The 114111-nt window shown below is 69.9% G+C and carries 104 protein-coding genes, 1 tRNA gene and 2 pseudogenes (2 of these 107 cut by a window edge); 43 read left to right on the forward strand and 64 right to left on the reverse strand.

Going from position 1 to position 114111, the window contains the following annotated elements:
• Positions 1–1205 carry the 3' portion of an adenylosuccinate lyase gene (purB, locus tag SA2016_RS18435; protein WP_066500991.1) on the forward strand. It extends 247 nt beyond the left edge of the window, so 1205 of the gene's 1452 nt are visible here — the last part of the coding sequence; its start codon lies beyond the left edge, outside the window; it ends in the stop codon at positions 1203–1205.
• A gap of 63 nt (positions 1206–1268) precedes the next feature.
• Here the strand turns inward: purB and SA2016_RS18440 are convergent, their stop codons facing one another.
• On the reverse strand, positions 1269–2336 hold the full coding sequence (locus SA2016_RS18440; RefSeq protein ID WP_066500994.1) for a YihY/virulence factor BrkB family protein: 1068 nt from the start codon (positions 2334–2336) through the stop codon (positions 1269–1271).
• A gap of 94 nt (positions 2337–2430) precedes the next feature.
• On the opposite strand from SA2016_RS18440, the gene SA2016_RS18445 reads away from it, so the two are divergent.
• Together SA2016_RS18445 and SA2016_RS18450 are read left to right on the forward strand one after the other, a co-directional pair.
• A tRNA-Met gene (locus SA2016_RS18445) sits at positions 2431–2504 on the forward strand.
• A gap of 123 nt (positions 2505–2627) precedes the next feature.
• Positions 2628–3197 carry a hypothetical protein gene (locus SA2016_RS18450; protein WP_066500996.1) on the forward strand — a complete coding sequence of 190 codons (570 nt, stop codon included), beginning with the start codon at positions 2628–2630 and terminating at the stop codon, positions 3195–3197.
• Here SA2016_RS18450 and SA2016_RS18455 read toward each other — a convergent pair.
• Complete coding sequence (locus SA2016_RS18455; protein ID WP_066500998.1) at positions 3194–4849, reverse strand: FAD-binding dehydrogenase; 1656 nt, start codon at positions 4847–4849, stop codon at positions 3194–3196. The two genes, SA2016_RS18450 and SA2016_RS18455, sit on opposite strands and share 4 nt — an antisense overlap.
• 55 nt (positions 4850–4904) lie before the next feature.
• Here SA2016_RS18455 and SA2016_RS18460 point away from each other — a divergent pair, with 55 nt between their 5' ends.
• Positions 4905–5576 (forward strand): methyltransferase domain-containing protein, encoded by a 672-nt coding sequence (locus tag SA2016_RS18460; RefSeq protein ID WP_066501001.1) that lies wholly within the window; start codon positions 4905–4907, stop codon positions 5574–5576.
• Positions 5577–5615: 39 nt separating this feature from the next.
• Here SA2016_RS18460 and SA2016_RS18465 read toward each other — a convergent pair whose 3' ends face one another.
• Together SA2016_RS18465 and SA2016_RS18470 are read right to left on the reverse strand one after the other, a co-directional pair.
• A complete protein-coding gene (locus SA2016_RS18465; RefSeq protein ID WP_066501004.1) occupies positions 5616–7034 on the reverse strand; it encodes a flavin monoamine oxidase family protein in 1419 nt (472 codons plus the stop codon).
• A 257-nt stretch (positions 7035–7291) separates the two neighbouring features.
• Entirely contained in the window at positions 7292–7987 is a 696-nt protein-coding gene (locus SA2016_RS18470) for a TetR/AcrR family transcriptional regulator (protein WP_066501009.1), read from the reverse strand.
• A gap of 342 nt (positions 7988–8329) precedes the next feature.
• Here SA2016_RS18470 and SA2016_RS18475 point away from each other — a divergent pair, with 342 nt between their 5' ends.
• The 5 genes from SA2016_RS18475 (at position 8330) to SA2016_RS18495 (ending at position 13795) form a co-directional block, all read left to right on the forward strand.
• Positions 8330–9448, forward strand: coding sequence for a nitrilase-related carbon-nitrogen hydrolase (locus tag SA2016_RS18475; protein ID WP_084249638.1), 1119 nt, complete (start codon positions 8330–8332; stop codon positions 9446–9448).
• Positions 9445–10521: an agmatine deiminase family protein gene (locus tag SA2016_RS18480; RefSeq protein ID WP_066501016.1), complete on the forward strand. Its 1077-nt coding sequence runs from the start codon at positions 9445–9447 to the stop codon at positions 10519–10521. Before SA2016_RS18475 ends, SA2016_RS18480 begins: the two co-directional genes overlap by 4 nt.
• Before the next feature lie 112 nt (positions 10522–10633).
• Positions 10634–12013 (forward strand): APC family permease, encoded by a 1380-nt coding sequence (locus SA2016_RS18485; RefSeq protein ID WP_066501019.1) that lies wholly within the window; start codon positions 10634–10636, stop codon positions 12011–12013.
• A gap of 91 nt (positions 12014–12104) precedes the next feature.
• Positions 12105–13205 (forward strand): pyridoxal-phosphate-dependent aminotransferase family protein, encoded by a 1101-nt coding sequence (locus SA2016_RS18490; RefSeq protein WP_066501022.1) that lies wholly within the window; start codon positions 12105–12107, stop codon positions 13203–13205.
• Between the two features lie 80 nt (positions 13206–13285).
• The gene (locus tag SA2016_RS18495) at positions 13286–13795 is read left to right on the forward strand and encodes a GNAT family N-acetyltransferase (RefSeq protein ID WP_066501024.1); all 510 of its coding nucleotides are present in this window, start codon (positions 13286–13288) and stop codon (positions 13793–13795) included.
• A 156-nt stretch (positions 13796–13951) separates the two neighbouring features.
• Here the strand turns inward: SA2016_RS18495 and SA2016_RS18500 are convergent, their stop codons facing one another.
• Complete coding sequence (locus tag SA2016_RS18500; protein ID WP_066501026.1) at positions 13952–14617, reverse strand: GTP cyclohydrolase II; 666 nt, start codon at positions 14615–14617, stop codon at positions 13952–13954.
• A gap of 154 nt (positions 14618–14771) precedes the next feature.
• Here SA2016_RS18500 and SA2016_RS18505 point away from each other — a divergent pair, with 154 nt between their 5' ends.
• Complete coding sequence (locus SA2016_RS18505; protein WP_066501028.1) at positions 14772–15275, forward strand: GNAT family N-acetyltransferase; 504 nt, start codon at positions 14772–14774, stop codon at positions 15273–15275.
• Here SA2016_RS18505 and SA2016_RS18510 read toward each other — a convergent pair.
• The 4 genes from SA2016_RS18510 to SA2016_RS18525 form a co-directional block, all read right to left on the reverse strand.
• A complete protein-coding gene (locus SA2016_RS18510; RefSeq protein ID WP_066502856.1) occupies positions 15265–16314 on the reverse strand; it encodes an FUSC family protein in 1050 nt (349 codons plus the stop codon). The two genes, SA2016_RS18505 and SA2016_RS18510, sit on opposite strands and share 11 nt — an antisense overlap.
• Positions 16315–16435: 121 nt before the next feature.
• Positions 16436–17677: a dual-specificity RNA methyltransferase RlmN gene (rlmN, locus tag SA2016_RS18515; RefSeq protein ID WP_066501030.1), complete on the reverse strand. Its 1242-nt coding sequence runs from the start codon at positions 17675–17677 to the stop codon at positions 16436–16438.
• A gap of 125 nt (positions 17678–17802) precedes the next feature.
• Entirely contained in the window at positions 17803–19029 is a 1227-nt protein-coding gene (locus SA2016_RS18520; protein WP_066501032.1) for a M20 metallopeptidase family protein, read from the reverse strand.
• Positions 19026–19457, reverse strand: coding sequence for an ester cyclase (locus SA2016_RS18525; protein ID WP_066501037.1), 432 nt, complete (start codon positions 19455–19457; stop codon positions 19026–19028). Before SA2016_RS18525 ends, SA2016_RS18520 begins: the two co-directional genes overlap by 4 nt.
• 171 nt (positions 19458–19628) lie before the next feature.
• Here SA2016_RS18525 and SA2016_RS18530 point away from each other — a divergent pair, with 171 nt between their 5' ends.
• On the forward strand, positions 19629–21851 hold the full coding sequence (locus SA2016_RS18530) for an ATP-binding protein (protein ID WP_066501038.1): 2223 nt from the start codon (positions 19629–19631) through the stop codon (positions 21849–21851).
• Positions 21852–21864: 13 nt separating this feature from the next.
• Here the strand turns inward: SA2016_RS18530 and SA2016_RS18535 are convergent, their stop codons facing one another.
• From SA2016_RS18535 to SA2016_RS18560, 6 genes are all read right to left on the reverse strand, one after another.
• Positions 21865–23778 (reverse strand): ABC transporter ATP-binding protein, encoded by a 1914-nt coding sequence (locus SA2016_RS18535; protein WP_066501040.1) that lies wholly within the window; start codon positions 23776–23778, stop codon positions 21865–21867.
• 74 nt (positions 23779–23852) lie between these two features.
• Positions 23853–24545 (reverse strand): PadR family transcriptional regulator, encoded by a 693-nt coding sequence (locus tag SA2016_RS18540; protein ID WP_066501042.1) that lies wholly within the window; start codon positions 24543–24545, stop codon positions 23853–23855.
• Between the two features lie 98 nt (positions 24546–24643).
• On the reverse strand, positions 24644–25123 hold the full coding sequence (locus SA2016_RS18545; RefSeq protein WP_066501045.1) for a carboxymuconolactone decarboxylase family protein: 480 nt from the start codon (positions 25121–25123) through the stop codon (positions 24644–24646).
• 139 nt (positions 25124–25262) lie between these two features.
• Positions 25263–26453 (reverse strand): 4-hydroxybenzoate 3-monooxygenase, encoded by a 1191-nt coding sequence (locus tag SA2016_RS18550; RefSeq protein WP_066501048.1) that lies wholly within the window; start codon positions 26451–26453, stop codon positions 25263–25265.
• A 167-nt stretch (positions 26454–26620) separates the two neighbouring features.
• On the reverse strand, positions 26621–27370 hold the full coding sequence (locus SA2016_RS18555) for an IclR family transcriptional regulator (protein WP_066501052.1): 750 nt from the start codon (positions 27368–27370) through the stop codon (positions 26621–26623).
• A 143-nt stretch (positions 27371–27513) separates the two neighbouring features.
• A complete protein-coding gene (locus tag SA2016_RS18560; protein WP_066501055.1) occupies positions 27514–28593 on the reverse strand; it encodes a tellurite resistance/C4-dicarboxylate transporter family protein in 1080 nt (359 codons plus the stop codon).
• Positions 28594–28682: 89 nt separating this feature from the next.
• Here SA2016_RS18560 and SA2016_RS18565 point away from each other — a divergent pair, with 89 nt between their 5' ends.
• The 3 genes from SA2016_RS18565 (at position 28683) to SA2016_RS18575 (ending at position 31077) form a co-directional block, all read left to right on the forward strand.
• Positions 28683–29303 (forward strand): HutD/Ves family protein, encoded by a 621-nt coding sequence (locus tag SA2016_RS18565; RefSeq protein ID WP_066501057.1) that lies wholly within the window; start codon positions 28683–28685, stop codon positions 29301–29303.
• Positions 29304–29488: 185 nt separating this feature from the next.
• Positions 29489–30199 (forward strand): HD domain-containing protein, encoded by a 711-nt coding sequence (locus SA2016_RS18570; RefSeq protein WP_066501058.1) that lies wholly within the window; start codon positions 29489–29491, stop codon positions 30197–30199.
• An 86-nt stretch (positions 30200–30285) separates the two neighbouring features.
• On the forward strand, positions 30286–31077 hold the full coding sequence (locus tag SA2016_RS18575) for an IclR family transcriptional regulator (RefSeq protein ID WP_066501060.1): 792 nt from the start codon (positions 30286–30288) through the stop codon (positions 31075–31077).
• A 76-nt stretch (positions 31078–31153) separates the two neighbouring features.
• Here SA2016_RS18575 and SA2016_RS18580 read toward each other — a convergent pair whose 3' ends face one another.
• Complete coding sequence (locus tag SA2016_RS18580) at positions 31154–32692, reverse strand: hypothetical protein (RefSeq protein WP_066501062.1); 1539 nt, start codon at positions 32690–32692, stop codon at positions 31154–31156.
• Positions 32693–32933: 241 nt separating this feature from the next.
• On the opposite strand from SA2016_RS18580, the gene SA2016_RS18585 reads away from it, so the two are divergent.
• A complete protein-coding gene (locus SA2016_RS18585) occupies positions 32934–33485 on the forward strand; it encodes a flavodoxin domain-containing protein (RefSeq protein ID WP_066501064.1) in 552 nt (183 codons plus the stop codon).
• A gap of 38 nt (positions 33486–33523) precedes the next feature.
• Positions 33524–34759, forward strand: coding sequence for an MFS transporter (locus SA2016_RS18590; protein WP_066501066.1), 1236 nt, complete (start codon positions 33524–33526; stop codon positions 34757–34759).
• Between the two features lie 255 nt (positions 34760–35014).
• On the opposite strand, the gene SA2016_RS18595 is transcribed toward SA2016_RS18590, so the two are convergent.
• Entirely contained in the window at positions 35015–35725 is a 711-nt protein-coding gene (locus SA2016_RS18595) for a hypothetical protein (RefSeq protein WP_066501069.1), read from the reverse strand.
• Positions 35726–36159: 434 nt separating this feature from the next.
• Between SA2016_RS18595 and SA2016_RS18600 the strand changes: the two genes are divergently transcribed.
• Positions 36160–36408 carry a hypothetical protein gene (locus SA2016_RS18600; protein WP_066501072.1) on the forward strand — a complete coding sequence of 83 codons (249 nt, stop codon included), beginning with the start codon at positions 36160–36162 and terminating at the stop codon, positions 36406–36408.
• Between the two features lie 73 nt (positions 36409–36481).
• On the opposite strand, the gene SA2016_RS18605 is transcribed toward SA2016_RS18600, so the two are convergent.
• From SA2016_RS18605 to SA2016_RS18625, 5 genes are all read right to left on the reverse strand, one after another.
• Complete coding sequence (locus tag SA2016_RS18605) at positions 36482–37789, reverse strand: MFS transporter (protein WP_066501074.1); 1308 nt, start codon at positions 37787–37789, stop codon at positions 36482–36484.
• Positions 37782–39239, reverse strand: a complete 1458-nt coding sequence (locus SA2016_RS18610; protein ID WP_066501076.1) for an FGGY-family carbohydrate kinase — start codon at positions 39237–39239, stop codon at positions 37782–37784. The genes SA2016_RS18605 and SA2016_RS18610 overlap by 8 nt, the downstream gene beginning before the upstream one ends.
• 28 nt (positions 39240–39267) lie before the next feature.
• The gene (locus tag SA2016_RS18615) at positions 39268–40056 is read right to left on the reverse strand and encodes an SDR family NAD(P)-dependent oxidoreductase (RefSeq protein ID WP_066501078.1); all 789 of its coding nucleotides are present in this window, start codon (positions 40054–40056) and stop codon (positions 39268–39270) included.
• 97 nt (positions 40057–40153) lie between these two features.
• Entirely contained in the window at positions 40154–41596 is a 1443-nt protein-coding gene (locus SA2016_RS18620; RefSeq protein ID WP_066501081.1) for an FAD-binding oxidoreductase, read from the reverse strand.
• Between the two features lie 237 nt (positions 41597–41833).
• On the reverse strand, positions 41834–42433 hold the full coding sequence (locus SA2016_RS18625) for a glycerol-3-phosphate responsive antiterminator (protein WP_066501083.1): 600 nt from the start codon (positions 42431–42433) through the stop codon (positions 41834–41836).
• Positions 42434–42593: 160 nt separating this feature from the next.
• Between SA2016_RS18625 and SA2016_RS18630 the strand changes: the two genes are divergently transcribed.
• Positions 42594–42935 (forward strand): YciI family protein, encoded by a 342-nt coding sequence (locus tag SA2016_RS18630; protein ID WP_066501085.1) that lies wholly within the window; start codon positions 42594–42596, stop codon positions 42933–42935.
• On the opposite strand, the gene SA2016_RS18635 is transcribed toward SA2016_RS18630, so the two are convergent.
• Both SA2016_RS18635 and SA2016_RS18640 read right to left on the reverse strand, forming a co-directional pair.
• Positions 42932–44212 carry an MFS transporter gene (locus SA2016_RS18635; RefSeq protein ID WP_066501091.1) on the reverse strand — a complete coding sequence of 427 codons (1281 nt, stop codon included), beginning with the start codon at positions 44210–44212 and terminating at the stop codon, positions 42932–42934. The genes SA2016_RS18630 and SA2016_RS18635 overlap by 4 nt on opposite strands.
• 2 nt (positions 44213–44214) lie before the next feature.
• Positions 44215–44976, reverse strand: a complete 762-nt coding sequence (locus SA2016_RS18640; RefSeq protein ID WP_066501094.1) for an SDR family oxidoreductase — start codon at positions 44974–44976, stop codon at positions 44215–44217.
• A 171-nt stretch (positions 44977–45147) separates the two neighbouring features.
• On the opposite strand from SA2016_RS18640, the gene SA2016_RS18645 reads away from it, so the two are divergent.
• From SA2016_RS18645 to SA2016_RS18675, 7 genes are read left to right on the forward strand one after another with little or no spacing between them, the layout of a single operon-like run.
• Positions 45148–45687, forward strand: a complete 540-nt coding sequence (locus SA2016_RS18645; RefSeq protein ID WP_066501098.1) for an acetyl-CoA carboxylase biotin carboxyl carrier protein — start codon at positions 45148–45150, stop codon at positions 45685–45687.
• Positions 45684–47069, forward strand: coding sequence for an acetyl-CoA carboxylase biotin carboxylase subunit (locus tag SA2016_RS18650; RefSeq protein WP_066501100.1), 1386 nt, complete (start codon positions 45684–45686; stop codon positions 47067–47069). The genes SA2016_RS18645 and SA2016_RS18650 overlap by 4 nt, the downstream gene beginning before the upstream one ends.
• Positions 47069–48559, forward strand: coding sequence for a pyruvate/oxaloacetate carboxyltransferase (locus tag SA2016_RS18655; protein WP_066501103.1), 1491 nt, complete (start codon positions 47069–47071; stop codon positions 48557–48559). The genes SA2016_RS18650 and SA2016_RS18655 overlap by 1 nt, the downstream gene beginning before the upstream one ends.
• Positions 48556–49443, forward strand: coding sequence for an HAD-IIA family hydrolase (locus tag SA2016_RS18660; RefSeq protein ID WP_066501105.1), 888 nt, complete (start codon positions 48556–48558; stop codon positions 49441–49443). Before SA2016_RS18655 ends, SA2016_RS18660 begins: the two co-directional genes overlap by 4 nt.
• A gap of 10 nt (positions 49444–49453) precedes the next feature.
• Complete coding sequence (locus SA2016_RS18665) at positions 49454–51343, forward strand: PEP-utilizing enzyme (protein WP_066501106.1); 1890 nt, start codon at positions 49454–49456, stop codon at positions 51341–51343.
• Positions 51344–51368: 25 nt separating this feature from the next.
• Positions 51369–52463 carry a PEP/pyruvate-binding domain-containing protein gene (locus tag SA2016_RS18670; RefSeq protein ID WP_084249641.1) on the forward strand — a complete coding sequence of 365 codons (1095 nt, stop codon included), beginning with the start codon at positions 51369–51371 and terminating at the stop codon, positions 52461–52463.
• A 13-nt stretch (positions 52464–52476) separates the two neighbouring features.
• Positions 52477–54504 carry an acetoacetate--CoA ligase gene (locus SA2016_RS18675; RefSeq protein WP_066501107.1) on the forward strand — a complete coding sequence of 676 codons (2028 nt, stop codon included), beginning with the start codon at positions 52477–52479 and terminating at the stop codon, positions 54502–54504.
• Positions 54505–54541: 37 nt separating this feature from the next.
• On the opposite strand, the gene SA2016_RS18680 is transcribed toward SA2016_RS18675, so the two are convergent.
• On the reverse strand, positions 54542–55324 hold the full coding sequence (locus SA2016_RS18680) for an IclR family transcriptional regulator (RefSeq protein WP_229710771.1): 783 nt from the start codon (positions 55322–55324) through the stop codon (positions 54542–54544).
• 173 nt (positions 55325–55497) lie between these two features.
• Here SA2016_RS18680 and SA2016_RS18685 point away from each other — a divergent pair, with 173 nt between their 5' ends.
• A complete protein-coding gene (locus SA2016_RS18685; RefSeq protein WP_066501109.1) occupies positions 55498–56163 on the forward strand; it encodes a peptidoglycan-binding protein in 666 nt (221 codons plus the stop codon).
• Positions 56164–56175: 12 nt separating this feature from the next.
• Entirely contained in the window at positions 56176–58545 is a 2370-nt protein-coding gene (locus SA2016_RS18690; RefSeq protein ID WP_141305670.1) for a tol-pal system YbgF family protein, read from the forward strand.
• Positions 58546–58854: 309 nt separating this feature from the next.
• On the opposite strand, the pseudogene SA2016_RS22685 reads toward SA2016_RS18690, so the two are convergent.
• Positions 58855–59034, reverse strand: a pseudogene (locus tag SA2016_RS22685) (2-dehydro-3-deoxyphosphogluconate aldolase); the annotation flags it as partial.
• 676 nt (positions 59035–59710) lie between these two features.
• Between SA2016_RS22685 and SA2016_RS18705 the strand changes: the two are divergent.
• On the forward strand, positions 59711–60655 hold the full coding sequence (locus SA2016_RS18705; RefSeq protein WP_176594931.1) for an Ltp family lipoprotein: 945 nt from the start codon (positions 59711–59713) through the stop codon (positions 60653–60655).
• A 47-nt stretch (positions 60656–60702) separates the two neighbouring features.
• Here SA2016_RS18705 and SA2016_RS18710 read toward each other — a convergent pair whose 3' ends face one another.
• The 7 genes from SA2016_RS18710 to SA2016_RS18740 are packed head-to-tail and all read right to left on the reverse strand — an operon-like array spanning position 60703 to position 67467.
• A complete protein-coding gene (locus tag SA2016_RS18710; protein ID WP_066501121.1) occupies positions 60703–61107 on the reverse strand; it encodes a rhodanese-like domain-containing protein in 405 nt (134 codons plus the stop codon).
• 2 nt (positions 61108–61109) lie between these two features.
• On the reverse strand, positions 61110–61742 hold the full coding sequence (locus tag SA2016_RS18715) for a bifunctional 4-hydroxy-2-oxoglutarate aldolase/2-dehydro-3-deoxy-phosphogluconate aldolase (RefSeq protein WP_066501122.1): 633 nt from the start codon (positions 61740–61742) through the stop codon (positions 61110–61112).
• A gap of 17 nt (positions 61743–61759) precedes the next feature.
• Complete coding sequence (locus SA2016_RS18720; protein WP_066501127.1) at positions 61760–62692, reverse strand: sugar kinase; 933 nt, start codon at positions 62690–62692, stop codon at positions 61760–61762.
• A gap of 6 nt (positions 62693–62698) precedes the next feature.
• Complete coding sequence (locus SA2016_RS18725) at positions 62699–64282, reverse strand: N-acyl-D-amino-acid deacylase family protein (RefSeq protein ID WP_066501129.1); 1584 nt, start codon at positions 64280–64282, stop codon at positions 62699–62701.
• A gap of 26 nt (positions 64283–64308) precedes the next feature.
• Positions 64309–65637 carry a type III PLP-dependent enzyme domain-containing protein gene (locus SA2016_RS18730; RefSeq protein WP_066501133.1) on the reverse strand — a complete coding sequence of 443 codons (1329 nt, stop codon included), beginning with the start codon at positions 65635–65637 and terminating at the stop codon, positions 64309–64311.
• A 27-nt stretch (positions 65638–65664) separates the two neighbouring features.
• A complete protein-coding gene (locus SA2016_RS18735; protein ID WP_066501135.1) occupies positions 65665–66057 on the reverse strand; it encodes a RidA family protein in 393 nt (130 codons plus the stop codon).
• A gap of 39 nt (positions 66058–66096) precedes the next feature.
• A complete protein-coding gene (locus tag SA2016_RS18740) occupies positions 66097–67467 on the reverse strand; it encodes an MFS transporter (protein WP_229710772.1) in 1371 nt (456 codons plus the stop codon).
• A 151-nt stretch (positions 67468–67618) separates the two neighbouring features.
• Between SA2016_RS18740 and SA2016_RS18745 the strand changes: the two genes are divergently transcribed.
• Positions 67619–68359: a helix-turn-helix transcriptional regulator gene (locus tag SA2016_RS18745; RefSeq protein WP_066501141.1), complete on the forward strand. Its 741-nt coding sequence runs from the start codon at positions 67619–67621 to the stop codon at positions 68357–68359.
• 278 nt (positions 68360–68637) lie between these two features.
• Here SA2016_RS18745 and SA2016_RS18750 read toward each other — a convergent pair whose 3' ends face one another.
• Positions 68638–68862 carry a hypothetical protein gene (locus SA2016_RS18750; RefSeq protein ID WP_066501144.1) on the reverse strand — a complete coding sequence of 75 codons (225 nt, stop codon included), beginning with the start codon at positions 68860–68862 and terminating at the stop codon, positions 68638–68640.
• Between the two features lie 266 nt (positions 68863–69128).
• The gene (locus SA2016_RS18755) at positions 69129–70532 is read right to left on the reverse strand and encodes an MFS transporter (protein ID WP_066501147.1); all 1404 of its coding nucleotides are present in this window, start codon (positions 70530–70532) and stop codon (positions 69129–69131) included.
• Between the two features lie 480 nt (positions 70533–71012).
• Between SA2016_RS18755 and SA2016_RS18760 the strand changes: the two genes are divergently transcribed.
• The gene (locus SA2016_RS18760) at positions 71013–73325 is read left to right on the forward strand and encodes an FdhF/YdeP family oxidoreductase (RefSeq protein ID WP_066501149.1); all 2313 of its coding nucleotides are present in this window, start codon (positions 71013–71015) and stop codon (positions 73323–73325) included.
• A gap of 234 nt (positions 73326–73559) precedes the next feature.
• Here the strand turns inward: SA2016_RS18760 and SA2016_RS18765 are convergent, their stop codons facing one another.
• From SA2016_RS18765 to SA2016_RS18785, 5 genes are all read right to left on the reverse strand, one after another.
• Entirely contained in the window at positions 73560–74255 is a 696-nt protein-coding gene (locus SA2016_RS18765; protein ID WP_066501151.1) for a helix-turn-helix domain-containing protein, read from the reverse strand.
• Positions 74256–74369: 114 nt separating this feature from the next.
• Positions 74370–75557, reverse strand: a complete 1188-nt coding sequence (locus SA2016_RS18770; RefSeq protein ID WP_066501153.1) for an oxamate carbamoyltransferase subunit AllG family protein — start codon at positions 75555–75557, stop codon at positions 74370–74372.
• Positions 75554–76183, reverse strand: a complete 630-nt coding sequence (locus SA2016_RS18775; RefSeq protein ID WP_218030621.1) for a hypothetical protein — start codon at positions 76181–76183, stop codon at positions 75554–75556. Before SA2016_RS18775 ends, SA2016_RS18770 begins: the two co-directional genes overlap by 4 nt.
• 13 nt (positions 76184–76196) lie before the next feature.
• Complete coding sequence (locus tag SA2016_RS18780) at positions 76197–77111, reverse strand: NAD-dependent epimerase/dehydratase family protein (RefSeq protein WP_066501156.1); 915 nt, start codon at positions 77109–77111, stop codon at positions 76197–76199.
• A gap of 65 nt (positions 77112–77176) precedes the next feature.
• Positions 77177–78379, reverse strand: coding sequence for an aromatic ring-hydroxylating oxygenase subunit alpha (locus tag SA2016_RS18785; protein WP_066501158.1), 1203 nt, complete (start codon positions 78377–78379; stop codon positions 77177–77179).
• A gap of 131 nt (positions 78380–78510) precedes the next feature.
• On the opposite strand from SA2016_RS18785, the gene SA2016_RS18790 reads away from it, so the two are divergent.
• Together SA2016_RS18790 and SA2016_RS18795 are read left to right on the forward strand one after the other, a co-directional pair.
• A complete protein-coding gene (locus tag SA2016_RS18790; RefSeq protein ID WP_084249645.1) occupies positions 78511–79902 on the forward strand; it encodes an amidase in 1392 nt (463 codons plus the stop codon).
• Between the two features lie 116 nt (positions 79903–80018).
• Positions 80019–80318, forward strand: a complete 300-nt coding sequence (locus SA2016_RS18795) for a leucine zipper domain-containing protein (protein ID WP_066501160.1) — start codon at positions 80019–80021, stop codon at positions 80316–80318.
• Positions 80319–80403: 85 nt separating this feature from the next.
• On the opposite strand, the gene SA2016_RS18800 is transcribed toward SA2016_RS18795, so the two are convergent.
• Both SA2016_RS18800 and SA2016_RS18805 read right to left on the reverse strand, forming a co-directional pair.
• The gene (locus SA2016_RS18800; RefSeq protein ID WP_066501162.1) at positions 80404–81399 is read right to left on the reverse strand and encodes a PDR/VanB family oxidoreductase; all 996 of its coding nucleotides are present in this window, start codon (positions 81397–81399) and stop codon (positions 80404–80406) included.
• Positions 81396–81932, reverse strand: coding sequence for a type 1 glutamine amidotransferase domain-containing protein (locus tag SA2016_RS18805; RefSeq protein ID WP_066501164.1), 537 nt, complete (start codon positions 81930–81932; stop codon positions 81396–81398). The genes SA2016_RS18800 and SA2016_RS18805 overlap by 4 nt, the downstream gene beginning before the upstream one ends.
• An 822-nt stretch (positions 81933–82754) precedes the next feature.
• On the opposite strand from SA2016_RS18805, the gene SA2016_RS18810 reads away from it, so the two are divergent.
• The 5 genes from SA2016_RS18810 to SA2016_RS18825 all read left to right on the forward strand — a co-directional run bounded on the left by SA2016_RS18810 (position 82755) and on the right by SA2016_RS18825 (position 87016).
• The gene (locus tag SA2016_RS18810) at positions 82755–83855 is read left to right on the forward strand and encodes a tyrosine-type recombinase/integrase (protein ID WP_229710774.1); all 1101 of its coding nucleotides are present in this window, start codon (positions 82755–82757) and stop codon (positions 83853–83855) included.
• A complete protein-coding gene (locus tag SA2016_RS18815; RefSeq protein ID WP_066501170.1) occupies positions 83852–84190 on the forward strand; it encodes a helix-turn-helix domain-containing protein in 339 nt (112 codons plus the stop codon). The genes SA2016_RS18810 and SA2016_RS18815 overlap by 4 nt, the downstream gene beginning before the upstream one ends.
• Positions 84183–85691 carry a site-specific integrase gene (locus SA2016_RS18820; protein WP_174835438.1) on the forward strand — a complete coding sequence of 503 codons (1509 nt, stop codon included), beginning with the start codon at positions 84183–84185 and terminating at the stop codon, positions 85689–85691. The genes SA2016_RS18815 and SA2016_RS18820 overlap by 8 nt, the downstream gene beginning before the upstream one ends.
• Positions 85692–85845: 154 nt before the next feature.
• Positions 85846–86442, forward strand: a complete 597-nt coding sequence (locus tag SA2016_RS21600; RefSeq protein ID WP_141305671.1) for a hypothetical protein — start codon at positions 85846–85848, stop codon at positions 86440–86442.
• Position 86443: 1 nt separating this feature from the next.
• Positions 86444–87016, forward strand: coding sequence for a hypothetical protein (locus tag SA2016_RS18825; RefSeq protein WP_066501178.1), 573 nt, complete (start codon positions 86444–86446; stop codon positions 87014–87016).
• A gap of 30 nt (positions 87017–87046) precedes the next feature.
• Here SA2016_RS18825 and SA2016_RS18830 read toward each other — a convergent pair whose 3' ends face one another.
• The 4 genes from SA2016_RS18830 to SA2016_RS18845 form a co-directional block, all read right to left on the reverse strand.
• Entirely contained in the window at positions 87047–87583 is a 537-nt protein-coding gene (locus SA2016_RS18830) for a barstar family protein (RefSeq protein ID WP_066501180.1), read from the reverse strand.
• Positions 87584–88044: 461 nt separating this feature from the next.
• Positions 88045–89337, reverse strand: a complete 1293-nt coding sequence (locus SA2016_RS18835) for an ISL3 family transposase (protein WP_066501183.1) — start codon at positions 89335–89337, stop codon at positions 88045–88047.
• A gap of 71 nt (positions 89338–89408) precedes the next feature.
• Positions 89409–91070: an amidase gene (locus tag SA2016_RS18840; protein ID WP_066501185.1), complete on the reverse strand. Its 1662-nt coding sequence runs from the start codon at positions 91068–91070 to the stop codon at positions 89409–89411.
• The gene (locus SA2016_RS18845; protein WP_169803087.1) at positions 91067–92440 is read right to left on the reverse strand and encodes an amidohydrolase family protein; all 1374 of its coding nucleotides are present in this window, start codon (positions 92438–92440) and stop codon (positions 91067–91069) included. Before SA2016_RS18845 ends, SA2016_RS18840 begins: the two co-directional genes overlap by 4 nt.
• A 94-nt stretch (positions 92441–92534) precedes the next feature.
• On the opposite strand from SA2016_RS18845, the gene SA2016_RS18850 reads away from it, so the two are divergent.
• Positions 92535–93374 carry a polysaccharide deacetylase family protein gene (locus SA2016_RS18850; RefSeq protein ID WP_066501189.1) on the forward strand — a complete coding sequence of 280 codons (840 nt, stop codon included), beginning with the start codon at positions 92535–92537 and terminating at the stop codon, positions 93372–93374.
• Between the two features lie 19 nt (positions 93375–93393).
• On the opposite strand, the gene SA2016_RS18855 is transcribed toward SA2016_RS18850, so the two are convergent.
• The 15 genes from SA2016_RS18855 to SA2016_RS18925 form a co-directional block, all read right to left on the reverse strand.
• Positions 93394–94113, reverse strand: coding sequence for a maleate cis-trans isomerase family protein (locus SA2016_RS18855; RefSeq protein ID WP_066501190.1), 720 nt, complete (start codon positions 94111–94113; stop codon positions 93394–93396).
• The gene (locus SA2016_RS18860; protein ID WP_066501197.1) at positions 94113–94748 is read right to left on the reverse strand and encodes a cupin domain-containing protein; all 636 of its coding nucleotides are present in this window, start codon (positions 94746–94748) and stop codon (positions 94113–94115) included. Before SA2016_RS18860 ends, SA2016_RS18855 begins: the two co-directional genes overlap by 1 nt.
• 65 nt (positions 94749–94813) lie before the next feature.
• A complete protein-coding gene (locus SA2016_RS18865; protein WP_066501200.1) occupies positions 94814–95539 on the reverse strand; it encodes an aldolase/citrate lyase family protein in 726 nt (241 codons plus the stop codon).
• A gap of 43 nt (positions 95540–95582) precedes the next feature.
• A complete protein-coding gene (locus tag SA2016_RS18870; protein ID WP_066501202.1) occupies positions 95583–96002 on the reverse strand; it encodes a cupin domain-containing protein in 420 nt (139 codons plus the stop codon).
• Complete coding sequence (locus SA2016_RS18875; protein WP_066501204.1) at positions 95999–96922, reverse strand: polysaccharide deacetylase family protein; 924 nt, start codon at positions 96920–96922, stop codon at positions 95999–96001. The genes SA2016_RS18870 and SA2016_RS18875 overlap by 4 nt, the downstream gene beginning before the upstream one ends.
• Positions 96923–96972: 50 nt before the next feature.
• Complete coding sequence (locus tag SA2016_RS18880; protein ID WP_066501206.1) at positions 96973–97788, reverse strand: MBL fold metallo-hydrolase; 816 nt, start codon at positions 97786–97788, stop codon at positions 96973–96975.
• Entirely contained in the window at positions 97785–98540 is a 756-nt protein-coding gene (locus SA2016_RS18885; protein WP_066501209.1) for an MBL fold metallo-hydrolase, read from the reverse strand. Before SA2016_RS18885 ends, SA2016_RS18880 begins: the two co-directional genes overlap by 4 nt.
• Before the next feature lie 10 nt (positions 98541–98550).
• A complete protein-coding gene (locus SA2016_RS18890; protein ID WP_066501210.1) occupies positions 98551–99237 on the reverse strand; it encodes a cysteine hydrolase family protein in 687 nt (228 codons plus the stop codon).
• A gap of 71 nt (positions 99238–99308) precedes the next feature.
• Positions 99309–100898 carry an ABC transporter substrate-binding protein gene (locus tag SA2016_RS18895; protein ID WP_169803088.1) on the reverse strand — a complete coding sequence of 530 codons (1590 nt, stop codon included), beginning with the start codon at positions 100896–100898 and terminating at the stop codon, positions 99309–99311.
• Positions 100899–100965: 67 nt separating this feature from the next.
• Positions 100966–101757: an MBL fold metallo-hydrolase gene (locus SA2016_RS18900; protein WP_066501213.1), complete on the reverse strand. Its 792-nt coding sequence runs from the start codon at positions 101755–101757 to the stop codon at positions 100966–100968.
• A gap of 30 nt (positions 101758–101787) precedes the next feature.
• Entirely contained in the window at positions 101788–102657 is an 870-nt protein-coding gene (locus SA2016_RS18905) for an MBL fold metallo-hydrolase (protein ID WP_141305650.1), read from the reverse strand.
• A gap of 38 nt (positions 102658–102695) precedes the next feature.
• Positions 102696–103751, reverse strand: a complete 1056-nt coding sequence (locus SA2016_RS18910; protein ID WP_066501218.1) for an ABC transporter permease — start codon at positions 103749–103751, stop codon at positions 102696–102698.
• Complete coding sequence (locus SA2016_RS18915; RefSeq protein ID WP_084249651.1) at positions 103748–104605, reverse strand: ABC transporter ATP-binding protein; 858 nt, start codon at positions 104603–104605, stop codon at positions 103748–103750. Before SA2016_RS18915 ends, SA2016_RS18910 begins: the two co-directional genes overlap by 4 nt.
• On the reverse strand, positions 104602–105522 hold the full coding sequence (locus SA2016_RS18920) for an ABC transporter ATP-binding protein (protein ID WP_066501222.1): 921 nt from the start codon (positions 105520–105522) through the stop codon (positions 104602–104604). The genes SA2016_RS18915 and SA2016_RS18920 overlap by 4 nt, the downstream gene beginning before the upstream one ends.
• Positions 105519–106406 (reverse strand): ABC transporter permease, encoded by an 888-nt coding sequence (locus SA2016_RS18925; RefSeq protein ID WP_084249652.1) that lies wholly within the window; start codon positions 106404–106406, stop codon positions 105519–105521. The genes SA2016_RS18920 and SA2016_RS18925 overlap by 4 nt, the downstream gene beginning before the upstream one ends.
• Before the next feature lie 350 nt (positions 106407–106756).
• Between SA2016_RS18925 and SA2016_RS18930 the strand changes: the two genes are divergently transcribed.
• The 5 genes from SA2016_RS18930 to SA2016_RS18950 all read left to right on the forward strand — a co-directional run bounded on the left by SA2016_RS18930 (position 106757) and on the right by SA2016_RS18950 (position 111922).
• A complete protein-coding gene (locus SA2016_RS18930) occupies positions 106757–107743 on the forward strand; it encodes a branched-chain amino acid transaminase (RefSeq protein WP_084249653.1) in 987 nt (328 codons plus the stop codon).
• 6 nt (positions 107744–107749) lie between these two features.
• Positions 107750–108646, forward strand: coding sequence for an acetamidase/formamidase family protein (locus SA2016_RS18935; protein WP_066501230.1), 897 nt, complete (start codon positions 107750–107752; stop codon positions 108644–108646).
• Between the two features lie 14 nt (positions 108647–108660).
• Positions 108661–110085 (forward strand): dihydroorotase, encoded by a 1425-nt coding sequence (locus tag SA2016_RS18940; protein ID WP_066501232.1) that lies wholly within the window; start codon positions 108661–108663, stop codon positions 110083–110085.
• A gap of 282 nt (positions 110086–110367) precedes the next feature.
• Complete coding sequence (locus SA2016_RS18945) at positions 110368–110586, forward strand: hypothetical protein (RefSeq protein ID WP_066501234.1); 219 nt, start codon at positions 110368–110370, stop codon at positions 110584–110586.
• Between the two features lie 493 nt (positions 110587–111079).
• Positions 111080–111922, forward strand: coding sequence for a MoaF C-terminal domain-containing protein (locus tag SA2016_RS18950; protein WP_066502869.1), 843 nt, complete (start codon positions 111080–111082; stop codon positions 111920–111922).
• A gap of 50 nt (positions 111923–111972) precedes the next feature.
• Here the strand turns inward: SA2016_RS18950 and SA2016_RS22385 are convergent, their stop codons facing one another.
• From SA2016_RS22385 to SA2016_RS18955, 3 genes and pseudogenes are all read right to left on the reverse strand, one after another.
• The gene (locus SA2016_RS22385) at positions 111973–112347 is read right to left on the reverse strand and encodes an SUMF1/EgtB/PvdO family nonheme iron enzyme (protein ID WP_257125816.1); all 375 of its coding nucleotides are present in this window, start codon (positions 112345–112347) and stop codon (positions 111973–111975) included.
• Between the two features lie 89 nt (positions 112348–112436).
• A pseudogene (locus tag SA2016_RS22690) lies at positions 112437–112970 on the reverse strand (SUMF1/EgtB/PvdO family nonheme iron enzyme); the annotation flags it as partial.
• A gap of 65 nt (positions 112971–113035) precedes the next feature.
• On the reverse strand, positions 113036–114111 hold the 3' portion of the coding sequence (locus tag SA2016_RS18955; RefSeq protein WP_066501237.1) for a sulfatase family protein. Its footprint extends 562 nt past the window's final position; the window shows 1076 of its 1638 coding nt (coding positions 563–1638); its start codon lies beyond the right edge, outside the window; the stop codon is at positions 113036–113038.

Consider the following 114111-nt stretch of genomic DNA (forward strand, 5'->3'; position numbering starts at 1 on the left):
CCGAGCAGGAGGCCGGGCTCCGGGCTATCGTCACCGAGTTCGACGCCGCCTCCGTCGCCGAGCTGGCCGAGATCGAGGCCGTGACAGTCCACGACGTGAAGGCCGTGGAGTACTACATCGGCCGCCGCCTCGAGGGCCTGGGCATCAAGGACCTGACCCCGATGGTGCACTTCGGCTGCACCTCCGAGGACATCAACAACCTCTCCTACGCCCTCGGGATCAAGGGTGCCGTCGAGGACGTCTGGCTGCCGGCGGCGCGCGCGCTCGTGGAGCAGGTCGCCCAGATGGCGCGGGCCAACCGCGACGTCCCGATGCTCTCGCGCACGCACGGCCAGCCTGCCACGCCCACCACCCTCGGCAAGGAGCTCGCGGTCATCGCCCACCGCCTCACCCGCCAGCTCGACCGCATTGCCCGCACCGAGTACCTCGGCAAGATCAACGGCGCCACCGGCACCTACGCCGCCCACTACGCCTCCGTGCCCGGCGCGGACTGGCAGCAGGTCTCCCAGACGTTCGTCGAGGGCCTCGGCCTCACGTGGAACCCGCTGACCACCCAGATCGAGAGCCACGACTGGCAGGCCGAGCTGTACGCGGACATGGCCCGCTTCAACCGGATCCTGCACAACGTGTGCACGGACATCTGGAGCTACATCTCGATCGGGTACTTCGCCCAGATCCCCGTCGCGGGCGCCACCGGTTCCTCGACCATGCCGCACAAGGTCAACCCGATCCGCTTCGAGAACGCCGAGGCGAACCTCGAGATCTCCTCGGCCCTCCTCGACACGCTCGGCGCGACGCTCGTGACCTCCCGCTGGCAGCGCGACCTGACCGACTCGTCCTCCCAGCGCAACATCGGCGTGGCGTTCGGCCACTCCCTGCTGGCGATCTCGAACGTCGCCAAGGGCCTCGAGCGCCTCGACGTCGCCGAGGACGTCCTCGCCGCGGACCTCGACACGAACTGGGAGGTCCTCGCGGAGGCCATCCAGATGGTCATGCGCGCCGAGGCGATCGCCGGGGTGCCGGGGATGGACAACCCCTACGAGCGGCTCAAGGACCTCACCCGCGGCCACCGCGTGGATGCCGCGCGCATGAAGGAGTTCGTCTCCGGGCTCGGCCTCTCCGCCGATGCCGAGGCCCGCCTGCTCGCCCTCACCCCGGCCACCTACAACGGGGTCGCCGGCCGGCTGGTCGACCACCTCGGCTAGCCTGCCGCGCACGACGGCGCGCCGGCACCTTGCGGTGTCGGCGCGCCGTTCGCGTCTCCCGGCCTACTCCTGCGGGCGGGCGAGCCCCTGCCGCAGCTCGCGCGCCTTGCGGATGTCCTCCTGCGCCACCTTCTGCTTCTTCTCGATCTGCGCGGTGTCCTTCGGCGGCAGCTGGATCGACTCCTCGGCCCCGATCCCCGCCTGAAGCTCGCGGCCGCGCTCCGTCTCGGCGTCGAACTCGGCGCCGAAGAGCAGGGACATGTTCACGAGCCAGAGCCACAGCAGCAGGATGATGACGCTGCCGAGGGCCCCATAGGTCTTGTTGTAGTGGCCGAAGTTGGCCACGTAGAACCCGAAGCCGGCGGTGGTCACCGCGAGCACGACCAGGGCCATGAGCGAGCCGGCAGTCACCCAGCGGAACTTGGGCTGCTTCACGTTCGGGGTGAAGTAGTAGAGCGTCGCGATGAGGACGATCACGAGGGCCAGCAGGACCGGCCACTTGGCGATGTTCCAGACCATGACGGCCACGCCGCCCAGCCCGATCACATTGCCCACGGCCTCCGCGACGGGACCGCTGAGGACCAGCATGGCGGAGACGATCGCCACGAGGATCACCGAGGCGATCGTCACGGCGAGCATGGTGCCGCGGAGCCGGACGAAGCCCCGGCCCTCGCCGACCTCGTAGATGCGGTTCATCGCCCGTCCGAACGCGCCGACGTAGCCGGAGGCGGACCAGAGGGCACCGAGGATGCCGCCGATCAGGGCGAGCCCGGCGGCAGGGCTCTTCACAAGTTCCTCGACGGGCCCGCGGACCGTGTCCGCCGCGGCGCCGGGGGCCACGGACTGGACGATGTCCATCATCCCGTTCACGGTCGTCTCGGCCTGGCCGAAGAGCCCGAGGATCGAGACGAGGGCGAGGAGCGCCGGGAACAGGGAGAGCACCGCGTAGTACGTCAGCGACGCCGCGAGGTCTGGGCAGGCGTCGTTGCTGAACTCGCGGAAGGTCTTCAGGGCGATGTACTTCCAGGAAGGCTTCGTGACGTCGCGGATGCGTTCCGGCTTCACGTCGTCGTCGGGCGCTGGGGCCGAGGACTCCTTCTGCGCGGTCTGGGCAGCGTTCTGGTCGGTCATGCGCGGTACTTACCCAGACCGGGCTGGGGGCAATCGGACCATTCGGCCGCCGATTTCGCCTCCGGCCGCGGCGCGTGTAAAGTAGATCAAGCGCCGCGGGGTGGAGCAGTTCGGTAGCTCGCTGGGCTCATAACCCAGAGGTCGTAGGTTCAAATCCTGCCCCCGCAACTGACGAAGGCCCCCGGTCCACACGGACCGGGGGCCTTCTGCATGCCCGAACCCGCCGAGTCCGTGTACGGGGCGGCCAGCGGGGCCTATCATCAAGGGGACTTCCATCCTCAGGTGGTCGGCATGTCGGACTCCGAAGAACATCGTCCCCCGTCGTGGTGGAGCACCCTCCCCGGCATCCTCACCGGTGTGGCCGCGCTGATCACCGCCCTGGCGGGTCTGTTCTTCGGCCTCGTCCAGCTCAACTCGCAGGGGACGGCCGCCACCACCGTGAAGAGCTCGGCCGCCGCTAATCCGGCGCGCCCAGCCCAAAGCTCCATCCCGGAAACAGCCATCGCCTCGGCACCCCCTGCCGCCGTCCAGGTCACCAACCAGCCCCAGCGTGTCGGTGACCTCGAGTACACCGTGGTGAGCGCGTCGGCCAGGCCCGACGCCGACGGCCTGAGCGCCATCGAGTTCACCGTGCGCTGCTTCAACTACGGCCGGTATGACGCCAACTTCTGGGATGCAGGGTTCCGCGTCGCGGCCGGTTCGGACGTCTACTCACCCACCTCCGGCCTCGACGTGGTCGTCCCGTCGGACTCGAGCACCACGGGAGTGGTCCGGTTCGTCGTCCCTGCCAGCGCGCGGTCTCTCACCCTCACATTCAGATTCCCGGCTGGGGAGAGGTCCGTCCCGGTCTCGCTGTCCTAGGCCCCGGCGGAACGCCCCGCCACGCGGCCGGAGAAGAGGCAGCCGCCCAGGAACGTGCCCTCCAGGGCGTTGTAGCCCATCATCCCGCCGCCCCCGAAGCCGGCCGCCTCCCCCGCGGCGAACAGCCCGGGGACCGGCCGCCCCGACGGGGCCAGGCAGCGGCCGGAGAGGTCGGTCTCGAGGCCGCCGAGGGTCTTGCGCGTGAGGATGTTGAGCCGCACCGCGATCAGCGGGCCGTGCCGGGGATCGAGGATCCGGTGCGGCGCGGCGACCCGGATGAGCCGGTCGCCGAGGTACTTCCGGTGCGCGCGCAGGAAGGTGACCTGGGCGTCCTTGCCGAAGGCGTTCTCGATCTCGGCGTCGCGCGCCTCGAGCACCGCCCGCACGGCCGGCTCGGACACGAGCCCTGGCTCCCCCACCCGGTTCATCCCCTCGACGAGCTCGCCCAGGGTCCGGGCGACCACGAAGTCCTCGCCGTGCTCCTTGAACGCCTCGATCGGAGCCGCCGCGCCCGGCCGCAGGCGTGAGGCCAGGAGCCGGAAGTCCTTGCCGGTCAGGTCCGGGTTCTGCTCGGACCCGGAGAGCGCGAACTCCTTCTCGATGATCGACTGCGTGAGCACGAACCACGAGTAGTCGTACCCCGTGGCCCGCAGGTGCTTGAGCGTCCCTAGGGTGTCGAACCCGGGGAACAGCGGCGCCGGCAGCCTCCTGCCCAGGGCGTCGAGCCACACCGAGGAGGGACCGGGCAGGATCCGGATCCCGTGGTTCTCCCACACCGGATTCCAGTTCCGCAGCCCCTCCGTGTAGTGCCACATGCGGTCGCCGTTGATGACGCGCGCACCGGCCGCCTCGGCGATCGGGAGCATGCGCCCGTCCACGTGGGCCGGCACACCCGCCACCATGGTGCGCGGCGGGGTGCCGAGGCGCTCGGGCCACAGCCTGCGGACCATGTCGTGGTTGCCGCCGACCCCGCCGGAGGCGATCACGATCGCGCCCGCCTCCACCTCGAACTCCCCCACCACGCGCCGGCCGCTCGCCGTCCCGCGCTCGGCGTCCGACGGCGCGAGTCGGGCTCCGCGCACGCCGGTCGCGGCGCCGTCGTGCGTCACCACCTCGTCGACGCGGTGCCGGAACAGGAAGCGGATGCGGGCGGCGTCTGCGTGCGCCCGGGCGCGGCGGACGAACGGCGCGAGGACGCCGGGGCCGGTGCCCCAGACGAGGTGGAAGCGCGGCACGGAGTTGCCGTGGCCGTCCGCGCGCCCGTCGCCGCGCTCGGCCCAGCCCACCACCGGGAAGAAGCGCACGCCCATGCCGTGCAGCCACGCGCGCTTCTCGCCGGCTGCGAAGTCCAGGTAGGCCTCGGCCCAGAGCCGGGGCCAGTAGTCCTCGGGGCGGTCAAACTGGGCGGAGCCGAACCAGTCCTGCCTGGCCAGGGCGAGCGAGTCCCGCACACCCATGCGCCGCTGCTCGGGCGAGCCGACGAGGAAGAGCCCGCCGAGGGACCAGTGCGCCTGCCCGCCGAGCGACTGCGGCGGCTCCTGGTCGAGGACCACGACCTCCCGGCCAGCGTCCGCGGCCTCGACCGCCGCCACGAGTCCCGCGAGCCCGGCCCCCACCACGCACACGTCCGCCTGGACCGTCTGATCTGCCATGGGCCCAGCCTTTCCGCCCATCCCGCGCGCGTCAACGGTGCCGCATACTGGAGCCATGTCCGGCTGCTGCGGGCCCGGCCCCGGGAACACCGACCCGACGAGGTACAGCGCGGTCTTCACCCCGTCCTTCTCCCGCAGCATCACGAGGCGCTACGAGCGGAAGGGCCTGCGCCCCGTCGAACAGCGGATCGTGGACTTCCTGGCGGGCACCGGCATCGAGGGTGCGAGCGTCCTCGAGATCGGGGGCGGCGTGGGCGAGATCCAGCTCGAGCTCCTCAAGCGCGGGGCCGGCCGCACCGAGAACCTCGAGCTCTCCGACGCCTACGAGTCCAACGCCGAGCGGCTCGTCGAACGGGCGGGGCTGGGCGGGCGCGTCTCGCGCCGCCTCGGGGTGGACATCGCGGAGACGCCCGACGCCGTCGGGCCGGCGGACGTCGTCATCCTCCACCGCGTCGTGTGCTGCTACCCCGACTACGTCAAGCTCCTCGGCGCGGCGGCCCGGCACGCGCGGCGCGCGCTCGTGTTCAGCTACCCGCCGCGGAACCTGTTCCACCGTGCCGGATTCACGGCCGTCAACGCCTTCATGCGCGCCACGGGCAAGACGTACCGGGGCTACACCCACGACCCCGCGGCGATGGTCGACGTGGTCCGCCGGCACGGGCTCGACCCGGTGTACGCGCACCGGGGCCTCGCGTGGCACATCACCGGTGCCGTGCGTGCCCGCTGACGCGCGTCAGAGCGGGGCCCGCGTCAGAGCGGGGCCCCGTCAGAGCGCCGGGGACAGCGCCTCGATGGCCTCCTCCGCGGCGCGCCGGCCCATGCGCAGGGCGCCGTCCACGTGCTGGTACCCCTCGGCCGCGAGGTCGGAGCAGGCCCAGTGGATCGGGCCGACCGGCGTGCGCTGGTCCGCGCCGTACCGGGAGAGGCCGCCGAGGTCGAAGCTCGCCGCGTAGGCGCCGCGGGTCCACTCCTCCGAGCCCCAGTCCGACTCGTAGTAGACCTCCGGGGTGAGGGCGTCGTCGCCGAGGTAGTGGGCGATCGAGGCGAGGATCGCGGCCCTGCGCTCCTCGGGCGAGAGGCGGAACACCGCGTCCGCCTTCTCGTCCGAGACGAAGCCCACGAGGGTGCCGCGGGAGTCGCCGTGGTTCGTGTTGTCGTAGACCTCCTGGACGAGCTGGTCCGCGCCGAAGCACGTGCCGGAGAGCTTGGCCTCGCGCCAGAACGGGCGGTCGTAGACGGCGTGGACCTTGATGACCAGGCCCATGGAGAGGTGCTGGTGCAGCTGGTGCTGGCGCCGCGGCAGGGCCGGGACGTAGGAGATGCGGCTGTAGAGCGTGGGCGGGACCGCGAGGATCGCCCGGCGCGCGGTGACCGTGACGCGGCCGGCGGTGCCGCCGTCGGCCGTCGCGGTGACGCTGCCGATCCCGCCCTCGCTCCCCTCCCACTCCAGGGTCCGGACCGGGGCGCCGAGGACCACGGCGTCGCCGAGCTCGGCGGCCATCGCCTCGCTCACGGACTGCATGCCGCCCACCACGCGCCTGTCGAGGATGAAGTCCTCGTCGAGGAGGTTGCTGAACGACCCGGCCGAGGCGGCCATGAGGACTGCCTGCAGGGCCGAGAACGCGTGGGCCGGCTTGGTCAGCATGCCGCCGGCGATGAAGAGGCCCACGAGGTTGCAGGCCTCCTCGTCGGCGGACTGGCCGCGGAGCCAGTGGTGGAAGCTGACCGTGTCGAGCCCGCGCGCCTTCGGGTGGGCCCACGGCTGCTCGGCGCCGAGCTCGGCGGCGAGGGCGTCGAGGATGGCGGTGAGGCGCTCGACCTCGGCGAGGGTGCCCGGGGAGACCGGGAAGTCCGCACCGGCGTAGACCGTGCGGGTGCCGTCCGGGGCGACGTAGACGTTCTCGCCCTCGCGGTAGCGCTGGAAGGTCTCCTTGCCGAGCTCGTCGACGAGGCCCAGGAGCTCGGTCTGGTCGGGGCTGATCCACTGGCCGCCGATCTCGAGGAACGCGCCGTCGATCGTGTCGCTCCAGGTGCGGCCGCCCACGCGGTCGCGGGCCTCGAGGACGACGACGCGCTGGCCCTCCTTCGCGAGGGTCCGGGCGGCCATGAGGCCGGCGGGGCCGGCACCGACGACGACGACATCGGCCTCGCGGGTCCGGGCGGCAGGGGTCTGGGGCTGGGACATGATGGTCTTCCTTCGACAGGAGGGGAATGTGGGGGAGGTTTCAAAATGAATGTAGTTCATTAGAAAGCGGCCCACAACCCCTCCCTCCCTCCCCGACGCGGGGTCACCTCCCACCCGACGCGGGGTCACCTCCCACCCGACGCGGGGTCACCTCCCACCCGACGCGGGGTCACCTCCCACCCGACGCGGGGTCACCTCCCACCCGACGCGGGGTCACCTCCCACCCGATGCGGGGTCACGTCTCGCGAGACGCGGGGTCAGCCGCGTGTGGCGCGCACCGCCGCCAGCGTGCCCCGGAGACCAGCGACGAGTGCGCTGAGCCCCAGGCCGAAGGCGGTGTCAGCCGAGGCGGCACCCCTCGCCGGACGCGCGGAAACAGCAGCCGCGAAGGTGGGCGCGAGCTCAGGGCGATCGCCGACGTCAAAGATCCCCTCCGGGGCCGAAACATCCATGGCAGAACCGAGGACGAACGACTCGACCGCAACGATCACATCGACGACCATGTCCTCGGGCCATCCGCCATCGCGGAGCCCCGCAGCCACGCGCTCGTACATCGCGAGGGTGTGCGGGGCGCCGGCCACCGGGAAGACCGCGATGATCGGGATGAGCGGGGGATGCGGCGCGAAGGCCTCGCGGTACGAGTAGGCCCACCGCGTCAGCGCCAGGTCCCAGGGACCCGCGCCGAAGCCGGAAGTGTCGATCGTCTCGCAGACGTCGTCCTGGACCCAGTTGAGGACCTCGTCCTTGGACTTCACGTGGTTGTAGAGCGCGGACGGCGCGGTCCTGAGCTCGTGGGCAAGGGCTGCCATGGTGAGCCCCTCGTAGCCGACCCGGGCGACGACGGCGAGCGCCGCCGTCGTGATCTTCCCCCGCGAGAGGACAGGGCTCGGGGGACGGCCGCGGCGGCGCGGCGCGGCCTGAGTGGACGCCTCGCGGGAGTCGGGGGATTCCATGCCTCGGAGTCTAGGGGACCGCGAGGAGCCCTTTTCGAGCTCGGGCGGTGAGACCTGACCCCGCGTCGCGCGAGACCTGACCCCGCGTCGCACGAGACGTGACCCCGAGTCGCTGGGGACCCGACCCCGCGTCGCGGGAGACCTGACCCCGCGTCGCACGAGACGTGACCCTGAGTCGCTGGGGACCCGACCCCGCGTCGCGCGAGACGTGACCCCGGGTCGGAGGGAGGGTTGACCGTGGCGCAGGTCACTGCTCTAATAAACGAACGCGATTCATTTAGGCGCTCACCCCGCGCCCCCTCAGGGTCATCTCAGACCCCCCAACTTCCCCGAAGGACTTCCATGCACGAGATCCTTGCCCTGCAGCCCCCGGTGTCGTGGGCCCGCACGGAAACGGACGCTCCGAGGCGCGCTCCCCTGCGCGTCGGCGTCGTCCAGCACCGCTGGCACGAGGACCCCGCGGCGACCGAGGCCGAGCTCGAGGAGGGCATCCGCCGCGCTGCCGCCCGCGGAGCAGCGGTCGTCTTCCTCCCCGAGCTCACGCTCTCCCGCTACCCGGCGGACACGCTGCCCGGCTACACGCCCAGCAGCATCGCCGAGGACCTCGAGACCGGCCGCACGCTCGCGTTCGCCCGCCGCGCCGCCGCCGCCCACGGCATCTGCGTCCACGCCAGCCTGTACCGCAGGGGCGCCGCAGGGGGCCCCCTCGGCTACAACACCGCGATCCTCGTGGCCCCCGACGGCAGGCTCCTCGCCGCCACGGACAAGCTCCACATCCCGGTGACCGAGGGCTACTACGAGGACAGGTTCTTCCGCCCCGGCCCCGAAGCGGGCAGCCCGTACCCCGTCCACTCCCCCGCCGAGCTCGGCGGGGCCCGCCTCGGCCTGCCGACGTGCTGGGACGAATGGTTCCCCGAGCTCGCCCGCGCCTACTCGCTCGCGGGCGCGGAGATCCTCGCCTACCCCACCGCGATCGGCTCCGAGCCCGGTCACCCCGACTTCGACACGGAACCGCTGTGGCGGCAGGTGATCGTGGGCAACGGGATCGCCAACGGCACGTTCATGGTGGTCCCGAACCGCTGGGGCGCCGAGGGCCTCGTGACCTTCTACGGCTCGTCCTTCATCTCGGACCCGTACGGCCGGATCCTGGCCCGCGCCCCGCGCGAGGGCTCGGCCGTGCTCGTCGCGGACCTCGACCTCGACGCGCGCCGCGACTGGCTCACCCTCTTCCCGTTCCTCACCACCCGCCGCCCGGACACCTACGCCGCGCTCACCGCGCCCGTGGACCCCGCGCACCCGTTCGGCACCACCGGCCGGCCCGGCTCGCCCGAGCCAGCACCCCACTCCGGCGGGACGCACGACGGCGGCGACGCACCGGCGTCGTCCGGCTCACCGGCGGTCCGCTCACCGGCGGTCCCCTCGGCAGCAGGAACGCAGCAGCTCGAAGGGGCGCGCGCATGAGCTGGCGGATGCCCGCGGAGACCGACCCGCACGAGCGGCTGTGGATGGCCTGGCCCTCCGGCGGATACACGCTCGGCGAGACGGCCGAGGACGCCCACGAGGCGCGCGCGGCCTGGGCCGCCGTGGCCCACGCCGCGCGCCGCTACGAGCCCGTGACCATGGTGGTCCGGCCCGAGGACCGCGCGATCGCCGAGGCGTACCTCGACCCGCGGGTCGGCCTGCTGGAGGCGGCCCTCGACGACGCCTGGATCCGGGACATGGGCCCGAGCTTCGTCCTCGGCACCCCCACAGGCGGCACCCCCGGAGATGGCGGCCCCGCAGATGGCGGCCCCGCCCGCCTCGGCGCCGTCGACTGGGTGTTCAACGGCTGGGGCCAGCAGGACTGGGCCTCGTGGGAGGACGACGCCCGGATCGGCGGCACGGTCGCCCAGACCGCGGGCGCAGAGCTCGTCCCGAGCAGCCTCGTGAACGAGGGCGGCGGGATCCAGGTCGACGGGCGCGGCACGGTCCTGCTCACCGAGACCGTCCAGCTCGACCCGGGCCGCAACCCGGGCGCCACGAAGGCCCAGGTCGAGGCCGAGCTCGAGCGCACCATCGGCGCACGCCACGCCGTCTGGCTCCCCCGCGGCCTCACGCGGGACTCGGAGCGCTTCGGCACGCGGGGCCACGTGGACCTGGTCGCGGCGATCCCGAGCCCGGGCACCCTCCTGGTCCATGTCCAGCACAGCCCCGAGCACCCGGACCACGAGGTCACGGGCCAGATCCTCGAGGTCCTGCACGCCTCGCGCACCGCGGACGGGACGCCGTGGACCATCATCGAGGTCCCGGCCCCGGCCCAGCTGCACGACGGCGAGGGCTGGGTCGACTACAGCTACATCAACCACGTGGCCGTCAACGGCGGCCTCGTGGCCTGCACCTTCAACGACCCGCACGACGAGAAGGCGCTGCGCATCCTCGCCGACGCCTACCGCGGCCGGCACGTGAGCGCGGTCGACGCGCGGATCATCTTCTCCCGCGGGGGCGGGATCCACTGCATCACCCAGCAGCAGCCGGCCACCCCGGCGCACGCCTGACCACCACGCGCACAGCCTCCACCCGAGGGGTGACTGTCCCCAGCCCGGCCCCGGGCCCCACCCGTCCGCCGCCGTTTGTGACGACGGACACACACGAAGGACAATACTGCTGATGTCCCAGAACTCCTCCACGCTCAAGCGGTCGCTGGGCCTGTGGGCCATCGTCGGCCTCGGCCTCGGGTACATGACCCCGACCACTGTCTTCGACACGTTCGGCATCGTCTCCGGCGAGACCAACGGCGTGGTCCCGCTGGCCTACCTCGTGGCACTCGTCGCGATGGTCTTCACCGCGATCAGCTACGGCCGCATGACCCGCTTCTTCCCCTCGGCCGGCTCGGCCTACACGTACACGTCCGAGACCATGCACCCCAACGTGGGCTTCCTCGTCGGCTGGGCGTCCCTGCTCGACTACCTCCTCCTGCCGCTCGTGAACGCCGTGATCGTGCGCATCTACATGGAGTCCTTCTTCCCGGACGTGCCCTCGTGGATCTGGGTGGTGGCCTACGTGGTCATCATCACCGCGATGAACCTGTGGAGCATGAACTCGACCTCGAAGATCAACGGCATCCTCGTGGTCTTCGAGATCGTGCTGATCGGCGCCTTCGTGGTCCTGGCCTGGAACGCCCTCGCCCACGGCACCGGCACCGGCGCGGTGTTCAGCTCGGCCCCGCTCTTCCACGGCGGCGTGGACGCCTCCGCGGTCATCAGCGGCGCGACCGTGGTGTGCTTCTCCTTCATCGGCTTCGACGCGATCACGATGTACACGGAGGAGGCCAAGGACGCCACCACCGTGCCGAAGGCGATCGTCTTGGCCCTGCTGATCGGCGGGACCATCTTCTTCATCGCCGCCTGGTTCGGCCAGTCGGTGTTCCCCACGCTGGACGGCTTCGACAACACCGACGACACCCTGCCCGAGATGGCGCTCAAGGTCGGCGGCGAGCTGTTCAAGGTCCTCTTCACCTCGGCCGCCTTCGCCGCGACGGTGGCCTCGAGCCTCGCCTCGCACGCCTCGGTGTCCCGCATGATCTACGTGATGGGCCGCAACGGCCGCGGCCCCGTCTCGCGGTTCTTCTCCTTCGTCCACCCGCGGTTCCGCACCCCGTCCTTCGCGGTGCTGTTCGTCGGCGCCGTCTCCCTCCTCGCGATCCCGTTCACGCTCGAGTTCATCTCCTCGATGATCAACTTCGGCGCGCTCATCGCCTTCACGTTCGTGAACCTGACCGTGGTGGTGTTCTTCGTGCTGCGCAAGAAGGAGATCCGCACGCCGAAGGAGATCCTGGTCAACATCGTGCTGCCCGTGGTCGGCATGGTGCTGACCGGCGTCCTGTGGGCGAACCTGCAGATGGACGCGCTGATGTACGGGGCCATCTGGCTCGGGATCGGCGCCGTGTGCCTGCTCGTGATCACCCGCGGCTTCCGCCGCACGGTCAACGTGAGCATGAACGAGGAGGACGCCGTGGAGCTCGAGCACCTCGCCGGCCCCCGCGTCTGACCTCACCTCCTTCCCCGACGCACGACGCCGCCGGGCCGGGTCCGCGACCCGGCCCGGCGACGTCGCGCCTCGCCGTGGGTAGGGTGGGCGCATGAGGGAGATCCTGCCGTTCCGCTACCTGTTCGGACCCGGCCCGGGGAACGCATACCCGGAGGTCATGGCCGCGCTCTCGTTCCCCGTGATCGGGCACCTGGACCCGGCGTTCATCGAGCGGCTGGACCGCGTCTCGGCCGGGCTGCGCGAGGTGTGGGGCACGGCGAACGCGCGCACATGGCCCGTCTCGGCCACCGGCTCGGGCGGCATGGAGGCGGCGTTCGTGAACTTCGTCGAGCCGGGCGACCCGGTGGTCGTGGCGGTCAACGGGCTCTTCGGCGAGCGGATGTGCGAGGTGGCCCGGCGCTGTGGGGCCGAGGTGGTGCGCGTGGACCACGAGTGGGGGCAGCCGGTCGACGCCGAGCGCGTCCTCGCCGCCCACCCGTCGCCGAAGATCATCGCGGCCGTGCACGCCGAGACGTCCACGGGCGTCCGCTCCGACATCGCCGCCCTCGGGGCAGGCAAGGGGGACGCGCTCCTGCTGGCCGACGCCGTGACGTCGATCGGCGGCCTCGAGCTCCTCGCGGACGAGTGGGGCGTCGACATCGGCTACGCGGGCACCCAGAAGTGCCTCGGCGTCCCGCCCGGCCTGTCCCCGTTCACCGTCTCCGAGCGCGCGTTCGAGCGGCGGGTCCGCGAGCCGCGCTCCTGGTACTTCGACATCGGCCTGCTCGGCGGGTACGTCGGCGCCGCCCAGGGCCGCACCCGGACCTACCATCACACCGCGCCGGTGACCATGATCGCCGGGCTCGAGGCCGGGCTCGACCGGATCCTCGCCGAGGGGCTGCCCACCGTGTGGGCCCGCCACGAGGCCGCCGCGGACGCCCTGCGCGAGGGGCTCGAGGACATGGGACTGGAGCTGTTCGCCGCCGAGGGCAGCCGCCTGCCGAGCCTGACCACCGTGCGCGTCCCGGACGGCGTCTCCTCCGCGCGCGTGCGCCGGATCCTCCTCGAGCAGTACTCGATCGAGATCGGTGCCGGGGTGGGCGAGTTCGCCGACACCGTCTGGCGGATCGGGCTCATGGGCCCCAACGCCAACCCTGCCTCGGTGACGCTCGTCCTCGGCGCGCTGGGCGAGGCGATCGGCGCCGTGCGCTGACGCCCGTGGACTGGGCGGCCGGGGACGCCGGGGCGGCTTCGGGGTGGGGCCGAAGGAGCTGGGACCGAAGGAGCTGGGCGGTGCGCCCCGCCGTCCCGGGCGACCTTGCGGCCGTGAATGCCGTGGTCCGCGCCGCGGGGCGCCCCGACTGGGCGGCCGCCGCCCTCGCCCCGCGGCCGGACCGGATCGCCGTCGTGGCGCTGGCAGGCGGGGCACTGGCCGACGGCGAGCTGGCCGGCCCGGCGCAGGCCGACGGCCGGCTGCTCGGCTGCGCCAAGACCCACGTCTACCCCGCGCCGGACGGCGGGGCGCCGGCCGGCCACTACCTCGGCGGCATCGTGGTCCACCCCGCCGCCCGACGCCGCGGAGCCGGGCGCGCGCTCACCGAGGCCCGGCTGGCCTGGATCTGGGAGCGCGCCGACGCCGCCTACTGCATCACGAACGCGCGCAACGCGGCCTCGATCGCGCTGCACGTGGGCCTGGGGTTCCGCCAGGTCGCCTCGGGCGCCTCGTTCCAGGGGGTGACGTTCGACGGCGGCCGCGGCCTCGTGCTCGAGGCGCGGCGGCCGGCGTCGTGCGCCGGACCGTGACCGGCGAACGGGACCGGAATCCGGCGCCGCCCAAGACCGACCTGCTTTCAGCGCCCACGCCGCGTGTCGGGAGGGGACACGCCGCGCATCGGCGCCCGAGGCCGGTGAAAGCCGGTCGGTTTCGGCGGCCAGGGCAGGGCCCGGCCTGGCCAGGGGCTAGGCGGAGTCCACCTCGACGTCGCCGGCCGCGGCGAGGTCAAGGGTGTGGAAGGTGTGGTCGCGCTTGGCCTTGAGGTAGCGGACGTTGCTCGCGGAGAGATGCACCGCGGTGGGCACCTGCTCGGCCACCTGGATTCCGAGCGCCTCGAGCTGGAGGGCCTTGTCCGGGTTGTTGCTCAGGAGCCTGATGCGCGTGGAGCCCAGCGCCTGGAGCATCTGGGCGGCGGCCTCGTAGTCGCGCTCGTCCTCGCCGCGGCCGAGGGCCCGGTTGGCGGCGTAGGTGTCGAGCCCCTGGTCCTGGAGGGCGTAGGCGTCCAGCTTCTCGTACAGCCCGATCCCCCGACCCTCCTGCCGGAGGTAGAGCAGGAACCCGCCGGCCGCGGAGATCCGCTCCACGGCCTCGCGCAGCTGGGGCCCGCAGTCGCACCGCTCGGAGCCGAGCACATCCCCGGTGAGGCATTCGCTGTGGGGCCGCACGAGCGGGGGCTCGCCGCCCTCGCCCGCCCGCTGCAGCGCGCCCTCCCAGTCGCCGAGGCCGAGCAGGAGGTGCTCGCGGCCGTCCACGAGGTCGCGGAACGTGAAGACGTCCGCCGTGACGGCGAACCCGCCGGCTAACCTGAGCGGCACTCGCACCCGCGTGCGCACCTGTGCTCCAGCTGACATGGCCCCTCCATCTTGGCGGGCGCCCGGCGCCCGCCACGCTCTGCTTCTCGTGTACCGGACTTTACCCAGCCGTTCGACATTCCTCACAGCACCGTCATGGAGCCGAAACACACGCCCCGTAGCGTCAGGGCATTCCCTTCATGAAGGAGGCGGCATGCAGACCCACCCCAAGCTGACGATCCGGCTGGTCCCGTGGTCCAACCCCGTGGGACGCGACCTGCGCGCCGCCCAGCAGGCGGAGCTCGACGCCCGCTACGGCCACAACGAGCACGAGGCGGGGGACCCGCCGTCGGCCGCGGACACTGCCGTGTTCCTCGTCGCCTACGAGCGGGCCACGGGCCAGCCGCTGGGCTGCGGCGGCCTGCGGTGGGTCGAGCGCACCACGGCCGAGGTCAAGCGGGTCTATGTGCTCCCCTACGCACGGGGGGCGGGGATCGCGAGCTCGATCCTCGTGGCGCTCGAGGCCGAGGCCTATGCGGCGGGCGTGACGCTCATGCTCGCCGAGGCCGGGTCCGCCCAGCCCGACGGGAAGATGTTCTACGAGGCGTCCGGCTACCGCCGCATCGCGAACTTCGGCCCGTACGCGGACCTGGCGGACTCGGTCTGCTACGCCAAGCCGGTCATGACCCCGGTGCGGGTGCACGCGGTCACGGCGTGACGGGCCGGCTCCGCAACCGCCGCCAGGCACTGGGAGCCAGCACCACGGCCACGCCGACCGCCGCGCCGATCACCGTGTCGATGAAGCGGTCGTGCAGCAGGTCCAGCGGGTCCACGCGCACCACGAGGAGCGTGGACATGAGGGCGAGCGGGGTAACGCACACCTGGGCCAGGAAGTACTGCCGGGCGATGAGCATCTCGGCCCCGAACTGGCAGGCGGCGATGAGCAGGACCATCGCCCACGCCTCGGGACGGAGCGCCACGATCGCGGCGAGCACCGTGAGGCCCACCACCGTGCCGAGGACACGCTGCAGGCCCCGGGCCACGCGGTGCCGGGTCGTGTGGCCCACGAGCGGCACGACAGCGGCGACCATCGCCCAGTAGTTGTGCCCGAACCCGAGCAGCTGCCCCACGATCGTGGCGACCACCCCCGCGACCGCCGCCGCGACCAGGTAGCCGAGCGACTCGAGCCACAGGGCCCGGCGCTCCTCGGCACCGAGCCGCACCCGCCACGCGGCGCGGACCGCGCCCCACGTGAGCGGCGTGCGGTGCGCGGGGTGGACGCGGGACGAGAGGCCGATGAGCAGGCAGAGCACCACCGTCCCGGCGGCCGTGAGCATGGCCGGTCCGAGCGGGGGCTGATGCGGGACCGAGGCGATCGCCGCGTAGGCGAAGATGTGGAACAGCGAACCGGCCGGCCGCAGTCTCCAGTAGCCCACCACCACGGTGCACGCCGAGGCCACGATGGTGGTGCCGGCCACGATGGTCCACGGGCTCACGAGGTCGCCGGGGCTCAGCCGGGCGGTGAGCGTGGCCGCGAGGATCACGGCCAGCATGAGCAGGCCCGCGCGGACCTGCGCCACGATCCGCGCCCGGTGCGGCTCGTTGCGCCCGTAGATCCCGGCGAACGCGCCGAAGCTCGCGAAGATCGCCAGATCGAGCCGGCCCAGCACCACGAGGGCGATGAGCGGGATGAACAGCCCTGCCGCGACCCGGAGCGCCGCCTGGTGGTCCTGACGCGCCGGCCCGATGCTGAACAGCAGCTGGTGCACGAACTCCCGCAGCCGGGAGCCGGCGACGGCGAGGGGCCCACCCGGGTGCGTGACGGCGTCGTGCGCCGGGGAACTCGGGCCGGTGCTGCGCCCTTCGCTCACCGGGCCCCTACTCCGCGGCAGCAAGCTGGCCGCACGCGCCGTCGATCTCCTTGCCGCGCGTGTCGCGCAGGGTCGTGGGGACGCCCGCGGCGCGGAGGGTCTCGATGAACTCCTCCTGCACGTGGCGCTCGGAGGAGGTCCAGATCGAACCGGGGGTCGGGTTGAGCGGGATGGGGTTCACGTGGACCCAGCCGCGGCCGCGCTGGTTGAGCTTCTTGGCCAGGAGCGCCGCGCGCCAGGCGTGGTCGTTCATGTCCTTGATGAGCGCGTACTCGATGCTCACGCGGCGGCCGGTCTTGACGTAGTAGTCGTGCGCGGCGTCGAGGGCCTCGTCGACCTTCCAGCGGTTGTTGACGGGGATGAGCTCGTCGCGGAGCTCGTCGTCGGGCGCGTGGAGGGAGAGGGCGAAGGTGACGGGCAGGTCCTCGTCGGCGAGCTTGCGGATCGCCGGGACGAGCCCCACCGTCGAGACGGTGATGTTGCGGGCGCTCATGCCCAGGCCCATCGGGACCGGGTCCACGAAGCGGTGCACGGCAGCCATGACGCGCTTGTAGTTGGCCAGCGGCTCGCCCATGCCCATGAAGACGATGTTGGTGACGCGCTCGTCGTCGTGCTCCTTCACGCCCAGCTCGCCGGCCGCGATGAGCCGGTTGGCGGCCACGACCTGGTCCACGATCTCTGCGGTGGACATGTTGCGGGTCAGGCCGGCCTGGCCCGTGGCGCAGAACGGGCAGTTCATGCCGCAACCGGCCTGGCTCGACACGCACAGGGTGATGCGGCCCGGGTAGCGCATGAGGACGGACTCGACGAGGGCGCCGTCGAAGAGGCGCCAGAGGAACTTGATGGTGTTGCCGTCGTCCGTCTTGAGGCGGCGGACCTCGGTCAGCAGCGGCGGGAACAGCTCCCCGACGAGCTCCTCGCGGCCGGCCTTGGGCAGGTCGCTCATGGCCGCGGGATCCGTGGTCCAGTGCTGGAAGTAGTGGGTGGAGAGCTGCTTGGCGCGGAACGCGGGCAGGCCCAGCTCCTTGACCTTGGCCTGGCGGTCCTCGAGGCTCAGGTCCGCGAAGTGCTGCGGGGGCTGCTTGACGCGGGGGGAGGCGAACTGGAGCAGCGGGCGGCCCTCGGCGGTGCGCTGCTGCTCCCAGCCCTCGGCCGTGGGCAGCACCTGGGGGCGCTCCTGGGCGCGCAATGGTGCAGTCCTGGCGGCGGGCTGGCTTTCCGGGTTCGTGGGTCGCGTCGGGGAAGTCATCCTTTCCATCATCCCACGTCCGTTTGTTCATCCTCCAGCCGCCCCACTATGATTCCGCTCTCCCTCGCCGCCCGCTCGCAGACGCACGCCGGCGCGTCCCCCACCCGCGCGGTTCGCCCGCCCGTTCACAGATCCACCAGGCGGAGCAGCGCCCTGCAGAGGATGCGGGCTGTCCCGAGGACAGCGCGCTCATCGATGTCGAACCGGGGATGGTGGTGCGCGGCATGTCCCGGGCCCCCGCACCCGACTCCGAGGAAGAGCCCAGGCACCCTCTGGGAGAATTCCGCGAAGTCGTCGCTCGCGGTCTGCGGCGGGATCTCGACGATCTCCGCGAGAGCGTCCTGTTCGATCACCGCCCGCACTGCAGAGGCCAGCCGCGGGCTGTTGGCCAGGACCGGCGCATGCCCCGTCCATTCCACGCGCGCCCGGCAGCCGAGGGCCCCGGCAACCCCGGAGAAGATCTCACCGACCCGCCGCACAGCGCGCGCCCCCGCCGCCGGGTCTTCCCAGCGCACGTTCCCGAGGAGGGCCACGTCTTCCGGCGCCGCGTTCGCGGCGTCTCCGCCATGCACCGAGCCGATCCCGACCACGAGCAGCTCCCCGGCAGGCGTCTCGCGGGCCACGAGGGCCTGGAGCACGGCCGTGATGTGGGCCGAGGCGAGGACGGCGTCGGCGTACTGGCCGGGAGTGCCTGCGTGGCCGGCTCCCCCCGAGACGGTTGCGCGGAAGAAGTCAGCACCGGACAGGACGGGACCGGGGTTGATGGCCACGGTCCCGTACGGCAGCGCGGCCAGGACGTGCGCGGTAAGGGCGGCGTCAACGCCGTCGAGCACGCCGTCGGCGAGCATGGCAGCGGCCCCGGCGAGGAGCTCCTCGGCGGGCTGGAAGCAAAACCTCACCGAGCCGGGGAGGGCGTCCCGGTGAGCAGCCAGGACAGTCGCGACGCCGAGCAGCGCGGCCAGGTGCGCATCGTGGCCGCAGAGGTGGGCGGCCGACCCGTCTGCGGCGAACTCCGATCCCGGCGCCTCGCGGACCGGGAGGGCGTCCAGCTCTGCCCGGACCAGGATGCGCGGGCCTGATGGAGCCCCCTCGAGGTCCCCGACGACGCCGGTGCGGCCGACCCCGGTCCTCACCGACAGCCCGAGGTCGCCGAGGAGCCGAGCGACCTCGGCGGCCGTACGGTGCTCTTCGAACCCGAGCTCGGGGTGCGCGTGGAAGTCCCGCCGCAGACGCACGAGCTGCGGCTCGAGCTCCACGAGCCGGCGGTCCGCCTCCGCTGCCAGGGCGGCCGCCGCGGGAGCGGACGGCATGGCCACTGTGGAGCTCGCCGATCTGACGGGTGCGGCGCTCACGGTGCCGCCCCCTCGGGGGCCGGCAGGAGTCCGAGCTGCGCGAGCATGGCGAGCTGGTCGACGACGTGCCAGTGCTCGGCGAGACGGTCCCCGGCGACGCGGTAGATGTCGATGCCGGCGATGTCGAAGGCCTTGCCGGTGGCGGGGACGCCGAGGAACGTTCCGACGTGGGTCCCCCGATGGCGCCAGCGGACGACGATGCGATCGCCCTCGGCGATGACGTCCTCGACCGTGAAATGCGGCTCGAGCGCGGAGACGAGTGCCGACACGCGGTCGTGGAGCCCCTCCCGGCCGTCTCCCTGGCCGGGAAGCGGATCGTTCTCGAGGTAGTCGGGGGCGGCGATCTCGTCGATGACCTCGAGGTGCCGGCCGTTGAGCACCTCGTCGTAGAAGCGGGCCACGAGCCTGCGGGATGTCTCGGTGGACATGGCATCCTCCTTGGTGGGTTGGGCGATGCCCTCAGGGTCCCTCGCGCCGGTCGCGGTCGCCATGACGGGTACCCACCGAGTAGCCCACCGAGTCGGCGCCCCGGGGTCGGGTGATCAGGCTCCCGCGATACCCGGGACGGCCCTACCCTTGGCGTAGGGAGAAGGTGGCGCATGGGAGCGGACCTCGAGCTCGCCCGCGAGCTCCGCCGGTTGCGTCTGGCCGCCGGGCTCACGCAGGAGGGCCTCGCCGAGCGCGCGGGCATCAGCGTCCGGGCCGTGAGCGATGCGGAGCGCGGCCTGCGCACCCGGCTGTATCCCGGCACCGCCACCCGGATCGCCGCCGCCCTCGGCCTCGACGGGACCGCGCGCAACGGCTTCGCAGCCCTGGCCCGAGGCCGCTCCGCGCCGGCCAGCGAGCTCGCCCCGCTCCCGGCGCCGCGAACCCCGCTGCTCGGACGGGTCGAAGCTCTGGCCGGCATCGTCTCCCTCCGGCCGGAGCCCTCGACCAGGCTGGTGACCCTCATCGGGACGGGAGGGGTGGGCAAGACGCGGCTGGCGCTTGCAGCGGCCAGCGAGTGCGCGCCGTCGTTCGACGACGGCGTAGCGTTCGTGCAGCTCGCCAGCTGCCACGACGCGAAGTCCGCCGGGCTCGCGATCGCGACGGCCGTGGGGGCGAACACCTCGCGGAAGACGGTCGTGGACATGGTCTGTGCGGCGATCGGCGCGCGCAGGATGCTCCTCGTGTGCGACACGTGCGAGCAGGTGCCGGACGCGGTGCCGCTGATCGGCGAACTGCTCGCGCGGTGCCCCGCGGCCACGGTCCTCGCCACGAGCCGAGCGCCGCTCCGGCTCGGCGCCGAGCGCCTCGTCCCGGTGGAGCCGCTCGGGCCGGCCCCCGCCCGCGAGCTGTTCGCCGAGCGCGCGGCCGCCGCTCGGCCGGCCCTGGATCTCGCCGGCTCAGAGCCGCTCGTGGATGAGATCTGCGCGCGGGTGCAGCGCGTCCCGCTCGCCATCGAGCTCGCCGCGGCGCGCGTGGCGCACCTCGGCCTCGCTGATCTGCGCGACCGTCTGGACAGCCAGCTGTCCGTCCTCACAGGTGGCCTCGTTGACGACGACGCCCGGCACCGCACGATCGAGGCCACGGTCGAATGGAGCTACGGCCTGCTCGGGGCACGCGCCCAGACGGCGATGGCCGAGCTCGCCGTCTTCGACGGCTGGACACTGGCGGCCCCCGGCCAGGTGCTCGGCACCGATCCGGTGCCCCTCGTGAGCGACCTCGTCGACCACAGCCTCGTGGGCGCGCCCGAGCCGACGGCCGAGCACGGGCGGTACCGGATGCTCGACGTCGTCCGCGAGTTCGCTGCGGCCGCGCTCGCAGCATCCGGCCACGAGGACGCCGTGCGGGACCGTCACGGCGCCTGGTTCCTCGACGCCGCCGGAGCCGCCTCCTCCGCCATGCGGCACGCGGACCAGCACCGTGTCCACCGGGAGATTGCCGCCGACCTCGGCAACCTGAGGCTCGCGTTCGACAGGCTCCGGAGCCTGGGCCGGGGCGGCGACGCGCTGCGCCTCGCGACCTCGCTCTGGATGTTCTGGCTGTGGCACGGCGGCTTCTCGGAAGGCCGCGCCTGGCTCCGCTCGGCCTTGGCGAGCCCCGGGGACGCCAGTCCGTCCCTCGCCGCCACAGCGCGGTGGGGCGCCAGCTGGCTCGCCTACCACCAGGGCGACGTGGCCGAGGCCCGGATCCACGCCGACGCCCTCGCGGCCCTCGCCGAGGCAAGCGGAGCGATCGGCGAACGCCGCAACGCGCTCACGCTGCACGGCATGATCGCCCTCGCGGACCGGCGTCTCGACCGCGCCAGCGGCCTGCTCACCGAGGCACTCGACGCCGCCCGGGAGCTCGCGGCCCCCTGGATCCTCGCCGTCTCCACGCTCAATGACGGCGCCGGCCTCACGCACATCGGCCGGCTGGACGAGGCCTCGCACCGGTTCGCCGAAGCCCGGGACCGGTTCGCCGAGCTGGGCGACGACACCTACCGGGCCCGGGCCCTGCGCCACCTCGCCGCAGTCCGGCTCCTGGCCGGCAGCCCGGCCGCCGCGCGGGAAGACCTCGAGGAGAGCCTCGCGATCGTCAAGGCAGCTGATGACCGGTGGGGCTTCGCCGAGACGGCCGAAGTCCTCGCCCACGCCGCTGCAGCCGCCGGCGACGCGGGGCGCGCCGGCGCGCTCGAGGCGAGGGCCGCCGTCGTGCGTCACTCCCTCGGCGTGGTCCCGCACCCCTTCGACGCGATCCTCGCGGACCGGCATCTGGGCCCGCTGCGCGGAACCGAGGCGTTCAGGCGGGGCTGGGCCGAGGAGGCTCAGGGCGCTGATCCGTCCTGGGCGCTGCAGTGAGGAGACGCGGGTCTCAGGGCTGTCGGGCCGGGGACGGCGCCGAGGCCTGCTCACGGTAGAGCCGGGCGTAGGCGCCGTCCGCGGCGAGCAGCTCCGAGTGGGTGCCGTGCTCGACGATGCGCCCGCGGTCGACCACGTAGATGACGTCGGCGCCCACGACGGTGGAGAGCCGGTGAGCGATCGCGATCGTGGTCCGGCCGTGCGAGGCGGCGTCGAGGGCCTGCTGGACCACGCGCTCGGAGATGGTGTCGAGGGCGCTCGTGGCCTCGTCGAGGATGAGGACCTCGGGGTCCTTCAGCAGCACGCGCGCGATCGCGATCCGCTGCTTCTCCCCGCCCGAGAGCCGGTAGCCGCGCTCCCCCACCACCGTGTCGTACCCGTCGGGGAACGAGGCGATCGTCTCGTGGATGTTGGCCGCCCGGCACGCTGCCTCGAGCTCCCCGAGCGTCGCATCGGCCTTGGCGTAGCGCAGGTTCTCGGCGATCGAGGCGTGGAACAGGTACGTCTCCTGGCTCACGACGCCGATATGGCTCACCAGGGATTCCCGCTGCAGGTCGCGCACGTCGTGGCCCGCGAACAGGACGGCGCCGGAGCTCGCCTCGTAGAAGCGCGGGATGAGGTAGGAGACGGTGGTCTTGCCCGCACCGCTCGGGCCGACGAACGCGGCGTACTGGCCGGGCTCGATCGTGAACGAGACCTCGTCCAGAGTGGCCCGGTCCTCGCCGCGGGCGTCGGGATAGCGGAACGTGACGTCCCTGAACGCCACCTCGCCGAAGCGGGGCGCCCCATCCGGCAGGGGTGCGGCGTGGGGTGCGTCGGCGATGGCGGGCCTGAGGTCGAGGTACTCGAAGATGCGGGCGAACAGGGCGCCGGAGGTCTGCAGGTCGAGGGCCACGCGCATGAGCGCGATGAGCGGGAAGAGGAGGCGCGCCTGGACGTTGGTGAAGGCCACGACGGTTCCGGCGGTGATCGCCTCGGTGCCGAGCGGCCCCGCTCCCCCCGTCAGCAGCAGCCCGGCCACGAGGTAGACGATCGCAGGGATCGAGGACATGAAGATCGTCACGAGCGCGAAGAAGTACTGCCCGCTCATGGCCTGGCGGATCTGCAGCCGCACGAGGTTGCTGTTCTCGGCGGAGTACCGGCCGATCTCGTCCGGCTGGCGGTTGAAGCTCTTGGACAGCAGGATCCCCGAGACGCTCAGGGACTCCTGGGTTATCGCCGTCATGTCGGAGAGGGACTCCTGCGTCTTCGTGGCGATCCGGGCGCGGACCTGCCCGACCCGGCGCTGCGCGACCACGAGGAACGGCATGAGCACCACGGCGATGAGCGTGAGCTGCCAGTTGAGCGCGACCATCGCCACGAAGGCCGCGATCACGGTCACGACGTTGCCGACGACCCCGCTCACGGTGTTCGCGAGCACGGTGGCGACCCCGCCGACGTCGTTCTGCAGGCGCGACTGGATCACGCCGGTCTTGGTGCGGGTGAAGAAGCTGAGCTCCATGGACTGCAGGTGTGTGAAGAGGCGCACCCGCAGGGAGCCCATCACGGCGTTGCCGACCGTCGAGGTGAGGTACGTCTGCCAGACCCCGAGCAGGGCCGAGAGCACGTAGGCGCCCACCATGAGGGCCACGAGTTCCCCGAGAACGGAGAGCACCGGGTGGCCGCCGGCGGGGAACAGGCCCTGGTCGAAGATCCGCTGGGTCAGCAGCGGCGGCGCGACGGAGAGCGCCGCGGAGGCCAGGACGAGCACCACCGTGAGCACGAGCGAAACGCGGTGCGGGCGGAACAGCTCCGCGATGCGTCCGAAGAGGTGCGGGATCTTCGGCGCCTCGGCGTTGAGCTTGCGCTGGAGCGCCGCGTCCGCGGCCGAGACGCGGCCGCGGACCACGGGGCCGCCGCCCCGCCAGGGTGGTGGCATCTGTGACATGCTCCTACTTTCCGCCCGGTTCCCGCGTAGCCCAAGCGATCCGTGTTCGCCCCGAGAGGATCGGGCCGTCCTGGCTAGTCCTCGGCAAGGATCAGGTAGAGGGCCTTGCGGGCCTCGTCGATCTTCGCGGCAGCCTGCGCGCGCTGCTCGTCCGTGGCGGCCGAGCGGAACTGGTGCAGCACACCCATGAACTTGCCCACGCTCTCCATGAACGCCTCGGTGGCCTCGCTTCTTCCGGGCGCGGCCTCCCAGGCCTTGGTGAGCTCCTCGGCGTGGTCCGCGACGTAGGCGCGGCCGGCCTCGGTCAGGGCGTACTCGGTGCGCTTGCCCTCGCCCACCTGCTCGACGAGCTCCTCGTCGACGAGCTGCTGCAGCGTGGGGTAGACGGACCCGGGGCTGGGCTTCCAGATCCCGTTGGTCTTGGCTCCCGCGGCCTGGATGATCCCGTAGCCCGTGAGCGGCTGCTCGGACAGGAGCGAGAGGATCATCGCCCGGACGTCGCCGCGGCTCGCCCTGCGGCCGCCGCGCGGTCCGAAGCCCGGCGGGAAACCGTGGCCGCCCGGTCCGTGGTGGCCCGGGCCGAAGCCGTGGCCGCCGAACCCGTGGCCGAAGCCGATGCCGCCCGGGCCCGGGCCGCCGGGCGTGAAGTCCCCGGGGCCTCCGGGGCCGAAGCCTCCTGGTCCGAATCCGCCCGGGCCGAAGCCCCGGCGCGGACCGCGAGGGCCGTCGTGGTGGTGCAGCGCGTCGTGATGGTGATGGGAACGCATGGTGGTTCTCCTCTCGTGATCGATACTCAACGATATATCGTTGAAGGTCGGAGAACAAGAGGTGGGACCACGAACGGCCGATCGCCGGGGAGGAAGGGCTAGGGCTGGACCTTGTGCCGGCTCACGATCGAGACCCGGTTGAACGCGTTCATCGTCACCGCGGCCCAGGCCAGCGCCGAGAAACGGGCATCGCCGAGCTCGGCCCGCGCCTTGGCCAGGGTGTTCAGCCGCTCCTCGTCGTCGGGGAGGAGCGTGACGGCCTCGGCAACGTCGAGCGCGGCCCGCTCGAGCACCGTGAACAGCCCGGCCTCGCGCCATGCCGGGAGCACGTGCAGCTTCCGCTCGGGCACGCCCGCCTCGACCGCGAGGCGGCCGTGGAGGTCAAGGCAGTACGCGCAGCCGTTGATCTGCGAGATCCGCACCGAGGCGAGTTCGACGACGGCGCGCGGCAGGCCGGCGTCGTCCGTCGCCTTGCGCACGGCGAGGGTGAGGGCGTTGAGGGCCTTCCACGACGTGGGATCTGACTTGTCGAGGTAGAAGGAGGGCTCGTCGGTGAGGTCCGGGGCAGGGTTGGTCATGGACCCATCTTCGCCCGCGGCCCCTCGCCGGGGCTGCAGCGTCCGGCCGCAACGCGCAGGAGGTGACCCCCAGATTCTGAGGGTCACCTCCTGAAAGTCAGCTCCTGGGAGCCACCTCCCGCGGGTGGGCGGCGCGCGGCTACTTGCCCTGCCACCCCGTGTAGCACTCGGCGATGTAGGCGCGCCCATGCTCGGACTCGAGCAGCGAGCGGAGCTCGCCGAGCTGGCGCGCCCGGAAGAAGTCGTGGTTCTCCTCGCTCGGGACGGTGTGCAGGAGCGTGGTCATCCAGTACGAGAAGTACTGGGCCTTCCAGACGCGGTCGAGCGCGCGGTCCGAATAGGTGTCGATGAGCGCGGTCGAGCCGGACTTGAAGTACGAGTCGAGGGACTCGAAGAGGAGCTTGACGTCGTGCAGCGCGAGGTTGAGGCCCTTGGCGCCGGTGGGCGGGACGGTGTGGGCGGCGTCGCCGGCGAGGAACAGGTTTCCGTGCCGCATGGGGGCCTGCACGAAGGAGCGGAACGGCAGCACGACCTTGTCGGTGATCGGGCCCTCCTTGAGCTCGAACCCGTTGCCGTTGACCCGCAGTCGCAGCTGCTCCCAGACCTGCTCGTCGGTCCAGTCGGCGGGGTTCGTCGTGGGGTCGCACTGGAAGTACATGCGCTGGACGGTGTCGGTGCGCTGGGAGATGAGCGCGAAGCCGTGGGCCGAGTTGGCGTAGATGAGCTCGGGGGAGCTGCGCGGGGCCTCGGTGAGGATGCCGAACCACGCGAACGGGTACGCGTTGAAGTAGGTCTTGCGGCTGGCTTCGGGGATCTGGTGGCGGCAGTAGGAGCGCGAGCCGTCGGCGCCCACGAGGATCTGGGCGCGCAGCTCGAAGTCGGCGCCGTCCGCGTCCGTGAAGTAGACCTTGGGGGTGCCGAGGAGGTCGTAGACGTCCGTGTTGGAGCACGAGTAGCGCACGTCGCCGCCGTCGGCCTCGCGACGGGCAGCAAGGTCGTCGAACACGTCGTTCTGCGGGTACAGCCACACGGACTGGCCCACGAGGCCCTTGAAGTCGATGCGGTGGCCCACGCCGTTGACGCGGAACTCGGTGCCCTCGTGCTCGTGGCCGTTGCGGAGCACGTTGTCCACGCCGGAGTTGACGAGCAGGTCCACGGACCCGGCCTCAAGGATGCCCGCGCGGATGGTGGCGGAGATCTCCTCGCGGCTGCGGATCTCCACGACCGTGCTCTCGATCCCGGCCTGGTGCAGGAGGTGGGAGAGCATGAGGCCGGCGGGCCCTGCGCCCATGATGGCCACCTGGGTGGTGATGACGGTGCGATCGCCCATGATCGTTCCTTTCGGGGTCGTGGAGCACTGGGCCGGCGGGATCCGCTGCGGCGTGCGTTTCCCTTGAGTGTGACGCCGCTCGCTCGCGCCGCGAACTCCGATTCCGTTGATCGGAACGGCGAGTCGAAAACGAGAGTCGACGTCTCGGCGTCGTGCGCCCGGCGGCCCTACTCGCCCGGCGTGCCGAGCTGCCGCCCGATCCCCCGCGCCGCCGTCTTGAGGGGCGGCACCAGCTGCTGCATCCGCACCTCGGCGAGGGGCACGACGACGCCGATCGCCGCCACCGCGCGCCGCTGGCGGTCGTAGATGGGGACGGCAATGCCCCACGTGTCGGGATCGACCACGCCGGCGAGCTCGGCGTACCCGTGCGTCGCGGCAGCGGCGAGGAGCTGGCGCACGTGCTCGGTGGTCGCCTTGCCGGCCGGATCGCGGAAGCGCGCGAGGTAGGCGGCCTGGACGTGCGGCGGCTGGGCGGACATGAGCGCCACACCTGCCGAGGAGACGTGCACGGGCATGCGCCCGGCCACCTTGGCCCGGTTCGCCACGGAGCCGCGGCGCGAGAGGCGCTCGACGAACAGGACGTCGTCCCCCTGGAGCACCGCGAGGTTCACATTCTGGTTGAGGACCTGATGGATGTCGTCCATGAACGGCAGCGCGGCCTGGCGCAGCACGAGCGTGGGCGAGTTGCGGTTCACGAGCTCCCAGAGCCGCAGCCCGAGCTGGACCTTGCCGCCGGGCGCCTGCTCGAGGAGGCGGTGGCCGGCCAGCTGGTTGACGAGGCGGTGCGCGCTCGTGAGCGGCAGGCCCGCGCGGGCTGCCAGCTCGCCAAGAGGAAGGGAGCTGACGCCCTCGGGGAACGCCTCGAGGATGCGCACCACGCGGTCCACCACCGAGTCCCCCGATGCCGAGTTGGCCATGGCTCCGCTCTCTCACTCCTGACCGATTCCGTTCAATGGTCCCACGGATTCTGAAGGTCAGCTCCTGAAGGGCAGCTTCTGGAGAGCACCTTCTGGGAGTCACATGAGGTGACACTCAGAAGCTGACCCAAAGGAGGTGACACTCAGACGGGGCGGGGCGTCCGAGGCCGGGCGAGGGTGGACCACAGGTGCCAGAGCATCCCGACGAACGCCGCCGTGAACGCGGCCACGGCGACCCACAGCTCTGCCCGGCCGATGAACTCGACGATGGGCAGCCGGTCCGCCCGGCCAAGGTAGATGCCGGCCACGGCATACATGCCGAGCGGGAAGATCACGCTCCACAGGCCCGGCTCGTACGCGAGGGGGACGCGGTGCACGAGGTGCCGCCACCATCCGGCGGCGAGGAGCACCGGGAAGAGCCAGGAGGCGAAGGCCCAGAACACCACGGACGCCCCCGCCACGAGGCCGCGCGTGGCGTCGACCATCGGCGCACCCGCCATCTCGGCGATCCGCGCCCCGGCCAGAACGCTGATCGCCATGGCACCCATCGCCACGAAGTAGTTCGGCCGCAGGTCCTCCGGCCGGATCGGGTACGTCATGAGCCGGAGCGACACGAAGATGCCCACAGCGGCATACAGGATGAGCCCTACCGACCAGGCCACCACGGCGATGAGGGCGAGCGCGGGGCGCCAGTCATCCCCGGCCGCCTGCTCGACCGACGCCGAGGCCACCGCCACCGACTGGCTCGCCACGCACCAGATGAACCAGGACCCGTTCGCGTGCCGGACAACCGGGCGTTCCTCCCGACCCAGCACCGCTGTCCACGGCACCACATAGCCGAGCACCGCCCACGCGGCCGCGGCCACGGCGAGGAGCGCAGCCGTCGCGCCCAGCCAGCCGGTCATGCCGAGCCGGACACCGAGCACGTTCGTCCCGGCAATGAAGGTGAAGAACCCGAACGCCCGCCCGGGGTCCATGAAGTCCCGCGACATGTCGGCACGGAACCTCGCCAGCCGTGCCAAGCTCAGGACCAGGATCACCGCGTAGGAGGCCCCGCAGAGCGCGAGCAGCAGGGCCGAGAGCCAGTGGATCTCCTCGAGCTCGAGCCCCACGGAGATGATCCCGGAGGCCATCGTGAGCGCGAAGTACCCGGGAGTGAGGGTGCGCACCGCCTCGCCCACGCGCGGGCCGAGGGCCTTCGGGAAGCTCGGGGCGGCACTCATGGCACCCAGCTTAGGCCGCGGCCGGGCCCCACACCCGCGGCCCGGCACGGGCGCCCCCGTAGCCTAGGAGCACCGACGGAAGGACGCCCATGCCCCCGCACATCATCCGCTTCGCCGATCTCGCGCCCACCCGCTGGCGCAACGGCGGCGGCACCACGGTCGAGATCGCCCGCGGCGGCGTCCCAGCAGGCGACCGCCAGGACTCCCCCGAGGACTGGGACTGGCGGCTCAGCATCGCGGAGGTGGAGCGCGCCGGCCAGTTCTCGGCCTTCGAGGGGATGGACCGGGTCCTCACGGTGATCGAGGGCGAGCTGCTCGTGCTCACGGTGGACGGGCGCGAGCACGGTCTCGAGCGCTACCGCCCGCTGAGGTTCGACGGCGCTGCCCCCGCCAACGCAGCCCTCCCCACGGGCCCCATCCGCGACCTCAACCTCATCACCCGCCGCGGCGCCTGCTCGGGCTACGTGACCATCCTCGAGCTGTCGAAGAAGCGCGCCCTGCCGCTCGGCCCCGGCCAGCTCGGCGTCCTCCTGCAGGGCGATGCCGTGGCCGCGCTCCACGGGGACGCCGGCGGGGCAGCCGCGGACGACGGCGCCACTCCCCTCGCGCGCTACGACACCCTGGTCGGCGGCGAACCTGCTCCGACGGTGAGCGGCCGCGGCTTCCTGGCCGTGGTCTCCGTTGTGGAGGCCGAGGAGCGGGGTGCATAGCCCCGGGCATTTCGACACAACTCGTGGCCAGATCCGCCGCGATCCGCCGCAGGAGCCGCCGAGTTGTGTCGATATGCCCGGCGCCTGCCCCTCATAGCGTCCTGGAACCACGCGCCACAGCACCCCTTCCACCCAGCGGAAGCCCCCCGTGGCGCGGCCCACGGCCCCCGGGATCCACTGGTCCCATGGGTCCCAAACGCACCGCCACCGCCAACCATGTGGGGCGCGACGTGAGCGCGTCCATCCCCGCCGAAGCGGACGGCGTGTTCGGGCTGGACACCGGGCTCGGGGACCGGCTCGGCCTCGAACTGGCACAGATCTGGCCGCGCGCGGTGGTCCACCTGGGGGTGCGCAGCAACGACGCGCACACGCTCTACGCGGTGGCGATCGCCCGGTCGCTGCTCGCGGCCTACCCCGAGGCCGATGCCGGCGTGGTGCTGCCGGCGATCATGCTGCACGACACCGGCTGGTCCGCGGTGCCCCCGGGCGAGGTGCTCGAGGCCATCGCCCCCGGCGGCGGCCGGCCGGACCTCGTGCTGCTGCACGAGAAGGAGGGCGCCCGGCTCGCCGAGGGGATCCTCGCCGCAGCGGGCGTCCCGGACGAGCGGGCGGCCCGGATCGTGGAGATCATCGATGGGCATGACTCGCGCCGCGAGGCCCTTTCGATCGAGGACGCGATCGTCAAGGATGCGGACAAGACCTGGCGGCTCACCCCGCACGGCCTGGACACGGTGATGGACTGGTTCGGGCTGGACCGCGGGCAGGCGCTGCGCCTGTGTGCCTCGCGGGTAACCGGGCACCTGTTCACCGACGCCGCGCGGTCGCTCGCCCGCGGCCTCGCGGCGGTCGAATCGGCCAACCTCTGGCCCGAGCGGGCAGCGCTAGAGTTGCCGTAGCCGCGCCGGCGCTGGATTCCGGCGGGGCAGGGCCGCCCCGAGGGGCGAGCGGAGAGCTAGGCGGGCAGGCGGGCGAGGAGGCGCGGATGGCTGGCGGCAGCAGCGAGCCCGGCCGCACCGTGACGTCCAAGGCGCTCGCGATCCTCTTCGCGTTCGAGTCCGGGCGCCGGTCGCTGAGCCTGTCCGAACTGGCCGAGGCCGCGCACCTCCCCCTGAGCACCACCCACCGGCTGGTGGGCGAGCTCGTCGACTCGGGCGCCCTGGCCCGCGACCCGCAGGGACGCATCCAGCTCGGGATCCGCCTCTGGGAGCTGGGACAGAATGCCGGCCGCGCCCTGCGCGACACCGCCCGCCCCTACCTGCAGGACCTGTTCTCCCTCACCGGCGAGACGTCCCACCTGGCCATCCGGGAGGGCTACGAGGTCCTCTACATCGACCGGATCTACGGCACCAAGCGGGTGCCGCGTGCCTCCCGGGTGGGCGGCCGCCTCCCGATGCATGCCACGGCGGTGGGCAAGGTGATCCTCGCGTTCGAGGAGGACTGGGTCCGCGACGCCTACTTCAACCGGCAGCTCGAACAGCCCACGGCGTTCACGCACGTCAATCCGGCGCGGCTCGCCGAGGAACTCGTGCAGATCCGCGAGCAGGGATACGCCACCACGGCCGAGGAGGTGCGCCTGGGCTCCGCCTCCCTCGCGGTCCCGGTGTTCCACACGGGCCGGATCGGCGCGGGCCTGGGGATCGTGGTCCTGTCCTCGCAGGCACCCGGAATGCTGCGCCACCTGCCCACGCTGCGGGGCATCGCGGCCCAGATCGAGCGGGCCACGGCGCACATCCCCCTCGAGACGCTCCGCGCGAGCGCCAAGATCGAGAGGTGACGGACGACGGCGGGCCGCCGCCCGCCGTCGTCGGCCGCCGGAGAGCCGGCGCGCGGCTGCAGGCTCCGGCGGCGCGTCAGAGTCCGTCGACGATGGCGGCGGTCGCCTCGAGGTAGGCCTCCTGCGTCTCCGGGGCGAGGTTCTCGAAGATGATGTCGGCGCCGTCGTCCAGGGCCTCGTCATGCGGGGCGACCACGATCTTGCGCACGTAGTGGCCGAAGTGCTCGCGGATGCGGGCCAGCCGCTCCTCGTTCGCGACGGCCCGGGCCTTGCGGTTCTTGGAAGGGATGGCGGGCTGGGTGACCAGGAGGATGCCGCGGCTGAGCTTGTCCGCGAAGCCCATGTCCACGAGGGTGTCCACGGTTGCGGCGAGGGTCTTGGACGAGTCCTCCTTGTTCATCGCCACGAGCACGATCTCGTCTGCGATCTCCACCGCGGCCTGCCAGGTCCCGGCGGTGGAGGCGTTGCCGGTGTCCACGAGCGCGAGGTGGTAGAACTGCCGCAGCACCGTGTGGAGCTGCACGAACGCGCTCCCGTCGATCACTTCCTTGTCCCCGGCCTGGTTCTGGGAGGCGAGGACGTGGAACTTGTTCTCGCCCTGGGCGCGTACGTAGTTGACGAGCTCGTGGGCGTTGGAGGGCTGGGCGAACCGGTCGATGTTCGCGAGGAGGTCCGCGGCCGTGTGGTCGTGGCTGGCCGGCATGGCCCGGTCGCCGAGCGTGCCCTTGTTCTCGTTGTTGTCCCAGGCGAGCACATTGCCGCCCCGGACGCGGCCGAGGGTTGCGGCCGTGAGGTAGCAGCTCGTGGTCTTCGAGGCACCGCCCTTGAGGTTCACGAACACCACGCACTTGTGGCCGGCCAGGCCCCGCTGCACCGAGGCGCGCCACTCGCGGCGGGTCATCTCGCGGTCCCCCGGCGCGAGCCGCAGGGCGCCGCCGGAAAGCGTATTCATCGCGCCCTGCCAGCCCTCGCGCGCCGGGCTCTGCGGCACGGCCGGCCGGGAGGCGGCGAAGTCGGCGGCCGTGGGACGGCGGCGGCGCTCGCGCAGGGGCACCTCGGCCCGGGCGTCGTCGCGGGCCCCGTCTCGGGTCGGCGCGGGCTCGGGTGCAGGAGCGGGCACGGACTGCGGCACCGCCGGCTCGAAGGAGGCCGGCTCGAACGACGCCGGCTCAGACGCGGCAGGCTCGAAGGCAGCCGGCTCGAAGGACGCAGCCTCAAAGGCCGCCGGCCGGGCGGGCGCGTGCGAGGGGAAGGCGGGCGCGACGGACGCGGGATCGATCTGGACCGAGGCGTGACCGGGGGCGTGGGCGGGCGCCGGCGGGAACCCGGAGGCGTCGAACCCGGTCGCCTCGAACCCGGACGGGCCAGCGGAACCCTGCGGGGCGTCGACGGCGAATTCGCCGTTGCCGTGGACGAGCAGGCGCTGCTCGCCGGCCGGTTCGGAGATCTTCAGATGCACGGGCGCGTCGATCTCGGCGGCGGTGGCCACGGCGGTCGCGTGGACCGATTCGCGGGCCGTCTCGAGATCGGGATAGGCGGCGCGCCACGTTCTGCCGTCGGAGCCGGTGATCTGGGCCTCGCCCGTGATGGACAGCACTGCGTCGATCTGAGTCATCGGTCCCTCTCTCTTCCCCCGCGGTGGGCACCCCTGCCCCGGACCGGGGCCACGCGGCTGCGGGACGGGGCGGCCACCCCCCACACAGACCGCCAAGGCAGCTTACGGCATCAGTGAAGTCAGTGATAGTTCAGTGCCCATCCGGCCGTCCCCGCCGATTCGGGTCTTTGTGCCGTGTCGCCTCCGGCCGACTCAGAACAGAATCGCTCTACAGCCCTGAGGACTCCTGGAGGGGGCGACCGTGAAGCGCGTTATCCTCGCCTATGGAGCGGCCGGCGGACACATCGCGAAGATCAGCGACGTGATCTCGGAGGTCCTCCGCTCCCACGATATCGACGTCACGTTCCTGGACGTGAACGCGGACCGGGAGGCCGACCCGGCCGAGTACGACGGCGCGGTCGTGGGCGCCTCCATCCATCTGGGCCGGCACGAGAAGCACATGGTGGAGTTCATCCGGACCTACGTGGACGCGCTCAACCGCATGCCCTCGGCGTTCTTCTCGGCGAGCCTGGAGGTCGAGGCCGACCCGGACGAGGCCAAGGGCCTCGTGGAGCAGTTCGAGCGGGAGACCGGCTGGCGGCCGGACCGGGTCGCCCTGTTCGGCGGCGCGCTCGTTCACGCGCACTACGGGTTCGCCCGTCGGCACCTCATGAAGAGGCAGGACGAGGGGCAGAAGCCGGGGCTCGGAACGGACGTGAGCCGCGACTACGTGTACACGGAGTGGGACGCCGTCCGCCGGTTCGCTGAGGACTTCGCCGCGGACGTCAACGCGAGCGGGACGCATCGGGCCTGATCCTTGGCACCCTCTCCCCCGCGTGCAAGCCTCGGACCGTGACCCCCGTGAGGCGCCCGCGCTGGCTGACCCGCAACGTCGCCACGCTCTCCGGCGTGAGCTTCCTGCAGGACGCCGCGAGCGAGCTGCTCTACCCGATCCTGCCGATCTTCCTCACCACCGTCCTCGGCGCCCCGGCCGCCGTGGTGGGCGCGGTCGAGGGCGCGGCGGAGGGAGCGGCGTCGCTGACCAAGATCGCGGCCGGCCGCCTCGCGGACCGCTCCTCGAAGCGGCGCCTCATCGGCCTCGGCTACGGGCTCGCGGCCGTGGGGAAGCTGATCATCGCCCTCGCCGGCTCGTGGCCCGTGGTCCTGCTGGCGCGCTGCGTGGACCGGCTCGGCAAGGGGGTCCGGGGCGCGCCCCGCGACGCGCTCCTGATGGACGGGGTGGGCGAGGGCAGCCGCGGGAGGATCTTCGGCTTCCACCGCATGGCGGACACCCTCGGCGCCGTGGTCGGCCCTGCCCTCGGCCTCGTCCTCTACGAGCTCTTCCACCGGCAGATCCCGCCGCTGCTGTGGGTCGCCGTGGTCCCCGCCGTCCTCTCGGTGCTGCTCGTCGCCGCGGTGCGGGAACAGCGCAGGGCCCCCGCCGCCGTCGTGCGCCAGATGGTGCCGCGACGCACGACGCCGGCCGCGCACCCGGGTGCCCCGGCCCGCCTCCCGGCGCGGCTGCGGCTGCTCATCGGGGGGCTTGCGGTGTTCTCGCTCGTGAACTTCCCTGACGCGCTCCTGCTGCTGCGGGCGCACGATCTGGGCCTGACGACCGAGGGCGTGATCGGCGCGTACATCCTCTACAACGTCGCGTACGCGGGGCTGTCGTACCCGGCGGGGGCGCTCTCCGACCGGGTCCCCCGCCACCTCGTGTTCGCCGCGGGGCTGGCGTGCTTCGCGGCGGGCTACCTGGGGCTCGGGCTCATCACCGATCCGGGATGGGTGTTCCCGGTGCTGATCGTGTACGGCGGGTTCGCGGCGGCGACCGACGGCGTGGGCAAGGCGTGGGTCTCGAGCCTCGCCCCGGCGCAGGTGCAAGGCCGGGCGCAGGGCCTGTTCCAGGGGCTCACCGGCGGCGGAGTCCTCGTCGCCGGGATCTGGGCAGGCCTCGCGTGGGGCGACGCCGGCCGCGTGCCGCTGCTGGTGAGCGGGGCCGCGGGGCTGGTGCTCGCCGTCGGCCTCGTCGTGGCGGGCCGGCGGCTGGGCGCGGCCACCCCGCTGGGCGCTGCTCCCCCTGCTCCGTGAGAAGCGGGGGCGGTGCCGAGCAGCAGCCCCGGACCTCGGAGGCCGCGAAGGCCCCCGCGGCCCGAGGCGCGCTGCGCGTCCTCTACATGGGATCGGGCCAGTTGCCGATGCCGCTGGCGGGGTTGATCGAGGCGGGGGTGCCGAGGATCGCTCGGCGGCTGTGGATGTTCATGGTGCATCTCCTGGGTTGACATGGGCGCGCGAAGGCGCGGGGACGATATCTGTCGCCCGTGAAGAGGGCAGACTCGTCCCCTGTCAGCCGGGAGTTGAGCCGGGATCGAACGTGCGGGAGGCAGGCGCGGGGGAACGGGGGGCCCTGCCGCGCCCGAGGACCAGCAGAGCCGGGATGAGCACAGACCCGGCGAGGGCCAGCGGAACCGGCGAGGGGCCGCCCAGCCGGCTGGCGGTCCCGGAGGTCCCAGAGGTCGGCGCGGGGGCCAGCGGCACAGTCTGCCGGCCGCCCTGAGCCGTGGAATCAGTGCTCGCGGATCCTGCGCGGGCCCCGAACGGGGCCCACTCCACGCCATGCACCGGGTCCCAGGGCGCTGCGCTGCCCGAGGCGCGGCTGGCCCGGGCGGCTGCGGGAGCTGGGGTTGCCAGGCGCGCAGGGGCCGCTGCGGAAGCGGAGGCTTCGGGGACGGCGCCGGAGGTCCGCGTCCCGGCCGGCGCCGGAGCCCCGCGCGGGGACACGATGCCCGTCGGCGCTGGGAGCCGGCCCGGGATCGACGCGGGGTCGGCCACAGCGGACGCCACGCCGTCGCCGACGGAGCGCACCACAAGTGCGACCTGTGAGGCGGCGCTGTCCGCGACCGGCATGAGCGGCCTGAGCGGGCCCGCGAGCAGGGGCGCCGCCGAGGACGGTGCCGCCTCGACAGCCGAGGCGAGGGACGACGTCGTGGTCCGCACCGTGGAGGCCACGGCCAGCTGGGCGGTCTGGACCGCGGGCTGCCCGGCCAGCGCTGTCACGGCTGGAACGGGCGCGGGCGGCGCGGGCAACGAACCGCTCGATGCCGAGGCTGCGGAGGCTGCGGCGCCCGAGAGGAGAAGCCATCCGAGGCCGAAGCCGGCGGCGAGACCAGCCCGACGAGCGAGGGCTAGGGCGAGCGCACGAGATCGTGACCCAGGCGTTGACCGCACTTCCCCCTCCTCCCAGACAAGGGTTCGCTTGCCACGCAGTGCGCCCATGCTAGGCCGGACGGACCGGCACCGCCAGACTCGGATCGGCGTCGTGGGCGGCCAGACCCGGCAGCGGGGACGTGGCGTTGCCCTGGCGGTTGCCACTGGCTTCCGGCCAGTGGAAGCGGTGCCCACCTCCGGCTTTTCCTGTCTGCGGCAGCGCCCCTACACTCGACCCCGCACCCCTGTGGTCGTTAAGCAGAAGCGTCACGAGGAGGACCGTCATGGTCGACGTCACCGGCATGCTCCACGCCCTTCGGCCCGAGGAGCTTGAAACGCTCCGATCCCGCGGTCCCGCCCAGATTCTGGACGAGGCGCTGCTGGAGGCCATCGATACCGCGGCGGGCGGTCCCGGGGAGGGACGCGGCTACTACGTGGTCCACGGGCACCTGTGGCCGGTGGAGAACCGGGAGTACCACCTCCGGTCTGACGTTGCCGAGGAGCTCTTCGGGCCGGAGACCGGGTCGCCGTGATGGCGTCACGGTCGGCGCACGGGAGGGCGGGGGCCGCTGCGGCCCCCGCCCTTCCGTCCCTGAACCTGCGGGACTAGCCTGCCGCGGGAAGCGCCGCGCCCACGCTGGCGGCCTCTGCGGTCCTCCGCTTCTTCATGAGCACCGCGAAGTAGGCCGCCGCACCGGCCCCGATGACGCCGATCGCGGCCGTGACGATGAAGAACAGGCTGTTGGCGCCCGCGACGTCCTTGCCGAACGCCGCGTAGATGGCGCCGCTGATCTGCGGGATGACGATGTCGGGGAGGTAGCCGACGAAGGAGATGATCCCGATCGCGATGCCGGTGGCCGCGGCGGGCACGCGGCAGTCGTCGAGCAGGGACCAGTAGACGCCGCGGATGGCGTAGAGGAACAGGCCCACGGCCACCACGAGCACGTCTGCCACCGCGGTGGAGCCGCTGGGGAGGAGGCTCAGGCCGATCAGTCCCGCTGCCGCGGCGGTCATGGCGACGGCGAGGACGCGGGACTTGCCGAGCCTGTCGGCGAGGTAGCCGCCGCCGAATCCACCGATCGGGCGCATCCAGAGCATGATCACGGTGACGACGCCGGCGTTGACGGGCGAGACCGCGAGGTTCACGTTGAGGAATCCGGAGAAGTAGTAGTGGGCCCAGAAGAGGGTGTAGCCGCAGAAGAGGACGATGCTCATGACCCAGACTTCACGGATCTTGAGGATGCGGCGCACGGCGGCGAACGTGGACTCGACGGGCTCGTCCCGGGTGGCCTTCGCGGTCGTCTCCCCGTCCGAGAGGACGAAGAAGATGAGCACGGCGATGGCGATGAGGACCGCGCAGTACATGTAGACCACGGCCTGGAAGCCGGCCTTGGAGGACGCGAAGTCGGGGGTGCCGCTCCCGGCGAAGACGGCGAAGAGTCCCACGGCGCAGCTGGCGAGGATCGCCTCGACCAGGCCTCGTCCGCCGTCGAGCGCCCCGAAGTACTTGCCCTCTTCGCTCTTGTCGGCCAGGAGGCTCACGGTCTTGAGGATGGCGCTCCAGAAGGTGAAGACGGTCGCGAAGCCCCACGCGAGGTAGACGTACAGCAGGGTGGACTTGTCCGGGACCTGGGCGTAGAAGAGCCCGGTGATGGCGGTGACGGCCAGCGAGAACACGATCAGGTACCGCACCGGGATCCGGTCGGCCAGCCAGCCGCTGGGGATGTAGCCGATCACAAAGATGATCCCCAGCATCGAGTAGAGGTCGGCGAGCTCCGAGTTGCTCAGGTGGAAGACCGTCAGGATCGTGGCTTCGAAGTTCTGGCGCAGGTAGACCAGGGGGTAGATCGAGCCGGCGGCGAGGGTGAGCAGTGCAAGCTGAAAAATCTTCTTCGATCTGCCGAGCTTAGGCATGGGAGATGGCTCCTTTGTCATCTGTGAGGATCTGGTGGATTCGTTCGAGGATGGGGTCCGTCTGGCGGGGTATCTCCCCCGCGACGGCGCAGAGTTCGCCGTAGAGCCTGGCGTTGCCGGGCGTGGGCTCGAAGCGGTCGTGGCGGTGCACCATGTGCTCGCGGGCCTCGTCGAAGCCGGCGTAGATTCCGCAGGCCACGGCGGTGCAGATCGCGGCCCCGAGGCCGGCAGCGTTGCGGACGGAGTTCCTGACCACGGGGACGTTGAACACATCGGCGAAGATCTGTGCCGCGAGGTCGCTGTTCGAGCCGCCTCCGGAGAGGACCAGCGCCTCGAGGTCGAGGCCCCGCTCCGCGGCCATGGCGTCCATGTTCCGCTTCATGGTGAAGGCGATGCCCTCCAGCACTGCCCGGTACATGTGCGCATAGCCGTGGCGCTCGTCGAAGCCGATGAACATTCCCTTCTTGAAGGGCTTGTTCGGTGGCGCGAGCCAGTCGAGGACGCACAGCAGCCCGTCGCTCCCTGCGGGGACGGCTGAGGCCGCGAGGTTGAGGTGCTCCTCGCTGCTGAGGCCGGCCGCTGCTGCGGCGAGGGCGATCTCGGTTCCGAGCAGGTCACGGAGCCAGGAGACGGTCCACATGCCCCGTCTGATGCCGGCGCACTCGTAGAGGTACCGGTACGGCTCGGAGGCGAAGTTGGAGAAGTAGCTCTGAGGATCGGGGGCGAACTCCTTTCCCATGACCATGCCCGCGATGTAGGTGCCGAGCGAGACCAGCCCGGTGGCGCCGTCGCGGAGCCCCGAGCCGAGCGCCTCGGTGGCCTTGTCGTTGGCGGTGTGAACGACCGGCAGGCCCTCGGGGATGCCGGTCTGGCTGGAGAAGGCGGCGTTGACGTACCCGCCGATGTCCCCGGGCATCTGCAGGCGGTAGAGCATCTCCCGCGGCACGTTGAAGGAGTCGAACGTCTCCTGGTCGTCGAACCAGTCCCAGGTCCGCACGTCCATCGGCCAGGGCCCGATGTAGTTGGCGATCGTGTCCGTCAGCTCACCGGTGAGGCGCCCCATGAGGTACCCGGACGCGGTGGTGACGTAGGCGACCTCCTGGTTGGTGTGCTCGTAGGGCCTCGACAGGCGCTCGTCCATCCAACTCTGGACGGGCTCGGCGAGGGTGCCGTCGCTGCGGACCAGGGCCCTGCAGCAGCGGATGCTGCAGAGTCCGACGCCCACGATGTCGGCGGGGTTGCCGGGGAATGCCTCCATCACCCGGGAGGCCGCGGCCACCACAGACGTATAGAGGTCGTCGTCCGGGTGCTCGGCGATCCCGGCTCCGGGGGTGTGCATCGGCGCCAGGGGCTGGGTCGCCTCGCACACGACGTTCCCGTCGGTGTCGAAGATGGTGGCCTTCGAACTCTGCGATCCCCCGTCGAGTCCGATGATGTACTTGCTGGTCATGGTCGGTTCCCTCGTCTGCCGGGCGCGCTCAGCGCACCAGGTACCCGCCGTCGACGCTGAGGATGTGGCCGTTGACGTAGTCGGAGGCCCGGCTGGCCAGGAACACGGTGGCGCCCATGAGGTCCTGGGTCTGGCCCCAGCGGTTGGCCGGGATGTGGTCCAGGACCCGCTGGTTGGCCTCGGGGTTCGCCCGGGTGTCTGCGGTGAGCTCGGTGGCGTAGTAGCCGGGGGCGATCCCGTTCACCTGCACCCCGAACTGGGCCAGTTCGTCGCAGTAGGCCTTGGTGAAGCCGGCGATCCCATGCTTGGTGGCGGCGTAGGCGGGCGACCACTGGCCGCCGAGGAAGGTGAACACCGAGCAGATGTTGATGATCTTGCCGCTGCGCTGGCGGACCATGTGCTGGGCGCACTCGTGGGCCATCTCGAAGGCGGCCGTGAGGTTCAGCGCCACCATCGGATCCCACTGGGAGCGGGTGTACTTGAGGACGTCGGGCTCGTTGATGCTCCGGCCGGCGCAGTTCACGAGGATGTCGACGCTGCCGAACTCCTCGACGCACGCGTCGACGACCTTCTTGGGGTTCCCGGCGACGGTGATGTCGGACATGACGTAGGAGTACTTCGACCCGGTCTCCTCCACCATCGCCGCGGTGCGGCCGTCGTCCGGCATGATGCTGGCCGCGAGGACGTTGGCTCCCGCCTTCGCCAGCGCAAGGGTGAAGGCCTGGCCGAGGCCGGTGTTGCCGCCGGTCACGATGGCGTTCTTGTTCTTCAAGGAGAAGAAGTTCATCTGGAAGTCGACGATGCTCGACTCGGACATGCGTGCTCCTGCTGGGTTCCTGGTGGTTCATGGGGGCGGGGCTGAGGCGACGGCTCGGCCCCGTGGAGGTGTGCGGTGCCCTGCTCGGGCTCGGTCTTCAGAGCGGGAAGATGGTCCCCGGGTTCATGATGCGGTTCGGGTCGAAGGCGGACTTGAGCGTCTCGAGCATGTACAGCGAGGATCCGTACTCCTCGGCGAGGAAGTGCGTCCGGTGCTTGCCGACGCCGTGGTGGTGGCACATCGAGCCGCCACGCTTGAGGGTCTCCTCGACGATGATGTCCTGGATCGGATCGTGGTAGACCGTGCGCTCCTCGGTCGGGTCCACGTCGATCTTGTAGTAGTAGACGAAGTACATGTTGGTGCCGTTGAGATAGCTGTGGCTGGAGTGGCCGCCGAGGAGGGTGAACTGGGCCGGCACTTCGCGGCGGATCCGCTCGAGGGCACTGGTGTAGATGTCGTTGATGACGCTCCAGTTGCCGGAGATCTCGGTGGTGAACCCGTTGTTGAGGGTCTCCCGGATCTCGACCCTCTCCTCCTCGATCTTGGAGACGTCCCAGTTGAGGTGGTTGAACCAGTCCTCGATGAGCGAGTCGGCGACGCGGTCCACCCCGGAGTGCTGGGACACGATCTGCTCGATCGCCGCCCCTGTCGCGTCGGCGAGCGGCCGGGGGCCCTCGGCCATGAAGATGAGCACGCAGCGGCCGTCGGAGAAGTGCTTGAAGTGGTAGAGCCCGTCCTCCTGGTCGTAGAGCCGCGCGACGGAGGGCCGGTAGCCCTGGGTGACGACCTCCCGGAGGATCTCGAAGCCCGCCTTCATGTCGTCCAGCAGGTACCCGTAGAAGCGGTTGTTCTCCGGGTAGTAGCGGAAGATCTTCACGCTCACTTCGGTGATGAAGTTGAGGGCCCCCTCGTTGCCGAGGATCAGGTGGCGGATGTCCGGGCCGGCCGCGCGGCGGGGGACGTTCTTGATCCGGCAGATCTCGCCGTTGGCGAAGACGGTCTCGGCTCCCACGAGCATGTCCTCGATCCCGCCGTAGAGCGTGGAGAACTGTCCGATCGACCGGGTCGCGACCAGGCCGCCGAACTGGGCGATCGGCTTGGACTGGGGAGAGTGCCCGGTGGTGTAGCCGATCTTGCGGAGTTCGTCTTCGAGATCCTGGAGGCGGACGCCGCACTGGACGGTGGCCAGCATGTTCTCGGTATCGATCTCGATGATCTCGTTCATCAGTGACCCGTCGATGACGACCGAGTCCTCGACGATGGTCTCGAGGCCGCCCTCGGTGGCCGACCCGCCGGTCTTCGGCACCACGGCGATGCTGTACGCATTCGCCAGCTTGAGGACCGAGGAGACCTCCTCGGGGGTTCGGGGCTTCACGACCGCCGCCGGCAGCGGCAGCGAGTAGATGCCGAAGACGTTCTCCACCTTGTAGTAGCGGTCGACGCTGTTCTCGCGGAGGGTCTGCTCATCCGTGATGACGCGCTCGCTGCCGAGGATGTCGATATAGGCGCTGACAATCTCGTCGCGTGTGAGGTTAGCCAATTCCGATTCTTCCGTTCCATGAGTTGATGGGCTCAAGGACTCCAAAGGCGCTCGGAAACGTGCACGGAAAAGTGCACAAAAAAAGAGAACAGCGATCCCCTTGGAATTGGGGGTCGCTGTTCTCTGGTTTTCGAGCAACCGTTTCGGGACAGGTCCCGAAACTGTATGAAGTTCTGAGGTGTGACGACTCTAACACAGCCTTCCGGGGGCTGTGAAGGGGTCTCCGGAGGCCTCCGGCTACATGAGCCAGACGCCGCGGTTCGACGACGCCACGGCCACAGCCCCGGCGCCCAGCGCCCCGATGACGTCCTCCTTGTCGCACACCAGGCCGCCCGCGATGAGCGGAAGGTCCACATCCTCGCGGAGCCACGAGATGACGCGGGGCATGCATCCCGGCAGAATTTCAATCGCATCGGCGCCCGAGAGGCCCACCTGCTTGGGCACGTTGTTGTAGCTGAAGGAATCGACGAGGAAGAGCCGATGGATGGCCATCAGGCCCGCGGTCTTCGCGGCGCGCACAATGGCCGCCTTCGAGCTGAGAATTCCGTCCGCCTGCGTGCTCGCCTTGAGGAAATCGACGACCACCGGCTTGCTGGAGAAGCCGTCCAGGAGGTCGACGTCAACGAATACGGTCTTCCCCGCGGCCTTCAGGGTCCCCACGATTCCCCCGATTGAGATCACGGACCCGAAGAGGACGAAAACGACCGGGCACGGGGCCCCGAGGACCGCTCGGAGTCCGTCGTCGTCCTTGACGCTCGCGATGACCGGGTGGCGCGACAGGACGGCGTCGATCTCGGCTGATTCCTTGGGCGTGCGGCGTGGCGTAGTCAAGGACATGGCCTGCATCTCCTGCTGTGAAGCTCTCTTCCGTCGGACGGCAGCGCGGGTGCCGCCTTCGAGAAAGGTCGACTCATCCTACCGTCTCGCCCTTCTCCGCCGCGCCGGCTTCGGCGAGGATGAAGGCGACCCGCCCAGCCGCGACGAAGGAGCCGACGCCGTGACCAAGTACCTGATCTCGTTCCCGAGTGCCGCCATGGACGTGCCCGAGGGAGAGCTGCAGGCCGTCGCCGACGCGGCGCACGCCGTGGTGCAGGAGGCGAAGGACGCCGGGGTCTGGGTGTTCGGCGGCGGCATCGACGAGAGCATCCCGCCGGTCGTGGTCCACGGCGACGGCACGGTCCAGGAGGGCACCTACCCGCAGACGGCGCAGCTCGAGGGCGGCTACTCCGTCCTCGAGCTGCCCTCCTACGAGGCGGCCCTGGAGTGGGCGGCGAAGATCGCGGTCGCCTGTCGCTGCGCGCAGGAGGTGCGCGCCTTCCAGTACGACCCGGCGAGCTAGCGGGGGTCCAGTGCGTCCTCGACGTAGCGTCCGGGCTTGGCCATGACCAGCGCGCCGATGGCCATGGGCACGAACGTCACGGCGTAGACCCACAGCGGCGCGGTCCAGCTTCCGGTGGCCGCGAAGAGCCAGCCGCCGATGAGCGGGCCGAGGGTCCCCGCGAGGTAGCCAGTGCCCATGGCGAACCCTCCGACCCCGGCGGAGCCCGCCGTCGTGCGGGTGCGCAGGTTGAACATCGCGATGGCGAGCGGGAACGCTCCGCCGGAGATGCCTGCCACGAAGACCCACCCCCAGGCGGGGCCCGCATGGGTCAGGAGCCCGACGTAGCCCAGCGGACCGGTCGCGGCGAGGGCGACGGCGAGCGCTGCCGGCTTCTTCAGCCGGTTCGCGAGGATCGGGGTGATCACGGCCATCGGGAGCGTGAGGAAGGTGTAGATGGAGAACGCGGCGGCGGCATCACCCTTGGACAGGCCGGAGAACTGCACGAGCATCGTGGGCAGCCACGCGAGCATGGCGTAGGTGTTCAGCGAGGCCATCGCATAGAAGAGGGCCGTCCCCCGCGCCACGGGGCTCTTCACGAGGGCGCCGAAGCCGATCTTCTGAGCGGGCGCGCCAGGCGGGGCGACGACGACGGCCGGGGCCGCAGCGTCGTGCGCGCGGCGCCTCGACGCGCCGAGCTGGACCGTCCACGGGACCACCGCGATCAGCGAGAGCAGGCCCCAGGAGGCCAGGGAGCCCTGCCAGCCCACGGCATTGGCCAGGGGCAGCGCGGTCATCGCCGGAAGCGTCGCTCCGGCCTGCATGAGCAGCGAGAACAGCGTGATCATGGCGGCCGGGCGGTCGGGGAAGTACTTCTTGACCAGGGGCGCGCCGGTGACGTTGCCCAGGCCCATGCCGACGAGCGCCAGCACGGTCAGGATGAAGAACGGCACGGCACCCCCGCCGAACGGGCGCGCGAGAGCGCCGACGGCGGCCAGCGCGACGGCGGCCAGCGCCGTCGCCTCGGGCCCCCACCGGCGCACGAGCACCGGTGCGAGGAAGCCGCCGATCCCGAACGACAGGGTCGGGAGCATGCCCAGGAACGTGGCGCCGGCGGTGCTGATGGAGAGCGCGGCGCGGACGTCGCCCAGAAGGGGGGACATGCCGGTGACGGCGTACCGGAGGCCGATCCCCAGGAGGACGAGGCCGATGATGACGACGGTGCGCCCCTTCCACAGCCCCGGCCGCGCCTGCGTCGCTGCCGCAGGCCGGCCAGAGGAATGCGCGGTGGCGGTCATGGCTACTGGGCCGCCTTCGAGTCGCCGTCGATCGGGAACATCTGGCCCGAGATGGTACGGGCATGCGGCCCGGCGAGGAAGAGGATGAGCGCGGCGATGTCCTCCGGGGCGATGAACTTCTTCACCGACTGGTTCTCCATCGCCCTGTCGATCTCCTCCTGGACGGTGCGGCCCGAGACCTTGGCGCGGCCCTCGAAGACGCCCATGATGCGGGGGCCCTCGACGGCCCCGGGATGGACCGTGTTCGAGGTGATGCCGAACGGGCCGAGCTCCATGGCGAGGGTCTTGGCGAAGCCCACGAGGCCCCACTTCGTGGTCGAGTACGCCACCCGGTTCGGGTAGCCGAAGCGGCCGGCGAGCGAGGACATCGTGATGATCGAGGCGGCCTCCGACTCCTTCAGGAGCGGGATGGCGCGCTGGGTCACGTTGAACGTGCCCTGCAGGTTGACGCCGATCACGGCCGCGAACGTCTCGGCGGGGTACTCCTCCACCGGCGCCGTGGCCCCCGGGATGCCCGCGTTGTTGACGAGGACGTCCAGGCCGCCAAGCTGCTCGCGCACCTCGGCGAAGAGCGCGTCCACATCCTCAGGCTTGCTGACGTCTCCGACGCTCCCGGTGATCGCGGGGTTCTCGGCGACGATGGCCGCGACGGCCTCCGCATTGATGTCCGAAATATGCACCCGGGCGCCCTGGGCCACGAACGCCTTGGCGACGGCGAGCCCGATGCCGCCGCCCCCCGCCGTGATGAGTACGCGCTGAGACATGATCCGCTCCTTTGTTCTGTGAGGGTCCTCCGGGATCCCAGTGAGGAGAACAGACCCAGCCTGCCCGAAATTCCCTTCACAGGAATGTCCCGCAATCTGATTGCGGTAGGAGGAACATCGATCTACCGTTCTGACAAGTGATCCCCACCACACGCAAGGAGGCGCTGCCCCGTGGATCTTGACCTCGAAGAGCTCGCAGCGGTCATCGAGCAGCTCGACAAGACCGAGTTCACCGACTTCTCGTTCGAGAAGGGAGACTTCCGGCTCCGGGTCTCCCGCGGCGGCCACTTCGCCGACGCGGCTGCCGCGGCGCCGCAGGCTCCTGCGCAGGCCGCGCACGACGCCGGCCCCTCGCCCGCCGCTGCCGCCGCACCCCAGTCATCACCCGCCGCCCCGGCCCCCGCCCTCCAGGCGGTGCCGACGCGCCAGACCCAGGCCACGCCTGCACCGTCCACCCCCGAGGCCGGCCACACCGTGGTGACCGCCCCGATGCTCGGCACGTTCTACTCCTCGCCCAAGCCCGGCTCCCCCGCGTTCGTGGGAATCGGCGACACGGTCGAGGCGGACGCCGTCGTCTGCATCGTCGAGGTCATGAAGCTCATGAACTCGGTCCAGGCGGGCGTCTCCGGCACCGTCACGGAGATCTACGCGAAGGATGGAGACCTCGTCGAGTTCGGGCAGCCGCTCTTCGCGGTCCGGGAGTCCGCATGAGGCAGCGGATCTTCATCGCGAACCGCGGCGAGATCGCGGTCCGGCTCATCGAGGCGTGCGACCGCCTCGGCTTCGAGACCGCGCTCGGCGTCTCGGCGGCGGACCGAGACACGCTCGCAGCGAAGCGGGCGGGCCGCGTCGTCGTGCTCGGCGGCCCGCGCCCCGGCGAGTCCTACCTCGCCATGAACACGGTGGTGCACGCGGCGGTCGCGACGGGCTGCACAGCCGTACACCCCGGCTACGGCTTCCTGTCGGAGCAGCCCGCGTTCGCTCGGCTGTGCGCCGAGGAGGGGCTGACGTTCATCGGCCCGCAGCCCGAGGCACTCGAGGCGCTCGGCGACAAGCTCACCGCCCGCCGCCTCGCGGAGGCCAACGGCGTCCCCGTCTCGAAGGGCGGCACGGCCACCACGGAGGAGGAGGTCTCGGCCCTCGCGGACTCGATCGGCTTCCCTGTACTCATCAAGGCCGCGTTCGGCGGCGGCGGCCGGGGCATGAAGCTCGTGCGCAGCCACGCCGAGCTCCTCGATGCGTGGCAGCTCGCCTCGGCCGAGGCGGAGGCCAGCTTCGGTGACGGCACGGTGTTCCTCGAGCGGTTCGTCGAAGATGCCAAGCACGTGGAGGTCCAGGTCCTCGGCGACCGGCACGGCCACCGCGTCCACCTCGGCGAGCGCGAGTGCTCGGTCCAGTTCCGCTACCAGAAGGCGGTCGAGGAGGCACCGTGCGCGGCCCTGCCCGAGGCCACCCGCCGGCTGCTGCACGCGAGCGCGCTGCGCATCGCCGAGGCGCTCGACTACGTGGGACTCGGCACGGTCGAATTCCTCTACGACCCCGCCCGGGACGAGCTCGCCTTCCTCGAGGTCAACCCCCGCCTCCAGGTGGAGCACCCCGTCACGGAGGCGGTGACAGGCGTCGATCTGGTCCGTGAGCAGATCCTCGCCGCCCTCGGCGCACCGCTCTCGGTGACCCAGGAGGACATTGCTGTCACGGGCCATGCGATCGAGGCCCGCATCACCGCGCAGGACCCCGCCCGCGGCCTCGCCCCGAGCCCCGGCCGCGTCACCCGCTGGCGCCCGAGCGCCGCCGGCGGGCTCCGGCTCGACACCCACATCTACGAGGGCTACCTGTTCCCGCCCTACTACGACGCCCTCATGGCCAAGCAGATCGCGTGGGGCCCAGACCGGGACGCGGCGATCGAGCGCATGGACTCGGCCCTCGCCGCGTTCGAGGTCGAGGGGCTGACCACCTCGCTGCCGCTGCTGCGCCGCATCCTCGCCCACCCCGACTACCGGACCAATGCCGTGACGACCCACTGGCTCACGGACCACTTGGAGGACATCATGCAGGCCCCCAGCTCGCGCCCCGTCCCGGCGGAGGTGCACTGATGGCCACGATCAGCCTTGTCGACGTCTCGCTCCGCGACGGCAACCAGAGCCTCTGGGGCGCCACCGGCATCACCACCCGCATGGTCCGCGGCGTAGCGCCGCTGCTCGACGCCGTCGGCTACCGGACCCTCGAGCTCGTCTCGAGCACGCTCATGGCCACGGCCGTCCGCTACCACGCCGAGGATCCGTGGGAGCGGATCCGCACCGCGCGGCAGCTGGCGCCCAACACCCAGCTCGGCTTCCTCACCACAGGCAAGCGGTTCATCACGTTCGGCCGCACGCCGGACGCGGTGTTCGAGCTCGCCTTCACCCTCCTGGCCCGCAACGGCGTGCGCAAACTGTGGGTCATCGACCCGATGCATGACATGGAGGGCGCCAAGCGCACAGCCGCGATGGCCAAGCGTGTGGGCTTCGAGGAGGTCATCGGCGGGGTCTGCTACACGATGAGCCCCGTCCACACTCCGGAGTACTTCGCCGAGAAGGCCGGCGAGCTCAGCGACAGCCCGGACATCGACGGCGTGTACCTCAAGGACCCCTCCGGGATCCTCACCCCGGACAGCGTCCGCGCGCTGATCCCGGCGCTGCAGGACTCGCTGGGCGCGACCCCGGAGGGACCCCAGTTGCGCGAGGTCCACTCCCACTCGACCACGGGCCTGTCCCCCATCACGCTCCTGGAGGCCGCGGACCTCGGCGTTCCGACGCTCCACTGCGCGCTCCCGCCGCTCGCGGACGGTCCCTCGCACCCCAGGGCGCAGCAGCTCGTCGCGAACCTGCGCGCCCGCGGCCACGAGGTGGACGTGGACGTTGAGGCCATGGACCGGGCGTCGGCGTACCTGACGCGCCAGGCCCGGATCAAGCGCCTCCCCCAGGGTCAGCCGGCCCAGTACGACGAGGCCTACTACAGGCACACGATCCCGGGCGGCGTGCAGTCGACCACGCGCCGCCAGCTGTCGGAGATCCGCCGCCCCGAGCTGTTCGACGCCGTCATCGACGAGTCGCTGCAGGTCCGCGAGGACCTCGGCTGGCCGATCGTCATGACCCCGTTCGCGCAGTACATCGTGGCCCAGGCCGCGCTCAACGTCATCTCCGGCGAGCGCTACAAGACCATCTCCAACGAGGTCGTGGACCTGCTGCGCGGGGACTTCGGCCCCCTCCCGGGCAAGGTCAACGAGGACCTCCTCGACCGGGCGCTCGCCACCCCGCGGGGCAGGGAGAAGCCGGACGACGGCGGCGAGGTCACCGTGAAGGGGCTTCGGCAGCAGTTCGGGATCCACCTCAGCGACGAGGAGCTGCTCCTCCGCGCCGTCATGCCGGGCGAGCAGGTCGACAGGATGGTCGCCGCCACGAAGGGCTCGACGACGGCGACGCTCGCCGGGCTGCTCGCGGCGGCCGGGAGCGCGGCGTCGGGCACGTCCATCGCCGTCAGCAGCGGCGACACGAAGTTCGCCCTCAGCCGAGCGGGGCACGAGACGAAGGAGGCCACGGCATGATCGCCGGGAACCTGGCAGCGCTCGAGGGCATCCGCGCGTGGGTGATCGACGTGGACGGCTGCCTCATGCGCACCACGAAGGCCGGCGGGGCAGGCGGCGAGGCCATGCCCGGCGCCGCAGACCTGGTCGGCTTCCTGCACGGCCGCGGCGACCGCCTGCTCGTGTGCACGAACGCCTCCCAGCAGCCCCCGCGCGTCTACGCCGAGCACCTGCGCGGCCACGGCATCGACGTCCCGGACGAGGACTTCGTCACCGCCGGCTCGGCGGCCGCGGACTACCTCTCGATCCACCACCCCGGCGCCCGCGTCCTCGCCGTCGGCGGGGAGGGGATCACCGAGCCGCTCGCCGCGGCCGGCCACCCGCTCGCGGATCCCCACGGCGCGGGCGAGGTGGCCGACGTCGTGCTCGTGGGCGCGGACGATTCCTACACGGCCGCGCAGCTGAACGCGGCCGCCCTCGCGGTCGACGCCGGCGCGCCCCTGTACACGACCGTGGACGTGCCGTGGTTCCACGGCGGGATCCGCAAGTCGCTCGTGGTCTCCGGCGCGATCGCGCATGCCATCGGCTGGGCCGCCGGCGTCGCCCCGACCGTCCTGGGCAAGCCGTCCCCCGCCCTCGGCGAGGCGCTCCTGCACCGGATCGGCGAGGCGGCAGCGGAACCCGGCCAGATCGCCGTCGTCGGCGACGCCCTCGTCGAGACGCAGCTCGCCCGCAGCATGGGCGCCGCGAGCGTCCTCGTGCTCACCGGCTCGACCACGCCCGGGAAGCTTGCCCAACGCACCGGCGCGGACGTGCCGGACCTCGCGCTCGCCGGCGTCACAGACCTCCACCAGCTCCTCACCGCTACCCCACCCCTTCCAGCACCCGTCCTTCCAGCGCAGTAAGGAACCCACCATGTCCCTCGACAACACCCGCCGCTTCCCGTTCTTCTCCGAGGCCCCCGCCCCCGCCGGCGGCGACGGCTGGCAGTCCATGTACCCGTACTACCTCGTTCCCTCCGAGGAGACGCAGGCCCACGAGGACGCCCAGTTCTGGTTCGCCGACACGATGCACTGGTCCCGCGGCGCCCACCCGTTCGACAGCATCGGCGCGGAGGCCGTGTACCTCGGGGTGGGGACGTTCAGCACGCGCATCTTCGCGCTGCCGGTCTCCCTCGGTCTCGACGTGCGCATGTTCAACGGCTACGTCTACATCTCCCCGCTCGCGGTGACGGACCCGGCGCAGATCCAGGAGCGCGCCGCGGTGTTCCAGGAGCGCGCGGGCTACTACTACGCGAACTGGGACGAGCTGTACGGCCAGTGGAAGGCCAAGATGGATCAGGCCATCGCCTCGCTCGCGACCGTGACGTTCCCCGCGCTGGCCGAGTACGACCCGAAGGAGGTCGTCTTCGAGGCGAAGGGCCGCTCCGAGGCCATGGCGGTCATGGAGAACTACCACCGCCTCATCGACGAGTTCTTCGCCATCTGGCAGTACCACTTCGAGTTCCTCAACCTCGGCTACGGCGGCTACATCACGTTCTTCCAGTTCTGCAAGCAGGCCTTCCCGCTCATCACCGAGCAGCAGATCTCCCGCATGGTCGCCGGCGTGGACGTCCTCGCGTTCCGGCCCGACGACGAGCTGCGCGCCCTCGCCGCGAAGGCCAACGAGCTGGGCCTCGTGGAGACGCTCGACGCCGGCGGCTCGCCTGAGGAGATCCTCGCCCGCATCGCGGCCGCTCCCCGCGGGGACGAGTGGATCGCGGCCTTCGACGCCGCGAAGGACCCGTGGTTCAACTACTTCACCGAATACGGCTTCACGCATGATCAGGTCACGTGGGCCCAGGACCTCTCCGTCCCGCTGCAGAACATCGCCCGCTACGCCACCAAGATCGCCGCCGGCGAGGACATCTCCCGCCCGATCGAGCAGCTGCGCGCCGACCGCGACGAGATCGTGGACGAGTACCGCGCCCTCCTCGCCCCGGCCGAGGGCGCGCAGTTCGACGAGCTCCTCGGCCTGGCCCGCAAGGTCTTCCCGTACATCGAGGAGCACAACATCTATGTGGAGCACTGGGCCCACAACGTCTTCTGGCAGAAGGCGGACGAGCTCGCCCAGTTCCTCGTCTCAGCCGGCTTCCTCGCCGAGAAGGAGGACTTCTACTACCTCAACCGCTTCGAGGTGGACCAGGTCCTCTTCGACGTGGTCGACTCGTGGGCCATCGGCGTCGAGGCCCGCGGCAAGCGCCGCTGGGCGAAGGAGATCGAGCGCCGCAAGCCGATCGTCGCCGCGCTCCAGTCCGTCCCGGCCGCGCCCGCCTACGGCATCCCGCCGGAGCAGGTCACGGACCCGTTCGCGGTCATGAACTACGGCGTCACCACCGAGCGCGTGAACGACTGGCTCGGCGCCTCGGACGAGTCCACGGGCGGCCTCAGCGGCATCCCCGGTTCGATGGGCGTCGTCGAGGGCCCGGTGCGCGTGCTCCGCTCCGAGAACGACCTCCCGCAGCTGCAGCCCGGCGAGATCCTTGTCGCCCCCATCACCGCGCCCTCGTGGGCCGCGGCGTTCTCCGTCGCGGCGGGCGTCATCACCGACATCGGCGGCATGATGTGCCACGCCGCGATCGTGTGCCGCGAGTACGGCCTCCCGGCCGTGGTGGGCACCGGCTTCGCGACGGCGCGGCTCACCACCGGCCAGCGCGTGCGGATCGACGGGCGCAAGGGCACCGTCGAGCTGCTCGACGCCGGCCCCGCCGAGAGCCAGACCAGCACCGCCGGCGAGTCCACCCCGTCCGACTCCGCCCTCGTCTGAGCCGACCATCCCAGAGGGAGACACCATGCTCACGCTGACCTTCACCGACGAGGCCTGCCGCGACGTCCGCGAGACGGGCGGCAAGGCCAAGAGCCTCGCCGACATGACCGCGAACGGGCTGCCCGTCGCGCCGGGCTTCGCGGTCACGGCCGAGGCCTACCGCCACTTCATCGCCGCCACGGGCCTCGCCGAAACGATCGACCGCCTGCTCGCGGACCCGCTGGACGCGCACGACCTCGCCGCTCTCGAGCGCACCGGGCAGGCCCTCATGGAAGCCGTCCGCTCCACCCAGGTGCCGCAGGACCTCGCAGACTCGGTCCGCGCGGCGTACGCCGAACTTTGCGCCACGACTGGGCTCGACGACGTCTCGGTCGCCGTGCGCTCGAGCGCCACCTCGGAGGACTCGGCCGGGGCGTCCTTCGCCGGCGAGTTCGAGACGTGGGTGGACATCCGGGGGGCCGAGGACGTCCTCGCGCACGTCCTCAAGTGCTACGAGAGCATCTTCGCCCCGCGGGTGCTCGGCTACGCGATCGAGCAGGAGCTCGACCCGCGCACCATCGAGATGGCCGTGGTGGTGCAGAAGGTGGTCCGGGCCCGCGCCGCCGGCGTCATGTTCACGCTCAGCCCCACGAGCGGGGACCGCTCCAAGATCGTGCTCGAGGCCAGCTGGGGCCTGGGCCTGGCCGTCGTGGGCGGGGAGGTCACCCCGGACCGGTTCCTCGTGGACAAGATCGGCCTCGAGATCGCGGACCGGACCCCCGGGGACAAGCGCATCGAGTACCGGACGGGGGCCGCGCCGTCGCCCGTCGACCCCTCCCGCTACGCCGAGCTCTGCCTCGACGACGCCGAGGTGACCGCCCTCGCGGCGCTCGGCAAGCGGCTCGAGCGGATCCACGGGTCCGCGCAGGACATCGAGTTCGCGGTGGACGAGGAGCTGCCCGAGGGGTCCAACCTCGTGCTGCTGCAGTGCCGGCCGGAGACGGTGTGGAGCGGCACCGAGCGCAAGCCCGCGTTCGACGCCTCCGCCGGGATGATGTCCTGGATCACCGGGTCCATCTCCGGCGGGACCGCTGCGGCGGCCGGCCACACGCACGATCTCGCGCACAAGCACTCTGCCTAGGGGAACCACCATCATGACGACGACGCCCGCCACCACGTCCGCCGACCAGCAGGGCGCGCTCCTGCGCCCCGCCCCCGCCAAGGACGCCTGGCCCGAGACCCGCCTGGGCCGCTTCCTCCTCACGGCCGAGAGGGCCACCGGCCGCACGTTCGCCGGCTACGAGGACGCATGGCGCTGGAGCGTGGAGGACCTCGAGGGGTTCTGGCAGCTCGTGTGGGACGAGTCGCGGATCATCGCGCACACGCCGCCGGAGCGGGTGCTCGGCCGGCGCGAGATGCCCGGCGCGGAGTGGTTCCCCGGGGCCACGCTCAACTACGCCGAGCACGTGGTGCGGGCCCTGCGCGAGCGGGGAGACGCCGTCGTCATCAAGGCCCGCAGCCAGACGCGGGGCCCGAGCGAGTGGACCGGCACCCGGCTCATCGAGGAGATCGGGCGGCTCCAGGCGGGCTACCGGCGGCTCGGCCTTGCGGCGGGCGACCGGGTGGCCGGATACCTGCCGAACACGCCCGAGGCGCTCGCCGCGTACCTCGCGGCGGCCGGAATGGGGCTCGTGTGGGCCGCGGTGCCGCCCGAGATGGGCCCCCGCAGCGCCATCGACCGGCTCGGCCAGCTGGACCCGAAGCTGCTCATCGCCGTGGACGGGTACCGGTGGGGCGCGCGCGACATCGGGCGACTCGCCGAGCTCGAGGAGATCCGGGCCGCGCTGCCGGGGACCGCCGTCGTGCTCCTGCGCTACCTCGAGCCGGCAGGAGGCAACTCAGCAGCACAGCTGCCCGAGGGTGCCGAACCGTACGAGGCGCTGCGCGCCGAGCCGGGCGAGTTCGAGGCGCTGCCGGTGCCGTTCGCGCACCCGCTGACCGTGCTGTTCTCGTCCGGGACCACGGGGAAGCCGAAGGCGATCGTGCACTCGCACGGCGGGATCCTGCTCGAGCATTCCAAGGCGATCCCGCTGCAGTTCGACCTCGGGCGGGAGGACCTCGCATTCTGGTACACCACCACGGGGTGGATGGTGTGGACTCTCATGGTCTCCTCGCTGCTGACCGGATGCGGGCTCGTGCTCATGGACGGCGACCCGGGCTGGCCCGCGCTCGAGGGCGAGTGGTCCCAGTGGGCGGTGGCCGCCGAGACGGGCGCGACGTATCTCGCCTCAGGCTCCGCGTACCTCGCCGCGTGCGCGAAGGGCGGGCTGCGTCCGGGCGGGACCTGGGACCTGAGCCGGCTGCGGGAGATCAACTGCTCGGGCTCGCCCCTGTCCGCCGAGGCGGCGCAGTGGGTGTACGACGCCGTGTCCCCGACGCTGCTGCTCGGCCCCACCTCGGGCGGGACGGACGTGTGCACGGCCTTTGTGGGCGGCACCTTCCTCTCCGAGGTGCGCGCCGGCGAGATGGCCACGCGGGCCCTCGGGGCCGACGTCGACGCCTGGTCGCCCGAAGGCGTGCCGGTGGCGGTGGGCGAGCCGGGCGAGCTCGTGGTCAAGCAGCCCATGCCCTCGATGCCCGTGGCGTTCTGGGGGCCGGGCGGGGCGCAGCGGTACCGGGACTCGTACTTCCACACCTTCGAGGGGGTGTGGTGCCACGGCGACTGGCTCGTGCACACCGAGGACGGCGGATGGATGATCACCGGACGCTCCGACGCGACTCTCAACCGGGGCGGTGTACGGCTCGGGACCGCCGAGTTCTACGCGGTCCTGGACCAGGCACCCGGCGTGGCCGATTCGATGGTGCTGCACTTCGAGGACGGCAGCGGGATGGGCCGGCTCGTGCTGGCGGTGGTGCCGTCCGATCCGTCAGGGGACGCGGCTTCGCTCGTGGCGGGGTTGAAGACGCTCATCCGCTCCCAGCTCTCGCCGCGGCACGTGCCGGACGTGATCGCTCCCGTGTCGAGCGTCCCGCGCTCCTCGATCGGCAAGCGGCTCGAGGTGCCGCTCAAGCGGATCGTCCTGGGGGCTGCGGCGAAGGACGTGGTGGATCCCGGGGTGCTCGTGGATCCCGAGGGGCTCGAGGCGACGGCCGCGGCGATCCGGGCGGCGCTCGGCGGCTGACTCCGGGCTCGCGCCGGCTCCCGGGCTACCTCGAAGGTCAGCCCTGGGGGCCGGCGGCCAGCCGGCTCTCGACCTCGGCGGCCGTCCCGCGCAGCGCCTCGACGATGCCAGGCATGGCGGGGCGCTTGAATCGGGAGGCGGGGATCGCCGTCGTGATCGCGGCGACCGGCTGGCCGGACGGGTCGTGGATGGCGACACCGAGGCCGACCACGCCGGACTCGGTCTCCTCGAAGTTGGTGCCGAAGCCGGCCCGGCGCACCTCGGCCATGGACTTCTTGAGCCGGCCGATCGTGGCGATCGGACTCGTGGGCCAGGGCGGGAGACCATTGCGGTAGATCTCCTCCAAGTCCGGGTTGCTCAGCTCGGCGAGCATGGCCTTCCCGCCGGCCGAGGCGAAGGCGGGCATCTGGTCGCCGCGGCGGGCGGTGACGCGCAGGACGGCGTCGGCCTCCACGCCGTCGACGAACAGGATGTTCCCGCCGCGACGCACCATGAGCTGGACCGTCTCCCCCAGATGTTCGGCGAGCTCGTGCAGCGGGCCCTCGGCGGCCCTTCGCAGCTGGGCGAGCGAGGCGCCGTGGGCGCGGTCGGGGACGAGGGCCGGTCCCACGCGGTAGCGGCGGTCGCCGGTGCGGGCGGCGAAGTTGCGCAGGACGAAGGTGGCGAGCATGCGGTGGGCCGTCGAGGGAGCGATCCCGAGTGACTCGGCCGTCTCCTTGACCGACAGCGACCCGCGCTCGCGCAGCAGCTCGACCAGCCGGAGCGTCCGGTCGACCGACTCGATCGGGATGGCCTCTGTGCCGCTGCCCTCGGCCATCATTTCCCCGTTCCGCGCCGCACGGTGCGTCCGCTGGGTTCATTCTTGCACCGACACGCCGGCCGAAATGTGACCTAGACAGACCGGTCTGTCTACTAATACTGTTCCGAGCACGGGCTACAGAAGCACCGGTACAGCTGAGAAGGCGCGTCCCAGCGCCGGAAGGGAGCAGGATCATGGGGGAAAATCCGGAACTGCAGCCGCTGTCGGATGAGGAGCTTGCCGCGGAAGGCATTACGGCGCTGCCGGACAAGGAAGTGGCGTCCATCCTTGATCTCAATGCCGATCTGAATCTGGGGATCCAGGCCGCTGCCCCCATCGACCTCGGAGTGGCCGCGAACGCGAATGTGGCAGCGCCCATTGATGCGTCTGCATCGGCCAATGTCCTGTCGGCTGGCTCTACCGCGGCAGGGGTTGCACACCAGGGGGCCCTGATCGACCAGGGCATCAACGCTGACGCCACCGCCAATTCGGTGCAGGACAGCAGCGTCGGGCACGCGGCTGGAACGGGCACGACGGACGGGTCGACGGCCCCTGCCCCTGCACCCACCGGGGGGACGACCGGTGGTGCCACGACGACGACCGATCCGACCGGAGCCAACGGCAGCCTGCTGGACGTGAACGTGAACTTGGATGCCAATGCCGGGATCGCTGCGCCGATCAACGGTGCGGCAGCAGCAAACGCGAATGTCGCCGCACCCATCAACGCAGGTGTGGCGGCCAACATCGGGACGGTGGGCAGCACGGCCGTCGCAGATGCCCAGCAGGAGGCGGTCATCAGCCAGCACGTGGACGGAGCTGCGACAGCGAGCTCTGACCAGCACTCGAACCTGCAGCAGTAGGCTCCGGTGACGGTGCCTCCAGGACGCGCGCCTGCGGCGCCGGCGTCCTCGGTTCCGGGCATCGGCGGCCCTGTCCCGGCGCGCGCGGACGGCGTCGAGCTGATCGGCGAGCTGAAGGGCTCCGGCTATCGGGACGCACCGGCGCTCGTCCGGCGCGCGGACGGCCAGACGCTGCAGCTGACCCCGCTGCTCTATTCGGTCCTCTCCGCCGTGGACGGAAGGAGCAGCGTCTCTGAGATCGCTGACCGGGTGAGTCGGGGCTCCGGCCGCCGGGTCACGGCGGAGAATGTCCGCACGCTCATGGACTCGAAGCTGCTTCCCCTGGGGCTGATCGCGCGGGCCGACGGCTCCCAGCCGGAGGTTCGCCGGTCGAACCCACTGCTGAGCCTGCGCTTCCGCTACACGGTCACCGACAAGCAGAAGACCCGGCGCCTCACGGGCCCTTTCGCGGCCCTCTTCCGCCCGTGGATTGTGGTCCCGCTCGTTGCAGCCTTCCTGTTCGTGAGCTGGTGGGTGCTTGCGGAGAAGGGACTCGCCTCGGCGACCTACCAGGCGTTCGACAGTCCGGGCCTCCTTCTGCTCGTCGTCGCCGTGACGGTCTTCTCCGCGGGATTCCACGAGTTCGGCCATGCCGCGGGCGCGCGGTACGGCGGCGCCACGCCCGGTGCCATGGGAGCCGGCCTCTACCTCTTCTGGCCGGCCTTCTACACCGACGTCACCGACTCGTACCGCCTCGGACGGGCCGGGCGCGTCCGCACCGATCTGGGCGGCCTGTACTTCAACGCCATGGTCACGGTGCTCATCGCCGGCATCTGGTGGGCGACGCAGTACGACGCCCTCCTCCTGGTGGTCCTGACCCAGATCCTGCAGATGATCCGCCAGCTCACGCCCCTCGTGCGCTTCGACGGGTACCACGTGCTCGCTGACGTCACCGGCGTCCCCGACCTGTACCACCGGATCCGCCCCACGCTGCTGGGCCTGCTGCCATGGCGCTGGGGACATCCCGAGACGAAGGCGCTCAAGCCGTGGGCCCGCGCGGTCGTCACCCTCTGGGTGCTGATCGTGGTCCCGGTGCTGCTCGGCAGCCTCGCCCTGATGGTCATCACGCTCCCACGCGTTCTGGCCACTGCCTGGGCGAGCACGGTGCGCCGTGAGGGCGCCCTTGCTGCTGCCGTCGACACTGGCGACCTCTTGGGCGCTGGCGCGCAGGCGGTCATGATCCTCGCCGCCGCACTCCCCGTCCTCGGAATGGGCCTGATCCTCTTCCGGATGGTGACCCGCGGGGCACGCAGCGTATGGCAGAAGACGCGCGGACGCCCAGGTCGCCGCGCTTCGGCGGTGATCGCCGGCGTCGCCCTCGTTGCCGTCCTCGCCACCCTCTGGTGGCCCAATGGGTCGACCTACCGCCCGATCCGGCCCTACGAACGCGGCACCGTCGCCGACGTCCTGGCCGCGCGGGCTCCCGTCACGGATCGCCTCGTGCAAGGACAGGAGGGGCGGGTCGCCGCGATCTGGCCGCAAGGGGTAGCCAAGCCGACGGCGGACAAGCCGCAGCTGGCGATGGTCCTCGTACCCCGCACCGGCCAGGCCCCCGCGCCGGGGAACGCCTCAGGTCCGGCACCGGCCCCAGCACCGGCCTGGGTCTTCCCCTTCAGCAAGCCCAGCCCGCCCGGCGACGGAGGAAACCAGGCGTTGGCCGTCAACACCAAGGACGGATCGGTGGTCTACGACGTCGCCTTCGCGATGGTCTGGGTCCAAGACGGCTCCGCGCTCAACGTGAACGAAGCGGACGCGTTTGCCAGCTGCCGGGACTGCGCCGCCGTAGCCGTCGCCTTCCAGGTGGTGCTCCTCGTCGGCCAGGTCCACGCCGTCGTCCCGCAGAACCTGGCGGTGGCCGCCAACTACAACTGCACCCAGTGCCTCGCCTATGCGGTCGCCAACCAACTCGTCCTGACCCTCGACCAGCCGCTGAGCCCCGCCGGACTTGCCCAGCTCTCCACGCTGTGGAACGACATCAACGCGTTCCAGGCCACCATCCAGGATCAGCCTCTGACGCAGATCCAAGCCCGCCTGAACCAGTACGCGGGCCAGATCCGGCAGATCATCCAGCAGGACCCTTCGACGACGCATCAGGCGCCGAGCAGCGCCCCAGCGACGACCGAACCGGCCGGTCCTTCGGGGGCGCCGACGGTCAACGCCCCCACTCCCGGTGCCAGCGTGCCCGACACCGTCACGACCCCGTCGGCTCCGGGCGCAGGAGCGCCCGCGGCCCCAGCCAGCGAAGCCCCCGCCCAGACAGCCGCACCGGGATCCACCGACGCGCCGCCGTCCCCCGCCCCCGCAGAAACGGCCATGCCCCTCCCCACCGCCTCCCCGAGCTGAGTCGTCGATCTCGTAGGCCAGCTTCGCCTCCACGAAGGCCAGCAGGTCGCTCTTCGAGACCACCGCCACTTCCCTACCGGCACGGGCCCGCCGGAGGTGCCGAGCAGTTCCGCGAGCTTGGGAAGCTGGGACGGGTCCTCGAGCGCCGACCCGACGGCGACGACCCGACGACGACGACCCGCGCGCCCGCGGCGAGGAACTCCCCCGCGTTCCCGGCATGCATGCCGCCGGTCGTGACGACTTGGCCGCCAGGAAGGGGCCCTTCATCGCCTTGATCCACTCGGTGCCGAGCACGGAGGCGGGGAAGGCCTCCAGCCAAGTCAGCCCTTCCTTGAGCGCGATCTGCACCTCGCTCGGCGTCGCCACCCCGGGCAGCGGCAGCAGCCCGGCCTCCGACGAAGCCCGCACCACCTCGAGGTCGAACCCCGGGCTCACCGTGAAGTGAGCCCCCGTCGCCCTCGCCCCCGCAGTGCATCTCGAGACGACCACGCCCAACGTGGAGGTCCAAGAGGTGGCACGGGCCTGCTACCACGGTTGGCACCAGGCCATCGCCACCGGGCTGCCTGAGCTCAGGGAGGGGATCACCACCACCACCAGGTCGGCACCGGGCCACGGCATCGAATTGGGGGCCGCGTTCCTCTCGAGGAAAGACACGTCCCGGCGACTGACGGCCCTGTAGGCATTCCACGTCAGCGAGGGCGGCGGACGATGGCGGCAGGGCGCCTCAGGTCTATGGGTTCGACGGGCGCGCGGCCGCTCAGCAGGTCCACGGTTGCCCCTTTCGCCGGTGACGGCGCTTCAGCCTCGCGAACCGCATAAACGCTCAATAAGGACTAAAGCCTCTGGGCAAGACGACTCCTCAAAGGAGCGCTAATCGACGGATTTCGAATACTTCCAGATTTCGACTGTCAGCCGGCCAGAGAATCCTGAAGGGTTGTTTCCAGGCCTCACCTAATGGCTGCAGTGGGGGTATGATCCCGTTTCACGGGCAGTCACGCCCGTGACGCTATTGGGGGAATCTGAATGCATGCAACGACCGACTTGGTCGATGTGCTGCGGGTGCGGCCTGCGGTCCTCGCGACGTTCCTTCATGTGCGCCTATCGACGCACCCACCCCGCACGATTCGTATTGCACGTCGGTGAGGTGTCCTACGAAAGGACTCTCATGAGCCATCCTAACCTCGCGCCCTATCCTCCCAGCCCCGACTACGGGAAGGTACAGCAGAGCAGCAAGTCGTTCCTCGTGACCTGGTTGCTCTCTCTTCTCGTCGGCATCTTCGGCGTGGACCGGTTCTATTTGGGCAAGATCGGCACCGGCATCCTCAAGCTGATCACTTTCGGCGGCTTTGGCATCTGGGCCCTCATTGACCTCATCCTCGTCCTGGCCAATAAGGCCCGGGACAAGCAGGGGCTCCCGCTGGAGGGCTACGACAAGCACAAGAGAATGGCCCTCATCGTCACCGCCGCGGTCATTCTCCTGAGCATCATCGTCAACTCAGCGCGGGCTTCGTCCGCTCCCACTGCGGCGCCCGCTGCCTCGGCGTCAACACCCGCCGCGGCCGCTGCCAGCGCTGCCGCCGCGGCAACCCCGACAAGGGACCCTGCTGCCGAAGCCTCGGCGTCCGCCAAGGCCGAGGCGGATGCCTCCGCGAAGGCCAAAGCCGACGCGGATGCCAAAGCCAAGGCTGACGCGGAGGCCGCAGCCAAGGCAAAGGCCGACGCAGATGCCAAAGCCAAAGCTGACGCGGACGCTGCCGCCAAGGCAAAAGCCGACGCTGCGGCTAAGGCTGCGGCTGACGCTGCCGCGGCTGCCGCGGCTGGAACGGTAAGTCAGCAGAACGCCCTGCAAAAGGCTGAAGACTACCTCGGCTACACGGCTTTCTCACGCACGGGTCTAATCCAGCAGCTGGAGTTCGAAAAGTATTCGGCTGCGGACGCGACTTGGGCCGTCGATCGGGTGCCCGTCGACTGGAACAAGCAGGGAGCTCTGAAGGCGAAGGACTATCTGAATTTCACTTCCTTCTCCCATGCCGGTTTGGTCGACCAGTTGGTCTTCGATGGCTTTACTCCCGCTCAGGCAGAGTACGGAACCAGTCAGGCCGGCCTCTAGGGAACTGGCTCCAGATGCCCCGGTCCAGATCGGATCGGGGCATCTTCCTACAGGTGCGTGACGAGCGGGTCCGGCTCCGCCTTCTCGACCCCGTCTCCCCGCTCCACCGCGAATCCGTTGCGCACCCAGTACTCGTAGCCCCCGATCAGCTCGCGCACCGCAAATCCCTCGGCCAGCAGGCGCCGCGCAGTGTGCGTGGCCCCATTGCAGCCGGGGCCCCATCCGTAGACGATCAGGGTCCGGTCGGGCGGCAGATCGGCCAGACGGTCGTCCAGGGCATTGTTGGGAAGGTGCAGCGCGCCGGCGATGTGCCCCTGGTCCCACGACGATTGCCTGCGGGTGTCCACGATGACGGCGGTGCCGTCGGCCTGCGCCTCGGCGGCCGCGACGACGTCGATCTCGTAGGCCAGCTTCGCCTCCACGAAGGCCAGCAGGTCGCTCTGCGAGACCACCGCTACTGCCCTGCCGGCACCGGCTGGCCGGAGGTGCCGAGCAGTTCCGCGAGCTTGGGGAGCTGGGACGGGTCCTCGAGTGCGGACCCGACCGCGACGACCCGCGCGCCCGCGGCGAGGAACTCCCCCGCGTTCCCGGCATGCATCCCGCCGGTTGTGACGAACTTGGCCTCGGGGAAGGGGCCCTTCATCGCCTTGATCCACTCGGTGCCGAGCACGGAGGCGGGGAAGGCCTTGAGCCAAGTCAGCCCTTCCTTGAGCGCGATCTGCACCTCGCTCGGCGTCGCCACCCCGGGCAGCGGCAGCAGCCCGGCCTCGGAGGAAGCACGGACCACCTCGAGGTCGAACCCCGGGCTCACCGTGAAGTGAGCCCCCGCCTCGACCGCCTGCCGCACGTGCTCACGGGAGACGACGGTGCCCGCGCCCACGACCTTGCCCCTCTCGCGCCCGGCGGCCGCGACGGCGCGCAGGGCCTCGACGTCGTCGGGGGTCTGGATGGGCAGTTCGACGACGTCGATGCCGAGGTCCCAGGCGGTGGCCGAGACGGCCAGGCTCCTCTCCACCCCGATGCCGCGGAGGATCGCCATCAGCGGCGCTCCGCCGAAGATGCTGCTGAACTCAGAGTTGTCGATCATCGAAAAGACCGGTCCTTTCAGGAGGTGGGCTGCGTGAGCGCTGCCGATGCGGCAGCGGGAGGATCTGCGACGAAGTCGCTCATCGAGAGCAGGACCAGTCTCGCCCGCTCGTGGCCGGCGCGGAGCCGCCCGGAGGCGCCCGCCCCGTTCAGGTCGGCTGCGAGGTAGCCCGCGGCGAAGGCGTCGCCGGCGCCGACCGCCTCCAGGACCTCGGTGGGGATCGCGGGCTCGAACACGGTTCCGTCCCGGCCCAGTTCGGTGGCGCCGACGTCGCCGTCCTTGACCACCACCCTGTCCGGTCCCGGCAGCAGGTCCCGCACGTCGTCCGGCGTCGCGCAGCCCCACAGGGCCTGCGCCTCGTCGAGGCCCACGAAGACCACGTCCGCCCGGTTGGCGAGCTGGCGCAGCACGCCGGCGGCCACACCCTCGGGCCATAGGGAGGGCCGGTAGTTGACGTCGAAGGTCAGGGTCGCGTCGCTGGCAGCCACGCGGTCGATCACGGCGTCGACCAGGGCGGCGCAGCTCGCGGACAGCACGGGGGTGATCCCCGAAAGGTGCACGATGTCGGCGTCCTCGAGCGGAATGTCCGCGACGGTGGCCGGGCTCATCCGGGACGCGGCAGACCCGCGCCGGTAGTAGAGGACTCCGTGGCCTGGGTCCTTGAAGTAGACCCCGGTGGGGGCCTCCGGGTCGGCCGTGACCCAGCGGGTGTCGACGCCGCGCTCCTGAATGGCGCGGACGAGTCGGCGTCCGAGGACGTCGTCGCCCACCGCGCTCACCCAGGCCGAGGGGATGCCCAGATGGGCGGTGTGGCAGGCGACGTTGGACTCCGCGCCGCCCGGGTGGAGGCTCACGTCGTCGGCCGTGGCGAGGGACTCCGCGCGCGCGGGCGTCACCATCATCATCGTCTCGCCGATTGTGATCAGGCGTGGGTTCGAGGTGTGCAGCATGACTCCCTATTCTCCGAGGTGCTCGCGCCTGAGGCCGCGACCCGGGGCGCCGTCGACGAGCGCGCCGCGAGCGAGCACCGGCCGGCCCGCCACGAGGACGTCGTCGATGCCCACCGCCTCGCCGAGCGGCTCCTCGTACGTGGCGGTGTCGGCGACCGTCTGGGGGTCGACGACGATGAGGTCGGCGACCCACCCGGGCGCCACGCGCCCGCGGCGCCCCAGGCCGAATCGCGCCAGGCCGAATCGCGCCGCCGGGCCGGTGGCCAGGTGGTCGGCCGCCTCCGGCCAGGACCACGTCGGCGTCTCCCTCACGAACTCGCGCAGGTAGCGCGCGAAGGTCCCGCGGGCCCGGGGATGCGGGTGGGCGCCGATGAAGATGCCGTCGGAGCCGCCGAGGTGGCGGGGGCTGGAGAAGATGGCCGCGAGCTCGGAGGTCGGTCGCTCGTGGCGCACCGCCATGATGGCGTTGACCTCGAGGCGGGAGGCCGCCAGCACGTCCAGTGCGAAGTCGATGCCATCGGCGCCGTTCCGCGCGGCAGCCGCCTCGAGCGTGAGGCCGTGGGCCCACGCGAATTCGGGAGCTCCGATGTGGGCGAGCGTGATCATCGACGGCCACTCGGGTCCGAGACTCGCGTTGCGCTCCACCTTCGGGAACCACTCGCGGCGCAGCAGCGCCCGCTGGACGGGGTCGCTGATGGCCTCGACGATGGCCTCCCCGGGCAGCAGCGAGAGGTCCGGCGGCAGCAGCGGCATGGCCAGCAGCGTGCAGCCGCGGGTGTAGGGGTAGGCGTCGAAGGTGGCGTCCACGCCTGCGCGGGCGAGCGCCTCGAGCTGCTCGGCGACGATGTGCGCCTGGGCGTGGAAGTGCGAGATGTGGACCCGGGCCCCGGAGGCCTCGGCGATGCGGGCGATCTCGTCGACCCCCGCGGCGGAGTTCGCCTCGTACCCGCCGCGCATGTGCGTGACGTAGACGCCGCCGGCCTCGGCCACCGGGGCGCACAGCGCCGCGATCTCGTCGGTGGTGGCGAAGATCCCGGGGGCGTAGTCGAGCCCGGTGGACATCCCCACCGCACCCTCGCGCAGGCCCTCCTCGACGAGCGCGGCCATGGCGGCGCGCTGCTCCTCATCGGCAGGGGCAGTGGAGCGTCCGCAGACCTCCCAGCGCACCGTCCCGGCCGGCACGAGGTAGGCGGCGTTCAGCCGGGACCGGCCGTCCGCCGCGGCGAGATAGGCCGCGACGCCGCCCCCGGTGTAGCGGGGGTACGGGCCGTTGATGGCGGCGAAGTACTCGCTCGCGTAGGCTCCGCTGCCCGGCGCGTACGAGACCCCGTCCTGGCCGGCGATCACCGTGGTGACCCCCTGCTTGAGCAGGGCCCGCTGCACCGCCTCGTCCTCGAGGAGTCCGTCGGCGTGCGAGTGCGCGTCGATGAATCCGGGCAGCACGTAGCGTCCGGTGCAGTCGATGATCCGGTCATCGGGGCCGGGCGCGATCTCGCCGATCTCGGTGATCAGCTCACCGTCGACGGCGACATCCGCCGTCCGCATCCCGGTGCTGTCGACGACTGTGCCGCCGCGCAGGAGCAACCGCATTCGTGCGCCCTTTCGTGGAGAGATGGTCAGAAGAAGGTCTGGACGAGGTCGACGACGCGGTCGTCGTCCTGCGAGGCCACGACGGGCAGGAAGCGCCACTTGTCGAAGGTGGTGCAGGGGTGCGACAGCCCCAGCGCGACGACCGAACCCATAGAGACGTCCTGGCCCGCCAGCCCCAGATAGCTGTGCTGGTCGTTCATGGCCAGGATCGAGGCCTCCGCGAGGGGCGCCCACGCGCCGTCCAGGTCGGCCGCGACGCCGCGGGGCACCGGGAGCCCCTCGTCGAACGGGAAGTCCCGCTTCCCGCCGTCGAGCAGCGCGAGGCCCCGCTCCGGGTGGGACACCACACGGGCGACGCCGCGCATCGCCGAGCGCAGTCGGCTCGCCGTTGCGGGGCCTGCGGCTCGGGCGCTCCCCTCGTCGAACGGGGAGATCTGGCGGTAGAACCCGTCGTCGTGCGTGATGTAGGCGCCGCTGCGCAGCGTCCACAGGGTGCGCGGGCCGCCGGTGCGCGAGTCGCCGGTGCGCGGATCGTCGGCCATCGCGCTGCCGTACACGTCGGCGACCACGTCGGGGTAGGCGCTTCCGCCGGCCGTGACGTAGAGGTCGCCCTCGCCGTCGTACAGCTCCTCCAGGTCGCGGTGCAGTTCGACCTGCCGCTCCACGTAGGAGCGCACGGCGGCGAGGGACTCTTCCGACCGGTCGTGCGCGAGGGAACCCTCGTAGCCGGAGACGCCCGCCAGGCGGAGGACGTCGGAAGCGGCAGCCCGCCGCGCGACGTCGTGCGCCTCGGCGACCGTCCGCGCCCCGGTGCGCCCACCGGGAGCGCCCAGCTCCACGCACACGTCCACCGGCCGGGGCGTGCCGGCCCGGCGGAGCCCGCGCTCCATCGCCTCGAGCGTCTCGATCGAGTCCGCCCAGCAGACGAAGCGGAGCTCCGGGTCCGCCAGCTCCCCGGCGAGGTAGGCCAGCGAGCGCTCGTCGACCACGGAATTGGCCAGCATGATGGACGCGAGGCCGAAGCTGCGCGCGGTGCGGACCTGCCCCATGGTGGCGAGCGTGATGCCGAGGCTGCCGGCGTCGAGCTGCTGCTGCCACAGCGAGGGAGCCATGGTGGTCTTGCCGTGCGGCATCAGCTCGAGCCCGCGCTCCGCGCACCACCGGCCCATCACGGTGAGGTTGTGCCTGATCCGTTCGCCGTCGAGGGCGACGATCGGGGTCCAGAACTCGGAGAGCCTCGGCCCGCTGGCGAGGAACTCGGCCACCGTCATCCCGACGGCGCGGTCCGGGATTCCCTTGTCACGCGCGGAGAGTCGGGTGGTGCCCAGCTCCCCCAGTCGCAGCTGCCCTGGCATGTCTTTCCTTCGAGTTTCGGGTGTTCCTCAGCGGCCCTCGGGCACTGCGGCGACCACGTCGATCTCGACGAGGATGTTCGCCAGCTGCGACCCGACCGTGGTGCGGACCGGGTAGGGCTCGGAGAAGAACTCTTGGTACGCCTCGTTGAAGGCGGCGAAGTCGGCCAGGTCGGCGAGGTGCACGGTGGTCTTGACGCAGTCGTCCAGGGTGAGGCCGCGCTCGGCGAGGACGGCCTGGATGTTGCGCAGCACCTGGCGGGTCTGCTCGGCGACGGAGTCGGCGACGGCGCCCGTGGCGGGATCCTGCGGGCCGAAGCCGGCGGTGTAGACGAATCCGTTGGCCTCGATCGCCTGGCTGTAGGGGCCGGCGGGCTGCGGGGCGTTGGTGGTGCGGAAGGCAGTCTTGGTGGTGACGGTCATGAGGTGTCCTCTTCTCTGGCGAAGTCTCAGTACGTGGGTCTAGTGGGTGGAGGTCTCGGTGGCCGTGGCCTCAGCTGCGGGCTCGTGGAGACGCCCTGCGTCCTCGGTGTCCGGCCGGAAGGAAGCGTAGGCGGTGGCGACCACGCCGATGAGGGCGATGACCGCGACGTAGATGATCACGGGCCACACGCTGCCGAAGGCGGCCGAGAGGGCGGTCGCTATGAGCGGCGCGAAGCCGCCGCCGATCGTGTTCGAGATCTGGTAGCCGATGTTGACCCCGGTGGTGCGGGCCTCGACGTCGAACATCTCGACCAGCATCGTCTGGAGGGTGCCCTGCATGGCCACGCCGGGGATCACGAAGCCGACCACCATGCCCAGCCAGATCAGGATCGCCGTCTGGGTGCTGAAGAGCGCGAAGGCCGGGTAGACCAGCAGGGCGAACCCGATGCACGCGCCGATGTAGACCTTGCGGCGGCCGATCCTGTCCGAGAGGCTCCCCCACATCGGGGCGACGAAGATCTGCAGGACGCCCACAATCATGGTGCCGATGAAGCCCACCTGGGCCTGGGTGCCCTTGGAGACCATGTAGGCGAGGCCGAACGTCAGGACGACATACCCGGCGATGCTCTGCGGCAGGCCGATGAGGATGCCGAGGATGGCGTTCTTCGGGTGGCGGAAGACCTCGCGGAGCGGGGACTTGCGCTGGGCGCCCTTGAGTTCGCGGTTCGCCGACAGCTCCTTGAACTCCTCGGACTCCTCCAGCTTGGACCGCAGCACGATCGCCACGATGGCCAGGACGAGGGCGAGGAGGAACGGGACACGCCAGCCCCACTCCATGAAGAACGACTTGGGACCGGCGCCGAAGGCCGCCATCAGGCCGGCCGAGGCCACGTTGGCGATGCCGGCACCGCTGATGAGCAGCGCGCCGTAGAGGCCGCGCTTGCCGGCCGGGGCGTGCTCAACGACGAGCGCCGCCGCGCCGCCCATCTCGCCGCCGACGAAGAGCCCCTGCAGCATCCGGAAGAAGAGCAGGAGGATCGGCGCGGCGATCCCGATGGAGCTGGCCGAGGGGATCAGGCCGATCGCCGCCGTCGAGATGCCCATGCCGATGACGGTGATCATCAGGGTGGTCTTCCGGCCCATGCGGTCGCCGATGTGGCCGAAGATCAGGCCGCCGATCGGCCGGAGCAGGAAGCCGAACGCGAAGCTGGCGAACGAGGAGAGCGTCCCGACCACGGGGTTGTCGCCCGGGAAGAACACCGCGGGGAAGACCGTGGCCGAGGCCAGCCCGTAGAGGTAGTAGTCGAAGTACTCCATGAGCGTGCCGATCGCGCCGCCAGCGACCGTGCGGCGCTGCTTCGCTGAGATCGAGCGCCACCCCGATTGCGGTACCTGGTATGCCTGTGCCACGAGAGCCTCCTTGCCCCGATGTGTGCAGATGCGGTGAGTGCGGGCGGCGAGTCGCCCGGCCCTTCGGTGATGAAGCTAGCACCCCCTTGAACAGTCTGTCTATGGCCAATACAATTTGTCTATGGCCTTCGGCGACGCGTAGGACTGACCCATGAGCGAGGTAGACATGACCCTGACTTCGGCCCAGCCGGCAGCTGACCACCCGCTCGCCCGCATGGGAACCTACGAGTCCGTGGACGAAATCCTCGCCGTGTTCCGCCCGGCCATGCACGCGATGGCCGCGGCCGTGGGGCCCGGGTGCGAGGTGGTGCTGCACGACCTCTCGGCCCCCGACGTGGACCTCGGCCATACGATCGCCGCGATCGAGAACGGGCACGTGACCGGGCGCGAGGTGGGCGGCCCGTCGTCGAGCCTCGGCGCCGGGGTGCTCCACAACCAGGGCGCGGAGCACAACGCGTTCGGCTACCGCGGCTTCACGGCCGACGGGCGCGAGCTGCGGTGCTCCTCCGTGTACTTCCGCAACTCGGCCGGGCGCATCATCGCCGCCCTCTGCATCAACTTCGACATCAGCACCATCCAGCGCCTGCAGTCCCTCCTCCAGGGCCTGCTACCGGCTGCCGCGTCCGACTCCCCCGAGCAGCCGAACGAGTTCTTCGGCCGGGACCTCGTGGCGGTGATGGACGCGATGGTCACCGAGGCCATCCGTGAGGTGGGCAAGCCCGTGGACCAGATGAGCCGCGACGACCGCATCGCGATCCTGACCAAGCTCGACCAGCAGGGCGTGCTGCAGATGCGGAAAGGGATCGACCGCGTCGCGGCACGGTTGGGGATCTCGCGGGTGACGGCGTATTCGTATCTTGATGAGGCGCGGAACCACGACACGGGCGAGTGATCGTCCATGGGCCACAGCTAGCGCCTGAACGGTAAGCGTCCGCGACCAGCGCGCCGAGAATGGACCTTTCGTCAATCTGCTGGTGACGGCAGAGCCTCCGTTGCCTTGTGCGACAGGCTGCCCGTCCGGGATCGAACGCGCCACAAGCTGTGGCATTTCTGCTGCTTCCGATAGGACGAAAGAAAGTTCCCGGCCTCACTGGTGGGCAATGACCTGGCCGCACACCTCCTCACCGGACGATTCGGCCTGATGACAGCCTTCGCCCTCGACTCCGTTGATCAAGGGACCGTGAGGTCGAGCTCGGCGATGGTGCCTTGCGGTACATCGGCAGAGAGTTCTATGGCGAAGGAGCCGTGTGCGCGGCGGGTGACGAGGATTCCGTGTCCGGGGTTGGCGAGTGCGTGTTGAATGGCCTGGTCGACGATCCGATCGAGCTCGGCTTCGAGGCCTTCTCGACTGTCTATCTCCAGTGTCACGGCGTAGTCGGTTGTCTTGGGTGCCATTGTCTCTTCTTTTCTTGAATTGGTCGGTCGCGGGGATTACGGTGCTGAGGCCGAAGTCTCCGCACCCGTGGGCCCGTCTCTGACCTGCTTCCCGGAATGGTTGGTCGCGACGGAGAGCGGCGCCATGACCGACCGCATGCGATGGGCACTGGGAAGGGCCGTGCGAGATGGTGGGTCCGAGGCGGGTGGCGGTGCCTTCCGTTTCCACCCGTCTCGGACCCGGCTTCAGGGAGCGGAACCAGTAGGACGCTCGTTGAGGTCGCGGCTCAGGGCTCGCGGTCCAGTACAGCGGGTGCTGCCGTGCGCGCTGAGCCATCGGAGGGGGTCTGTCGAGAGCTGGTGACGGCGCTGGCTTCGGCGAGGCTTCGGTTCTTGGTCTCGGGCGCAAGGACCATGGAGACGATTAGCCCGGCCGCGGTCAGGCCTGCGGCGACCATCATCGTCGGGCCGGTGCCGATGCTGTCGAGGCCAAGGGGGAGGAGGAAGGTGCCTATTGCCGCGCCGATCCTGCTGACTGCGGTCACGACTCCCATCGCGGTTGCCCGGATCTCGGTGGGGAAGATCTCGTTGGGGTAGGACCATTCCAGAATGTTGGGGCCGCCTGATGCGAGGGCGTAGAAGGCGAAGGCGCCAATCACCAGGGGGGCGGGTCCGGATGGGGCGACCGCCAGGATGATCATGGGCGCCAGCATCGCGACGAACGACCAGATCAGCAGGGGTCGCCTGCCCATGGTCTCGGTCCAGCGGAGCGCGGGCAGGCATCCAAGCAGGAACAGGAGGCTGATCAGGGTGTAGCCGAGATTGGACATGTTGCCCTCGCCGAGCCCGAAGGAGCCGAGGATCTGGGGGCCGAATGTGTACATGGCGAACAGGGGGGTGACAGCGGCGAGATAGAAGAATCCGCAGAAGAACGTCCTGCGCAGGTACTGTCCCCGCAGCAGGGCCTTGAAGCCGAGCTGCTTCACGGCGGGCGCTTCCTCGCGGGCCATGCCGGTCAGGTCCACATCGTCGCCGAACACCGATCGGACGACCTGCTGGGCCTCGGCCACGCGGCCCTTGGAGATCAGCCATCGCGGGGATTCGGGGGTTCCGATGCGCATGAGGAGGATGACCGCTCCCGGCACGATGGCACTGCCGAGCATGAACCGCCAGGATGCGTCGCCGAAGACGGCGGACATCGCAAATCCGACGAAGGTGGCGACGGTGGCGCCGATGAACCAGAAGACGACGAGCGAACCTAGCATTGCGCCGCGTTTCTTGGCCGGCAGCCATTCCGCCAGGAGCGCGGTCGCGATGGGGTAGTCAGCGCCGATAGCAATGCCGATGATCAGCCGCAGGAGGATCAATTGCCATGGGGCATTGACGAAGACGCACAGTGCCGACGCCACGACCAGGGCAATGAGGTCGACCGTGTACATCAGCTGCCGGCCGATGCGGTCGGTTACCCGGCCGAAGGCCATTCCGCCGATGAAGATCCCGATGAGAGCCGCAGCGCCTGCCAAGCTCTCCTCGCTGGTGCTCAGCCGGAGTTCAGGGGTCATGCCGACCAGAGCGATTCCGATGATGCTCAGAAGATAGCCGTCCAAGAACGGGCCGCCTGCGCTCTGCAGGAGCAGCTTCTTGTGGAACCGGGTCAGAGGTGCGTTGTCGAGGAACGATGCTGTGCTCATTAACCCTCCTTTGGGTTGCTGGAGCTGGGGGAATGATGCGGGCAGGGAACCTTCAAATGTTGTGTGGGTCACGTATGCATGTGCGCCGCGCTACTAGTGTTCTGCAGCAAAGAACACCTGTCAAGGGTCGTTATTCTCCCGCCTCGCCTCCCCGGAATTCTTCCAGCGGATCTCCTCGCTTCAAGCCCGTCACCCCCCGGTTCTCCCGACATTGCGCCGGAAGAACTGCGAAGGAAGCCACCAACGGGCGAGGTGACCGGGCTCTGTGGCACGCCTTCCGGAGGAGGGGAACCGCTTGAGTAGGCCTCGGCCCTAGTGCACCCATTGTTTGGTATAACAGATCAAACGGAAGCCATTGCGAGGCCTATGGGACTCCCGGGACGGGGGTGGGCTTGAAGTAAGCCGCCGCACGTCATGGTTCCGGGCGTCGAGAGCTCGGGGGCTGGCCGCAGGTACGGCAATGCTGATGAAGGGAAGCGCATGCTGGTTCGGAAGCCGCAGGTTGAGGACATCGACGAAGATGCCCTCGAGGTGCATGCGCCCAAGACCGCCGCGGCGGGGGTGAAGGCGGTCGCGGTGGCACTGCAGCGGGGCCTGGCCCAGGCCGGCGCTGCCCGGACGGTGCGCGGGATGCTGCGGATCAACCAGCGCAGCGGCTTCGACTGCCCTGGGTGCGCATGGCCCGAATCGACCACCGGGCGGAGGAAGCCGGCGGAATTCTGCGAGAACGGCGCGAAGGCGATTGCCGAGGAGTCCACCGTGCGCACGGTCACCCCCGAGTGGTGGGCGGCACACCCGATCGTCGAGCTCGAGGGCAGGAGCGAGTTCTGGCTCGGCTCCCGCGGCCGGATCACCGAGCCGATGGTGATCCGGCCGGGGGAGAGTCACTACTCGCCCATCTCGTGGGGAGAGGCCTTCGACCTCATCGCCGAGCACCTCCGGGCCACGACTCCTGATCGCTGCGTCTTCTACACCTCGGGGCGCACTGCGAACGAGACGGCGTTCCTGTACCAGCTCTTCGCTCGGTCGCTGGGCACGAACAACCTCCCGGACTGCTCGAACATGTGCCACGAGTCCTCCGGATTTGCCCTCGGCCCCACCATCGGGGTGGGCAAGGGCACGGTGTCCCTGGAGGACATCCACCACTCCGAGCTGGTGCTGGTGGTGGGGCAGAACCCGGGGACGAACCACCCTCGCATGCTCTCGGCGCTGGCCGAGTGCAAGGGGAACGGTGGGAAGGTCGTGGCGGTGAACCCGCTGCCCGAGGCCGGGCTGCTGAACTTCAAGGACCCCCAGACCCCGCGCGGGGTGATCGGGGACGGGGTCTCGATCGCGGACGAGTTCCTCAAGATCAAGGTCGGCGGGGATCTGGCCCTGTTCCAGGCCCTCGGCCACCTGCTCCTCGCGGCCGAGGAGCGCGACCCGGGCTCCGTCGTCGACCGTTCCTTCGTCGAGGCACAGACCCTCGGCTTCGCGGAGTATGCGGCCGCCCGGCGCACCCTCGACTGGGAGGCGACGGAGCGGGCAACCGGGCTGTGGCGGGCCCAGATCGAGACGGTCGCGGACATGATGATCGCCTCGAAGGCGACGATCATCTGCTGGGCGCTGGGGCTGACGCAGCAGCCGCACTCGGTGAACACGCTCAAGGAGATCGTGAACCTGCTCCTGCTCCAGGGGAACTTCGGCAAGCCAGGGGCGGGGGCGTGCCCGGTGCGCGGGCACTCGAACGTCCAGGGCGACCGGACGATGGGGATCTGGGAGAAGCCCACCGAGAAGTTCATCGCCGCGCTCGAGGCCGAGTTCGGGATCCTGTTCCCCCGCGACCACGGCTACGAGTCGGTCGAGACCCAGCACGCGCTCGAGGACGGTGACGTGGACGTGTTCGTCTCCATGGGCGGCAACTTCCTCTCCGCAGCCTCGGACACCGAGAGCACGAGGGCAGGCCTGAAGCGCACGGGTCTGACGGTGCACGTCTCGACCAAGCCGAACCTCTCGCACGTCGCCCACGGGCGCACCTCCCTCGTCCTGCCCACCTTGGGCCGGACCGACCTCGACGACAGGCACCCGCGGGGGCGCCAGTTCGTCACCGTCGAGGACTCCATGTCCGTCGTCCACCGCAGCCAGGGCCGGCTGCGCCCGGTCTCCGAGCACCTCCTCGCCGAGCCGGTCATCGTCGCCCGCATGGCCCAGGCGGCCCTCGGCGAGGACCACCCGGTCGACTGGCGCGCCATGGCGGAGGACTACGACGTGATCCGCGACCACATCTCCCGCGTCATCCCCGGCTTCGAGGACTTCAACGCCCGCGTGCGGGGCAAGGACGGCTTCGTCCTGCCCTCCCCGCCACGGGACACCCGCACCTTCGCCACAGACATCGGCAGGGCGAGGTTCACCGTGTCCCCGCTGGAGTATCTCACGGCCCCGCCCGGGCACCTGATCCTGCAGACCCTCAGGAGCCACGACCAGTACAACACCACGATCTACGGCCTCGATGACCGCTACCGCGGCATCTCCAACGCCCGCAGGGTGGTACTGGTGAACCCCGATGACCTGGCCGAGCTGGGCTTCGCCGACCGCGAGCTCGTCGACGTCGTCTCGGTGTTCAACGGCGACGAGCGCCGCGCCGAGGCCTTCCGCCTCGTCGGGTACCCGACCGCCAGGGGCTGCGCGGCCGCCTACTACCCCGAAGCCAACGTCCTGGTCCATAAGGACCTCGTCGCCCGCGAGTCCAGCACCCCCGGCTACAAGGCCGTCACCATCAGATTCGAAAGGCGCGCAGCCGGTTGTCAGGCCTGAAGCCGGACATTTTCCCTTCATCGTGGGTTGCGGCCAGGGCCAGAAGCCGCCTCGCGCGGAGTGCGGGGACAGCAGGGAGCAGCATGGCATCTGCCACCCCGGGAAGCCCGGCTCATGCTGTGGGCACAGGGTGGGCGATTCGGCCGCGCTGATGGGCCACAGTCCGTCCGGGGGCACTGTGGTTCCGACGGGAGCGTCGGCGCCGGGTGGAGGAAGATGGAGACGATGCAGCCCTCACTGGCGGGGCGAGTGCGCTGGCCGAATCGCGCTGTCGTCGTTCGGTGCCAGTGTGCACCACACTGCCCTGACGGTTTCGGGCCCATCGTTCCAGAAACGGTGGGGGACTGCCGATTCGAAGGCGATGCTGTCCCCTGGGCCGAGTTCGTACTCGTCGAACTCAAGCTGGACACGCAGGCGCCCGGACAGGATGAGTCCGTACTCGCGTCCGCTGTGGCGCAGGAAGCCGTCCGGCTGGGCCGAGCCGCTTCCGACCGGGTAGACGATCTCGCGGAAGCCGACGGGCTCGTGGGTGGTAGGAGTCAGCAGCTCCCAGCGGACTCCCGTGTCCAGGCTGATGGAACGCCGTTCTTGGACACGGGTAACGAAACGTTCTTCGCCAGGGGTCCGTGCAACTCCCTCTGCAGAGCCGCTGGCCGAGACGCTCTCGGGGCTGAAGAGGTCTCCCACCCCGAGGCCGAGTATGTCTGCTATTGAATAGATGAGCGAGATCGAAGGCTTGACCAGGCCCCGCTCGACTTGGGAGATGTGCCCGGCCGAGATGCCGAGACGTCGGGCGAGCTCGCGGAGGGGCAGGCCAATCTCGAGACGTGCCGCTCTGATGCGGCCGCCGATGTCGCCGTGAGCCGTCGATCGGGCCCGGGGGTCCAGTTGGTCCTGAACCTCGCCCTGGGCCGGTTCCGGCTGCGACATTGTTCCTCCCCACACGACACGCTGTTCTCTCCACCATAACGCCTTCCGACGACTCAGGGCCGGTCCGGCAGCGGCTTGCGCTTCCGGACCGGCCCTGTTGGACCCCTTCCCCTTCTAGGCGGGATGATGGCGTGCCGATGCGCGCCGGAAGGCGTCCACCGGGGGTTCGAAGATGCCTCCGCCGATGCGTCCTTCGAGGCCTTGGCCTTCGATCATGCCGAGCAGGACTGCGGGGGCTTCTCCGGCCCTCGCAATGCGGGACGCCGATGCCCCGGTCCGGGTTGGGAGGCGCGGGTGCTCCCGCTCCATCACCCGCTCGGGGCGCTCCAGCAGCCCGTCAGTGGCGAAATCGGCCAGCGCTTCCAGAGTCAGGGGCGCATGTCGAAGGGCGGCTCCGCCGAGGCCGAAGAAGTCCACGACGGCGCTGTCTCCGATCGCCCCGAGGACAGAGAGCCCCCGATAGGCCTCGACCAGCGGGCCACGAGGCGGGGTACTGGGAACAGTGAACCAGTGCCCGGGTTCAGCGGCGACCTGGAAGCCGAATTCGACCCCGTTGCCCCCGACGCGAACGACAGCATCGGAACCTTCGATGCCTTCGGCTGCTGCCAGGGAAAGCGCAGCTGCGGCCATCCAGAGATTGAGCGCGAACGGTGTTGAGTCCGCGAGGAAGGCCTCGGCCTCCGGCCTGAACGCGCAGGAGTCGCCTGCGAGCAGAATTGCGGACACGAGGCGGCTTCCTTCAATGGTGCGGCTGTGGCCATCGTCGCCTGCGCGGAGCGCGTGTTCTAGGGGCTGCAGAAGCCCGATCGCTCCGCCTGTGGTGAGGCGGTCGCTCAGCCAGCGGGCGAACGGCCCGTGCAGCCACCGCTGGTGCTCGACCAGCCCGGGCTCGAGCATGCCGACCCTGAGACAGTTCCGCATGCCCTCGTTCAGCACTGCGTGCTGGACCCTGCCCGTCTTGGGGTCCTCGATGACGTGGAGCTGCATCGACGGGGAGATGATGCCTGCCAGGGGGACGAGGCAGCCGTGGTCCTGGGCCGCGGCCATTGACACCTGCCCCGAGGCGAAGATCACCGCTGCTTCGGCGAGGTCCGCCGCCCACCCTTCGAAGATGATCGCCTGGAGGGCCGAGTTGAGCACGGGCTGGGGCACTTCGTCCCGGGAGGCATACGGCGGCCCGGCGTGCAGCAGCACCTTCTCCCCGTCGGCCGAGGACGCGAGGACTTCGGCCAGGGGCGCCATGCCTGTCCAGACCGGCTCGGTTCCGGCGATCCGGTCTGCAGCCGTCGCGTTGGGGTTCACAGGTCCTCCACCCATGTCTCGGACATCGCGAAGCCGGCTGATTGGCCCCGGCCGTTGAGGAAGTCCCGCTCCACCGTCGAGCCCGGCAGCCTCCGTCCGTCCACCGTCACCTCTCCTGCCTGGGCGATGCGGAACACGGCGAACATCTCGTGCGCCCCCGTCCCGGACTCGGGTCCGGGGACATCGACGGCGAACGGCTCGCCGAGCCCCCGCCAGGTCAAGGCGATGCTTCGTCCTCCCGCGCTCGCCTGTTCGGTCCAGTCATCGCCATCGAGGGTCTCCTCGAAGCGGGCGCCGTCGACGTATTCCAGCTGGTCCATCACGGGCGAGGGGCGGAAGAGGAGGAACCTGGAGACGAACTCCCGGACGAGGAAGCGCGCCATCTCGGCGTTGTCGGTGAGCACCAGCCGGCATGCCGAGGGGTCTTCGGCCTGGTAGGGGTTCTCCACGACGATCGCAGCCCTGCCGGAGCCGTAGGGGGAGGAGGCGATGCGGAAGTACAGGGAGAGCGAGTTCCACGGCTCCTGCGGATCGCGCTTGAGGTAGATGAACGGATTGTCGCCGGTCCAGGCGACTGCTCCGTTCCGCACGGTCGGCTGGGCCATCGCTGTGCTTGGCTTGGTCATGGGTTAGTCCACCTCAGTTCGCGGGGGTCGGGTCGGGCAGTGGGAGTCCGGCGGCGGCGCGCATTTCGAGGAAGTTGCTCGTGGGCGACCAGCCGAGGCGTTCCTTCGCGCGGGCCGACGAGAAGACCGAGGCCCGGGGATTCGCCGTGAAGACGGCGGGGTCGTGGGGAGGGGTTTCCTCTCCGGCGACCCGTGGGTACCAGGCGAGGGTGGGTTCGGGATGGCAGGTGTCATCGGCGCTGATGAAGAACGCGTCGAAGCCGTCCACCTCGGATTCGAGGGCGGCGCGGAAGGCGCGTGCCAGGTCCGAGGCCTCGATGTAGTAGTAGAGCCAGCGGAGTTCTGGATCGTCGACGAACCCGGTGAATTCGGCCAAGGTCTCGGGAAGGACGACCGCCAGCGGACGGAGCGCGACCACCGACATGTGCGACCCGCGTGCGACGGCCTGTCCCATTGTCTCCATGATCTGCTTGCTCAGGCTGTAGGCCTGAACCGGGCGCAGCTCGTGCTCCTCGTCCACCTGGAGGTATTGGGGTGCCCAGTCGGGTCGCATCTCCGAGAGGCCGCAGGCGGAGACGCTCGAGCAGAGGACGGCTCTATCCAGGCCGTTCTCCTCTGCTGCCTGGAGCACGTTCCAGGTGCCGAGGGTGTTGACGCGGATGTAGTCCTCGGCCGGGGCCTTCCAGTCGAAGTCGATGGCCGCCAGGTGCACGACCGCGTCGGCGCCGGCCAGGGCGGCGCGGACGTCGTCCAGGTCGAGGACGTCGGTCTTGACGAATTCGGCCTCGGCGGGGGGCCGGCCGCCTGCGCCCGTCAGGGCGGGGGCTAGGTCGGCGTTGCGCACCTGGAAGATCTCGGCCAGGTTCTCCAGCACGTATCGTCCGACGCGGCCCGAACCGCCGGTGACGACTACCTTTTTCGGGGGCATTCATTTCTCCTTGCTGCGAGGGGGTTCGCCCCGGCGCCTGCAGGCACCCGGCGAGACGCGGGGGTTCAGGGCTGGACCGAGGTGAGGGCCATTCCGGCCTCCTCGCGGGCCTTCGAATCGGCTTCCCTGTACTTGGAGATCAGCCATTCGTTGAGCCGGACCAGCACGATCTCGCTCGGGGCGTAGCGGCCTCGGGGGGCGGTGCGTGAGGACATTCCGGTCTGCACCGACTCCCAGGCGTACAGGTCTTCGACCATGACCTCCTTCAGGTCGGCCACTTCCATCTCCCATTCCTCCGTGAACCCGGGCTTCTGTAGGGTCGAGTCTGGGTAGAGCCAGGTGGCGGCGAAGACGGATGTGGTGGGGCTGGTGGGCAGCCACATGAAGTACTTGACCTTGTCCGGCATGGCGATGAGGAGCAGGTTCGGGGCCACAGTGACGTAGACCAGGCGGCGCCGCTGGTCCTCGGTCAGGCCGGGCAGCACCGGCTGGAGGTTCTTGCCTGTCCTGGTGGGCGAGAGGTCCTTCTCCAAGCTGACGAGGTCATAGGCGATGATGCCCTTCTCGGGCTCATTGGATTGGCAGTCGTAGTCGATCCGCTCGGAGGCCGTGTCGTACATGGGGCACCAGCTCTTCGAATGGAGATGGGCGCAGTGATAGCACTCGTCGCCGAAGACCTTCCAGTTGCAGTTCACCGGGAAGAAGCTCTGCGGGGAGGCGGACTTCAGTTCGCTCAGGCCCCAATTGGCGAGATAGGCCGAGAGGTTCGAGAGTCTAGAGCTCACGGGCGCGATGTCGGGGTCGAAGGTGATGAAGACGAAGTTCTCCCAGATCTCCGAGCGGACCTGCGGAAGTTTGACCGATGCCTTCACGAAGCAGGGGTTCTCGTTCAGGTCGGGTGCCGACTGCAGTTCGCCGTCCAGGCCGTATACCCATGAGTGGTAGTCGCACTTGAACCGCCGCGCGTTCCCGCTCCCGGTGGCGATCCGCATGGCCCGGTGACGGCAGACGTTCGACTGCACTCTCACGCTGCCGTCGGCCTGGCGGACTACCAGCAGCTGCTCGCCCAGGGCGTCCACGGTGAAGTAGTCGCCCTTCTTGGGGATGTCCGTCGCTCGGCCGATGCATAGCCATTCGTGCCCGAATACGGCATCCAGTTCGAAGTCGTAGAACTCCTGAGATGTGAAGGCCGTAGGCGGCAGGGAGACGACGTCGTCAATGTCGCCGCAGCTGGCGTCGAATTCTTCGAGGGGGATGGGGGAGCGCATCGTTTCTCCTTGGTTGCTTCGGAAGATGTTGAGCGGTTGGCATCACGGCCGCTTTCCCATAGTGTTCTGTATCAGAGAACACTGTCAAGGCTGAAGTTTGGGGACTCGATCCGAGCGAAGGGAGTGCCGACATGGAGCTTGCAGCGCCCCTGTCGCTGAAGAAGGCGGCTTTCGCCTTGGCTGCTGGTAGGGTCCGGGCCGAGGATGCAGTGCGTTCTGCTCTTGAACGGGCGGCGTCGACGGAGGACAGCATCCACGCGTGGGTGGTGATCGACGCCGAAAGGGCGTTGGCTCAGGCAAAACGTCTGGATGGGCTTCCGCCGCATGAACGCGGCCCCCTGCACGGAGTTCCGGTGGGGGTCAAGGACATCATCGATGTCGCCGGGCTTCCCACCCGCTGCGGCTCAGTCCTACGCGGCAGCACGCCCGCCGCGGCTGACGCCGCCATCGTCGGGCGTCTGCGCTCGATGGGCGCCGTGGTCATGGGCAAGACGGTGACGACCGAGTTCGCCTACTTCAGCCCCGGCCCGACAGCCAACCCCCGGGATACGTCGCGCACTCCGGGTGGATCATCGTCGGGCTCGGCCGCTGCGGTGACGGCGGGCGTGGTGCCGCTGGCGCTGGGGACCCAGACGGCGGCCTCGGTCGCGCGGCCTGCCGCCTACTGCGGGATTGCCGGGTTCGTGGCCGCCCGAGGCGAGTTCCCCGACCAGGGAATCACCGGGCTGAGCCACTCTCTGGACTCGGTGGGCTTCCTCGCCGCTTCGGTGGGCGACCTGGCCTTCCTGAGGCGCTCCCTGGTGGGCAGCCCCAGAGCGCTGCATCACGTCTCAACCCCTGAGGCGGGCCCCGCGGGCCCCGCCGTGGTCGTCAGCTGGGCTCCCGGCAGAGAGTTCCGTGTCGAGCCCGAAATGCTCTCCGCGCTCGCCCGCGCCGAGGCGGTGCTGGAGTCCCTCGGCCACTGCGTGGAGCGGCTGGACCTGGACGGGCGTGCGGAGTCTCTGGCCGAGGCGCACACGACGGTGATGGCGTACGAGGCTGTGCGGCTTAGGGCCGCAGAGGCCGTCCGGCCCGATTCGATAAGCGGCCCTCTGGCGGACCTCTTCGCTGCCGGGCGCGGCACAAGCGATGCCGCTTACGCAGCGGCAAGGTCCCACATCGAGGAGCAGCGTCATTGGATCCGCGAGCGGCTCGCCGGCGGTCGGCTCCTGCTGGCCCCCGCCGCGCAGGGGCCAGCGCCGGTCGGCCTGGCCTCGACGGGTTTGCCCATCATGAGCAGGCCTTGGCAGGCGCTCGGCCTGCCGGTCCTAGTCGTCCCGGGTTCGGAGGACCTAGGGACCGGCATGCCTTTGGGGCTTCAGTTAGCCTGCCTGCCCGGGATGGAGGATGTGCTCTTCGCGGCCGGCAAGGCGATGGAGCAGGGGATCTCGGCCGCGGGGGCCCATCCGTGTCCCCGGCGCAGCTGCCGTCCGCGCCCCGTCGACCTTCAACTGAGGAACGTGGGTCCAGGACCTAGCTGGTAATACCCGGGGACGTTGCTTGATCTGGACCTCGTGACGTGAGGAGAACCTCCCGGCAGAGTGGAGCTGCCGCCACTTCGCTCTGGCCAAGAGGTTGTCTTGCCTCACGCTAACGCCGCTTGACGCCGTGCCGACGACTGCGCCTCAATCGGAAGGTCGTCGACGAGGAAGGGACGCTTTCCGCAGCCGCCGGCTACTTCCGCGTCTCGTGGCCGACCGCGCAGAAGTGGGCCCACCGCTATCTCGAGCTCGGCAATGAGGGCATGGGCGACCGTGCGTCTTGGCCGCACTCGCGCCCGAACAACACCTCGCAGCCGCTGGTGAAGAAGATCGTCCATGTGCGCATCAAGAAGCGGCTCGGCCCCGTCCAGGTCGCCGCACGACCGGGCATGCACCTGGCCCCACTCAAGGGGGAATGACGGAATGACGGAAGGCCTGATGGCTTGGCCATCAGGCCTTCGCGGCCACCCCTGAGCAGGACTTGTGCGGATGAGTTGCCTGTTGCTAGAGATTCAGGACAATCCGAGCCGAGCGCGCCCGCGAAACGCAGGGCATCATGGTCTCGTTCGAGGCACGCTCTGAGGGGGTGAGCACCGCGTCGCGATGATCCGGTTCCCCTTCCAGCACCTCGGTCTCACAGGTTCCGCAGACCCCTTCGCTGCAGGACCAGTCCACCGCAGTGCCCGCATCGCGGAGCACCTTCAGGCAGGAGACCCCGACAGGGACCTGCAGGGTGAGACCGGATTTCGCCAAGACCACTTCGAAGGGCCTGTCTGCCGGGCCGACGGCAGTCTGCGCCGCGAAGCGCTCACAGTGGAAGGTCCACCTCTCCGCCGACGCGGCCAACTTCTCGAGAGCATCCAAGAAAGGGCCCGGCCCGCAGGCGTATACATGGTCGGCTGCCCGGAGCTCGGAGGTGATGGCAGCCAAGTCGATCAGACCACTCTCATCGTCGCAGTGAAGCACCACCTTCTCCGATGGGAGCGCCCCGACCTCCTCCAAGAGGGCCAGCCGCTGGCGGTTGCGGGCCAGATAGTACAGCTTCCATGGCAGCCCCTCCCGTTCGGCCCTGCGGACCATGGGCAGGATAGGGGTGATGCCGATCCCCCCGGCAAAGAAGACATAGGAAGCAGCCGGTTCCATGGGGAAGTGGTTGCGGGGCCCTCGCACGGTCAGTTCGCAGCCCTCGGCGATGGTCTCGTGGATCCTGAGCGAACCTCCTCGGCTTCTCGGGTCCTTGAGGATCCCGAGCCGCCAGAGGGAGGAATCCTCGGGGTCGCCCCAGAGGGAATACTGCCGGCAGATCTGCTCGCCCCTATCGTCCTTGCCGAGGAACACGTCGATGTGGGCGCCGGGCTCCCACCGGGGGAAGGGCAGTCCGTCCGCCCTTACGAGATCGAGGGCGACGATGTCCTCCCCGACGATGCGCCGGTCCGCAACGCGCACGGCGAAGGTAGCGGTCACGTGCGCCGGGTGCTCGGTGGTTGCAGCTTCAGTCATTTTCCCTGCTCCCTTCCAGTCAGGACGGCAAGCAACGCGTCCATCCAGGCATCCAGATCGGCCGGAACCCTCGAGGTGACCAGATTGCCGTCGACCACTGCGGCCTCGTCGATCCAGCGGGCGCCGCTGCCCTCGACTTCCGGGCGCAGGACCGGGACGCTGGTGAGGGTGCGGCCCGAGAGGATTCCGGCGGAGATCGCCACCCAGGCACCGTGGCAGATCATGGCAATCGGCTTGCCTTCTTCGTTCATTCCACGCAGGAACTCCAGAGCTGCCGGGCTCCGGCGGACCAGATCTGGCGCGAACCCACCCGGGACGACGACGGCATCGTATTCCTCGTTGTCGAGGTCCTGGAGGTCCAGGTTGGCCGGGAATGGGCCATAGCCGCCCTTACCCTTGACAGGGTCTCCCGAGGGGGTCGCGACGACAACCCTGGCACCCTTGCCGATCAGCCGGTGGTATGGGAAGAGAACCTCCGATTCTTCGAAGTAGTCCGCTGTCAGAATCGCGATCGACGCGTCCTGGGCTTCCATGCGATATCCCTCCATGAGGCGAGCACTTTCAAGACAAGTGTTCTGTGACAAAGAACAGTTGTCAACAGGGCGGGCATTATTGGCGCCAGGGGCGGGGTGGGGACCCAAAGTCAACACCGATAGACGTTCGCTGTGACCCAACGCCTCATGCGATTCCGACCGGAGCCACAGGTCAGGAACGCCGTCAGATTGCGCCTCGCCCTCGCCCGGAGCTCGGGGGCCCAGGGGAAGGAGAACAATGCCGACGCACGGGGCTCCTGCGGACCGCCCCTCCAGCTCGCCAAAGAGCGATTCGGCGGCGCGCAGGGCGCGGCGGCCGCGTCGAGCTGCGCTCTAAGCTCGCGCAGCGCCTTCCTGTTGGAGGCGCCGTCGCAACGCAGCTCGCCCATGGTGCGCAGGCGGCCGCCTTCCTCGCCCTCGGCGGTGAGCGCCTCGACATGACCCCCGATCCGGCGATTGAGGAGGGCATCGGTCAGGCGAAAGAAGCGCGGCGCGGCGGGAGCTCCTGCACCTGTTTATACTCGTCCTACTCGCGCGCCGATAACCGATCTTATGTCAAGTAGAACCCTGCGTATCTCATCAGATGAATCACACGGCCCCTTCGTCCAACGTTGGCGCGGGACTGCCCTCTACACCCGGAGCTGCGCGGATCCGAGCGTGATTCCAACCTCCGATCCCGGGTTCGGCGCAGAGCCCGCAGGAGGGCGCACAGCACCGGTGCTCAGACCCGGAACTGGCCTCTGACGTGGGGATTTGCCAAGATGTTGCATCTGATGAATCATTGATTCGTTTGTTGAGCGGCGTCAGGGGTGCGAGTTGGATGTGGACCGTTCGGGCCGGGTGCTGGCCGTGGCGGGGTCGGTGCCGCTGCTGCATCCCGAGCAGCACACCTTCGAGGACATGCTGGACGGGTGGCGCAACCAGCAGCTCTCGCGCAACCTGCAGTTCGACACGATCGCCCAGCGGATCCGCTACGTGCGCCGCTTCGTGGACCACATGAACGAGTTCCCGTGGAACTGGACGCCGGCCCACGTCGAGGAGTACTTCGGCGACCTGCGCTCGATCAGGCGTCTGGCGCATTCCTCGGTCCGGGCCCAGCAGTCCGCCCTGCGGGCCTTCGCCTCCTACGTCGCCAATCCCGACTACGGGTGGGACCGGCGCTGCGAGGAGCTCTTCGGCACACACCCGGCCCAGGTGTTCTTCGACTGGAACACCGCCGCCCACGTGCAGGAGTTCGATGGCCGCCCTGCCAAGCGCCCGTTCACCCGGCGCGAGCTGCAGAGGCTCTTCGACCACGCCGACGACGAGGTCGAACGCGCCGCCGCCTCAGGCAGGAAGGGCTGGCGGGCGGCCTACAGGGACGCGGTGATGCTCAAGGCCGCCTACTCCTACGGCCTGCGGTTCAACGAGCTCCGGCACCTCCAGACGGTCGACTTCGCCACCAACCCGCACGCCCGACGGTTCGGCAGGTTCGGGGTCTGCAAGGTCCGCTACGGCAAGTCGCGCAGGGCCTCCCCGCCCAAGCCACGCAGCGTCCTGACAGTCTTCGACTGGACCCCGGGGATCTTCGAGGACTGGCTCGCCAATGGCCGCGGCACCCTCGACACACCGGACCTGTTCCCCAGCGAACGCGGCGGCCTGATCAGCGAGTCCACCCTGCTGCGGCGGCTGCGCCGCTACATCGACGAGCTCGGCATCCCCGCCGAGGGCCTGGACCTGCACTCGCTGCGGCGCTCGTATGCGACCCACCTGCTGGAGGACGGATGGGATCCTAGGTTCGTGCAGTATCAGATGGGCCATGAGCACGCCTCCACCACCGGCATCTACCAGTTCGTCAGCGACGACTTCCGCGCCAGGACCCTGCGCGCCGGGCTCGACCGGACCCTCGAGGAAGTCCTCGGGGACTCGGGAGGCGCCCGGTGAAGCGGCAGGTCGAGTACCGGTGGCGGCTCGCGGAACTGATGGCCGCCCGGGGCCTGCACAACACCACCGACCTCATCCCGCTGCTCGCCGAGCGCGGGATCGTCCTGTCCCGCCCACAGGTCTACCGGCTCGTGAACCAGAAGCCCGAACGCGTCGCCCTGCAGCTCATCTCCGCGATCTGCGACATCTTCTCCTGCGGCCCCGAGGACCTCATCACCGTCACCGCGGCCGACGTGAGGGCCCGCAGGACCGGGACCGCACCGTCCCCGAACGTCGTCGACCTCAACCGCACCGCGCGCCCCCGGCGGGCCCGGATCATCGACGACAGTGAGTGAACCCGTCGGCCTGAGCCCACGCAGCACCACCCGCGGCCGTCCGCGCACCACGGGCACCGCTGTCTGCGTCCGCTGCGGCCGCGGCGCCGGCAGGCCCAGGGTGTGGTGGCCGGAGGGGAAGGTCTGCGGACCCTGCTTCACGGTCGCGACCCGGACCCGCGGCATCTGCCCCGGCTGCGGCCAGGACCGCCTCCTCCCCGGCCCGCCCACCCCTGACGGCGGGCCCCGGTGCGGTGAATGCGCGGGCATCCCCCACGACTTCCACTGCACCCGGTGCGGGACCGAGGGCGAGTCCTACCGGCGAGGAACCTGCGCCCGCTGCGCCCTCCGCGACGACCTCACCGCCATGCTCCTCACCGATCCCGCCGACCCGGCCGCGATGGCCCGGCTCGTCGACGTCCTCTGCCGGGCCGACCGGCCGGAGAGCATCATCACCTGGAAGCGCTCGCCCAAGGTCCAGGCCCTCCTGGCCTCGCTCGCGGCGGGGACCACGCCCCTGACCCACGAAGGCCTCGACGCCCGCATCGGGACCGACGGGCGCACTGTGGACCACCTCCGGGCCCTCCTCGTCCACCACGGCCTGCTCCCCTACCGCGACCCATACCTGGCCCGCTTCGAGGCCTGGATCGAGGACAAGCTCCGCCCCCTGGCGCCTGAGGTCGCCAAGCCCGTCGAGCAGTTCGCCAAGTGGCACCACCTCAGGCGCATCCGCTCCACCGCCACCCCGGACGCCACGGCCCGGGGTCCGGTCCACTCCGCCAAGCAGGAGGTCACCGAGACCGCCAAGTTCCTCCAATGGCTCTGGGACACGCATCACCGCACCGCGGCGGCCTGCACCCAGCAGGACGTGGACGAGTGGAGGGCCAGCGGACCCACCACCCGCAAGCAAATCAAGACCTTCTTCGGCTTCGCCCGCAGAACCAGGCTCAACACGGCCGTCGACGTCGGCAGCTACACCGCCCGGACCCGCCCCACGCTCGCCCAGGACCAACGCCTCGCCTGGCTCAGGGAGCTCCTCACCGGCAACAGCGAATCCCGCCCCTACCGGGTGGCGGGCATCCTGCTCCTGCTCTACGCCCAGCCCCTCGTCCGCGTCGCAGCGCTGCGCACCGAAGCAATCACCATCGACCCCGCCACAGGCCAGGCCGCCATCACCTTCGCCGAGCGCCCCATCCCCGTCCCGGGTGGGTTCGCCGAGCTGCTCCGGGACCACCTGGAAGCCCGGCCCAACCTCCGCACCGGCGTCGCCGAGAGCCCATGGCTCTTCCCCGGCACCATTGCCGGCCAACACCTGCACCCGAACGGCATCATGGACAGGCTCCGCTCCCTCGGCATCGAGCTCGCAAGCGGCCGCAACCGGGCCCTAGACGAACTCGTCACCCAAATGCCCCCACCACTGGTCGCCGACGCCCTCGGCTATAGCTATCAAGTCGCCTTCCTCCATGCCAGCGCCGCGGCAGAGCCATGGGCGCGTTACGCCGGTCTGAGGCCTCATCCGTAAGAAGCTGAGCCTCGAGAGGGATAACGACACGTCTTCGGACCGAAGCGGGGCATAGCATCGGTCGGATTCTCTTCCGGCCTCCGCGTCCGCTACGCGGACGAAGGTTAGGCAGACGTCCGGATTCGCGATCGTGCGACCCAATAGGATCGAGGTCATGAGTGCAGAGACCTTCGCGGTAAACCAGCCTCCGAACGCTGAGGTTCGAATCCGACAGTTCTTGGACCTCTCTGCCGAGTATCTGCGTCTGGTGCCGCCCCGCACCGAGTCTCCACTGTATTTCACGGCAGAAAATGAGGATGCCCTTGCATCACTCCGTGAGGGTTTGCTTGCTCATGTTCTTATGAGGAAGTTCATCACCAAAGGTGAGAGTGTTTATCTCCCTCGCGTTTTCGAGGCATTGCTCGAGGACTACAAGGACAGTATTCCCGCCGACTTGGCAAGGCAGCTTCGCGTCTATATGTATGAGCTGAGCGCAGCACTCAAGAAGATTACAGAACACGGAGTCCAGTACGGCATCAACGGGGCTGACGCAGTGTCGGACAGGGTCATGCTGGATCGGTATCTCAACGGTAGACTACTCCACTCTGACCATGACAAGTGGCAGCAGGCCGATTCAAGTGCCTTCCGGGTGATGCTCGGTTCTTGGCTTTCTACGCGTGCCGAGTTTCGCGATCACCTTCAAAATTCACGGCATAACGTTAGTTTTGCGGTTGGGTCGTACGCATTGTTCCCATTACCCCCGGAGAGCTGAGATGATCTCCGACTCAATTCCTTGGAGGGATGAGCTGCTGCGGGTTGCAGAACGGCTTGAGCGGAAGTCCCTGCAGCGACGCTGGACTGAGCGGAGCAGCTTCATCGTAGAGCGGGACGTTATGACGAGCGCCTATGCGATCAGGCGGCTCCTGGAGGCAGGCAAGGTCTCTAGAGCGACTTATTCCGCCACCGTTCCTGTCCTTAGTCACCCCGCGAGAGGTGTGAGGCCGGACGCGTGGAACCGGCACGAAATTTGGGACCTTTACGACCTTGAATCTCCGCAGAAGGTGCAGCTGGCCCTGCGGAAGTACTGCAATCAGCTAATTCACAGCTTTGTCTGGGCGATCAGTGCAGATGAGCACAAAAACCTGTTTGACGGCGTGTTCGCCGCCTCCGAGAAGGAATGCCGCGAGCGGCTGTACTTCGTGCCAGTTGAGAGCATCATTGACATATGCAGGAGGATTGGCGGGGAAGATATTTGGGGCGTCAACCTGCGCAGAGATAGCAGTGGGGCTGCATATTGGGTCTCGCTAACGCGAGAAGAGGTTGAGGCTGAACACTTCGAGATATAGGATCCCGGCGTCGTCGGAAGATTCGTCGACTTATGGAGCGAGCCGGGCCGAATCGAGCCACTCGGCGTCATTCCAAAGCACGGGCATGGCCCCAACCGGATCGAAGCTGATCCGAGGATTGTCGCTTTGGACAAGGCACATCATCCTGCCGCCATACAGGGCGGCTTCTCTGGACCTGCTGGCGACGACATCGAGAAGTACCTGTGCTGGTCGTGGACAGGCCGACGCGAAAGCGTCGAATCCCATGAGAACAAGAGCGAGACCTGTGGCGCTCGCGTCCCAGCCATACTCGTGCACGATGACATCACGGAGGCAATCGTTCAGAGCGTCGAGGTTGCGCCCGTAGTATCTCGGGAACCCAAGCGCCTCAGAGATCGCCCGGTGCATGTCCGCTTCGTGGGGCCACAATGATGCATCCAGAACGGTGACTTGGTAGCCCTGTTCGGCCAGCCAAGCGCACGTCTCATCGAGCACCTGCCGACGGTGGAACAGCGAGACCGCTGTGTTCATCAGTAGGCGGAAGCCCAAGTCCTGCCCGAGATCCGCCTCACGGTCAAAAGCGTTCACGCGGCGATCTTACGGCCTTTACGCGACAGGAAGCGGCTCCGGCGGGGCAGCCGTCCCCGAGGAATACGCCTTATCGTGATACGCAGGGGTGCCAGTAACCGTTTCACAAATCGCCGCGACAGCCTCCAAAGATAGCGCGCGTGCTCGTCTCTTGCGGAGCGGATCACCTGGCAGAGCCGCGGATTCGACGCCTGCAGGAGTTCCTCGTCGGCCGGTAGCTGCTGGCCGATAATGCCGGTTGGACCCACGCACGAGATCTTCGATCTGCCGACGGTCATCCGCACTCACATCAGGACAGAGTGCTATCGCTACCTCGACGCCCTCTTCCGTGACGCGGAGATCGTCAGCCGGCCGGCATCACGCACGGATGACTCGCATCTGCCCTAGCTCGAGCGTTACGGGTCGTTCCTGGGGATGGCGGCTCTTCGCGGTTCCGCGGGAATGGTCCTGCTGGATGAGTGTCACGCCGCTGTCTGAGCGGCGCTCCTGAGCAGGATACGGGAACGGTAGTTCTCCGGGTTGCGGAAGCCGCGGCCGGTGCGTTTGATGTTCTTGATAGCGGTGTTGTTCGCCTCGACCTTGGCGGTCGTGGCGCCGGTGACGATCAGGACCTCGATCTCGGCCCACCACCGCGTCACGGTGCGCAGGAGCCGCTTCGTCTCCGGAGTGGGGGTCGCCCCGACGAGGCCCTCGAGGATCCGCAGGTGGTCCCCGGCCTCCTCGAGCGAGCCGGAGGAGAGCAGGGCCCGGAGCTGTTCCTTGGCCTCCCACGCCGCCTTGAGCTGCCCGGTCGGGTCGTCCGTGTCGAAGACCGTCCGCAGCCGTGCCACTGCCCGGTCGGAGAGCGTCTCGGCCCCGCGCAGGAGCAGGCGCCGGTTCGCCCATCCCGGGTCGAGCGCGCGTCCGCGGCGGCCCCGGACCTCCTGGGAGAGCCGCTGCCTGGCCTCGGTCACCGCCTGATTGGCTAGGGAGACCAGGTGGAAGGCGTCGACCGAGACAGCGGTGCGGGGCAACCACATGCGCAGGGCCTTGCGGAACGCCGCAGACGGGTCGATCGCGACGACCTCGACCCCGAGCCGCCACGCCAGCGGCCGGGCGAAGAGCCACTCGCCCACGCCCTCGCTGTCCCTGCCGTCCACGATGCCCAGGACCTGACCGGTGTCCAGATCCACGATCGTTGTCATCCACGGCTCGACCCGCACCCACGGAGAGGACTCGTCGGCGCGGAAGAACCGCACGGAGCGGTAGCGGTGCTCGTCGATCCCGAGCCGCTTCGGCGCGAGCGCGTCCACGTCCGGCAGGGTCGCCACGGCGGCGTCGAGGGCCTTCTGGACCAGCCACCAGGACACCCCGTGCGCCGCCGCCGCCTCGACGGCCGCCCGGCCCGAGGCGACCACTGCATCGACGAGCGCGCCCAGCAGCCGCGCGGTCGAACGCGCGCGGCGGGGCACTTGGCCGGTGGCCTCGGTGAACGACCCACGGGGGCAGGCAGGCTCGTCGCAGAAGAACCTGCGCTTTCGCCACAGCACCACTGCGGGACCACCTACTGGGACATCCCGCAGGCGCTGGAAGCGGGTGTCCTTGACACGTTCCGAGAGGACGCCGCAGGACGGGCACCCCGACACCACACCGGCGGACTCGACCACCACCCGGCGGAGCCCGAGGGCGGTGACGGCAGCGGAGAGGACGCGGTATTCGGGCAGGTTGAAGATCACGGTGGCAGCACAGGGCTGCCCCGACGTAGGCTCGATCAAGGCTCGTGGTTCCTGACGGTCGGATGCTTAGACAACACCCATTCCAGCAGGGCCACGAGCCCCTTCACGCTCTACGCCACGAACCCGTTTCCCGACGAACCGCGAAGAGCCGGGATGGCTGGCAGGTCCCGGATCGGCAGTTGGGAGTCCCAAGCGGATTCCTGCTCGTAGACCTGGGCGATGCGCAAGAGAAGTGCGTCGGAGAAGGGCAGTCCCATGAGGTGCAGGCCTACGGGCTGGCCGTGCAGTGTTCCGCACGGGACACTGAGCGCTGGGAATCCGGTGAGGTTGGCCGGAGAAAGCATGCGCAGGGCCCCGGCGAGCGAGTCTTCGCCGGTGGGACCCGTGAGCTGACGCGCCATGCGATTGCTGTGGGGCGCAATGGCGGGGAGTGTGGGGGCGATTAGGGCAGCAACGCCTGTGCGGGCAAACGCGTCGGAGAGGACCTGTCGGAGATAAGCGCCGATCCTGTGGCCGAGTTCAACGTCACTTTGGCTTATCAGGGCGCCGGTCTCGATCATGATTCGGGTTTCCGGCAGGTAGTCCTCCGCCCGGCGGGCGAGGAGCGATCGGTGGTGTTCCGCCGACTCGGAGAGCGAAACGGCAAGGCTCGCAGGGAGTGCCATGTCCATTTCGGAGAGATCCAGTTCCACAACATCGATGCCTAGGACCTCGAGGTCCACGATCGCGTCCTCGATCAGTCCTGCCACATCGTCCGTGACACCATAGGAGGACCACATCCTCCTGTCCACGGCCACGCGGCCGGGAGGAGCCGACGCTCCTAGACGGGGGGCCACTGGCCCCCCGAGGCGTGCGAGTCCGTGCTCCTCGGCGAGTCCGTCGAGGAGCAGGGCACAGTCCGTGACAGTGCGGGCCAGGGGGCCGATGTGGTCAAGGGTGCGGCTCACATGGAGCACTCCGGTTCCGGCCACTACTCCTCGGGTTGGCTTCAGGCCCACGAGCCCGTTGACGGCGGCGGGATTGCGCACAGATCCGCCGGTGTCGGTACCGAGCGCTCCGGGGACACTGCCGACGGCGACCGCGACTCCGGAGCCGACGCTGGATCCTCCGGGATAGCGCTGCGGGTCCCGGGGGTTCCGGGTGGGCGGGGCGCCTTGGCCAAACGCGAACTCATGCGTTGTGAGCTTTCCGAGGAGCACGGCCCCGTTGGCCCGCAGCCGGGCGACTGCACCTGCGTCCCTGCTCGCCACGTGGCCGGACAGGGCCCTCGAGCCGGCCTCCGTTGGCAGGCCTTGGACGTCGATGACGTCTTTGACGCCGAGAGGGATGCCTGTCAGGGGGCCGGCGTCCCCTGCGCGACGGGCCCGGTCGGCGGCGCGGGCCGCGCGTCTGGCGCCGTCGGCGTCGACATACGCCCACGCCCGCGCAAAGCTTTCCGTCTCCTCAATCCTGCCGAGTACCGATTCGAGGAGCTCGACGGCGGAGAGCTCGCCCTGCCGCATGAGTTCCGACGCGTCTGCGATCCTGAGCGTCCATGGTGCGCCGGTGAGGCTGGGGGCCACGGCCGTGCCCGCGGGATCGGGTGCCCCGCGGAGGCGGCCGAACATAGGGCTCTGTCGGAGCTCCTCGATCGCCGCACGGAAGTCTGTGTAGGCGCGCGCCACTGCTGCTTCGTCCGTGCGCGCGATGTCCGCCCCGACCAGCTCGCTGAGAGCGCTCCGCTGCGCTTCGGTCAGGAGATTGGCGGGCGTGGGTTCCTGGGGGGCGCTCATCGTCGTGCTCCTGCCGCGAGCTGGCCCTCGGCTACCACTCGTTCGCCACCCACGAAGACGTCCCTGACCCTGCGGAAGTCTCGGGCGTCGGCGACCACGACGTCGGCGACGAGACCGCGCCTGAGAGTCCCGCGTTCGGGAGCGATTCCGGGGATGAGATCGGCGACCGACGACGTCGCCATCGCGACCGCGTCCTGCAGACTGCGGTGGCCGCGCTCGGCGATGTCCTGGACCGCGGCGATGAGTCTGTCGTGCTGCCCATGGTGGCCGTAGTCCGTCCCGATGATCTGTACAAGGCCGGCTTCGGCGAGCAGCAGGTCCCAGTGTTCACGGGTCTTCACGGTGTGGCGGCGGTCAAGCAGGTCGAACGCGGAGGCTTCGCCCGCCCATCCGTGCTCCCGCCCCAGCGCCGCGAGCTCTCGGGCCTCGGTCGGGGTGTGCGAGGTGTGGTTGACGTGGGCAGCGACGACCTTGGCCCCCCGCGCCCTCGGGTCCACCATGAGTTCGCGAAGGACAGCTGCAGTCGCCGATGCGCTGTGGACGATCGCCGGCACCCCCAGTCGTGCCGCGGCGTGGACGCCCTGCCTGATGCCCTCGATGGCGGGCGTCACCGAGGGTGTGACGGTGCTCCTGATGAGCTCTGCGAGGTCGTGCAGGTCGATGACGTCCGCCAGGCGCGCCTCGCGGGCTGCCTGCGCGAATTCCTCGAAATCGTAGTGTGTCGCATCGACGAACCGTCCGAGCACGGCCTCCTTGAGCCGTCGTGCCTCGTCCTGGCTCACGCGTACGCCCGTGCGCCGCCCGATCGCCGCGGGCAGGTACACGAGGTCCTGCCCTCCCCCACCGAGCGTCTGGCCTCCGCCGAGCTCCCCGATGGCGACCGCTCCCTCGGAGAGCATCTGTTCGACGCCGATGCCCTCTTCGCGTCCGCTGAGGCCGGCGCCGTCAGCGATCTGGGCCGCGGAGATCGCCGAAGGAAGGTGCGTCGTTGCCCCGCGCACGTTCACGGCATGCCGCTTGTCGGCTTCTCGGACCTGCTCCATGGTCGCAAGGCCACAGAGGCTGAGCACGGTGGTGGTCCCTGCGAGGAGGTGCCGGTCGAGGTTGCCGAGCCAGGCTTCCTCGGAGAGCGCGCGCGCGGCGCTGGGGAAGAGCGGACCGGGCGTCACTCCGTGGCAATGGCTGTTGACCAGGCCCGGCATGATCACGCAGCCGGAGGCGTCGATGATGTCGCCGTCGTAGTGCTGGCCCGGAGCCCAGTGGTCGAGGACGGCCTCGATCCGCCCGCCAGCCATGATGAGTGCTCCGCACTCGACGGGCGCGGTGCCCTCTCCGGTGACAAGGGTTCCTCCGTGGATGAGCGTGGACATCGTCCTCCCCTGGCGGTACATTCATAATATCGAAGACTTCTTCACTATAGCCCCTCAAACTGGACGGGGGAATCCCCGGAGAGGAAGGCCGCGGATGCCCGCATCCTCGTACCGCGATGTCACCGGCTATGGCGCCAACCCGCCCTCGTTCACCTGGCCCGGCGGCACGAGAGTCGCCGTCTCCCTCGTGATCAACATCGAAGAAGGCGCCGAGCGGGGCACAGCGCCCGGCATGCAGACCGCCTTCGACTACGGGGCACGCGCGGGCATCTGGCGCATCCTCCGCACCCTCGACCGGCACGGGGCGCCGGCCACGGCCTTCTGCTGCGCTGTCGCGCTCGAGGCCAACCCTGCAGTCTCGGCAGCCCTGGTCGACCGCGGGTACGAGATCGCGGACCACGGTTACCGCTGGGAAGGCCACAGCGGACTGGACATCGGGGCCGAGCGCGACCTCATCGTCGCCTCGCGTGACGCGATCCGAGCTTCGACCGGCATGCGGCCGACGAGCTGGTACTCGAAGGACGGGCTCAACGTGTTCACCCGCCGGACCCTCGCTGCCGAGGGCTTCGACTACGAATCGAACAGCTTCAACGACGACCTGCCGCACTGGGGTCCGGCCGACGAGGGCACACGCCTTCCCGTCCTCCCGTACGCGGGCGACACCAATGATGCCGGCTTGGCCTCCCAGTTCCCCACCGGCAGCGCGTTCGCCAGGCACCTCATGGACACTCTCGACTTCCAGCTCGACGACCCTAGGCCGGGCCCTTCTGTCATGAGCGTGGGGCTGCACCCGCGCGTCATCGGCCGGCCCGCGTACGCGGGTGCCCTCGACCGATTCCTTTCCCACGCGGCTGAGCGAGGGGCATGGATCGCAACCCGGCAGGAGATCGTGCGGTGGTGGCTCGACCAGGGCGGAGGGCACGAGGCGCTATGAAGCACGTCGGCGCATGTGCTCAGACGGTGCGCATGAGGCGGCCCCAGCCGTCGACCGGCTGCGGTGTGCCTGCGAGCCGCAGGAGCTGCCATGCGGTGGCCACGGCGCTGTCGACGACTGGGACTCCGGTCGCGCTCTCGAGTTCCTCGGCAAGGTAGCCCGATCGCAGGTTCGTCCCGACGCACACGACGGCGTCGACGGCGGGCCTGAACGCGGGCTGCATGAGTGCTGCGATGTCGTCGCGGGATAGGCGCGCTATCTCCGGATTCGCCAGCACGGTCGCCGGGCTCGAGGTCGCGATGACGTGGAGTCCCTGTTCGGCGTACTCGGCTGCGATCAGAGGGAGGATGGCGGCCGGTCCGGGGAAGACGACGGCAATACGGCTTGCCTCCAGAGCCCGGAGGGCCTCGACGACGGCAAGGGAGGCGGTGGTCGCGGGTGCATCCGTGCGTTCGCTGAGCCGCTGGCACAGGTCGCGGTCCCCGTCGAGGCCCATCCAGGTCCCGGACGTGCCGTGGAAGGCCACGGCGTCCGGTTCGGCATCGGCAAGGAGGTCCGGCGCGGCGCCGAGGACGGCGGCGTCGATCATCTCGTCCAGCGACGGCGGCAGCCGGAAGCGGGCGTAGTGCACCCCGACATCGCCCCGACTCGTGAGCAGGGCAGCGGTGAGGGACTCGGCATTGGAGTTCGAGGACGGGACGAGGATCCCGAGCCGTGTCGAGGGACCCGGGGCGCCCATCAGTGGGCCCTGCCCAGCGAGGGCGGGGTCGAGATGGCGAGCATGACGGCGGCGGAGTCCGTCCGGTTGTGCCACCAGTGCGGGAGGGAGGAGTCGTAGGTGAGGCTGTCCCCTGCCTCGAGTTCGAACTCCTGTCCCGCAACAGTGGCCACGAGGGAGCCGGACTGGACGATCACGCATTCCTCGCCCTCGTGCGAGTCCGAGGTGTTGGCCCCGTCGAAGTGCGCCGGGATGCGCATGCTCACCACGCCGAGCTTGCGCTCGGTGTCAGGCACGATGAGCTCCATCACCACGCCCTGGGACGGGACTTCGATCCGGCGCCTGTCCGCCTTCCGGACGAGCATGTTGTGGCGCCCCTCCTCCGGCTCGTTGAACATCGTCGCGAGGGGGAGGCCAAGTGAACTCGCAAGGCGCAGCAGGGTCGCGAAGGAGGGATTCCCGATACCGCGCTCGATCTGGCTGATGAGGCCCGCGCTGACTCCCGCGCGTTCTGCCAGCTCCTCGACGGTGAACCGGCCAGTCCGGTGCTCTCGGATGGTCGAGCCGATTCTGGCGATCCAGAAGTCGCGGTCGCTGCCGTTGGCTGCATCGCCGCCCCTGGGCGCGGCGTCGCTGCCGTTCGGAGAGTCAACCACAAAGGACCCCTTCCGTGTGTCGGCCTTCGCGGCATTATATCGGGATGGGGTCACGCTATCTGTCCTCATCCTCGCTGCACCATGGCGAAATCGCCGAGCAGCGATGCCAGCTCGCGCTCCCAGTAGACCGCGGCGCGGTCGGCGCCGCGGTCGAAGGCCTCGTCGGCCCGGGCCATCGACGGCGCCGGGATGCCTACGCTGCGTCCTGCGTCGCGCAGCGCGTCGATGACCGAATGCCCGGCCTTGTCGAGGTCTTCGGGACGGTCCATGCCGCGCCTGGCCAGGTCGGAGGCGAGGTCGGTCGGCCCCAGCCACCCGCTCGCGAAGGCCGCTGACGCCGCGAAGTCCCGGACGCATTCGACGGCATCGACGGTCTCGAACAGCACGCTCAGTCCTGGATGACGGCTGAAGTCGCTGCCGAAGCCGGAGGCCGGGGAGACCTGGCGCGACCGCCTGCCGGCGGGCGCGTATCGGACAGCCTCGAATGCGGCTTCGAGTTCCTCGGGCCGTCTCAGGTGGGGGAGCACGAGCTCGTCTGCTCCGGTGTTGGCGAAGGCCACGAGAGTGTCCGGGGACAGGTCGGGCACACGCACCGAGACGTGGACGCCGGAGCCGCGCAGGCGCAGGACAGCGTCGGTGCACTGCTGCAGGGTCAGGGGGGTCTGCTCAGCGTCGAGGACGACGAAGCCGATCCCTGCGTGCGCGCACAGGGCGAGCAGGGTCGCTCCCGGGTCGGCGGTGATGAGGCCCACCGAGCGTCGCGGTCTGCCAATCAGGGGGTCGAAGGGCATGTGGATCCTCCTGGGATGTCGGTCGGGAGGGGAAGTGGGGCGCTCATTCTTCGTGGACGAACTCCCAGTCGGCCGGCTTGCTGACCCCGACCACGAGGTCGACGGCCTCATCCGTGTCGTTCAGCGCCCCGTGCCTGAGGCCGCGGGGGATATAGATGCCGTCGCCGGGCTTGGCGCGGTATGCCTCGTCCCCGAGGTAGACGAGCGGGGAGCCTGAGATGACGACGTAGAACTCGGAGGCGTCGGGGTGGTGGTGGCAGAGGTGGCGCTGGCCCGGCAGGATGCGCCCCCAGCTCACGCAGAGGTCGTCGGAGCCGCTGAGGTCCCGAGAGATGAGTGTGGAGACGAGTCCCTGATCGCGCTGCCCGCTGAGCCCGACACGGTCCAGCTCTTGGAAGCCCTGCTCGTGCACGTTGTGGACCAGTCGGGACAGCTCGGCGGTGGGGCGGCTTCCTGCGCTCACGAGGCCACCTCCTGGAAGACGCCGGATGGCTTCCCCTCAGGGGCATGTTCGAGCCACCAGCGGGCGATCTCCTCGCGCGTGGCGAACCAGACGCCGTCGAGGCCCAGCGCGTACTCGAGGAACCGGCGCACCCCCGCTGCGACGCTCGGACGGCCGCCGATGCGCAGGTGGATTCCGACGGACATCATCTTCGGGACGGTTCCGCCTTCTGCCGCGAGGCAGTCGAGTGTGTCCTTGAGGACCGTGAAGAGGTCCTCACCCGTCGCGAGGCTGCCCGGGCCCCAGAAGCGGGCGTCGTTGGTGTCCCCCGAGTAGGGGACCACGAGGTGCCGCGCCTCGCCGGCCGGGACGAAATAGGGCAGGTCGTCCGCGTAGGAGTTCGAATCGTAGAGGAACCCCTCCTCGGCGAGGATGGCCCGGGTGTTCTCGGTGATGTCCTCGCGGACGTACCAGCCGACCGGGGTCACCCCGGCAGTGGCCTCGATGGCCGCCTTGCAGGCGCGGATCTCGGCGCGTTCCTCGTCGGGAGACATTCCGACCATGCCGCGCCATCGGTATCCGTGGCCGCAGATCTCGTGGCCGTCGCGGGCAATCGCGCGCGCCGCCTCGGGGTTCTTCTCGAGTGCCTCTCCGCATGCCATGAAGGTGGCCGGAACCTTGTACTCGCGCAGCATCGCCAGGTAGCGCCAGATGCCTACGCGGGTGCCGTACTCGAAGAAGGATTCCTTCATGAGGTTGCGCCGGGACGGGTCGGAGGACCAGCCGCCGAAGATGACGATGTCTTCTTCGGCGGCGTCGCCAGCGGCGATGGACCGCTCGGCGCCCTCCTCGTAGTTGACGACGAGCGATACTGCGACCTTCGCGCCGCCGGGCCAGCCGACGGCGGGAGGGTTCTCGCCGTATCCGATGAGATCTCGCATTGGTCCTCTCCCAGCTCGATTCACTTCAAAACCTGTATCTGTTTCTGTCTTCACTGCGGTGATCTCTCGGCCCCGTAGACCCTCCGGTGGGCAGCGAGCGAGGTCCGTAGCATGCCGTCGACGTCGTCGATGACGTTCCCGTGCGCGGGGGCTATGAACGAGGTCGGCAGTTGCTCCAGCGTGTCCTCGATGTCCGTGAAGGCTGAGGTGACGTCGACGAACCGTGTCCAGTAGAGGGCGCGGCCGGTGCCGTACGCGGCCTGCTCGACCGACGGCGGCTCTGGCATCTCTCCCGAGAAGAGGCGGCACTGCCCTGGCAGGTGGACGGGCTCGTCGTCTTCCTCGGGCTGGGGGATGTCGTGGATGAAGGAGAAGCCGTCGGAGACGAACAGCGTTCCGGATCCGCTGTCGTGGGCCCAGAGCGTGTTCTCCAGGTCACGGATGTGGGCCGGGAGGAAGCGGATCTCACGGCCTCCGAGGTCGAGGCTGTCTCCGGCGCTGCGTCGCTCGAGGCGGCCGTCGAATTCGGGGAAGTGCAGGTGGTAGTCGCGGGTGTCCCCCACGATGCGGGCGTCGGGGTACGCGGCCAGCAGCATCGGGAGGTTGCCGGCGTGCGGGATCTCCGGATGGGTGGGGAAGACGTAGTCGAGCGGCCGGCCCCCCAGGGCGTGCTCCAGCTGTGCCAGCACGAGGAGAGCATGCCCGGGGTCGCCGGTGTCCACCAGGATCGATGCCCGCGAGCCCATCACCAGGTAGGCGGAGACGTGGTAGTGGACCTCGTGTCCGGAGGAGAAGGCCGAGAGGCACCCGCCCAGCCAGAAGACGCCCTCGGCCATCTGCCGGGGCCTGGTCGCTTCGGTGTTCATCGCAGGCCCCCGTCGAGGAGCGCTGCGAGCTCGGCTGCCGCGTGCCCGCACGCGGCGCGTCCGACGAACGGGGCGCCGTAGCCGGGGCCGATCGCCGTGACCTGCCGGCTCTGGATGTTGGCCAGGACATCTGCCGCGATCGGCGCGGTGTCCGCCTGGCGGAACCAGGCGAATTTCACGAGCCCCTCGCTGGGGTCCGACGACGCAGAGCCGTCGCCGTGCGTGAAGGCGTCGGACGTCAGCAGCACGCCGGACGCCGGGTCGAAGACCCACAGGGTCGGCAGGAGACGGAGCAGGGGCGAGATCAGCTCGACCGTGAGGCCGTCGATGACCTCGACCTCGCGCGAGGTCCCGGGTTCGACGGAGATCCGCCGGACCGTCGCGGCGGACCGCGGCACGGTGATCCCGCCTGTGTACCAGACGGAGTCCACCGGGAAGTGCGCCTCGACCGCGGGGATGTTGAGGCAGCACTCCATCTCCGTCCGCGTCAGGAGGACGGCCAGCCGCTCCCCGGGCTTGAGGAGCTCCTCGAGTTGGTCCAGGATCTGGCGCTGGTGGCACCTCAGGCCCGTGTCAACGAGGAGGGAACCGTTCTCGCCTCTGATGAGGTAGGCGTTGACGGACTGCTTCCGGCGGATTCCCGGGGGGCACCAGCTGACGTCCTCGTCGAGGAGTATCTCGCCCCCGAGCCGGAAGACCCTGCCCGGGGACAGGGCCTTGGGCCGCTGGCCCTCCGGTGCCGTGATGCTCATGGGTGGCCTCCTACGCGCTCTTCGCGGCGGGCTGCTCCCGGTCCCACACCGCCACGGCGTCGTCGACTGTGCATACGTCATGCCGTGCACGCATCACCGTGAGCGCGGCCTCGTGGACGACCGTGTCATACGCTCCGACTGCGTCTTCGAGGAGCACCGCGTAGAAGTCGTTGTGGACCGCGTCGCGCAGGGTGGCCTCGACGCAGCCGCCCGTCGAGACGCCGATGAGGGCGACCGTCTCGATGCCCTGGCTTCGCAGGAGCAGTCCGAGCTCCGTGGCGACGAAGGCGCTGGGGCGCCGCTTTGTGATGACGGCCTCGCCTTCGATGGGGAGGCATTCGTCGCAGAAGTCCGTTGCCGGGTCGCCTTTAAGGCTGAGTCTGCCGAGGTCGATCGGCCTGCCGTTGGCGGCCGTGTAGAGGGACCGAAGCCAGGCGGGCGGGGAGCTGGCGCCGTCGGGCAGGTTCTCGACCCGGATGTGGAAGACGGGCACCCCGTTGCGGCGGGCGGCTTCGATGGCGGCCCTGCACCGCTCCCGCACTGTCGGCATCATGGTCAGGTCGTGACCCGAGTCGCCGATCGCTCCTCCAGGGGAGACTGCGCCCTTCTGCATGTCGATGACGACAAGCGCGGTCGTGGCCGGGTTGAGGAGCTCTTCGAGGGTGTCGCGGACGAGCTTGCCGCAGATTTCGATCATCAGAGTGCCTTCTTCTTGCAGGTGGTTCCGGTGCCGGCCGCGGGGGCCGGCCGGCACCGGAGAATGGGGCCCTAGCTGCCCAGGGCGTTGAAGTAGATCTGGCCGTTGCTCAGCGGGGTGGCCCCGGAGAGGCCCTTCTTCGCCGCGATGAGTCCGCGCGTCTCGACGAGGGACAGGATCGGTGCGCCCGCGTCGACGGCGGCGGTCATCTGCTTGATGAGCTGGGTCCGCTGCTCGGCCTGGTCCTGGGGTGTCGCGGCCAGTTTGGTACGGAGCTGGTCGAAGTTGGCATCCTTCCAGCCGGTGGTGTTGCTGGGGGCGTTCCCTGCGTAGTAGGCGAAGCTGTAGAACGCAGGATCCGCGATCACGATCGGTTCGGAGTAGAGCACGGCCTGGAACCGGCCCTGGATGAGCGCACTCGAGAAGTCGGTCGAGCTGGCCACGTTCTGGAGCTGGACGTCGACGCCGATCTGGCTCAGCATCGACTGGATCAGGACCGAGGACTTGTTCGCGACCGGGCCGGGCCGCGTCGCGCTGTAGCTGAGTGTGAGCTTGAAGCCGTTCGCGTAGCCGGCGTCAGCCATGAGCTTCTTCGCCCCGGCCACGTCGAACTTGTACGTGTCGGCCGGGTCGCCTCCTGGGAAGGTTGCCTGGGCGGCCTTCCCGTAGCCGGCGTAGGCGCCCTTGACGAGGGCGTCGCGGTCGATGGCCATCGAGATTGCGTGCCGCACGCGGACATCGGCGAGCGGTCCCGTCTTCGTGTTGAACATGAGCGTGTCGCGTGTGGCGCTGGGGCAGTTGAGCACGGTCACGTCCTGTGACTGGCCGAGGGATGCGTACTGGTCGTAGTCGAACCCGTTGGCGATCTGCGCCTCGCCGGACTGCACGAGCTGGCTGCGGGTCGAGGTGTTCGGCACGGCCTTGACGACGACGCGCTTGACGGAACCGCGCCGGCCCTCCCACTTGGGATCCGCTGTGACTGTGAGCGAGGTGCCCGGCGTGAACTCTTCGAGGTTCCAGCCGCTGTAGTCCGCCAGGTTCTTGGAGAGCCACTTGTTCGCCGTCGGGTCGTCGGCTGTGGCGTGCTTCTTCGCCTCGACGCTGTCGTGGATGTAGAAGAGGTTGTTCTGGAGCGACTCGATGCTGAAAGACGTGATCGCCGTCGTGTTGAGCTCGACCGTGCGGTCGTCGATGACCGTGGCCACGTTGTTGACGTCGAAGCCGCTGCTCGAGAGCGTGCCCTTCATGACCGGCTGGCGCTGCATGCCGATCATCAGGCTCCATCGGACGTCTTCGGCCGAGAGCGTGTGGCCGAACTGGCTGGTGAGCTTCTTGAGTTTGACGATGATGCCCTTGCCGTCGGGGCTCGGGGTGGCGCTCTCGGCGAGCCGGCCCGAAACCTCGGTGCTGGGCTGGCCGCACTGGTCAGAGCTCGTGGCTGTCGGCTTGTACTCGAGCAGCTGCGAACCGAGGCCGCTGAGGACAACATGGGAGGCGCTTCCGCCCCAAGGGGCGGGAGTGAGGCTGTCAGGCAGGGCTCCGACGGCTAGGACGACGCTGTCCGGCTGTGCCGGGGAAGCGGTGCTGCCGCCTCCGCAGCCGGTCAGGGAAACCGCAAGGGCGGCGGCCAGGCCGCCGGAGAGCAGGCGCAAGCGATTCATGGTCTCGACACCGGTTTCTGTGGGTGGGGTGGGGAACGGGTAGGTGCATTGCGATGGAGGCCGGGGGCTAGTACCGGTAGGCCTGCTTGTGGCCGGCCCGGATGATCGGCTCGACATCGCAGATATTCGTGATGACGTTGCCGTGGGTGGGCGCGACGGTGGTCACGCCGAGCTCTTCGACGAGGCCGAGCACGCGGTCGTAGACGGCGTCGGCGTCATTCGCGAAGCGGGCCCAGTAGAGCGCGCTCCCGGTGAAGAAGGCCGCGTTCTCCACGGCCACGGGACCCGCGAGCTCGTCCGTCGTGAGACCGCATTCGCCGGGGAGGTGCACCGGGTCCTCGTCGTCGAGTTCCGGACGGTGCATGTAGCAGAAGCCGTCTGCGGTGAAGAGCACACCGGACCGGGGCACGAAGCCCCACTGCGTGTTCGGCAGGTCGCGGATGAGAGCCTCGACGATGAGGAATTCGTGTCCGCCGAGGTCGATGCTCTCGCCCGGAACGCGGGCCTGGAGGCTCGCCTCGATCTGCGGGTAGAACAGGTGGTAGTCACGGGTATCCCCCACGATCTGGACCTTGGGGTACTTCTGGACGAGCCTGGGCAGGTTGCCCGTATGGGGAAGCTCCGGGTGGGTGGGGAACACATAGTCCAGTTCCCGGTCGCCGAGGAGCTCGTCGAGCTTCTCGGAGATGATGGGCCAGCTCGAGGGGTTGCCCGTGTCGACAAGGAGCGAGGCCGTCTCGCCCTGGACCAGGAACGTCGAGTTGTGGCCGTGGATGACGCGGCCGTCGATGTTGAACGGGAGGCATGAGCTCAGCCAGGTCACGCCGTCTGCGACGCTCCGCGGGAGGTCGCTGCTCATTGTCTCAACAAGTTCTTCCACTGTGTCCTCCTAGCCGGCCTGCGGCACGAGTGCGGCGTGCTGCGGTTCGAGGGCCTTGAGCATGAAACCGAGGTGGCGGCGCACCACGTCGCGGCCGCGCAGCACGCATCCGCGCGAGGGGGCGATGATCTCCGGGTCGAGCTCGTCGAACTTGGCCGCAATCCAGTCCCGCAGGGGTTCGCGGTTCGCGCGCGGCAGCCATTCGTACTTCGCGAAGAGGTGGCCGGCCACCTGTTCGGCGGTCGTTGCGTCCTCGGTGGTCGAGTCGATGACCCGGGTTCCGTCCGGGCGGTCCATGACGCCGTGGGTGAACGTGTCCGAGGTGAAGAGGGCCCCCGTCTCAGCGTCCCAGCCCCAGAACGTCATGAGCAGGCGCAGGAGGGGCGCCTCGATCTCGAGCGTCCGGCCCGGCGCGACATCGATGGCGGCCGAGCGCGCGAGCGAGTCGCCGTGGCTCGTGCGCTGGGCGTCGATCTGGCGGCGGCGGCTGCGGAGGCCGGCTCGGGCGAGGTCCTCGAACGCGTCGAACGGATTGATGACTCCGCCGGTGAAGAGTCGCTCGACGTCGAACCTGCGCACGAGGGGCTCGAGGTTGGAGACGCAGTCCATCTCGGCCCTGGTGAAGAAGACCGAGAGTCCGGCGCCCTCGCCGATGAGGGAGGCGAGGTCTCCGAGGATCTCGTCGCCGTGGACAGCCAGGCCCGAGTCGACGAGAAGTCGGGGGGCGTACTCGCCGCCCTCGGCCCCAGGCTCCGAAAGCAGGTAGCAGTTCGAGGGCTGGAATCCCCGCGACTGCGGGGGGACCCAGCTCACACGGCCATCGAGGGGGATCAGCCCACCGAGGACGACCAGCCTGTCGTTCTTTAATGTAGTGAACATGTCTTCAATCTATTGAGGCAGAGGTGGGGTGTCAAGGGTCACACGCGGGGCGCGGGCACCCTCTTGGAACGGCGCAGCGGGCGGATGGCGAGGCCGCGCGTCCTGGGGTCGAGCAGTGTGATGAGCACGTCGAGCACCACGTACCCGAACAGGCTCGTCGAGCCCATCACCAGCACGAAGCCCTGGATGACGGGCAGGTCTCCCTTGAGCACGCCGTCGAGGGACCACCCGCCTACGCCTGGCCACGAGAACACGCTCTCGACGATCGCGGCCCCGCTCAGTGCGGCCGCGAACAGCAGCACCATGTACGTCATGAGGGCGGCGCGCACATCGCTCAGGGCGTAGCGGTACACCTGGACCGGCCGGAGTCCGCAGGCCTTCGCGAACTCGATCTGGGGCGAATGGAGGATCTGCAGGAGACCCGTTCGGACTGTCTTCCCGAAGGGGGCGGCGAAGAACAGGCCCATCGTGACGACGGGGAGCACGGCCCGGCTGGCGACCGAGCCGAGGATCTTCCAGTTCCCCGCGATCACGGCATCCACGAGCACCGAACCCGTCACCTTGGGGGGCGGGATGTCGGCACTCGCGAGCATCCCCAGGGGCGCCGGCGCCAGATGCAGCTGCTGGTAGAAGATGAACAGCAGCACGAGGGCGAGCACGAATTCGGGCACTGCCATGAGCACCGACACGCCGGCGGTGAAGGCCTTGTCGGGGAGCCTGCCGCTGCGGTATGCGGCGAAGGTGCCCATTCCGATGCCGAGCAGGAGCGCGAGGGCCAGGCCCGGGACGAGATAGACGAGGGTGTTGGGCAACCTCGTCCAGAGCTCCTGGGCGACCGGGGCTCCGGTGAAGAACGAGTGGCCGAGGTCGCCTCCGAGCGTGCGGGCGAGATAGTCGACGTACCGGTCCCAGAGGGGTTTGTCGAGGCCGAGCTCGGTGTGGATTCGGGCGATGTCAGCGGGGGTGGCATAGTCGCCGAGGAGTGCAACGGCGGGATCTCCAGGGAGGAGCGAGACGAGGCCGAAGCTCAGCGTCACGAGGCCGAGGAGCAGGCCGAACGCGATGGCCAGTCGCGAGGCGATGTACCGGATCATGCGTTGGCCCCCTTGGTGGGGATGGGGCGGGCGCCGCCGTCCGGTGAGACGAGGGCGCTGCCTTCGGCGGCTGGAACGTAGGGCAGCGGCGGCATCGCTGCCGCCATGAGGGCTTGCGTGTAGTCCTCCCGCGGGCTGTCGAGCACCTCCTGTGAGGGGCCGGACTCGACGAACCGGCCGCGGTGCATGACCGCGACGCGGGAGCAGAAGTGGCGGACGGTCTCGATGTCGTGCGAGATGAAGACGTAGGTGAGTCCGCGGGCCCGCTGCAGCCGGGAGAGCATCCGCAGGATCGAGGCGCGGATCGTGAGATCGAGCGAGGACGTCGGCTCGTCCAGCACGACGATGCTCGGATCCGTGACCAGGGCCCGTGCGATGCCCACGCGCTGCTGCTGGCCGCCGCTGAGGTTCGCGGGGCGGCGCTCGAGGAATTCGGCCGAGAGCCCGACTTCGCCGAGCGTCCTCTCGACCTTCTCGAGACGCGCTGCGCGGGACCCGCCGAGCTTCGCGACGATGAGCGGCTCCTCGACGATCTGGCGCACCGTGAGGCGGGGATTCAGCGACGCGAACGGCTCCTGGAACACGATCTGCCAGCGGCGGCGCTTCCGTCGCAGCACGCGCGGCGGGAGGGCACGCAAGTCCTGCCCCTCAAGCAGGATCGTGCCTGAGTCAGCCTCATGAAGCCTCACGAGGAGGCGCCCGAGGGTCGACTTCCCGGAACCGCTCTCGCCGATGATCCCGAGGCACTCGCCGGGCTCCACATTGAAGGAGATGCCGTCGACTGCCGTCACGGTTCGGCCCTGGGGCGTCTGGAATGTCTTGCGAAGGTCCTTCACCTCGATGATGGGCATCATGCGCCTCCTGTCTCAGACAGCGCTGCCTCGGCCTGCCGCGTCCTGGAGGCGGCTTCGGCGGACGGGCCCCCACGGAGGGGCCAGGCCAGCCGCTCCCCCGGCCGCTCTCTGCGGTCGGTTCCGGGGGGCTCGATGGGCCCGGTGACCGAGCTGAGCAGTGAGGCGGTGTACGGGTGCCCGGGCGCTGTGAAGACCTTGGAGACGGGCCCCTCTTCGACGAGCTTCCCTTGGTACATCACCAGGACGCGGTCGCAGTACTCCGCCACGACGCCGAGGTCGTGGGTCACGATGAGCATCGACCGTCCGCTCCCGCTCGTGAGCCGACGCAGCGTGTCGAGGACCTGGCGCTGCACGGTGAGGTCGAGCGCCGTCGTCGGCTCGTCCGCGATGACGAGCCGTGGGTTGAGGTAGAGGGCCATGGCTATGACGACTCGCTGCGCCATCCCGCCGCTGAGCTCGTGCGCGTAGCCGCGGATCACCCGCTCTGGATCGTTCACGCCGGTGGCCTCGAGGAGGCGGAGCGCCCGGTCGCGCGAGGCGGCGTCGACGCGCACGCCGTGTGCCTTGGCGATGTTCGCGAACTGCCTCTCGAGCCGCAGCACGGGGTTGAGGGCGCTGAACGGATTCTGGGCGACGAAGCCGATCTCCTTGCCCCTGATCTCGCGCATGCGCCGCTCGGACAGCTCGAGCAGCGGCCGGCCGCCGAAGACGACGCTTCCCTCGGCCACGCGCCCGGGGGGCACGAGCAGCCGCGTGATCGATCGGACGACGGTGGATTTGCCGGACCCGGACTCGCCCACGACGCCCACGATTTCCGTCTCCCCCACGTCGAAGGAGATCCCGTGGAGGGCGCGGACCGCGTCTCCACGGCCTGCGAATTCGGCGACGAGGCCGCGCACCTCGAGCGCCGCGGTCATCGTGCACGCTCCACGCGCTCGATGCGGTTCTCGAGCGCGCCCGCGAGGATGTTGAGCGAGCCGATGGCGAGGACCATCGCGGCCGTCGGGAAGGCCGAGGCCCACCAGTCGCCGCGGATGAGCATGCTGAAGCCATCCGAGATCATCCCGCCCCAGCTCGGCTGCGGCGGCTTCGCCCCCACGCCCAGGAAGTTGAGGGCGGCGATCGTCCCGAGCGCATTCGCCGCCGTCAGGGTCGCCTGGACGAGCACGACGCCGTAGGCATTGCGGAAGATGTGGTTGAACGCGATGCGAAGCGGGGAACAACCGGTGGCGACAGCAGCCTCGACGTAGCGGGCGGAACGCAGCGAGAGCGCCGCCGCCCGCGAGAGCCGCACGAAGCGGGGCGCTCCGACCACTGCGATCGCCACGACGACGTCGAAGACTGTGCCGCCCATGAGCTGGATGCCCACGACGGCGATGACGATCGTGGGCAGCGCCGCAAACGCATCGACGACCCGCATGAGGACGTCGCCGACCCTGCCGCTCGTGGCGAACAGCCCGAGAGGGACGCCGACGGCAAGCGCGAGGGCTGTTGCCCCGACGGCGATCGGGAGGTCGAGCTTCGCCGCCTCGATCGTGCGGGAGAACACGTCCATCCCGTTGCCGTCCGTGCCGAACCAGTATGTCCCGTTCGGCGCCACCGCGATCGCATTGGGATCCGGCCTGAGGGGGCTGTGGGGATAGGGCAGGACGAGGGCCAGGAGCGGGAGGCCGATGACCACGGCGGCCGCCAGGGCCGTCACCGCAAGGTGGGACCGTGAGAGAACCTCTGCCCTCCCCCTCCTCGCCCAGTCGGCGACGCGCAGTCCCGGAGAGGTGCGGGGAATCCCCTGAACGCTCATGGGGCGTCCTTCGGGGTCGAGGCACGCACTCCGTTGTGCATGCGCGAGTGGGGGGCCGACACCTGGGACATGCGGGCTCCTCGTCCTGAATGTCGCGAGAGTTTGAGCATGAATCGAAGCACCATCACTTTATTGAATAGGCAGTCTTCAACTTTGGAAAGGGGTTGGCATCCCAGCGGGGCGCCTTAGCCGGTCAACCGGCGATTATTCCGCCTTGTTACGGAAGATTGGCACCGGGAGAGTCTGAAAGGAATTCACAGAACCATTGACACCGCCCTGTGATCATCTTCAATATAGTGACACACACCATACGTTGTTGAAGTTGATCTGGGAAGAGGAGCACACGAGAGATGTCGACGCTGCGTGAAGAAGCGCCCCTAACCTCGCCCGCACCGGGCCCGGCAGCACCGAAGGGCGGTCCCGCGGTGCGCTATCTGCTGCGCGACGGTGAACTCGTCGAATACGACGACGCCCGACTGCACGTGCTCAGTACAACGCTCAAGTACGGAGTCGGGGTCTTCGAGGGCTTCCGTGCCTACTGGAGCCAGGACGACCAGCAGCTGTACGCATTCCGGGTGGGCGACCACATGCGCCGGCTTGTGGACTCGATGCGCGTCGTGGAGATCGACGGGCCCCAGGACACCGACGCCCTGAGCGAGCAGCTGCTGGGACTCGTCCGTGCCAACGGGCTGCGCAGCAACCTGCACATGCGAGCCCAGGTCTTCGTCGACTCGAGCGACGGCAAGCCCGAGGACACGGGGCCGGCGACCGTCTTCATGGCTGCGATCCCTATGGGCAATTACTTCGGGTCCACGGGCCTCGCCATGCAGATCAGCAGCTGGGCGCGCCTATCGGACCGCTCGATGCCGCCGCGCATCAAGTCCATCGCGAACTACCAGAACGGGCGGCTGGCCATGCTCGAGGCACGACGGAACGGCTACGACGCCGCGCTCCTCATGACCGAGTCCGGGCATGTGGCCGAAGGCGCCGGCTACAACGTCTTCATGGTCCGCAAGGGCAGGCTGTGCACGCCACCCACCACCGACAGCATCCTGGAGGGCATAACGCGGGACAGCGTCCTGCACCTCGCACGCACCGAGCTCGGACTCGATGTCGACATCCGGCCCATCGACCGTACGGAGCTCTACTCTGCCGACGAGGTCTTCGTGTGCGGGAGCGCGGCCGAGGTCAACCACGTCACATCCGTGGACCGGACGCCCATCGGGTCCGGCGCCGCCGGTGAGATCACCGGGCAGATCCGGCGGCTCTACCTCGACGCAGTGATCGGTCGCGCGGCGGCCGATCGAGGCTGGGCCCAGCCCGTCTACGACGGGTAGGACACCGTGGCCACCCCCCTAGCCGGGCCCTTCGCCCACGCTGGCTTCGATCATGCCTCCGCTGTCTTCACCGCCCTCGCCGAACCCGTCCTCGAAGTCGACCAGGCCGAGCTGTTCACCCTCGGCACGCGCAGCCTGTTGACCGGCGGCTTCTTTGAAGCTGGTGAGTTTGAGAAGTGCTCGATCCCGGTGACCGGTCCCGTCCTGGTCCGCGGCGTGCGCCCTGGCGACGCGCTCCGCGTCGACATCCACGGCATCCGAATCGCGGACCGTGGGGCCATGGTCACGCTGCCGGGACGGGGTGCGTTCAGCGAGCCGCTGAAACCCTTCGGGCACATCGTTGCGATCCATGACCGCGAGGTTCGCTTCGCCGACGGCGTCTGCATCCCCGTGCGCTCCATGGTGGGCAAGCTCGGCGTCGCGCCTGCTGATGGCGCCCCGAGCTCGAGCACCGTTGGCCCCTACGGGGGCAACATGGACTGCAAGGACGTGACGGCGGGCTCAGCCGTCATCCTGCCCGTCCAGACCACCGGCGGCCTGCTGTTCGCGGGCGACCTCCACGCTGCACAGGGCGACGGTGAATGTTCCCTCACGGGCGTCGAAGTGGAGGGCTCGGTGACGCTCTCGTGCCGCGTGCTTCCAGGCGTCGCCATCCGCCGGCCCGTCGTCCTCTCCGGCGGGCGCGTCATCACGATCGGCGACGGCGACGACCTGGATGAGGCAGCGAGAGCGGCGCTCGACGCAATGCTCGACCTCGTCGTCGCCGACCGCTCATGGCCGCGAGAAAAGGCCGCGATGCTGCTCAGCGCAGCCGCCGACGTAGCGGTCTCGCAGCTTGTCAACGCACGCGCGTCCGTCAAGGTCAGCCTCGCCGAACGCTACTTCCTGCACCCCCCCTTCTAGCTATGGAGGCTCCCATGCTCGATCTCCTGCTCACGAACGGCCTCGTCGTCACCCCCTCGGGCGCCCGCCGCCTCGACATCGGCATCGCGGGGGGCACCATCGCCTCCCTCACCGCGCCCGAGTTCGGAGCACCGGCCACGGCCCGCCGCACCGTGGACCTCCGCGGACAGCTCGTCGTGCCCGGCGGCGTCGACCCCCACGTTCACACCAACAGCGTCCTGCCGACCGCCGCGGACAGCGGCATCAAGTGCTTCGGCCCCGACCGCGTCAGCGAGGGCGCAATCTACGGCGGGACCACGACACTCGTTGACTTCGCGCACTGGAAGCCAGGCGACGAGCTGTCCGAGTCCTTCGCCCGCAAGTCTGCCGAATGGGCAGGGAGCAGCTTCACCGACTACGCCCTGCACGGGACGTTCAAGGAACCCGAGATCCCTTTCGAAGTGCTGGAGCAGATCCCGGACGCCGTCGCCGCCGGACACGGGAGCTACAAGGTCTGGATGACGAACACGACCCCGACCAGGCCGCGGCAGAAGACCGACCTCGGCAACATGTGGGGCCTCATGGAGCAGACCGCCGCGGCCGGCGCCATGCTCGCCGTCCACGCCGAAGACGACGACATCGTCATGTACTCCTACAAACGACTCGAGCGCACAGGGCAGACCGGTCTCGAGTACATGTCCCACGCGCACAACAACCTCTCTGAGAAGCTCTCGTTCCAGCGGGCCATCACACTCGCCGAGCACGTGGGCGCACCCATCTACCTCATGCACGTGAGCGCGCGCGAGGGCGTCGACGCGATCCGGGAGGCGCGCGGCCGCGGGCTCCCGATCTACGGCGAGGTGCTCCCGCACTATGCGCATTTCACCGCCGAGGACTACCGACAGGAGAACGGCGCGATCTATCACACCTACCCGTCCCTCAAGTCAGCCGATGATCGCGACTCGATGTGGGACGCGCTCCTCGAGGGCGTCCTGAGCACCCTCGCGACCGACGGCGTGTGCACAGACCTCGACGTCAAGACGCGTGGGAAGACGATCTTCGATGCCACCGGCGGCCACGCAGGCGTCGAAATGCGCATGGCTGTCGCATACACCGAGGGCGTCACGAAGAGAGGGCTCGACCTCACGCGATTCGTGGACCTCACATCGGCCAATGCCGCCAAGATCCTCGGCCTCTACCCGCGCAAGGGCGCGATCGCCATCGGCAGCGACGCCGACCTCGCCATCCTCGACACCACTGAGGCCCGCGTCGTCACCGCGAGCGATCTGCACGAGGCAGACTACACACCGTGGGAGGGCTACGAGGTAACCGCATGGGCCACCATGACCGTCCTCCGCGGACAGATCATCGTCGAAGACCGCGAGCTCAAGGCCGGCCCACAGGGCCACCGCCTCGAGCAGCGCGTCTCAAGCGACGTCAGGAACCGGCCCGCGTGCTGACAAGGAGGAAACGATGAAACGCCGAACGACGCGAGCCGAACTCACCCTGGACACCACAGGGACGACCCACACCGCCAACCACTGCCCGCCAACAGGCCGCCCAGCCCCCTCGGCGTTCGGGCCGGCCCCAGTCATCCGCGAGGACTCCCCCATGCCTCCCCAAGGGCAGCCCAAAGCCCAGACGACCCAGGACAGACCCTGCGAAACCTCGGCCTGCAGTCGAGCATGCAGCCGCTGCGCAGCCTCTCGTCCCTCAGCCGCAAAGCCAAGGAACGACCTCCCGTGAGCACGCAGCAGCCGGGCCACCTTATCGAGATCAGGGTCGAATCTCGAAGGAACATGGAATATGAGCTCGAGCAAGCCGTACGGACCCTGCGGGAACGAGCGGAACAAATCAAAGACCGAGGAATCCTCGTCACCCGACGCTCTCCCCAGGACTTCACCATCGAACTGCACCCAGACGTCCCCTACGGGCTCACGAAGGAGCTTCAGAACTGGTAAACCGCCAGCTCCCGGGCAAGGCGCTCGAGCATCTTGCTGCCCCAGGGCTCCGCCGCCTGCCGGTCCAAAATGGTCCGCCCGATTCCCCAGTAGAGCTCAAATCAGCGCGGTAATCAGCACACAGCTGGAGCATTGGGGAGCTGAGGTATTGGGCGCCTCTGGCCTACACAGATGATCTGGCTGGGAGTGGCCACCGGAGGCCCCGCCTCCTGTCCCTGACCCAAGAATCCGCCTTGTCTCAAGCGGCTATTTGATGTCGTGCCCGAATCGCGTCCGCGAGCGTTTGCTCACCTCCCATCAGAGCGGACTGGAGCGCCGTTCTGCGTGCGGTCGAATGGCGGGGGACGGGTCCTGGCGCAGGAAGTTCGCGGTCGGACAAGCTCTCCGCGTCCAGGGTCAAGCTCTCCGCGTCCAGGGTCAAGCGGTCAGTTCCCGGGGGGCGGCAGACTGGGTGGACTCGGCCTTGTGCCGCGGAACTCATCAGGAGCAGACCATGTCCCTGCCTATTGCCCAGTCGCACGTCAACGTCTACTCGGATCCTTCGACCTGGCTCCCCCTTGACGGGCTCGCCCCGGGGTTCGATGCCGCCAAGGCAGCGCCCGCCCTTACCCTGGAGGGCCGTGAAGTCGCCCTCGACGACGGATCCCGGTACCGGTTTGCGGACGGCCACGTCGACTGGAGCGTTGGGGAAAGCAGGGGGCGCGCCTCCTACGAGGCGTTCGAGGTCGACGAAGGGCTCCACTACGTGCAGTACGCGGTAGAGGGTGGCGGGACTGCCGGGGGCGGGGAAGCGACCGAGGCGGTGTCGCTCGTCATTGATGCGGCCCGGGGGTGGGCGCTGCGGGTGACGTCGGAGATCGTGGGCGCGGCCCCAGGCCGGACTGCCGTCGCGCAGCGGTTCGACACGGCGGCGCTCGTCGGGGCGGTTCCAGTGGGCGAGGCGCCGGCCCCGTCGGCCGACCTCGTCGGACGGCGCGTCCTGTGGGTCTACAGCGGCGAGCACGCGTACGAGCATGCGTACCTCTCGCCCGGCCTCTACACATGGCAGTGTCTGGCCGGCCCCGAACGCGGCCTGGCCGACACCGACGAGTGCACGGTCTACCAGGTGCGGCCCGGCATCTATGTGTTCGCCTGGAGGGAGAAAGTCGTCCCGTGCGCGTCGGTGACGGTCGCCGACCATCGCCGGCTGGGCGCGATGCGTTCCCACGGGGTGCTGTTCGGCCGCGACGGATCCGGGGAGGGCACTGTGCACTTCACGTTCGGCGCCCACGGCCGGCTGCTGAGCCAGACCGTGCACCCCGCCGAGTTCGATCCCGCGCGTCCCGAGCAGGGCTGACAGGACCGGCCATCATGAGGGGGCCAGCAGGTTGCACGCACGGTGGCGCGTCAGCGCGCCACCGTGCGGAAGCCGCAGTTGCCGCTCGAGGAATCGGGGGTGCTGGAGCTGCGTGCCGCGACGCGGTACCGGTTGCAGTACGAGTGGTGGCACAGGTAGGAGCCGGGAGCCTCCCCGCATGACCCGCGCCGTTCCGCGGGCCGGACCGGTTGGTGCGGTCTGGGGCGACTGGGCGTAGTAGACGCGGAGAACCAGTCGGCGCACCATTCCCAGACGTTGCCGCTGGTGTCCCACAGGCCGTGGCCGTTCGGGGCGTAGGAGCGCACAGGCGGGGTCCCGATCCAGCCGTCCTCTGCTGTGTTGACGGTGGGGAAGGTGCCCTGCCAGATGTTGCAGCGGTGCTCTCCGTCCGGCACGAGCGGCATCGTCTCCCCATGGGTAGCGCGCCCCAGCGAGGCCGCCGCGCGACGTACTCCCACTCGGCTTCGCTGGGGAGCCGGCGGCCGGCCCAGCGGGCGTAGACGAGCGCGTCATGGTGGGAGAGGTGCACCACGGGGTGGTCTGGGAGGTCCCGCCACGAGGAGCGCGCCCGGCAGGGTGCGCCCAGTCTGCGCCGCGGACCGTCTACCACCAGTGCGTTGCCGGCGACGGGGCCGAGCACCGTGTCCGTCGGTGAGTCGACGAGCAGGTGGAACACCGCAGAGCCCCCGAGGTTCTCGGCGTCCGTGCCGTAGCCGGTCGCCTCGATGAAAGCGGCGAACTGGGCGTTGGTCACCGGCGCGGTGTCGATCCGGAAGCCTTCGAGGGCTACCCGGTAGACCGGCCGCTCGCGGTCCGCCCGGTAGCCCTCGTCGAAGTGGCCCCCCCATGAGGTGTGCCGCTGCTGGGATCCACACGTCGTCGTGCACCGGGGCCGAGGAGCGGGCGCGACGTGCCGGTGGTGCGGCGCCAGTCTGGGCGCCGGGCGACTCGGCGGCGCCGGCGCCCGAGGCGGATGACGGCGGTGCGCAGCACCGCGGCGCCTCCTCCTCTGCCGACTCCCCCGCAGGGGAGGTCACCGTCGGCCGTGGGAGCTCGCCCGGCATCGGATGCCTCCTGTCCTGTAGTCCCAGACTATGCGGCGGCCGTGGGCGCAGTTCCCTCGTCGGCAAGGACCGCCATCTGCGTCACGAGCGCTTCCGTGAGGCGGCGCTCCAGACCGGCGTGCTCGGGGCGGCCGGCAACATTGTGCAGCTCTCCCGGGTCCTGGGCATGGTCGTAGAGCTCGACCTCGCCGGCGCCGAAGTAGCGGGTGAGGCGTCCCTCGCGGGTCACCACGGTGCGCATCCGCACCGGTCCCGGCAGACCGGGCAGGCCGAACGGCTGGTCCTCCTCGATGAGGAGGGCGCAGCGGTGGACGTCCTCGCCGCCGTGGAGGATCGATGCGAACGACCGTCCCTGGATCCCCCGGAACTGGTCTGCGCCGGTGAGCTCCATGAGGGTCGGCACAAGGTCTGGGCTCGCCACGAGCGCCCGGCTCCTGCCTCTCCCCCGGTGCTCCGCGGCGCCTGGGAGCGCCACGACGAGCGGCACATTGGTGACGGCCCGGTAGTGGCAGAAGTGCTTGAGCATGAGGCCGTGGTCTCCGAAGAGGTCTCCGTGGTCGGCGGTGAACACCACGATCGTGTCCTCGGCGAGGCCCTGGGCTTCGAGCTCGTCGAGGATGCGGCCGATCTGCTCGTCCATGAGCGTGATCAGCCCGTACTGCGCGGCGGCGGCGTGCCGGTACTGCTCGGCGGTGGCCGCCCACGTCATGGTCGGGTCGGTCCCCGGTTCCCCGCGGCGCTCCACCATGTGGCGAATGTGGCGGGGCGAGTGCGAGTGGTCCTGGTCGAACCCGACTGGAAGCGGGATGCTGTCCGGATCGTAGAGCGTGTCGTAGCCCGCGGGCGGCGAGAAGGGGTGGTGGGGGTCGGGGAACGAGACGAACAGGAAGAACGGGGCGTCCTGGCCCGCGGCATCCTTGAGGTGCTCGACCGCCTTCTCCCCGATGTACGCGCTGGGGTGCAGCTCTGCTGGGACGGCGGTGCGGTACACCTGGTCCCACCCGGGGTAGACCGCCTCCGAGCCCTGCGGGCCGCCGACGGTGTCGGGGTCGAGGCCCCGCTCTCTGGCCCAGTGGAGGTAGTGCCCGCCGGGGTGGTCGCCGT

The organism is Sinomonas atrocyanea (genome assembly GCF_001577305.1).
GTDB classification, from domain to species: Bacteria; Actinomycetota; Actinomycetes; order Actinomycetales; family Micrococcaceae; genus Sinomonas; species Sinomonas atrocyanea.

Coding starts and splice junctions, on each gene's coding strand:
- SA2016_RS18440 (WP_066500994.1), bottom strand. CDS start 2,336: ATGACCGACCAGAACGCTGCCCAGACCGCGCAGAAGGAGTCCTCGGCC.
- SA2016_RS18450 (WP_066500996.1), top strand. CDS start 2,628: ATGTCGGACTCCGAAGAACATCGTCCCCCGTCGTGGTGGAGCACCCTC.
- SA2016_RS18455 (WP_066500998.1), bottom strand. CDS start 4,849: ATGGCAGATCAGACGGTCCAGGCGGACGTGTGCGTGGTGGGGGCCGGG.
- SA2016_RS18460 (WP_066501001.1), top strand. CDS start 4,905: ATGTCCGGCTGCTGCGGGCCCGGCCCCGGGAACACCGACCCGACGAGG.
- SA2016_RS18465 (WP_066501004.1), bottom strand. CDS start 7,034: ATGTCCCAGCCCCAGACCCCTGCCGCCCGGACCCGCGAGGCCGATGTC.
- SA2016_RS18470 (WP_066501009.1), bottom strand. CDS start 7,987: ATGGAATCCCCCGACTCCCGCGAGGCGTCCACTCAGGCCGCGCCGCGC.
- SA2016_RS18475 (WP_084249638.1), top strand. CDS start 8,330: ATGCACGAGATCCTTGCCCTGCAGCCCCCGGTGTCGTGGGCCCGCACG.
- SA2016_RS18480 (WP_066501016.1), top strand. CDS start 9,445: ATGAGCTGGCGGATGCCCGCGGAGACCGACCCGCACGAGCGGCTGTGG.
- SA2016_RS18485 (WP_066501019.1), top strand. CDS start 10,634: ATGTCCCAGAACTCCTCCACGCTCAAGCGGTCGCTGGGCCTGTGGGCC.
- SA2016_RS18490 (WP_066501022.1), top strand. CDS start 12,105: ATGAGGGAGATCCTGCCGTTCCGCTACCTGTTCGGACCCGGCCCGGGG.
- SA2016_RS18500 (WP_066501026.1), bottom strand. CDS start 14,617: ATGTCAGCTGGAGCACAGGTGCGCACGCGGGTGCGAGTGCCGCTCAGG.
- SA2016_RS18505 (WP_066501028.1), top strand. CDS start 14,772: ATGCAGACCCACCCCAAGCTGACGATCCGGCTGGTCCCGTGGTCCAAC.
- rlmN (WP_066501030.1), bottom strand. CDS start 17,677: ATGACTTCCCCGACGCGACCCACGAACCCGGAAAGCCAGCCCGCCGCC.
- SA2016_RS18525 (WP_066501037.1), bottom strand. CDS start 19,457: ATGTCCACCGAGACATCCCGCAGGCTCGTGGCCCGCTTCTACGACGAG.
- SA2016_RS18530 (WP_066501038.1), top strand. CDS start 19,629: ATGGGAGCGGACCTCGAGCTCGCCCGCGAGCTCCGCCGGTTGCGTCTG.
- SA2016_RS18535 (WP_066501040.1), bottom strand. CDS start 23,778: ATGTCACAGATGCCACCACCCTGGCGGGGCGGCGGCCCCGTGGTCCGC.
- SA2016_RS18540 (WP_066501042.1), bottom strand. CDS start 24,545: ATGCGTTCCCATCACCATCACGACGCGCTGCACCACCACGACGGCCCT.
- SA2016_RS18545 (WP_066501045.1), bottom strand. CDS start 25,123: ATGACCAACCCTGCCCCGGACCTCACCGACGAGCCCTCCTTCTACCTC.
- SA2016_RS18550 (WP_066501048.1), bottom strand. CDS start 26,453: ATGGGCGATCGCACCGTCATCACCACCCAGGTGGCCATCATGGGCGCA.
- SA2016_RS18555 (WP_066501052.1), bottom strand. CDS start 27,370: ATGGCCAACTCGGCATCGGGGGACTCGGTGGTGGACCGCGTGGTGCGC.
- SA2016_RS18560 (WP_066501055.1), bottom strand. CDS start 28,593: ATGAGTGCCGCCCCGAGCTTCCCGAAGGCCCTCGGCCCGCGCGTGGGC.
- SA2016_RS18565 (WP_066501057.1), top strand. CDS start 28,683: ATGCCCCCGCACATCATCCGCTTCGCCGATCTCGCGCCCACCCGCTGG.
- SA2016_RS18570 (WP_066501058.1), top strand. CDS start 29,489: ATGGGTCCCAAACGCACCGCCACCGCCAACCATGTGGGGCGCGACGTG.
- SA2016_RS18575 (WP_066501060.1), top strand. CDS start 30,286: ATGGCTGGCGGCAGCAGCGAGCCCGGCCGCACCGTGACGTCCAAGGCG.
- SA2016_RS18580 (WP_066501062.1), bottom strand. CDS start 32,692: ATGACTCAGATCGACGCAGTGCTGTCCATCACGGGCGAGGCCCAGATC.
- SA2016_RS18600 (WP_066501072.1), top strand. CDS start 36,160: ATGGTCGACGTCACCGGCATGCTCCACGCCCTTCGGCCCGAGGAGCTT.
- SA2016_RS18605 (WP_066501074.1), bottom strand. CDS start 37,789: ATGCCTAAGCTCGGCAGATCGAAGAAGATTTTTCAGCTTGCACTGCTC.
- SA2016_RS18610 (WP_066501076.1), bottom strand. CDS start 39,239: ATGACCAGCAAGTACATCATCGGACTCGACGGGGGATCGCAGAGTTCG.
- SA2016_RS18615 (WP_066501078.1), bottom strand. CDS start 40,056: ATGTCCGAGTCGAGCATCGTCGACTTCCAGATGAACTTCTTCTCCTTG.
- SA2016_RS18625 (WP_066501083.1), bottom strand. CDS start 42,433: ATGTCCTTGACTACGCCACGCCGCACGCCCAAGGAATCAGCCGAGATC.
- SA2016_RS18635 (WP_066501091.1), bottom strand. CDS start 44,212: ATGACCGCCACCGCGCATTCCTCTGGCCGGCCTGCGGCAGCGACGCAG.
- SA2016_RS18640 (WP_066501094.1), bottom strand. CDS start 44,976: ATGTCTCAGCGCGTACTCATCACGGCGGGGGGCGGCGGCATCGGGCTC.
- SA2016_RS18650 (WP_066501100.1), top strand. CDS start 45,684: ATGAGGCAGCGGATCTTCATCGCGAACCGCGGCGAGATCGCGGTCCGG.
- SA2016_RS18655 (WP_066501103.1), top strand. CDS start 47,069: ATGGCCACGATCAGCCTTGTCGACGTCTCGCTCCGCGACGGCAACCAG.
- SA2016_RS18660 (WP_066501105.1), top strand. CDS start 48,556: ATGATCGCCGGGAACCTGGCAGCGCTCGAGGGCATCCGCGCGTGGGTG.
- SA2016_RS18665 (WP_066501106.1), top strand. CDS start 49,454: ATGTCCCTCGACAACACCCGCCGCTTCCCGTTCTTCTCCGAGGCCCCC.
- SA2016_RS18670 (WP_084249641.1), top strand. CDS start 51,369: ATGCTCACGCTGACCTTCACCGACGAGGCCTGCCGCGACGTCCGCGAG.
- SA2016_RS18675 (WP_066501107.1), top strand. CDS start 52,477: ATGACGACGACGCCCGCCACCACGTCCGCCGACCAGCAGGGCGCGCTC.
- SA2016_RS18680 (WP_229710771.1), bottom strand. CDS start 55,324: ATGATGGCCGAGGGCAGCGGCACAGAGGCCATCCCGATCGAGTCGGTC.
- SA2016_RS18685 (WP_066501109.1), top strand. CDS start 55,498: ATGGGGGAAAATCCGGAACTGCAGCCGCTGTCGGATGAGGAGCTTGCC.
- SA2016_RS18705 (WP_176594931.1), top strand. CDS start 59,711: ATGAGCCATCCTAACCTCGCGCCCTATCCTCCCAGCCCCGACTACGGG.
- SA2016_RS18715 (WP_066501122.1), bottom strand. CDS start 61,742: ATGATCGACAACTCTGAGTTCAGCAGCATCTTCGGCGGAGCGCCGCTG.
- SA2016_RS18720 (WP_066501127.1), bottom strand. CDS start 62,692: ATGCTGCACACCTCGAACCCACGCCTGATCACAATCGGCGAGACGATG.
- SA2016_RS18725 (WP_066501129.1), bottom strand. CDS start 64,282: ATGCGGTTGCTCCTGCGCGGCGGCACAGTCGTCGACAGCACCGGGATG.
- SA2016_RS18730 (WP_066501133.1), bottom strand. CDS start 65,637: ATGCCAGGGCAGCTGCGACTGGGGGAGCTGGGCACCACCCGACTCTCC.
- SA2016_RS18735 (WP_066501135.1), bottom strand. CDS start 66,057: ATGACCGTCACCACCAAGACTGCCTTCCGCACCACCAACGCCCCGCAG.
- SA2016_RS18745 (WP_066501141.1), top strand. CDS start 67,619: ATGAGCGAGGTAGACATGACCCTGACTTCGGCCCAGCCGGCAGCTGAC.
- SA2016_RS18750 (WP_066501144.1), bottom strand. CDS start 68,862: ATGGCACCCAAGACAACCGACTACGCCGTGACACTGGAGATAGACAGT.
- SA2016_RS18755 (WP_066501147.1), bottom strand. CDS start 70,532: ATGAGCACAGCATCGTTCCTCGACAACGCACCTCTGACCCGGTTCCAC.
- SA2016_RS18760 (WP_066501149.1), top strand. CDS start 71,013: ATGCTGGTTCGGAAGCCGCAGGTTGAGGACATCGACGAAGATGCCCTC.
- SA2016_RS18765 (WP_066501151.1), bottom strand. CDS start 74,255: ATGTCGCAGCCGGAACCGGCCCAGGGCGAGGTTCAGGACCAACTGGAC.
- SA2016_RS18775 (WP_218030621.1), bottom strand. CDS start 76,183: ATGACCAAGCCAAGCACAGCGATGGCCCAGCCGACCGTGCGGAACGGA.
- SA2016_RS18780 (WP_066501156.1), bottom strand. CDS start 77,111: ATGCCCCCGAAAAAGGTAGTCGTCACCGGCGGTTCGGGCCGCGTCGGA.
- SA2016_RS18785 (WP_066501158.1), bottom strand. CDS start 78,379: ATGCGCTCCCCCATCCCCCTCGAAGAATTCGACGCCAGCTGCGGCGAC.
- SA2016_RS18790 (WP_084249645.1), top strand. CDS start 78,511: ATGGAGCTTGCAGCGCCCCTGTCGCTGAAGAAGGCGGCTTTCGCCTTG.
- SA2016_RS18800 (WP_066501162.1), bottom strand. CDS start 81,399: ATGACTGAAGCTGCAACCACCGAGCACCCGGCGCACGTGACCGCTACC.
- SA2016_RS18805 (WP_066501164.1), bottom strand. CDS start 81,932: ATGGAAGCCCAGGACGCGTCGATCGCGATTCTGACAGCGGACTACTTC.
- SA2016_RS21600 (WP_141305671.1), top strand. CDS start 85,846: ATGAGTGCAGAGACCTTCGCGGTAAACCAGCCTCCGAACGCTGAGGTT.
- SA2016_RS18825 (WP_066501178.1), top strand. CDS start 86,444: ATGATCTCCGACTCAATTCCTTGGAGGGATGAGCTGCTGCGGGTTGCA.
- SA2016_RS18840 (WP_066501185.1), bottom strand. CDS start 91,070: ATGAGCGCCCCCCAGGAACCCACGCCCGCCAATCTCCTGACCGAAGCG.
- SA2016_RS18845 (WP_169803087.1), bottom strand. CDS start 92,440: ATGTCCACGCTCATCCACGGAGGAACCCTTGTCACCGGAGAGGGCACC.
- SA2016_RS18850 (WP_066501189.1), top strand. CDS start 92,535: ATGCCCGCATCCTCGTACCGCGATGTCACCGGCTATGGCGCCAACCCG.
- SA2016_RS18855 (WP_066501190.1), bottom strand. CDS start 94,113: ATGGGCGCCCCGGGTCCCTCGACACGGCTCGGGATCCTCGTCCCGTCC.
- SA2016_RS18865 (WP_066501200.1), bottom strand. CDS start 95,539: ATGCCCTTCGACCCCCTGATTGGCAGACCGCGACGCTCGGTGGGCCTC.
- SA2016_RS18875 (WP_066501204.1), bottom strand. CDS start 96,922: ATGCGAGATCTCATCGGATACGGCGAGAACCCTCCCGCCGTCGGCTGG.
- SA2016_RS18880 (WP_066501206.1), bottom strand. CDS start 97,788: ATGAACACCGAAGCGACCAGGCCCCGGCAGATGGCCGAGGGCGTCTTC.
- SA2016_RS18885 (WP_066501209.1), bottom strand. CDS start 98,540: ATGAGCATCACGGCACCGGAGGGCCAGCGGCCCAAGGCCCTGTCCCCG.
- SA2016_RS18890 (WP_066501210.1), bottom strand. CDS start 99,237: ATGATCGAAATCTGCGGCAAGCTCGTCCGCGACACCCTCGAAGAGCTC.
- SA2016_RS18895 (WP_169803088.1), bottom strand. CDS start 100,898: ATGAATCGCTTGCGCCTGCTCTCCGGCGGCCTGGCCGCCGCCCTTGCG.
- SA2016_RS18900 (WP_066501213.1), bottom strand. CDS start 101,757: ATGAGCAGCGACCTCCCGCGGAGCGTCGCAGACGGCGTGACCTGGCTG.
- SA2016_RS18905 (WP_141305650.1), bottom strand. CDS start 102,657: ATGTTCACTACATTAAAGAACGACAGGCTGGTCGTCCTCGGTGGGCTG.
- SA2016_RS18910 (WP_066501218.1), bottom strand. CDS start 103,751: ATGATCCGGTACATCGCCTCGCGACTGGCCATCGCGTTCGGCCTGCTC.
- SA2016_RS18915 (WP_084249651.1), bottom strand. CDS start 104,605: ATGATGCCCATCATCGAGGTGAAGGACCTTCGCAAGACATTCCAGACG.
- SA2016_RS18920 (WP_066501222.1), bottom strand. CDS start 105,522: ATGACCGCGGCGCTCGAGGTGCGCGGCCTCGTCGCCGAATTCGCAGGC.
- SA2016_RS18925 (WP_084249652.1), bottom strand. CDS start 106,406: ATGAGCGTTCAGGGGATTCCCCGCACCTCTCCGGGACTGCGCGTCGCC.
- SA2016_RS18930 (WP_084249653.1), top strand. CDS start 106,757: ATGTCGACGCTGCGTGAAGAAGCGCCCCTAACCTCGCCCGCACCGGGC.
- SA2016_RS18940 (WP_066501232.1), top strand. CDS start 108,661: ATGCTCGATCTCCTGCTCACGAACGGCCTCGTCGTCACCCCCTCGGGC.
- SA2016_RS18950 (WP_066502869.1), top strand. CDS start 111,080: ATGTCCCTGCCTATTGCCCAGTCGCACGTCAACGTCTACTCGGATCCT.
- SA2016_RS22385 (WP_257125816.1), bottom strand. CDS start 112,347: ATGCCGCTCGTGCCGGACGGAGAGCACCGCTGCAACATCTGGCAGGGC.